This window comes from Streptomyces gardneri, assembly GCF_006539185.1.
Lineage (GTDB): Bacteria > Actinomycetota > Actinomycetes > Streptomycetales > Streptomycetaceae > Streptomyces > Streptomyces gardneri.
Genome location: NZ_BJMN01000032.1, coordinates 1 through 111,746, shown reverse-complemented (window position 1 = coordinate 111,746; position 111,746 = coordinate 1). Strand labels below are relative to the sequence as shown.

Annotated in this window: 108 protein-coding genes, 2 tRNA genes and 2 riboswitches (1 of these 112 running past the window's edge); of the genes, 79 read left to right on the top strand and 31 right to left on the bottom strand. The window is 71.2% G+C overall.

Annotated features, from left to right (window positions below; translation table 11 throughout):
* Positions 1–1,265, bottom strand: the 5' portion of a protein-coding gene (gene murA / locus SGA01_RS24555; RefSeq protein ID WP_024761664.1) for a UDP-N-acetylglucosamine 1-carboxyvinyltransferase. Its footprint begins 76 nt before the window's first position; 1,265 of the gene's 1,341 nt are visible here — the first part of the coding sequence; it begins with the start codon at positions 1,263–1,265; its stop codon lies beyond the left edge, outside the window.
* Positions 1,266–1,563: 298 nt separating this feature from the next.
* Here murA and SGA01_RS24550 point away from each other — a divergent pair, with 298 nt between their 5' ends.
* The 15 genes from SGA01_RS24550 (at position 1,564) to SGA01_RS24480 (ending at position 19,347) form a co-directional block, all read left to right on the top strand.
* Positions 1,564–2,124 (top strand): YqgE/AlgH family protein, encoded by a 561-nt coding sequence (locus tag SGA01_RS24550; RefSeq protein ID WP_167534174.1) that lies wholly within the window; start codon positions 1,564–1,566, stop codon positions 2,122–2,124.
* Between the two features lie 30 nt (positions 2,125–2,154).
* Positions 2,155–2,442, top strand: a complete 288-nt coding sequence (locus SGA01_RS24545; RefSeq protein ID WP_024761666.1) for a DUF3039 domain-containing protein — start codon at positions 2,155–2,157, stop codon at positions 2,440–2,442.
* A gap of 285 nt (positions 2,443–2,727) precedes the next feature.
* Complete coding sequence (locus SGA01_RS24540) at positions 2,728–4,071, top strand: extracellular solute-binding protein (protein WP_141298549.1); 1,344 nt, start codon at positions 2,728–2,730, stop codon at positions 4,069–4,071.
* A gap of 5 nt (positions 4,072–4,076) precedes the next feature.
* On the top strand, positions 4,077–5,045 hold the full coding sequence (locus SGA01_RS24535; protein WP_141298548.1) for a carbohydrate ABC transporter permease: 969 nt from the start codon (positions 4,077–4,079) through the stop codon (positions 5,043–5,045).
* Positions 5,042–5,890, top strand: a complete 849-nt coding sequence (locus SGA01_RS24530; RefSeq protein WP_141298547.1) for a carbohydrate ABC transporter permease — start codon at positions 5,042–5,044, stop codon at positions 5,888–5,890. The genes SGA01_RS24535 and SGA01_RS24530 overlap by 4 nt, the downstream gene beginning before the upstream one ends.
* Positions 5,891–5,894: 4 nt before the next feature.
* On the top strand, positions 5,895–7,538 hold the full coding sequence (locus SGA01_RS24525; protein WP_141298546.1) for a beta-N-acetylhexosaminidase: 1,644 nt from the start codon (positions 5,895–5,897) through the stop codon (positions 7,536–7,538).
* A 249-nt stretch (positions 7,539–7,787) separates the two neighbouring features.
* Positions 7,788–8,663 carry an FAD binding domain-containing protein gene (locus SGA01_RS24520; RefSeq protein WP_055643207.1) on the top strand — a complete coding sequence of 292 codons (876 nt, stop codon included), beginning with the start codon at positions 7,788–7,790 and terminating at the stop codon, positions 8,661–8,663.
* Positions 8,660–10,090, top strand: coding sequence for a (2Fe-2S)-binding protein (locus SGA01_RS24515; protein WP_141298545.1), 1,431 nt, complete (start codon positions 8,660–8,662; stop codon positions 10,088–10,090). The genes SGA01_RS24520 and SGA01_RS24515 overlap by 4 nt, the downstream gene beginning before the upstream one ends.
* Positions 10,087–12,414, top strand: coding sequence for a xanthine dehydrogenase family protein molybdopterin-binding subunit (locus tag SGA01_RS24510; protein ID WP_174867451.1), 2,328 nt, complete (start codon positions 10,087–10,089; stop codon positions 12,412–12,414). The genes SGA01_RS24515 and SGA01_RS24510 overlap by 4 nt, the downstream gene beginning before the upstream one ends.
* A gap of 120 nt (positions 12,415–12,534) precedes the next feature.
* Complete coding sequence (locus SGA01_RS24505) at positions 12,535–13,008, top strand: DUF2563 family protein (RefSeq protein WP_141298544.1); 474 nt, start codon at positions 12,535–12,537, stop codon at positions 13,006–13,008.
* Between the two features lie 98 nt (positions 13,009–13,106).
* The gene (locus SGA01_RS24500) at positions 13,107–14,585 is read left to right on the top strand and encodes a hypothetical protein (protein ID WP_229917493.1); all 1,479 of its coding nucleotides are present in this window, start codon (positions 13,107–13,109) and stop codon (positions 14,583–14,585) included.
* Between the two features lie 77 nt (positions 14,586–14,662).
* Positions 14,663–15,847: a type VII secretion-associated serine protease mycosin gene (gene mycP / locus SGA01_RS24495; RefSeq protein WP_229917577.1), complete on the top strand. Its 1,185-nt coding sequence runs from the start codon at positions 14,663–14,665 to the stop codon at positions 15,845–15,847.
* Between the two features lie 45 nt (positions 15,848–15,892).
* On the top strand, positions 15,893–16,309 hold the full coding sequence (locus tag SGA01_RS24490) for a hypothetical protein (protein WP_141298541.1): 417 nt from the start codon (positions 15,893–15,895) through the stop codon (positions 16,307–16,309).
* Positions 16,310–16,360: 51 nt separating this feature from the next.
* The gene (locus SGA01_RS24485; protein ID WP_141298540.1) at positions 16,361–18,679 is read left to right on the top strand and encodes a DUF6571 family protein; all 2,319 of its coding nucleotides are present in this window, start codon (positions 16,361–16,363) and stop codon (positions 18,677–18,679) included.
* A gap of 5 nt (positions 18,680–18,684) precedes the next feature.
* Entirely contained in the window at positions 18,685–19,347 is a 663-nt protein-coding gene (locus tag SGA01_RS24480; protein ID WP_229917495.1) for a hypothetical protein, read from the top strand.
* A 22-nt stretch (positions 19,348–19,369) separates the two neighbouring features.
* On the opposite strand, the gene SGA01_RS24475 is transcribed toward SGA01_RS24480, so the two are convergent.
* From SGA01_RS24475 to SGA01_RS24465, 3 genes are all read right to left on the bottom strand, one after another.
* Positions 19,370–21,475, bottom strand: coding sequence for a serine/threonine-protein kinase (locus SGA01_RS24475; RefSeq protein WP_141298538.1), 2,106 nt, complete (start codon positions 21,473–21,475; stop codon positions 19,370–19,372).
* 61 nt (positions 21,476–21,536) lie between these two features.
* Complete coding sequence (locus SGA01_RS24470) at positions 21,537–23,738, bottom strand: serine/threonine-protein kinase (RefSeq protein ID WP_141298537.1); 2,202 nt, start codon at positions 23,736–23,738, stop codon at positions 21,537–21,539.
* Positions 23,739–23,821: 83 nt separating this feature from the next.
* Positions 23,822–24,922, bottom strand: a complete 1,101-nt coding sequence (locus SGA01_RS24465; protein WP_435843252.1) for a protein kinase family protein — start codon at positions 24,920–24,922, stop codon at positions 23,822–23,824.
* A 351-nt stretch (positions 24,923–25,273) separates the two neighbouring features.
* On the opposite strand from SGA01_RS24465, the gene SGA01_RS24460 reads away from it, so the two are divergent.
* From SGA01_RS24460 to SGA01_RS42615, 3 genes are read left to right on the top strand one after another with little or no spacing between them, the layout of a single operon-like run.
* Positions 25,274–25,699, top strand: a complete 426-nt coding sequence (locus tag SGA01_RS24460) for a hypothetical protein (protein ID WP_141298536.1) — start codon at positions 25,274–25,276, stop codon at positions 25,697–25,699.
* A 15-nt stretch (positions 25,700–25,714) separates the two neighbouring features.
* Positions 25,715–28,036 carry a hypothetical protein gene (locus SGA01_RS24455; RefSeq protein WP_141298535.1) on the top strand — a complete coding sequence of 774 codons (2,322 nt, stop codon included), beginning with the start codon at positions 25,715–25,717 and terminating at the stop codon, positions 28,034–28,036.
* A gap of 2 nt (positions 28,037–28,038) precedes the next feature.
* Entirely contained in the window at positions 28,039–28,722 is a 684-nt protein-coding gene (locus SGA01_RS42615) for a hypothetical protein (protein WP_174867449.1), read from the top strand.
* Between the two features lie 76 nt (positions 28,723–28,798).
* Here the strand turns inward: SGA01_RS42615 and SGA01_RS24445 are convergent.
* Positions 28,799–28,873, bottom strand: a tRNA-Cys gene (locus tag SGA01_RS24445).
* Between the two features lie 119 nt (positions 28,874–28,992).
* Positions 28,993–29,730 carry a helix-turn-helix domain-containing protein gene (locus tag SGA01_RS24440; RefSeq protein ID WP_141298534.1) on the bottom strand — a complete coding sequence of 246 codons (738 nt, stop codon included), beginning with the start codon at positions 29,728–29,730 and terminating at the stop codon, positions 28,993–28,995.
* Between the two features lie 252 nt (positions 29,731–29,982).
* On the opposite strand from SGA01_RS24440, the gene SGA01_RS24435 reads away from it, so the two are divergent.
* The 8 genes from SGA01_RS24435 to SGA01_RS24400 all read left to right on the top strand — a co-directional run bounded on the left by SGA01_RS24435 (position 29,983) and on the right by SGA01_RS24400 (position 37,831).
* On the top strand, positions 29,983–30,654 hold the full coding sequence (locus SGA01_RS24435) for a DUF4097 family beta strand repeat-containing protein (RefSeq protein WP_141298533.1): 672 nt from the start codon (positions 29,983–29,985) through the stop codon (positions 30,652–30,654).
* 54 nt (positions 30,655–30,708) lie between these two features.
* The gene (locus tag SGA01_RS24430) at positions 30,709–31,686 is read left to right on the top strand and encodes an ATP-binding cassette domain-containing protein (RefSeq protein ID WP_141298532.1); all 978 of its coding nucleotides are present in this window, start codon (positions 30,709–30,711) and stop codon (positions 31,684–31,686) included.
* Positions 31,687–31,758: 72 nt separating this feature from the next.
* Entirely contained in the window at positions 31,759–32,544 is a 786-nt protein-coding gene (locus SGA01_RS24425) for an ABC transporter permease (RefSeq protein ID WP_055643224.1), read from the top strand.
* 189 nt (positions 32,545–32,733) lie between these two features.
* Positions 32,734–34,227: an MFS transporter gene (locus SGA01_RS24420; protein ID WP_141298531.1), complete on the top strand. Its 1,494-nt coding sequence runs from the start codon at positions 32,734–32,736 to the stop codon at positions 34,225–34,227.
* Between the two features lie 41 nt (positions 34,228–34,268).
* Positions 34,269–34,469 (top strand): ribbon-helix-helix protein, CopG family, encoded by a 201-nt coding sequence (locus tag SGA01_RS24415; RefSeq protein WP_141298530.1) that lies wholly within the window; start codon positions 34,269–34,271, stop codon positions 34,467–34,469.
* A complete protein-coding gene (locus SGA01_RS24410) occupies positions 34,466–34,855 on the top strand; it encodes a type II toxin-antitoxin system death-on-curing family toxin (protein ID WP_141298529.1) in 390 nt (129 codons plus the stop codon). The genes SGA01_RS24415 and SGA01_RS24410 overlap by 4 nt, the downstream gene beginning before the upstream one ends.
* A 104-nt stretch (positions 34,856–34,959) precedes the next feature.
* Positions 34,960–36,750, top strand: coding sequence for a DEAD/DEAH box helicase (locus SGA01_RS24405; protein ID WP_141298528.1), 1,791 nt, complete (start codon positions 34,960–34,962; stop codon positions 36,748–36,750).
* Between the two features lie 439 nt (positions 36,751–37,189).
* The gene (locus tag SGA01_RS24400; RefSeq protein WP_017237054.1) at positions 37,190–37,831 is read left to right on the top strand and encodes an IclR family transcriptional regulator; all 642 of its coding nucleotides are present in this window, start codon (positions 37,190–37,192) and stop codon (positions 37,829–37,831) included.
* On the opposite strand, the gene SGA01_RS24395 is transcribed toward SGA01_RS24400, so the two are convergent.
* Complete coding sequence (locus SGA01_RS24395; protein WP_141298527.1) at positions 37,828–38,808, bottom strand: ArsR/SmtB family transcription factor; 981 nt, start codon at positions 38,806–38,808, stop codon at positions 37,828–37,830. The two genes, SGA01_RS24400 and SGA01_RS24395, sit on opposite strands and share 4 nt — an antisense overlap.
* Before the next feature lie 86 nt (positions 38,809–38,894).
* Between SGA01_RS24395 and SGA01_RS24390 the strand changes: the two genes are divergently transcribed.
* Positions 38,895–40,037, top strand: a complete 1,143-nt coding sequence (locus SGA01_RS24390; RefSeq protein WP_141298526.1) for an alpha/beta hydrolase family protein — start codon at positions 38,895–38,897, stop codon at positions 40,035–40,037.
* Positions 40,038–40,046: 9 nt separating this feature from the next.
* Complete coding sequence (locus SGA01_RS24385) at positions 40,047–40,829, top strand: YlbL family protein (RefSeq protein ID WP_141298525.1); 783 nt, start codon at positions 40,047–40,049, stop codon at positions 40,827–40,829.
* On the opposite strand, the gene SGA01_RS24380 is transcribed toward SGA01_RS24385, so the two are convergent.
* From SGA01_RS24380 to SGA01_RS24365, 4 genes are all read right to left on the bottom strand, one after another.
* On the bottom strand, positions 40,762–42,138 hold the full coding sequence (locus tag SGA01_RS24380) for an MFS transporter (RefSeq protein ID WP_141298524.1): 1,377 nt from the start codon (positions 42,136–42,138) through the stop codon (positions 40,762–40,764). The genes SGA01_RS24385 and SGA01_RS24380 overlap by 68 nt on opposite strands.
* Positions 42,135–42,329, bottom strand: coding sequence for a hypothetical protein (locus SGA01_RS24375; RefSeq protein WP_141298523.1), 195 nt, complete (start codon positions 42,327–42,329; stop codon positions 42,135–42,137). Before SGA01_RS24375 ends, SGA01_RS24380 begins: the two co-directional genes overlap by 4 nt.
* A gap of 52 nt (positions 42,330–42,381) precedes the next feature.
* Positions 42,382–42,963 carry an ArsR/SmtB family transcription factor gene (locus SGA01_RS24370; RefSeq protein WP_141298522.1) on the bottom strand — a complete coding sequence of 194 codons (582 nt, stop codon included), beginning with the start codon at positions 42,961–42,963 and terminating at the stop codon, positions 42,382–42,384.
* 105 nt (positions 42,964–43,068) lie between these two features.
* On the bottom strand, positions 43,069–43,536 hold the full coding sequence (locus SGA01_RS24365) for an Lrp/AsnC family transcriptional regulator (protein ID WP_024761701.1): 468 nt from the start codon (positions 43,534–43,536) through the stop codon (positions 43,069–43,071).
* 121 nt (positions 43,537–43,657) lie between these two features.
* Between SGA01_RS24365 and hppD the strand changes: the two genes are divergently transcribed.
* Positions 43,658–44,803: a 4-hydroxyphenylpyruvate dioxygenase gene (gene hppD / locus SGA01_RS24360; RefSeq protein WP_055643234.1), complete on the top strand. Its 1,146-nt coding sequence runs from the start codon at positions 43,658–43,660 to the stop codon at positions 44,801–44,803.
* A 108-nt stretch (positions 44,804–44,911) separates the two neighbouring features.
* Here the strand turns inward: hppD and SGA01_RS42610 are convergent, their stop codons facing one another.
* On the bottom strand, positions 44,912–46,465 hold the full coding sequence (locus SGA01_RS42610; protein ID WP_141298521.1) for a tetratricopeptide repeat protein: 1,554 nt from the start codon (positions 46,463–46,465) through the stop codon (positions 44,912–44,914).
* 98 nt (positions 46,466–46,563) lie between these two features.
* Here SGA01_RS42610 and SGA01_RS24350 point away from each other — a divergent pair, with 98 nt between their 5' ends.
* Positions 46,564–47,931, top strand: a complete 1,368-nt coding sequence (locus SGA01_RS24350) for an FAD-binding oxidoreductase (RefSeq protein ID WP_141298520.1) — start codon at positions 46,564–46,566, stop codon at positions 47,929–47,931.
* Between the two features lie 56 nt (positions 47,932–47,987).
* On the opposite strand, the gene SGA01_RS24345 is transcribed toward SGA01_RS24350, so the two are convergent.
* Complete coding sequence (locus SGA01_RS24345) at positions 47,988–48,479, bottom strand: SsgA family sporulation/cell division regulator (protein ID WP_141298519.1); 492 nt, start codon at positions 48,477–48,479, stop codon at positions 47,988–47,990.
* Positions 48,480–48,819: 340 nt separating this feature from the next.
* Between SGA01_RS24345 and SGA01_RS24340 the strand changes: the two genes are divergently transcribed.
* Positions 48,820–50,379, top strand: coding sequence for an RDD family protein (locus SGA01_RS24340; protein WP_141298518.1), 1,560 nt, complete (start codon positions 48,820–48,822; stop codon positions 50,377–50,379).
* Positions 50,380–50,505: 126 nt separating this feature from the next.
* A complete protein-coding gene (locus SGA01_RS24335) occupies positions 50,506–51,237 on the top strand; it encodes an RDD family protein (RefSeq protein WP_141298517.1) in 732 nt (243 codons plus the stop codon).
* 6 nt (positions 51,238–51,243) lie between these two features.
* Here the strand turns inward: SGA01_RS24335 and SGA01_RS24330 are convergent, their stop codons facing one another.
* On the bottom strand, positions 51,244–51,543 hold the full coding sequence (locus tag SGA01_RS24330) for a hypothetical protein (RefSeq protein ID WP_141298516.1): 300 nt from the start codon (positions 51,541–51,543) through the stop codon (positions 51,244–51,246).
* Positions 51,544–51,924: 381 nt separating this feature from the next.
* On the opposite strand from SGA01_RS24330, the gene SGA01_RS24325 reads away from it, so the two are divergent.
* Together SGA01_RS24325 and SGA01_RS24320 are read left to right on the top strand one after the other, a co-directional pair.
* On the top strand, positions 51,925–54,333 hold the full coding sequence (locus SGA01_RS24325; protein WP_141298515.1) for an immune inhibitor A domain-containing protein: 2,409 nt from the start codon (positions 51,925–51,927) through the stop codon (positions 54,331–54,333).
* 122 nt (positions 54,334–54,455) lie between these two features.
* Positions 54,456–54,767 (top strand): hypothetical protein, encoded by a 312-nt coding sequence (locus SGA01_RS24320; RefSeq protein WP_024756391.1) that lies wholly within the window; start codon positions 54,456–54,458, stop codon positions 54,765–54,767.
* A 45-nt stretch (positions 54,768–54,812) separates the two neighbouring features.
* Here the strand turns inward: SGA01_RS24320 and SGA01_RS24315 are convergent, their stop codons facing one another.
* Positions 54,813–55,409 (bottom strand): isochorismatase family protein, encoded by a 597-nt coding sequence (locus tag SGA01_RS24315; RefSeq protein WP_055643242.1) that lies wholly within the window; start codon positions 55,407–55,409, stop codon positions 54,813–54,815.
* Between the two features lie 111 nt (positions 55,410–55,520).
* Positions 55,521–56,849, bottom strand: coding sequence for a nicotinate phosphoribosyltransferase (locus tag SGA01_RS24310; RefSeq protein WP_141298514.1), 1,329 nt, complete (start codon positions 56,847–56,849; stop codon positions 55,521–55,523).
* Between the two features lie 101 nt (positions 56,850–56,950).
* Between SGA01_RS24310 and clpS the strand changes: the two genes are divergently transcribed.
* From clpS to SGA01_RS24260, 10 genes are all read left to right on the top strand, one after another.
* Positions 56,951–57,256, top strand: coding sequence for an ATP-dependent Clp protease adapter ClpS (gene clpS / locus SGA01_RS24305; RefSeq protein WP_055643244.1), 306 nt, complete (start codon positions 56,951–56,953; stop codon positions 57,254–57,256).
* Positions 57,256–57,837 carry a DUF2017 domain-containing protein gene (locus SGA01_RS24300; RefSeq protein WP_141298513.1) on the top strand — a complete coding sequence of 194 codons (582 nt, stop codon included), beginning with the start codon at positions 57,256–57,258 and terminating at the stop codon, positions 57,835–57,837. Before clpS ends, SGA01_RS24300 begins: the two co-directional genes overlap by 1 nt.
* Before the next feature lie 333 nt (positions 57,838–58,170).
* Entirely contained in the window at positions 58,171–59,607 is a 1,437-nt protein-coding gene (locus SGA01_RS24295; protein ID WP_141298512.1) for an amino acid permease, read from the top strand.
* 76 nt (positions 59,608–59,683) lie between these two features.
* On the top strand, positions 59,684–60,109 hold the full coding sequence (locus tag SGA01_RS24290; RefSeq protein WP_055643247.1) for a M67 family metallopeptidase: 426 nt from the start codon (positions 59,684–59,686) through the stop codon (positions 60,107–60,109).
* Between the two features lie 14 nt (positions 60,110–60,123).
* Positions 60,124–60,257: riboswitch (cobalamin riboswitch) on the top strand.
* A gap of 40 nt (positions 60,258–60,297) precedes the next feature.
* A complete protein-coding gene (locus tag SGA01_RS24285; protein ID WP_141298511.1) occupies positions 60,298–61,275 on the top strand; it encodes an ABC transporter substrate-binding protein in 978 nt (325 codons plus the stop codon).
* A 92-nt stretch (positions 61,276–61,367) separates the two neighbouring features.
* Positions 61,368–62,342: a FecCD family ABC transporter permease gene (locus SGA01_RS24280; RefSeq protein ID WP_229917579.1), complete on the top strand. Its 975-nt coding sequence runs from the start codon at positions 61,368–61,370 to the stop codon at positions 62,340–62,342.
* Positions 62,339–63,124 carry an ABC transporter ATP-binding protein gene (locus tag SGA01_RS24275; RefSeq protein WP_141298509.1) on the top strand — a complete coding sequence of 262 codons (786 nt, stop codon included), beginning with the start codon at positions 62,339–62,341 and terminating at the stop codon, positions 63,122–63,124. Before SGA01_RS24280 ends, SGA01_RS24275 begins: the two co-directional genes overlap by 4 nt.
* 44 nt (positions 63,125–63,168) lie before the next feature.
* Positions 63,169–63,285, top strand: coding sequence for a putative leader peptide (locus tag SGA01_RS42965; protein WP_317852193.1), 117 nt, complete (start codon positions 63,169–63,171; stop codon positions 63,283–63,285).
* Between the two features lie 91 nt (positions 63,286–63,376).
* Positions 63,377–63,655, top strand: a complete 279-nt coding sequence (locus tag SGA01_RS24265) for a MoaD/ThiS family protein (protein ID WP_141298508.1) — start codon at positions 63,377–63,379, stop codon at positions 63,653–63,655.
* Positions 63,656–63,660: 5 nt separating this feature from the next.
* Positions 63,661–64,611: a PLP-dependent cysteine synthase family protein gene (locus SGA01_RS24260; protein ID WP_055643252.1), complete on the top strand. Its 951-nt coding sequence runs from the start codon at positions 63,661–63,663 to the stop codon at positions 64,609–64,611.
* A gap of 15 nt (positions 64,612–64,626) precedes the next feature.
* Here SGA01_RS24260 and SGA01_RS24255 read toward each other — a convergent pair whose 3' ends face one another.
* The gene (locus tag SGA01_RS24255; protein ID WP_141298507.1) at positions 64,627–65,118 is read right to left on the bottom strand and encodes a type II toxin-antitoxin system PemK/MazF family toxin; all 492 of its coding nucleotides are present in this window, start codon (positions 65,116–65,118) and stop codon (positions 64,627–64,629) included.
* 203 nt (positions 65,119–65,321) lie between these two features.
* On the opposite strand from SGA01_RS24255, the gene SGA01_RS24250 reads away from it, so the two are divergent.
* The gene (locus tag SGA01_RS24250; RefSeq protein WP_055643254.1) at positions 65,322–66,074 is read left to right on the top strand and encodes an MBL fold metallo-hydrolase; all 753 of its coding nucleotides are present in this window, start codon (positions 65,322–65,324) and stop codon (positions 66,072–66,074) included.
* On the opposite strand, the gene SGA01_RS24245 is transcribed toward SGA01_RS24250, so the two are convergent.
* The 5 genes from SGA01_RS24245 to SGA01_RS24225 all read right to left on the bottom strand — a co-directional run bounded on the left by SGA01_RS24245 (position 66,062) and on the right by SGA01_RS24225 (position 72,940).
* Positions 66,062–67,375, bottom strand: a complete 1,314-nt coding sequence (locus tag SGA01_RS24245) for a glycosyltransferase (protein ID WP_141298506.1) — start codon at positions 67,373–67,375, stop codon at positions 66,062–66,064. The two genes, SGA01_RS24250 and SGA01_RS24245, sit on opposite strands and share 13 nt — an antisense overlap.
* Complete coding sequence (locus SGA01_RS24240) at positions 67,372–69,528, bottom strand: peptidase domain-containing ABC transporter (RefSeq protein WP_167534173.1); 2,157 nt, start codon at positions 69,526–69,528, stop codon at positions 67,372–67,374. The genes SGA01_RS24245 and SGA01_RS24240 overlap by 4 nt, the downstream gene beginning before the upstream one ends.
* 112 nt (positions 69,529–69,640) lie before the next feature.
* Positions 69,641–69,835 (bottom strand): hypothetical protein, encoded by a 195-nt coding sequence (locus tag SGA01_RS24235; RefSeq protein WP_055643257.1) that lies wholly within the window; start codon positions 69,833–69,835, stop codon positions 69,641–69,643.
* Positions 69,836–70,089: 254 nt separating this feature from the next.
* A complete protein-coding gene (locus SGA01_RS24230; protein ID WP_055643258.1) occupies positions 70,090–71,355 on the bottom strand; it encodes a PTS transporter subunit EIIC in 1,266 nt (421 codons plus the stop codon).
* Between the two features lie 286 nt (positions 71,356–71,641).
* Positions 71,642–72,940, bottom strand: coding sequence for a PTS transporter subunit EIIC (locus SGA01_RS24225; protein WP_141298504.1), 1,299 nt, complete (start codon positions 72,938–72,940; stop codon positions 71,642–71,644).
* 196 nt (positions 72,941–73,136) lie between these two features.
* On the opposite strand from SGA01_RS24225, the gene SGA01_RS24220 reads away from it, so the two are divergent.
* The 4 genes from SGA01_RS24220 to rdgB all read left to right on the top strand — a co-directional run bounded on the left by SGA01_RS24220 (position 73,137) and on the right by rdgB (position 75,394).
* A complete protein-coding gene (locus SGA01_RS24220; RefSeq protein ID WP_079037943.1) occupies positions 73,137–73,409 on the top strand; it encodes a PTS sugar transporter subunit IIB in 273 nt (90 codons plus the stop codon).
* 140 nt (positions 73,410–73,549) lie between these two features.
* A complete protein-coding gene (gene rph, locus SGA01_RS24215) occupies positions 73,550–74,281 on the top strand; it encodes a ribonuclease PH (protein ID WP_055643261.1) in 732 nt (243 codons plus the stop codon).
* Between the two features lie 76 nt (positions 74,282–74,357).
* Complete coding sequence (locus SGA01_RS24210; protein ID WP_141298503.1) at positions 74,358–74,777, top strand: hypothetical protein; 420 nt, start codon at positions 74,358–74,360, stop codon at positions 74,775–74,777.
* An 8-nt stretch (positions 74,778–74,785) separates the two neighbouring features.
* Complete coding sequence (rdgB, locus tag SGA01_RS24205; protein WP_141298502.1) at positions 74,786–75,394, top strand: RdgB/HAM1 family non-canonical purine NTP pyrophosphatase; 609 nt, start codon at positions 74,786–74,788, stop codon at positions 75,392–75,394.
* Between the two features lie 64 nt (positions 75,395–75,458).
* On the opposite strand, the gene SGA01_RS24200 is transcribed toward rdgB, so the two are convergent.
* From SGA01_RS24200 to bcp, 3 genes are all read right to left on the bottom strand, one after another.
* Positions 75,459–75,541 (bottom strand) — tRNA-Leu (locus tag SGA01_RS24200).
* Positions 75,542–75,592: 51 nt separating this feature from the next.
* Positions 75,593–76,519 (bottom strand): HNH endonuclease signature motif containing protein, encoded by a 927-nt coding sequence (locus SGA01_RS24195; RefSeq protein ID WP_229917498.1) that lies wholly within the window; start codon positions 76,517–76,519, stop codon positions 75,593–75,595.
* A 228-nt stretch (positions 76,520–76,747) separates the two neighbouring features.
* Positions 76,748–77,221, bottom strand: coding sequence for a thioredoxin-dependent thiol peroxidase (gene bcp, locus SGA01_RS24190; protein WP_141298500.1), 474 nt, complete (start codon positions 77,219–77,221; stop codon positions 76,748–76,750).
* A gap of 142 nt (positions 77,222–77,363) precedes the next feature.
* Here bcp and SGA01_RS24185 point away from each other — a divergent pair, with 142 nt between their 5' ends.
* The 3 genes from SGA01_RS24185 to SGA01_RS24175 all read left to right on the top strand — a co-directional run bounded on the left by SGA01_RS24185 (position 77,364) and on the right by SGA01_RS24175 (position 78,540).
* Positions 77,364–77,684 carry a DUF3618 domain-containing protein gene (locus SGA01_RS24185; RefSeq protein ID WP_055643267.1) on the top strand — a complete coding sequence of 107 codons (321 nt, stop codon included), beginning with the start codon at positions 77,364–77,366 and terminating at the stop codon, positions 77,682–77,684.
* Between the two features lie 46 nt (positions 77,685–77,730).
* Positions 77,731–78,069 (top strand): GroES family chaperonin, encoded by a 339-nt coding sequence (locus SGA01_RS24180; protein WP_017237090.1) that lies wholly within the window; start codon positions 77,731–77,733, stop codon positions 78,067–78,069.
* Positions 78,070–78,119: 50 nt separating this feature from the next.
* A riboswitch (guanidine-III (ykkC-III) riboswitch) is annotated at positions 78,120–78,186 on the top strand.
* A gap of 33 nt (positions 78,187–78,219) precedes the next feature.
* Positions 78,220–78,540: a DMT family transporter gene (locus SGA01_RS24175; protein ID WP_055643268.1), complete on the top strand. Its 321-nt coding sequence runs from the start codon at positions 78,220–78,222 to the stop codon at positions 78,538–78,540.
* Between the two features lie 8 nt (positions 78,541–78,548).
* On the opposite strand, the gene SGA01_RS24170 is transcribed toward SGA01_RS24175, so the two are convergent.
* Positions 78,549–80,774 (bottom strand): transglycosylase domain-containing protein, encoded by a 2,226-nt coding sequence (locus SGA01_RS24170; protein ID WP_141298499.1) that lies wholly within the window; start codon positions 80,772–80,774, stop codon positions 78,549–78,551.
* A 208-nt stretch (positions 80,775–80,982) separates the two neighbouring features.
* On the opposite strand from SGA01_RS24170, the gene SGA01_RS24165 reads away from it, so the two are divergent.
* From SGA01_RS24165 to SGA01_RS24150, 4 genes are all read left to right on the top strand, one after another.
* Entirely contained in the window at positions 80,983–81,786 is an 804-nt protein-coding gene (locus SGA01_RS24165) for an ABC transporter permease (RefSeq protein ID WP_174867453.1), read from the top strand.
* A gap of 70 nt (positions 81,787–81,856) precedes the next feature.
* Positions 81,857–82,633 carry an ABC transporter permease gene (locus SGA01_RS24160; protein ID WP_141298565.1) on the top strand — a complete coding sequence of 259 codons (777 nt, stop codon included), beginning with the start codon at positions 81,857–81,859 and terminating at the stop codon, positions 82,631–82,633.
* A 17-nt stretch (positions 82,634–82,650) separates the two neighbouring features.
* On the top strand, positions 82,651–83,631 hold the full coding sequence (locus tag SGA01_RS24155) for an ABC transporter ATP-binding protein (protein ID WP_141298564.1): 981 nt from the start codon (positions 82,651–82,653) through the stop codon (positions 83,629–83,631).
* A 12-nt stretch (positions 83,632–83,643) separates the two neighbouring features.
* Positions 83,644–84,912 (top strand): DUF445 domain-containing protein, encoded by a 1,269-nt coding sequence (locus tag SGA01_RS24150; protein ID WP_141298497.1) that lies wholly within the window; start codon positions 83,644–83,646, stop codon positions 84,910–84,912.
* 76 nt (positions 84,913–84,988) lie between these two features.
* On the opposite strand, the gene SGA01_RS24145 is transcribed toward SGA01_RS24150, so the two are convergent.
* A complete protein-coding gene (locus SGA01_RS24145) occupies positions 84,989–85,288 on the bottom strand; it encodes a hypothetical protein (protein ID WP_141298496.1) in 300 nt (99 codons plus the stop codon).
* A 146-nt stretch (positions 85,289–85,434) separates the two neighbouring features.
* On the opposite strand from SGA01_RS24145, the gene SGA01_RS24140 reads away from it, so the two are divergent.
* Positions 85,435–86,577 carry an MrcB family domain-containing protein gene (locus tag SGA01_RS24140; protein ID WP_141298495.1) on the top strand — a complete coding sequence of 381 codons (1,143 nt, stop codon included), beginning with the start codon at positions 85,435–85,437 and terminating at the stop codon, positions 86,575–86,577.
* A gap of 7 nt (positions 86,578–86,584) precedes the next feature.
* Here the strand turns inward: SGA01_RS24140 and SGA01_RS24135 are convergent, their stop codons facing one another.
* Positions 86,585–87,589 (bottom strand): SEC-C domain-containing protein, encoded by a 1,005-nt coding sequence (locus tag SGA01_RS24135; protein WP_141298494.1) that lies wholly within the window; start codon positions 87,587–87,589, stop codon positions 86,585–86,587.
* A gap of 62 nt (positions 87,590–87,651) precedes the next feature.
* Here SGA01_RS24135 and SGA01_RS24130 point away from each other — a divergent pair, with 62 nt between their 5' ends.
* From SGA01_RS24130 to SGA01_RS24125, 3 genes are read left to right on the top strand one after another with little or no spacing between them, the layout of a single operon-like run.
* Positions 87,652–88,503 carry a class E sortase gene (locus SGA01_RS24130; protein ID WP_141298493.1) on the top strand — a complete coding sequence of 284 codons (852 nt, stop codon included), beginning with the start codon at positions 87,652–87,654 and terminating at the stop codon, positions 88,501–88,503.
* A complete protein-coding gene (locus tag SGA01_RS41170) occupies positions 88,500–88,676 on the top strand; it encodes a hypothetical protein (RefSeq protein ID WP_167534171.1) in 177 nt (58 codons plus the stop codon). The genes SGA01_RS24130 and SGA01_RS41170 overlap by 4 nt, the downstream gene beginning before the upstream one ends.
* Before the next feature lie 38 nt (positions 88,677–88,714).
* On the top strand, positions 88,715–90,193 hold the full coding sequence (locus SGA01_RS24125; RefSeq protein ID WP_141298563.1) for a sodium:solute symporter family protein: 1,479 nt from the start codon (positions 88,715–88,717) through the stop codon (positions 90,191–90,193).
* Here the strand turns inward: SGA01_RS24125 and SGA01_RS24120 are convergent.
* Positions 90,147–91,649 carry an MFS transporter gene (locus SGA01_RS24120; protein WP_141298492.1) on the bottom strand — a complete coding sequence of 501 codons (1,503 nt, stop codon included), beginning with the start codon at positions 91,647–91,649 and terminating at the stop codon, positions 90,147–90,149. The two genes, SGA01_RS24125 and SGA01_RS24120, sit on opposite strands and share 47 nt — an antisense overlap.
* A gap of 88 nt (positions 91,650–91,737) precedes the next feature.
* Between SGA01_RS24120 and SGA01_RS24115 the strand changes: the two genes are divergently transcribed.
* The 5 genes from SGA01_RS24115 to SGA01_RS24095 all read left to right on the top strand — a co-directional run bounded on the left by SGA01_RS24115 (position 91,738) and on the right by SGA01_RS24095 (position 96,119).
* Complete coding sequence (locus SGA01_RS24115; RefSeq protein WP_141298491.1) at positions 91,738–92,286, top strand: winged helix-turn-helix transcriptional regulator; 549 nt, start codon at positions 91,738–91,740, stop codon at positions 92,284–92,286.
* Between the two features lie 72 nt (positions 92,287–92,358).
* Positions 92,359–92,652, top strand: a complete 294-nt coding sequence (locus SGA01_RS24110; protein ID WP_055643287.1) for a DUF6412 domain-containing protein — start codon at positions 92,359–92,361, stop codon at positions 92,650–92,652.
* A 100-nt stretch (positions 92,653–92,752) separates the two neighbouring features.
* A complete protein-coding gene (locus tag SGA01_RS24105; protein ID WP_229917501.1) occupies positions 92,753–93,514 on the top strand; it encodes a YidC/Oxa1 family membrane protein insertase in 762 nt (253 codons plus the stop codon).
* Positions 93,515–93,651: 137 nt separating this feature from the next.
* The gene (locus tag SGA01_RS24100) at positions 93,652–94,509 is read left to right on the top strand and encodes a fumarylacetoacetate hydrolase family protein (protein WP_141298490.1); all 858 of its coding nucleotides are present in this window, start codon (positions 93,652–93,654) and stop codon (positions 94,507–94,509) included.
* Positions 94,510–94,595: 86 nt separating this feature from the next.
* Positions 94,596–96,119: a choice-of-anchor A family protein gene (locus tag SGA01_RS24095; protein WP_141298489.1), complete on the top strand. Its 1,524-nt coding sequence runs from the start codon at positions 94,596–94,598 to the stop codon at positions 96,117–96,119.
* Here SGA01_RS24095 and SGA01_RS24090 read toward each other — a convergent pair.
* Positions 96,088–96,573: a heme-degrading domain-containing protein gene (locus SGA01_RS24090; protein WP_141298562.1), complete on the bottom strand. Its 486-nt coding sequence runs from the start codon at positions 96,571–96,573 to the stop codon at positions 96,088–96,090. The genes SGA01_RS24095 and SGA01_RS24090 overlap by 32 nt on opposite strands.
* A 35-nt stretch (positions 96,574–96,608) precedes the next feature.
* Positions 96,609–97,712, bottom strand: a complete 1,104-nt coding sequence (locus SGA01_RS24085; RefSeq protein WP_141298488.1) for a Gfo/Idh/MocA family oxidoreductase — start codon at positions 97,710–97,712, stop codon at positions 96,609–96,611.
* 86 nt (positions 97,713–97,798) lie between these two features.
* On the opposite strand from SGA01_RS24085, the gene SGA01_RS24080 reads away from it, so the two are divergent.
* The 14 genes from SGA01_RS24080 (at position 97,799) to SGA01_RS24015 (ending at position 111,705) form a co-directional block, all read left to right on the top strand.
* Positions 97,799–99,037, top strand: a complete 1,239-nt coding sequence (locus SGA01_RS24080) for an ROK family transcriptional regulator (RefSeq protein ID WP_308699071.1) — start codon at positions 97,799–97,801, stop codon at positions 99,035–99,037.
* A 125-nt stretch (positions 99,038–99,162) separates the two neighbouring features.
* Positions 99,163–100,299, top strand: coding sequence for a hypothetical protein (locus SGA01_RS41455; RefSeq protein ID WP_174867447.1), 1,137 nt, complete (start codon positions 99,163–99,165; stop codon positions 100,297–100,299).
* Between the two features lie 50 nt (positions 100,300–100,349).
* Positions 100,350–101,117, top strand: a complete 768-nt coding sequence (locus SGA01_RS24070; protein WP_141298486.1) for a GntR family transcriptional regulator — start codon at positions 100,350–100,352, stop codon at positions 101,115–101,117.
* Between the two features lie 133 nt (positions 101,118–101,250).
* Positions 101,251–102,372, top strand: coding sequence for a TIGR03364 family FAD-dependent oxidoreductase (locus SGA01_RS24065; protein ID WP_141298485.1), 1,122 nt, complete (start codon positions 101,251–101,253; stop codon positions 102,370–102,372).
* 5 nt (positions 102,373–102,377) lie between these two features.
* A complete protein-coding gene (locus SGA01_RS24060) occupies positions 102,378–103,073 on the top strand; it encodes a phosphonatase-like hydrolase (RefSeq protein ID WP_141298484.1) in 696 nt (231 codons plus the stop codon).
* Positions 103,070–104,122 (top strand): ABC transporter ATP-binding protein, encoded by a 1,053-nt coding sequence (locus SGA01_RS24055; RefSeq protein ID WP_141298483.1) that lies wholly within the window; start codon positions 103,070–103,072, stop codon positions 104,120–104,122. The genes SGA01_RS24060 and SGA01_RS24055 overlap by 4 nt, the downstream gene beginning before the upstream one ends.
* A complete protein-coding gene (locus SGA01_RS24050; RefSeq protein WP_141298482.1) occupies positions 104,115–104,981 on the top strand; it encodes a 2-aminoethylphosphonate ABC transporter permease subunit in 867 nt (288 codons plus the stop codon). Before SGA01_RS24055 ends, SGA01_RS24050 begins: the two co-directional genes overlap by 8 nt.
* Positions 104,968–105,765, top strand: coding sequence for an ABC transporter permease (locus tag SGA01_RS24045; RefSeq protein ID WP_141298481.1), 798 nt, complete (start codon positions 104,968–104,970; stop codon positions 105,763–105,765). Before SGA01_RS24050 ends, SGA01_RS24045 begins: the two co-directional genes overlap by 14 nt.
* A gap of 30 nt (positions 105,766–105,795) precedes the next feature.
* Positions 105,796–106,854: a 2-aminoethylphosphonate ABC transporter substrate-binding protein gene (locus tag SGA01_RS24040; RefSeq protein WP_141298480.1), complete on the top strand. Its 1,059-nt coding sequence runs from the start codon at positions 105,796–105,798 to the stop codon at positions 106,852–106,854.
* A 132-nt stretch (positions 106,855–106,986) separates the two neighbouring features.
* Complete coding sequence (locus tag SGA01_RS24035) at positions 106,987–108,531, top strand: alkaline phosphatase family protein (RefSeq protein ID WP_141298479.1); 1,545 nt, start codon at positions 106,987–106,989, stop codon at positions 108,529–108,531.
* Positions 108,532–108,642: 111 nt separating this feature from the next.
* Positions 108,643–109,422 carry an HAD-IIA family hydrolase gene (locus SGA01_RS24030; RefSeq protein WP_055643299.1) on the top strand — a complete coding sequence of 260 codons (780 nt, stop codon included), beginning with the start codon at positions 108,643–108,645 and terminating at the stop codon, positions 109,420–109,422.
* A 73-nt stretch (positions 109,423–109,495) separates the two neighbouring features.
* Positions 109,496–110,152, top strand: a complete 657-nt coding sequence (locus SGA01_RS24025; protein ID WP_141298478.1) for a hypothetical protein — start codon at positions 109,496–109,498, stop codon at positions 110,150–110,152.
* Between the two features lie 2 nt (positions 110,153–110,154).
* Positions 110,155–110,835: a class F sortase gene (locus SGA01_RS24020; RefSeq protein ID WP_141298477.1), complete on the top strand. Its 681-nt coding sequence runs from the start codon at positions 110,155–110,157 to the stop codon at positions 110,833–110,835.
* A 192-nt stretch (positions 110,836–111,027) separates the two neighbouring features.
* Positions 111,028–111,705: a glycoside hydrolase family 6 protein gene (locus SGA01_RS24015; RefSeq protein ID WP_141298476.1), complete on the top strand. Its 678-nt coding sequence runs from the start codon at positions 111,028–111,030 to the stop codon at positions 111,703–111,705.
* The last annotated feature ends 41 nt before the right edge of the window (positions 111,706–111,746 follow it).

The following is a 111,746-nucleotide window of genomic DNA, read 5'->3' as shown; positions in this document are numbered from 1 at the left end:
CGGTTGATCAGCTCGATGCCGTGCACCCGGGACGTGCCCTGGGCGGCCAGGGCCGCGATCAGGTACGAGAAGCCGCCGCGCAGGTCGGGGATGACCAGGTCGGCGCCCTGGAGCTTGGTGGGGCCGCTCACGACCGCGGAGTGCAGGAAGTTGCGCTGGCCGAAGCGGCAGTCGGAGCCGCCCAGGCACTCGGGGTACAGCTGGATGTGCGCGCCCATCTGGTTCAGCGCGGAGGTGAAGCCGAGGCGCGACTCGTACACCGTCTCGTGGACGATGGAGAGGCCCGAGGCCTGCGTCAGGGCCACGACCAGCGGCTGCTGCCAGTCCGTCTGGAAGCCGGGGTGCACGTCCGTCTCCAGGGCGATCGCGTTGAGCGAGCCGCCCGGGTGCCAGAAGCGGATGCCCTCGTCGTCGATCTCGAAGGCGCCACCCACCTTCCGGTACGTGTTGAGGAAGGTCATCATCGAGCGCTGCTGGGCGCCGCGCACGTAGATGTTGCCCTCGGTGGCCAGCGCCGCCGACGCCCAGGAGGCCGCCTCCAGGCGGTCCGGGAGCGCCCGGTGGGTGTAGCCGTCGAGGCGGTCGACACCGGTGATCCGGATGGTCCGGTCGGTGTCCATGGAGATGATCGCGCCCATCTTCTGCAGTACGCAGATGAGGTCCTCGATCTCGGGCTCCACGGCCGCGTTCGACAGCTCGGTGACGCCCTCGGCGAGCACCGCCGTGAGCAGCACCTGCTCGGTCGAGCCGACCGAGGGGTACGGGAGGCGGATCTTGCAACCGCGAAGACGCTGGGGGGCCTCCAGGTACTGACCGTCGTCCCGCTTCTCGATCGTGGCGCCGAACTGGCGCAGGACGTCGAAGTGGAAGTCGATCGGCCGGCCGCCGATGTCGCAGCCGCCGAGACCCGGGATGAAGGCGTGGCCGAGGCGGTGCAGCAGCGGGCCGCAGAAGAGGATCGGGATGCGGGACGAGCCGGCGTGCGCGTCGATGTCGGCGACGTTCGCGGACTCCACGTGCGTCGGGTCGAGGACGAGCTCGCCGGGCTCCTCGCCCGGACGGACCGTCACCCCGTGCAGCTGGAGCAGTCCGCGGACCACGCGGACGTCACGGATGTCGGGCACATTGCGCAGTCGGCTGGGACCGCTGCCGAGCAGGGCGGCGACCATCGCCTTGGGCACGAGGTTCTTCGCGCCGCGGACGCGGATCTCGCCCTCCAGCGGGGTTCCGCCGTGGACAAGCAGGACATCGTCTGTGCCGGTCATGAATCTCGCGTTCCGGTCGGGTCGGTCGGGTGGCCAGAGAAAAGGGTAAGGGGCCATGAGACCCCGATCGGGTGTGTCGGGGGGTCTGTCAGATGTAATGAATTCGGCACAACACCCTCTGTTCCCGTGATCTTGCGGAGCGTCACCGTCCGCTTGTGTCGGTTCGTCCGTGCGTCGCCCGCGCGCGGAGACCTCGCGCGCCCCTCCTGAACTGCGAAGGCCGTCGACTTCCCGCCGCCGCGCCCGGATCGGGCCCGACAGCCCCCGCGAACGCCGAAGATGCGGGATCATGTGTCGCATGACCGAGGTGTCCTCGCTCACAGGACGGCTGCTCGTGGCCACCCCCGCGCTGGCGGACCCGAATTTCGACCGCGCGGTCGTCCTGCTGCTCGACCACGACGACGAGGGCTCGCTCGGCGTGGTCCTCAACCGGCCGACGCCGGTGACCGTCGGCGACATCCTCGCGCCCTGGGCCGGACTCGCCGGCGAGCCCGGCGTCGTCTTCCAGGGCGGCCCCGTCTCGCTCGACGCGGCGCTCGGCGTCGCCGTGATCCCCGGCGACGAGGGCCCCCTCGGCTGGCGGCGGGTGTACGGGGCGATCGGCCTCGTCGACCTGGAGGCCCCGCCCGAGCTGCTCGGACCGGCCCTCGGCTCGCTGCGGATCTTCGCCGGGTACGCGGGCTGGGGCCCCGGCCAGCTGGAGTCCGAGCTGGGCGACGGAGCCTGGTACGTGGTCGAGTCGGAGCCCGGCGACGTCTCCTCGCCGCACCCCGAGACCCTCTGGCGACAGGTCCTGCGCCGCCAGCGCGGCGAACTCGCCATGATCGCGACGTACCCCGACGACCCGTCCCTCAACTGAGCCCCACGGCTTTCAGTACCCTTGGCGGTTATGAGCACTCTCGAGCCCGAGCGCGGGGCAGGTACGGGAACCCTCGTGGAGCCGACTCCGCAGGTGTCCCACGGTGACGGCGACCACGAGCGCTACGCCCACTACGTCCAGAAGGACAAGATCATGGCGAGCGCCCTCGACGGGACTCCCGTCGTGGCGCTGTGCGGAAAGGTCTGGGTACCGGGGCGCGACCCCAAGAAGTACCCGGTCTGTCCGATGTGCAAGGAGATCTACGAGTCCATGGGCGCCGGCGGTGGCGACAAGGACAAGGGCGGCAAGGACAAGTAACCGGATCCCGCGGATCCCGTGACCGGATCTCGCGGATCCGGTAGGTCCTGACGTCGGGGCGGCCCCCGTCGTGCGTACTTCGGTACGCGCGGCGGGGGCCGCTTCGCGTTTTCCGTGTTCCTGCGTCCCCCGGCCCCGTTGCGCAGGGTGCTTTCGCCGGTCACGGAGTGGTTGAGGTGGTCGAGACCTCTTGTCGGCTCACCGGAACCACGCCTAACCTCACGCGTGTTGTGCAGAACGAAACGCTCATTGCGTATGTTGCAACGCACCTGGAGGGGATCCGTCATGAAGCTTCCTGCCCTCCCCCAAGCTCTCGGCTTTGCTCGAGCAGGGGGGACCCCCATCGCCACCGCCGCCGCCGCACTCCTGCTCGCGGGCCTCACCGCCACCGCCTGCGCGCCCCAGACGTCCGACGGCAAGGCCGCTGCGGACGAGAAGAGCGGCACCCTGCGCGTCTGGCTCTTCCAGGAGGTCGGCAACAAGCCCAAGGAACAGGTCGTCGCACAGGCCGTCGCCGCCTTCGAGCAGCGCAACCAGGGCGCGAAGGTCGAGATCGAGTACATCCCCGTCGAGACCCGCGCCCAGCGCGTCAAGGCCGCCTTCAACGACCCCAAGTCCGCGCCCGACCTCATCGAGTACGGCAACACCGACACCGCCGGATACGTCAAGGACGGCGGACTCGCCGACATCAGCGCCGAGTTCGCGGCCTGGGACGAGGCCGAGGACACCGACCCGACGGCCCGGAAGTCCGTCACCGTCGGCGGCAAGGTCTACGGATCCCCGCTCTTCGTCGGCCTCCGCGCCCTCTACTACCGCACCGACGTCTTCAAGGAACTCGGCCTCACCGCCCCCAAGAGCCAGGCCGAACTGATCACCACCGCGAAGAAGATCCGCAAGGCCAAGCCCGAGCTGTACGGCATCGCCGTCGGCGGCGCCTACACCTACGGAGCCATGCCCTTCGTCTGGGCCGCCGGAGGTGAACTCGCCACCGAGGAGGGCGGCTCCTACAAGGCGGCCGTCAACAGCGAGGCCGCCCTCAAGGGCATCACCACCTACACCTCGCTCTTCGGCGACGACAACTGCCCGGCCGCCAAGTGCGCCCAGATGGGCGGCAACGCGACCGTCACCGCCTTCGCCTCCGGAAAGGCCGCCATGGCCATCGGCGGCGACTTCAGTCACGCGGCCGTCGAGGCCGGCACCGTCAAGGGCAAGTACGCGGTCGTCCCGCTGCCCGGCACGGCACCCGGCTCGATCGCCCCGGCCTTCGCCGGCGGCAACAACATCGGCGTCCTCAAGAGCACCTCGCACCGCACCCTCGCCGTCGACCTCCTGAAGTCCCTCACCGGCAAGGACACCCAGGCCAAGCTCTTCGATGCGATGGGCTTCCTGCCCACCTACACCGACGTCCGGACCGCCGCCGCACAGCGCCAGCCCTTCGTGAAGCCCTTCATCGACACCCTCGAAGCCGGCACCAGGTTCGTCCCGGCGTCACCCGGCTGGGGCCAGATCGACTCCTCCCTCGTCCTGCCGACGATGTTCCAGGAGGTCGTCAGCGGCCGTAAGGACGTCAAGGCGGCGGCCGACGACGCCGCGAAGAAGATGGACGCAGCCTTCACGCCGGCGAGCTGAAACGCATGACGACCCGACTCGACGTCGCCGAGAAGCGGACCGCCGCCACCACGCTCCCGGCCCCCCGGGGCACCACGCGGACCGGCCGCCCCGCCCGGCGCACCAGCGCCTGGACCCCCTGGCTGTACCTCCTGCCCGCCCTCGTCGTCATCGGCGGACTCCTCGTCTACCCCGTCTACCAGCTCGGCCTGATCTCCTTCCTGGAGTACACCCAGGCCCAGGTCAGCGGCGGCGAACCCACGTCCTTCAAGGGCTTCGGCAACTACACGACCCTCTTCACCGACCCCCAGTTCTGGCAGGTCCTCCTCGCCACCGTCCTCTTCGCCGCCGCCTGCGTCGTCACCACCCTCGCCGTCGGCTGCGCCCTCGCGGTCCTCCTGACCCGCGTCCGGGCCCTGCCCCGGCTCGCCCTGATGGTGGCCGCGCTCGGCGCCTGGGCCACGCCCGCCGTCACCGGCTCCACCGTCTGGGTCTTCCTCTTCGACCCCGACTTCGGCCCGGTGAACCGACTCCTCGGCCTGGGCGACTTCTCCTGGACGTACGGGCGGTACAGCGCCTTCGCCCTCGTCCTCCTCGAAGTCGTCTGGTGTTCCTTCCCGTTCGTGATGGTCACCGTCTACGCGGGCATCAAGGCCATCCCGTCCGAGGTCCTGGAGGCCGCCGCCCTCGACGGCGCCTCGCAGTGGCGGATCTGGCGCTCGGTCATGACGCCGATGCTCCGGCCGATCCTGGTCGTCGTCACCATCCAGTCGATCATCTGGGACTTCAAGCTCTTCACCCAGATCTACGTGATGACCAACGGCGGCGGCATCGCCGGCCAGAACCTCGTCCTCAACGTGTACGCGTACCAGAAGGCCTTCGCCTCGTCCCAGTACAGCCTGGGCTCGGCGATCGGCGTGGTCATGCTGCTGATCCTGCTGGCCGTGACCCTGGTCTACCTGCGGCTCCTGCGACGCCAGGGAGAAGAACTGTGAGCGCCTCGACCACCTTCCGCATCCGGCGGCCCGGGCGTCTCGTCGCCGAGGCGGTCACGCTGCTCGTCGCGGCCGCCGTCGCCTTCCCCCTGTACTGGATGGTCCTCTCGGCCCTCAAGCCGGCGGGCGAGATCCAGTCGACCGACCCCCGGCCGTGGACCCTCTCCCCGTCCCTCGACTCCTTCCGGCGCGTCTTCGACCAGCAGGAGTTCGGCCGCTACTTCCTCAACTCGCTGATCGTGGCGGGCACGGTCGTCCTCGCCTCCGCGCTCATCGCCTTCCTGGCCGCGACGGCGGTCACGCGATTCCGCTTCCGGTTCCGGACGACGCTCCTCGTCATGTTCCTCGTCGCCCAGATGGTGCCGGTCGAGGCGCTCACCATCCCGCTGTTCTTCCTCATGCGGGACTTCGGCCAGCTCAACACCCTCGGCTCGCTGATCCTGCCGCACCTCGCCTTCTCGCTCCCCTTCGCGATCTGGATGCTCAGGGGCTTCGTCAAGGCGGTCCCCGAGGCCCTGGAGGAACAGGCCCAGATCGACGGCGCGAGCCGTACGCGCTTCCTCTGGCAGATCCTCTTCCCGCTGGTCTTCCCCGGCCTCGTGGCGACGAGCGTCTTCTCGTTCATCTCGACCTGGAACGACTTCCTCTTCGCGAAGTCGTTCCTCATCAGCGACACCTCGCAGTCGACCCTGCCGATGGCGCTGCTCGTCTTCTTCAAGCCCGACGAGAACGACTGGGGAGGCATCATGGCGGGCTCGACCGTGATGACCGTCCCGGTGCTCGTCTTCTTCGTACTCGTACAGCGCCGTCTGGTCTCGGGACTGGGCGGGGCGGTGAAGGACTGACGCGATGACCCACCCCATGGACCTGATCCCGGCGCCCGCGCGCGCCGAAGGGCCGCACCACGGCGGCTTCCTCCTGGACGAGCGGACGACCCTCAGCGCGGCCACCGGCACCGAGACCACCGCACGCTGGCTGCGGAACACGCTCGGCGCCGCCTTCGGGCTCCCGCTGCGGGACACGGCCGACGAGAACGCCACCCACAGCATCCGGCTGCGCCTCGACGAGACCCTCGCCCCCGAGGCGTACCGGCTCGACGTGGTGACCGACCAGGGCGTCGAGATCACCGGCGGCGGACCGGCCGGCGTCTTCTGGGGCGCCCAGACCCTCCGTCAACTCCTCGGCCCGGATGCCTTCCGCGGGGCTCCCGTGAGGCAGGGGGCGGTCACGGCCGTCACGGCGCAGACGATCGAGGACGCCCCGCGCTTCGCCTGGCGCGGTCTCCTCCTCGACGTCGCCCGGCACTTCCTGCCCAAGGACGACGTCCTTCGCTACCTCGACCTGCTCGCCGCCCACAAGCTCAACGTCTTCCACTTCCACCTCACCGACGACCAGGGCTGGCGCATCGAGATCAAGCGGCACCCCCGCCTCACCGAGGTCGGCGCCTGGCGGTCCCGCAGCAAGTGGGGCCACCGGGCCTCACCCCTCTGGGACGACACCCCGCACGGCGGCTTCTACACCCAGGACGACATCCGCGAGATCGTCGCGTACGCCGCCGAGCGGCACATCACCGTCGTCCCCGAGATCGACCTCCCCGGCCACGCGCAGGCCGCCATCGCCGCCTACCCCGAGCTCGGCAACACCGACGTCGTCGACACCGCCGCCCTCACCGTCTGGGACACCTGGGGGGTCAACCCGAACGTCCTGGCCCCCACCGAGGCCGTCCTGCGCTTCTACGAGGGCGTCCTGGAGGAGGTCCTCGACCTCTTCCCGGCGGCCGTGTCGCCCTTCGTCCACATCGGCGGCGACGAGTGCCCCAAGGACCAGTGGAAGGCCTCCCCGGCGGCCCAGGCCCGTATCGAGGAGCTGGGGGTCGGGGACGAGGACGGCCTCCAGTCCTGGTTCATCCGCCACTTCGACCGCTGGCTCACCTCGCGCGGACGCCGCCTGATCGGCTGGGACGAGATCCTGGAGGGCGGCCTCGCGGAGGGCGCGGCCGTGTCCTCCTGGCGGGGGTACGCGGGCGGGATCACCGCCGCCGAGGCGGGCCACGACGTCGTCATGTGCCCCGAGCAGCAGGTGTACCTGGACCACCGTCAGGCGCCGGGCGAGGACGAGCCGATGCCCATCGGGTACGTCCGCACCCTGGAGGACGTCTACCGCTTCGATCCCGTCCCGCCGGGCATCTCGCCGGAGGCCGCCGCCCACATCCTGGGAACCCAGGCCAACGTCTGGACCGAGGTCATGGAGAACCGGGCCCGCGTCGACTACCAGGTCTTCCCGCGCCTCGCCGCCTTCGCCGAGGTCGCCTGGTCCGCGCTGCCCGCCCCGGACGAGCGCGACTACCCGGGCTTCGAGCGCCGCATGGGCACCCACTACCGGCGCCTCGACGCCCTCGGCGTCGACTACCGCCCGCCCGCCGGACCTCACCCCTGGCAGCGGCGCCCGGGAGTGCTCGGCAGGCCCCTGGAGGGGGCGCCCCCGATCGTGTGAGGCAGCTCGCGTCCCCGGTTCACCCAAGAGCGGCGAAAGGGAAGTTACCGTCCCTCATGGGGCGTCCCGGACGGAACAGTCCTTCGTGGACCCTCGCGCCGGACGGCTCGGAAGATGTGCCAGAGTTGCCACGTCCGGCCTGTGAGCACGTACGGTACGCCCACACGCAGGCGCGACCGCAGACGTGACAGCAGGCGCGACGGCCGGGCACAGTCGGGGACCACCGGGACACCGGGAAGGGGCAGCGGGTTGACCACGCACGCACCACAGACGGCGCAGTCCGTGACGCTGCCCGCCTCGCTCGACGAGGCCGTGGCGGCGCTCACGGCCATGCCGGCCGCCGTGCCCGTCGCCGGCGGCACCGACCTGATGGCCGCCGTCAACAGAGGTCAGCTCCGCCCCGCCGGACTCGTCGGCCTGAGCCGCATCAACGAGATCCGCGGCTGGCAGTACCAGGACGGCCACGCCCTCCTCGGCGCGGGCCTCACCCACGCCCGGATGGGCCGCCCCGACTTCGCCGCCCTCATCCCGGCCCTCGCCGCCGCCGCCCGCGCCGCCGGGCCGCCACAGATCCGCAACGCGGGCACCCTCGGCGGCAACGTGGTCACCGCCGCGCCGACCGGCGACTCGCTGCCCGTGCTCGCCGCCCTGGAGGCCGATCTCGTCGTCGTGGGCCCGCTCGGCAGCCGCGAGATCCCCGTCTCCCACCTCCTCGCCGGCCGCGACCTGCTGGCCCCCGGCGAGCTGGTCGGCTTCGTCCGCGTCCCGCTGCTCCACGCCCCCCAGGTCTTCCTCAAGGCCACCGGCCGCACCGGCCCGGCCCGCGCCACCGCCTCGGTCGCCGTCGTCCTCGACCCGGCCCGGCGCGGGGTGCGCTGCGCGGTCGGCGCCGTCGCCCCGATGCCCCTGCGCCCGCTGGAGGCGGAGCGCTGGATCGCCTCGCTGGTGGACTGGGACAACGACCGGGGGCTGGCCCCTGAGGCACTCACGGCGTTCGGCGAGTACGTCGCCGCCGCCTGCATTCCGGACCCGCAGGGCGACGAACAGCTGCCGCCCGCCGTACTGCACCTGCGGCGCACCGTCGCCGCACTCGCCCGACGGGCACTGGGGAGGGCACTGGCATGAGCAACGACGAACAGCACGGGAACCCGGGCGGCTGGGAGCCGATCCCGCAGAGCGAGGGGTACGACGGCGACGCGACGGCCTTCGTCCAGCTGCCGCCGGACTTCATGCTGGACGGTGTGCCCCTGGAGGCGCCCGGCCACAGCTACGTACCGCCGATGATCATGCCGCTGCAGCCGCTCACCCCGGCGGCGGCCGACCCCTCGGCGACGGGCACGTGGGCGGTGCACATGCCCACGGAGGCGGAGCAGGTCCAGCACTTCGACCAGGTCGAGCAGGTCCGGGACTTCGGTCGGGATCAGGGCCAGGGCCAGGGGGCCGAGTACTTCGAGCAGGGCGAGTACGTCCAGCACGTCGAGCACGTCGAGCACGTCGAGCACGTCGAGCACGTCCAGCACTTCGAGCACGCGGAGCACGCCGAAGGGTTCGGTCAGGACCCGCACGCGACGGCGGAGTGGAACTTCGCGGGCGGGGCGGGCTCCACGGGCCAGTGGGAGATCCCGGTCGCCGCACCGGAGGCGTCCGCGCCCGAGGCGCTCGTACCGGAGACGGCCGCGCCGGAGGCCGCCGAGCCCCCGCTGCCCCCCTCGTACGACCAGGCCCCGGCGACCCTGCCGGGCGGCGCGCCCGCGCCCTGGGCACTGCCGGAGGAGCCGGCCTTCGAGGAGCCGGCCGCCGAGGAGCCGGTCGCCGAGGAGCGGGTCGCCGAGGAGGAAGCTCCGGCGGAGGCCCCGGCCGACATCTCGGCCGACGTCCCGGCCGATGCGGTCGAGGTCCCGGCCGAGGGGCTCGACGCGACGGCCCCCGGTGCCGCCCCCGTGACGGTCCCCGCGCCCGGCGCCTACGCCTCCACGGACAGCGACGAGCACCCCCACACCTCGTACACCCTGCGGGTCAACGGCACCGACCGGCCCGTCACCGGTTCCTGGATCGGCGAGTCCCTGCTCTACGTCCTGCGCGAGCGCCTCGGCCTCGCCGGGGCCAAGGACGGCTGCTCCCAGGGCGAGTGCGGCGCGTGCAACGTGAAGGTCGACGGCCGGCTCGTCGCCTCCTGCCTGGTGCCGGCGGCGACCGCCGCCGGATCCGAGGTGCGGACGGTCGAGGGCCTCGCCACCGACGGCGAGCCCTCCGACGTGCAGCGGGCGATGTCGAAGTGCGGCACCGTCCAGTGCGGCTTCTGCATCCCGGGCATGTGCATGACCGTGCACGACCTCCTGGAGGGCAACCACGCCCCCACCGAACTGGAGACCCGCCAGGCCCTCGCCGGCAACCTGTGCCGCTGCTCGGGCTACCGCGGCGTCCTCGAGGCCGTACGGGACGTCGTCGCCGAGCGCGAGGCGAGCGCCGCGGCCACGGCACCCAGCGGACCCGAGGCCGAGCCCCGCGTACCGCACCAGATTCCCCACGCGCACGACGGAGGCATGGCGTGAGCAGCGACGCGACCACCGCCATTCCCGTTCTCCCGGTCCTGGACACCCCCGGGACACCGGACCAGGAGCCGACCGCGCACGGCCTCGGCACCTCGCTCCCGCAGGCCGAGTCACGGGCGAAGACCGAGGGCACCTTCCCGTACGCCGCCGACCTCTGGGCCGAGGGCCTGCTCTGGGCCGCGATCCTGCGCTCCCCGCACCCGCACGCCCGGATCGTCTCCGTCGACACGTCGGCCGCGACGGCCATGCCGGGCGTACGCGCCGTGGTGACGGCCGCCGACGTGCCGGGCGCGACGACGTACGGCCGCCGCGTGGCCGACCGGCCCGTCTTCGCCTCCGACCTGGTCCGGCACCACGGCGAGGCCCTCGCGGCCGTCGCCGCCGACCACCCCGACACGGCCCGGCTCGCCGCGGCCGCGATCAGCGTCGAGTACGAGATCCTCGACCCGGTGACCGACCCCGAGAAGGCCTTCGCCGCCGAGGCGCTGCACCCCGACGGCAACCTGATCCGGCACATCCCGCTGCGCTTCGGCGACCCGGAGGCCACCGGCGAGGTCATCGTCGAGGGCCTGTACCGGATCGGCCGCCAGGACCCGGCGCCGATCGGCGCCGAGGCCGGCCTCGCCGTGCCCCGCCCCGACGGCGGCGTCGAGCTGTACACGGCCTCGACCGACCCGCACACCGACCGGGACCTGGCCGCCGCCTGCTTCGGCCTCCAGCCCGAGCAGGTCAAGGTCGTCGTGACCGGCGTCCCCGGCGCCACCGGAGACCGGGAGGACCCGGGCTTCCAGATCCCGCTGGGTCTGCTCGCACTCCGTACCGGCTGCCCCGTCAAGCTCACCGCTACGCGCGAGGAGTCCTTCCTCGGCCACGCCCACCGCCACCCCACCCTGCTGCGCTACCGCCACCACGCGGACGCGGAAGGGCACCTGGTGAAGGTGGAGGCGCAGATCCTGCTCGACGCCGGCGCGTACGCCGACTCCTCGTCCGAGTCGCTCGCCGCGGCCGTGGCCTTCGCCTGCGGCCCGTACGTCGTCCCGCACGCCTTCGTGGAGGGCTGGGCGGTTCGGACGAACAACCCCCCGTCCGGGCACGTGCGCGGCGAGGGCGCGATGCAGGTGTGCGCCGCCTACGAGGCGCAGATGGACAAGCTCGCGGCCAAACTGGGCGTGGATCCGGCCGAGTTGCGCATGCGGAACGTGATGGCGACCGGCGACATCCTGCCGACCGGCCAGACCGTGACCTGTCCGGCACCCGTGGCCGAACTCCTCTCCGCCGTACGCGACTTCCCCCTCCCAGCGCTCCCCAAGGACACCCCGGAGGACGACTGGCTGCTGCCCGGCGGCCCCGAGGGCGCGGGCGAACCCGGCGCGGTACGGCGGGGCGTGGGCTACGCCCTCGGCATGGTGCACATGCTGGGCGCGGAGGGCATGGACGAGGTCTCGACGGCGACCGTCCGGGTCATGGACGGGGTGGCCACGGTCATCTGCTCGGCCGTGGACACCGGTTCGGGCTTCTCGACGCTCGCCCGCCAGATCGTGCAGGAGACCCTCGGCATCGACGAGGTGCAGGTCGCGCCCGTCGACACCGACCAGCCGCCGGCCGGCCCGTCGGCCCACGGCCGCCACACCTGGGTCTCGGGCGGGGCGGTGGAGCGCGCGGCCAAGATGGTCCGCACGCAGCTCCTCCAGCCGCTGGCCCACAAGTTCGGCATGTCGACCGAGCTGCTCCAGATCACCGACGGCAAGATCACCTCGTACGACGGCGTCCTGTCGACGACGGTCACGGAGGCGATGGACGGCAAGGAACTCTGGGCCACCGCCCAGTGCCGCCCCCATCCCACCGAGCCGCTCGACGAGGACGGCCAGGGCGACGCCTTCGTCGGCCTCGCCTTCTGCGCGATCCGCGCGGTGGTGGACGTGGACATCGAACTCGGCGCGGTACGGGTCGTGGAGATGGCCGTCGCCCAGGACGTCGGCCGCATCCTCAACCCGGCCCAGCTCGCCACCCGTATCGAGGCGGGCGTCACCCAGGGCGTCGGCGCGGCCCTCACGGAGAACCTCCGCACCGCCCGCGGCCTGGTCCGGCACCCCGACTTCACCGGCTACGCACTTCCGACATCCCTGGATGCCCCGGACATTCGCATCGTGAAACTCGTCGAAGAGCGCGATGTCGTGGCCCCGTTCGGCGCGAAGGCGGCGAGCGCGGTCCCGGTCGTCACCTCACCCGCCGCAGTGGCCTCAGCGGTGCGCGCGGCGACCGGACGGCCCGTCAACCGCCTCCCGATCAGGCCGCAGGCGGCCGTCGCCGTGCCCAATTCGTAACCATGTGATGTCCGTTGCTTGTGCAACCGAGAGGTGCGGACTGTCGTCGTTCCTGACTACAGTGGACTCCTAGACTTGGTAGGACGCGCACGGTTGTTCACACGGGGGAGGAGCGCGGGCATGGAAGCCTCGTTGGGTGGGATGGCGTCCGGGATGCGGGCGGCGGCCGTCAAGTACAGCGCCGACTCCATGGAGACCTTCAGGAAGCAGATCGAGGGGCTCATCGAGGACCTCCAGGGCTCGCACGCCGAACCCGGGAAGTTGAAGGCCGAGAATCCGGTGACCCGCACGCAGTTCGGCGGCGGCGGCGCCGCCTGGGGTGAGGCCCAGGGCGCCTACGCGGCGTACGACGGGACCCTGTCGCGGCTGGTGGAGCTCTCCGGTCTGCTCAACGACTGCCTGGAAGGGCTCGGGATCGCGGTCGTCGCCTCGAAGAACGGCTTCGAGGAGATGGACGACGACATCAAGCGCAAGATGATCAACATCCACCAGCGGACCTTCGACGCCAAGGAGAAGGCGGACAAGGAAGCGGGCCGCGGAGCGCCGGCGAGTGACGGCAGCACGGGCCTTGAGGATGGCGGCATCTACAAGTAGCGCAGGCGGGTGCCGGACGGAATTTCGGGGACACGGGGAAGAGGCGAGAGATGAGGCCTGCAGAGGGCGGCGGAGGCGGCGGAACGAACTTCCGCGGCATGTCCCATCAGCAGATGCTGGCATGGCTGGACGAGGCGAGCAGCTTCTACGTCGGCGACGCGGCGACGCGGCTGAAGACGGTCGGCGATCAGTTGGAGCGGATCGCCGAGGAGCTGAGCGCCAGCATGCGGCGCATGGACTGGGAAGGCGAGGCCGAGAAGGCGTTCGTCGAGTGGGCCACCAACGTGGCCAATTCGACGAAGGGGCTCGCTGACTACAGCAAGGGCGGGGCCAAGTGGATGGAGGAGAACTCCTCCGCCATCGCCTCGGCGCAGAGCGCCATGCCCCGGTACACGTCCCACGCGTCCGCCAAGGAGAACCTCGAAGCGGCGCTGAAGTACCGCAACGACCCCGACTCCCGGACGATCGCCGGCAACGCCCGGTCGCAGATGGCCGCGAGCGAGGAGCTCGCCGCCATCGAGGCCAAGGAAGCGGCGAACAAGGAGGCGGCGGCGAAGGAGATGGACCGCCTCTCCGAGGCGTACAAGTGGTCGTCGCTCCACATGGGCAACAACGTCCCGCCGACGTTTCCGCCGCCGCCGGGGGCGTTCGTGCCGGCGCAGGACAGCACCGTCGGTGGCGATTCCTCGTACATCGGGTCCTCGAATCAGCGCGACCGGAGCTCTACGGGTTCGGACACGAGCACAGGGACGTCCGGCACGCGTAGTCAGCCGGACACCCGGACCACTCCCGACTCGCCGGTGACCCCGCCGACGGGCGACCGGACCGGCCCGACGGACGTGGTCAAGCCTGGCGACAGGCCCGATGTCCCGACCGACGTCAAGCCCGACGTTCCTGCGGACCTGGGCATCGACAGCGTCGACACGCTGCCGCACCAGCCTCCGACCACAACCGGGCCGGGGCCGACGGGCACACCGCCGCCGATCACGAAGGACGGCGGTACGCCCCCGTTCGTGACCACGGGCATTCCTCCGTTCACGGGGAAGGGCGGACCGGGTCCCCTGACCCACACCCCGCCCGTCAGCGGAGGCAACGGCAACCCTCGTGGCCCGATGCCCGGCGGTCAGCGCGCCGGGCTCAACGTGCCCCGCGAGGGCATCAGCGGCGGACGCCAGGTGCAGAGCACCCACGGGCGTCCCGCGACCGGCATCCCGCGCAGCACCGTCATCGGCACGGAGCAGGGCGGGCGCAACGGCACGGGCATGGGCCGTGGCCCCATGGGCGGCGGTATGGGCGGTTCGATGGGCGCCGGCCAGAACGGCATCACCGGCGGTCGCCGGCTCGCGAGTGAGACCGGCGGAGTCGTCGGCGGCAAGGCGCAGCGCCCCGGCGCTGCCGGTGCCGCAGCGGGCGGCGCGCGTCCCTTCACGCCCGGTGGCTCCGGCCTCGTGCGCGGAGGCACCACACAGGCCGGTGACCGCGAGGACACCAACGGAGAGCGTCCCGACTACCTTGTCGAGGACGAGGAGACCTGGCAGCAGGGCAACCGCCGCGTGGCCCCGCCCGTCATCGACTGATCAGCGCGAGGAAGCAGATGTCTACCAGCAGTATTCGTCGGAGCAGTGCCCGAGTCACCGCCTCGGCCGCCTTGGGGATGCTGCTGGTGGGCATCGCTTCCGTCCCCGCCCATGCGGAGGACTTCCGTGCCCAGCAGTGGCACCTGGACGCCATGGGCGCCGAGGAGATCTGGCAGCTCAGCACGGGCAAGGGCGTCACGGTAGCCGTGATCGACACCGGGGTGGAGAAGCAGAACCCCGATCTTCGGGGCCAGGTCCTCAAGGGCAAGGATTTCGCCACGGACAATCCGGGCGACGAGTACACCGACTACAACGGTCACGGCACCGGTATGGCGGGGCTCATCGCGGGCACCGGTGAACGCGACGGCGGCAACGGAGCGTTCGGGCTGGCCCCTGGCGCGAAGATCCTCCCTGTGCGCGTGTCGGGTGGGGACAGCGGCACGAAGAGCCAGGCGGCAGCCGACGAGGAGTTCAACCGGGTCGTGCCCGACGCGATCCGCTACGCCGTCGACTCCGGGGCCAAGGTCATCAACATCTCGATGGCGGTGGGAGCGGGCTCGTCGAAGCTCACGGAATCGGTGAAGTACGCCCTGGACAAGGGCGCTCTGGTCTTCGCCGGTGTCGGCAACGACGCCGAGAAGGGCAACAGGCAGATGTATCCGGCAGCGACGCCCGGCGTCGTCGGTGTCGGAGCCGTCGACAACAAGGGGATGCACGTCCCGATGTCCCAGCACGGTGACCAGGTCGACATCGTCGCGCCCGGCAAGGACATGGTGCACGCATGCGGCGGTGGCACGGGCATGTGCACGACCGTCGGTACCAGTGACGCCACCGCCCTCGCCTCCGCCGCCGCCGCGCTCCTCTGGTCGAAGCACCCCGACTGGACCAACAACCAGGTCCTGAAGGTCATGCTCAACACCGTCTCCAAGCCCGCCGGGGGCGAGAAGCGCAGTGACTTCCTCGGGTACGGAGCCATCCGTCCCCTTCGTACGCTGAAGACGCCCGGCGACCCCGGCCCGGCCGACGTCCGGCCGATCGACGACCTCACCGAGGTCGCGACCGCCACGCCTTCCGCTCCCGAAACCCTGCCCTCGGCCGACCCCGGTCCGGTGGAGACCACCACCGTCGCCCCCGCGCCGGCCCCGCAGGCCGCCGCCGAGGAAGGCGGCGACACCGGGCTCTGGATCGGGCTCGGAATCGGTGCGGCCGTGCTTCTGGGGGTCGGCGTCGCCGTACCCGTACTCCGTTCGCGGCGGGGCTGAGTACTCCCGTACCGCTGAACGTCCGTGACTCACATGGGGAAATAGATGTCGTTCGACGAGGAGTGGGGCCAAGTCCGCAGCGAGAGCGCTGCCATGAGGCTCAACGGTGTGCCCGCCGAATCCGGCGGAGGCGGTGGCGCCAGCGACTACAAGGTGACGTCCGCCGATCTCAAGGCCATCGGCAACGAGGCCCAGGAGCTCTTCCACTGGTTCGAGCGGGACGCCTTCCACGCGGGCGCCCAGACGGACGCGGCGGCCAAGAGCCTCGACGGCGACGGGTTCCTGACCGGATCCGCGATGTGGACCATGTGGGACACCTGGCGCGGCCAGGCCGAGACGCTCCTCAGCGCCTGCGCGCACATCCACAACCACCTTGAGGACACGGTCATCAGCCACGCCAACCATGAAGAAGTGCTGGTCACGAACTTCTCCATGTCCACGATCAACGAGCACTTCAAGTAAGCCGACGACGGCACGGCGCACGGCACGGCAACGGCTGACGAGGGACGTTAGATGCTGAAGTTCGACCAGGTTCTCCACGCCCGGCTCGGCGGCCTCAAGGAGGCGGCCACGGTCTGGTCGGAGGCGGTGTCCAAGCTGGAGAAGTCCAAGGAGAAGGCCGACACCGGCCTCAAGGGCAAGGCCGACAAGGCCGACTGGAAGGGCGAGAACGCCGGGGTGACCCGGGAGTTCGTCCGGAAGACGGCCAAGGAGTTCGGCGACGCCCTCATCGGGGCGACCAGCATCCGCAACATCCTGCGGGACGCGGAGTCCGAGTTCTCCGCCGCGAAGAGCGAGCTGGAGAAGCTGGTCGCGGAGGCCCCCGGCAAGGGCATCCGCATCGACCAGGACGGTGTCGTCAGCTACCTGATCCACCCCGACCGCCGGGCGAAGGACTACGACGGTCCCAAGCCCGAGCAGGCCGACTTCGAGGCCATGCGGTCGTCCATCAAGGCCGCGATGGACCGGGCGAACAACGCCGACGACGTGGCATCGCGCGCGCTCCGCGGCCTCGTCGGCTCCGACCAGAACAACTTCTCCGGCACGAGCTACGACTCGCTCGCCGCCGCCTCGAAGGCGCAGGACGCCGAGGACGCGCACGCCGCCTACGAGCTGTACAAGAAGGGCGACGAGGCCACCCCGGCGGAGATCGACAAGCTCAACGCCCTCTTCAAGGCCAACCAGAAGGACCCGTACTTCGCCGAGAAGTTCGCCCTGGAGGTCGGGCCGAAGGGCAGCATGGAGTACTGGGCCGACATGGGCGACCCGAGCGACGGCTCGCGCCTCGGTGTCGACCACCGGGACAAGCTGAAGGAGCTCCAGACGAACTGGAGTATGACGCTCGCCACCGCGACCCATTCCACGAGCCCCGAGATGGAGCAGTGGAAGGCCGACGTCATCAAGGCCGGCGGCGAGCCCATCCAGACGCGCGGCACCAGCCCTTACGGCTTCCAGGTCATGAGCAACCTGATGCGGGTCGGCGACTACGACGACAAGTTCCTGAAGGACTACGGCAACGGTCTCGTCGTCACCGAGCGGAAGATGACCCACGACGGGCGGCTGCCCGCCGACCGTGCCTGGCACGCGATGGGCGGCATGCCGAGCCACCTGAACTGGCAGGGCGGCGACCTGGGCAACGACCCCATGATCGGTTTCATGGAGGGGCTCGGGCACAACCCCAAGGCGTCGACGGACTTCTTCAACAGCAGCATCGATGTCACGCCCGAGAACACCAAGGACAACAAGAAGCTCGACCCGTTCGACTACTTCACCAAGGACCGTCAGTGGCCCGAGGAGCTCAACGACAAGGGTGACAGGACCAAGGAGCCCGGCTACAACGCGCTCGGTCACGCCCTGGAGTCCGCGACCACCGGCCACCCGTACGACGCCGAGACCGAGGGTCTCAAGGACGTGCGGACCAAGGAGAACGCGGAAGTCATGCAGAAGGTCGTCGAGCGGTACGGCGACGACCCCAAGTACATGCACAAGCAGCCGGGCATCGACGACAGCCTCGGCAAGATGGGCGCCGCCTACATCGACGAGCTGAACCGCTCCCTGGAGACGGACAGCGACACGACGATGGAGGAGAAGAAGAACTCGCCCTTCGGCAACAACGACGACAAGGGCAAGTCCCGGTTCGGCGAGGAGTTCGACACCGGGCTCCTCTGGAACCGCGGCGACGCCGTCAACTTCATGGGCATCGTGTCGCAGAGCGAGACCGGGCACTCCACCCTCTCGGCGGCCGAGATGCTGTACACGACGAGCGTCCTCGACGAGGTGGGCCCCAAGCCCGGATCGACCTTCGAGGACCGGGACCTCACCGACGCCCGGACGACCCTGCGCATCGGGTCGGAGGCGCAGGGAATCATGGACGAGTCCCGTATGGCGCAGATCGACAAGGACTACGAGAAGGACTCCGAGGAGCACAAGAAGGCCGTCGGCAAGACGACCGAATGGGTCAAGTTCGGGGTCGGCGCGGTCGCCGCGGGCGGTGTCGTCGCCCTGACCGGTGGCGCCGGTGGCGTACTCGTACCGCTGGCCGCCGAGACGGTGGGCGGGGCCGTGGTGACCTTCATCGGCATGGAAGCGGACGACATGGCCGAGAAGTACGAGAAGGACGAACTGCTCAAGAAGAAGTCCGACGACCTGAAGGACGAGGCACTGGCCATGGGCAAGGAGAACTCGCTCAGGCCGGGCATCGCCTACGCGAACGCCCCCGGCTGGAGCGAGCGGGACCGGAACTACCTCGACGAGGAGCTGGTCAAGTACGTCCGGGACTCGCGCATGCACTCCCGCGACAACTCGCTCCCCGACCCGTACGAGAAGAAGTGACGTCCATGCGTTCCGCGCTGACACGACTCGGGGCGGCCGCAGCCGTGGCCGCCCTCCTCACGGGCTGCTCCGGTGGCGACGGCGGGGAAGCCTCGAAGGAACCTGAGGGCCTGACGGCGGCCGCGGCCTGCGGCGGGTTCGCCAAGGACGCGGCCTCCACGGCCGCGCTCAAGGCCGTCCTGGGCGGTGACCGCTTCGAGGACAACTACTCGAAGCCGGACAAGGCCATCGACAGGCTGCGTGAGGACGCGGCCTCGACGTGGGCCGACTCCTACCGGCCGCAGCCGGTGACGTACTGCGGCCTCCGACCCGCAGAGGGCGGCCAGAAGGACCTCAAGATCGAGGTGGGCGCGGTGGGGAAGGGCCCGTACCTGGACTCCAGGCTGGCCAAGAAGGTGACCTCCTACACCTCGGGGCTTGAGGCCTTCACCTCCTCCAGCCTGGGCTCTGTCTACTTCTCCTGCCGCCCCAAGGCAGCCGCCCACGAGATCGTCGTCGAGACGACCATCTGGGGCCCGGCGGGCGTCCCGGAAACGGACCTGGAGCAGCGCACCCGGCTGATCACCCTCGCCAACGCCGCGGCCAGGCACGTCTCCGCCGAATTGGGCTGCGAGAAGGACGGGCTCGCGACGGGTGTGCCCTCGCCCACCGCGAACCCGACGTCCTGAGACGAACGGACCGGAGGCCGTCCTACCTGCCGTACACCGGCATGGCGAAGATCTTGCCGCCGCGGGCGATGAAGACGCGGTTGCCGTCGCTCACGAGCTGGTAGGCGCCCTGTCGTTCGATCTTCGCCGTGAAGAGCGGCTTGTTGGTGATCTTGTGAAGGACCTGGACGTGGCTGTTGTCGGGTGAGTGGAGCCAGACCGTCGAGCCCGCCACGGCGGGAGGGTTGAGCGTCCCGGCGTCCGGACCCAGGCCGTCCAGGATCGCGTACCAGTCCGAGACCGGGTAGCGCGTGTCCGGCATGGTGCTGTAGCGATTGACGGTGTAGCCGTGGGCGGCGATGACGTATTCGCCGTCCACGGCCGGCGTGCCCCAGGGGTCACTCGTGTCGCTGAGGAGCTCCTGCTCCCACAGGAAGTCGCCGCGGTCGAGGCGGCGGGCCATGAGCGAGCGGCTGACGAGGTAGGCGATGTTGTCGCCGATGACGGGGGGCTGCCCGTCGGTGCCCTGGTTCTTGACCTCCCAGTCCGTCTCGCCGGTCTCGGTGTAGAGCCCGGCGACGTAGCCGTCCCGGCCGTGGATCACGAGCCGCTTCCTGCCGACGGCGGCCTTCGCGGGGCCGTTCTGGGAGCGGGGGGACGTCATCGGGCGCGTCCAGGTGGTGGCGAGGGTCCAGGCGTTGAGCGCGCGCAGCTCGTTGTCCTTCGACACCAGGTAGACGTGGGTGTCGTCGGCGGCGAGGAGGTCGTCGACGTCGTTCTGGCTCTGCCAGACGGGCTTGCCGGTGGAGGCGACGAAGGCGTGTGCGACGCCGTTCTTGTCGACGCCCACGACGAGCCGGTCGGCGACGGAGACGAATCCGGCGTCTGCGTCGATGTCCTTGGCCCGCCACCGCTCCTTGCCGGTTTTGACGGAGAGCGCGAGCAGTCCGCCCGTCCTCGCCTGCACGATCAGTACATCTCGTACGGGGAGCGGGAGTTCTCCGTCGGGCGCCGCGACGTCCTGGGGACCCCACAGGGGGTCGGGGGTCTCGCCGTACGGGCTGTCGACGATCGAGATGAAGGCCGCCTCGGGGGTCGGCACGGCGGGCGGCACGTCGGCGGTCGGCGACTTCGCCTCGCCGCGGTTCAGCCACCAGGCGCCCGCCCCGCCACCGGCGCCCAGGACCGCCACGCCCACGGCCGCGCCGGTGAGGAAGCGGCGCCGGGACGGCCTGCCGCCGGGCACGGCGGTCTCCTCGGGGGCCGCCAGGCGCTTCGTGGAGGACTCGCGCCGCTTGATGTCCTCGGCGAGCGGGCCCTTGCGCCAGGCGCGGTCGGCGCCCTTCGGCGGGGCGAAGGCCTGTGCCACCTGCGGCGGAGCCGGGCGGAACGCCGGGTCCTTCGCCAGGCACGGGCCGATCAGCTCCTGGAGCTCCGGCGGCACCAGGCTCAGGTCCGGGGTGCCGTGGACGACCTCGTACTGCACCGCCGCCACATGGGCGGCGTCGAAGGTGCGCCGGCCGCTCGCCGCGTACGCGAGGACCGCGCCGAGCGAGAAGACGTCGGAGGCCGGGCCGACGCGCTGCCCGAGGACCTGCTCAGGCGCCCCGTACCCCGGGGTGACCGGGATCTGCCCCGTCGTGGTGAGGGTGAGGCCGTGCTCGGGGCGGGCGATGCCGAAGTCGATGATCCGCGGCCCGGTCGAGGTGAGCACGATGTTCGCGGGCTTCAGGTCGCGGTGCACGAGCCCGGCGGCGTGGATGTCGTGGAGCGTGCGGGCGAGGTGGGCGGCGAGGGCGCGGACCGTCGGCACGTCCATCGGCCCGTACTCACGGACGGCGACGTCCAGCGTCGGACCGGCGAGGAACTCGGCGGCGATCCACGGCCGCCCGCCCTCCGTCTGCGCGTCGAGGACCCGGGCCACGCCGTGGCTCGTGACGGCCCGCGCCATGTCGGCCTCGCGGACGAAGCGCTGGGCGAGGTGCTGGTCGTGGGCGAGCTCGGGGCGGAGGACCTTGACGGCCGCGGGGGTGCCGGAGGTGTCCCGGCCGACGTACACCTTGCCCATGCCGCCCTCGCCGAGGACGCCGAGGAGGCGGTACGGGCCGAGCCGGAGCGGGTCGCCGGTGGCGAGGGGCTGCGTGGTCACGAGGAGTGCTTTCCGGTTCGGTGGGGGAGATGGGGGAGATGGGGGAGGCGGGGGAGAGTGCTCAGGCGTAGGGGATGGCCACGACGGACGACTCCCCGGCGCCGATGATGCGGGTCCGCTCCTTGTCGACGACGTACCGCGTGGCGTCCGTCTGGAACACCCAGGCCGAGCGGCTGTTGAGCGGATCGACGGCGTTCAGGCCGCCCCGCACGGGGGCGTACACGTACCTCTCGCCGACGACGGGCGCCGTGAAGAACTCGGGGGTGAGGGGACGGTCGGAGGGCGACTGCCGCCAGGCGCGGATGCCGGCCGGAGCCCTGACCGCCACGATTCCCTGCGTGTCCCCGGCCTCCTGCGCGTAGACGATCCCGCGCGAGACGGTCGGCACCCCGTAGTTGGTGCTGCCGGTACCGGAGCCGTACTCCCAGGCGATCCCGCCGTCGGTGAGGCGCAGCGCCCGGAGTCGGTCGCCGCCCAGATAGATGTGCCGGTCGTCGAGCGCGAGATGGCCGGGCTTGAAGGCGGCGGAGTCCTTCAGCGGCAGCCGTCGCTTCCACAGCTGCCGCCCCGTGCGCACGTCCCGCGACTGGACCAGGAAGGTGTCCAGGTCGCCGCTGTTCTTGCCGAGGATCAGCTGGTCGCCGACGACCTGGGCGAGCCAGGGGCGGACGCCGTCCCATGCGTACGGCTGCCGCCATGCCTCCTTGCCCGTGCGCAGGTTGACGGCGAGCAGGTGCCAGCCGATCTGGTTCGCGTCCGAGTCGCTCTCCCGCTTGCCCAGGCGCGAGGCGGTGAAGAGGGTGCTGCCGACCGCGGCGAGGAGCTCCGTGGTCGTCCCGTCGATGCCCTTGAGCGTGATGGTCTTGGCCGTCTCCTTGCCGGTGCGCGCCGCGAGCGTGCGGATCATCAGGGCGCCCGGTCCCTCGAAGTTGCCGTCGGAGACGTAGAAGTTCGTTCCGTCGGTGGTGATCTGGTGGGGTTCCCTGACCTTGGAATCGGCCCAGAGTTCGCTGCCGGTCTTCGTGTCGACGGCGCGGAAGGAGACCGTCTCGGCGAGACCCACGACGTCGGCACCGGCCAGCAGCGGGGTGATGCGCTCCTCGCGGTCGAGGACGTCGTCCTGCTGCCACAGCGCCGCGGGTGCGCCGTCGGCGGCCGTCGTGGCCGGGATCGCCGTGGGGCCGGTCGGGGTCGGGGTGCCGCCCGTGGCCGTACCGCCCTCCGTGTCACGGGAGTTCAGCCACGCCCACACCCCCGCGCCCGCTCCCGCGAGGCCCAGGACGGAGCCGCTGCCCAGGGTGAGGGCGCGGCGGCGGGAGAGCGGGGTGCTCGGGGCGGTCTCCGCGAACGCGGCTCCCGCCGGGACCGGCAGGCGGTGCGGTGCGTGGAGCCAGACGTCCGTCGCGCGGCGGGCGATGTCGGCGAGCAGGAGCGGCGGGAGGTGGTCGGCGAACTCGCCGTGGCCGTCGTGGAGATGAGCGATCAGGTCGCCGGTGGTGGGGCGGGCCGCCGGGTCCTTGGCGAGGCAGGCCGTCAGGAGCGGCAGCAGCGCTTCCGGTACGCCGGTCAGGTCGGGCTCGGCGTAGCGCACGCGGTACAGGAGGTCCGCCGGAGAGCCCGTACCGAAGGGGCCGTGGCCGGAGGCGGCGAAGACCAGGACGCCCGCGAGCGCGAACACGTCGCCGGCCGGGGGGTGTTCCTGGCCGCTCGCCTGCTCCGGGGACATGAAGGCGGGGGTGCCGGCCGCCGCTCCCGTACGGGTCAGGTGGTCGTCACCGGCCGCGCGGGCGATGCCGAAGTCGATGATCTTCGGGCCGTACGCGGTGACCAGGACGTTCGAGGGCTTCAGGTCGCGGTGGACCACGTCCGAGGAGTGCAGCTGGGCGAGGGCCCCGGCGAGCGCCGCGCCGAGCGCGCGGACGGTCGGCTCGGGGAGCGGGCCGCCGAGCGCGACGGCGTCGTCGAGCGGCGGACCGAGGACGTACTCCGTGGCCAGCCACGGGGTCTCGGCGAGCGGGTCGGCGTCGACGACGGCCGCGCCGTGGCGCGCGCCGATGATCCGCGCCGCGTCCGTCTCCAGCCGGAAGCGGGCGCGGAAGGCGGGATCGGTGGCGAGCCGGGCGTGCACGGTCTTCAGAGCGACCGTACGGCCGCCGGGCGTGCGCGCCAGATAGACCGTGCCCATGCCGCCGGAGCCGAGGCGGGCGAGGAGGCGGTACGTGGCGACGGCGGCCGGGTCGTCGTGGGTCAGGGGCGACAGCATGAGGTCAGGTCCGTCGGATCGAGGGTGAGGGGGAGAGCTCGGGGCGAGGGCGGGGTGGGCCTGTGGGCCCGTAGCGTCCCGCTTCAGGCGCGGGCGGGTGTCGCGTGTTCCGCGGGGACCGTCTGTTCCGGCAGCTCGGGGAGTTCGGCGGCGAGCAGCTCCGCCGACTGGCGGGCGAGCGCGGCGATCACCCGGCCCGGCAGCCAGCCGGGGGTGAGCAGGGTACCGGCCGAGTTCAGCACCGTCTGGTGCGCGGTCGGCGGTGCGAGCGAGGCCATCAGGGCGCCCGCCGTCGGACGGTCGGCCGGGTCGCGGGCCAGGCAGGAGGAGACCACCTCGCGCAGGGCGGGCGGGAGTTCCTCGCGTTCGGGCACGGTGTGGCCGGTGGCGGCGTACGCGAGGACCGCACCGAGGGCGAAGACGTCGCCCGGCGGTCGCGGCCGGCCGCCCGAGGCCTGTTCGGGGGCGAGCGCCCCCGGGTCGAGGCCCGGCAGCCCGGTGCGCGGCTCGCCGTCCGCCGCGGCGGCCCGTACCGCGCCGAAGCAGCTCAGCCGGGGGCCGTCGGCGGTGAGCAGGACGGCGGCGGGGGAGACCCCGGCGTGGGTGAGGCCCTGGGAGTGCGCGGCGGCGAGCGCCTCGGCGAGGGCGGCGCCGACGGCGCGGACGGTGGCCTCGGGCAGCGGGCCGCCGTGGACGGCGAGGGCTACGGGGAGGGGGAGCGCGGGCACGTAGGGGCTGGCGTACCAGGCCGGACCGGTGGGGCCTGTGGGACTGGTGGGTCCGGTGGGTCCGGTGGGTCCGGCGGAACCAGTGGGGTCTGCCGATCCCGCCACTCCTGCCGCTCCCGTCGGTTCGGCCACGTCCGTCACCGGGGCGATCCACGGGCCGAGCAGGTGCCGGGCCGCGGTGGCCTCGGCGGCGAAGCGCGCCGGGTCGGTGCCGGGCAGCGGGGTGCTCAGGAGGACCGTACGGGCGCCGTCCGGGGTGCGGGCCACGAAGCGGCGGCAGGGGACGGCGGTGCCGGGCGGGTCGAGGCGGGTGATGAGCCGGTACGGGCCGATCCGGCGGTCCTGGGCGGCCGGGCGTTCCTGGGCCGCGGGCCGGGCCGGTGCCGAGGGCCGGTCAGGGGCAGTTCGCGCCGCCGGGGATGCCCCGGATTCTCCTTGCGTGCGCGACCGTTCCACCGGTGGGTCCCCCTGTCCTTGCGATGGCCCCGGGGTGGCCCGGGACGGGTCGAGCCTACCGAGGCGGCGGGCCGTCACGGCGGGCCGGGGCCCGGCGGGGCACGGGCGGGAGGGCGGCGGGCCCGGAACGTCCGAGGCTGTCCGGGTTGCGAAGGTGAAGTGGGCCTGCGTGCACGGTGAAGCATCGTGAAGATCTCGCTCCACGCGGAAATTCGCGGCAGGCAGTGCTCGAACGTCTGGTCGTACGACTACGATCGCCGTGATTCCGTGGGCACGGAACTTGCTGAGGCGAAGCCGGAACGATCACGATCACCACCCGATCGCCGGCGCGAACACCGCACTGGGGAGAGCATGTCGTTCGAAGACGAGTGGGCGTCGGTCCGGTCGGCATCCGCGACCAGCGTGAGCATGCGCCTGAACCAGGTCGCCCCGGAGCCCGGCGGGGGCGGCGGCAACGCCGACCTCAGCGTCGACCAGGACAAGCTCGGAGCCATCGGCAGCGCCGCCTACGCGCTGCACGGCCGGCTGGTCAAGGACGGCAACCACGCGCGTACGAACACCACGGAAGCGGCGACGGGCATGTCGACCAACGGCTTCCTCACGGGCTCCGCGATGTCGACCGTGCAGGAGACCTGGAGCTCGCAGCTGAACACGCTGCTCGACGCCTGCGCCAACATCTCCAACCACCTCGACTACAGCGCGGCCTCCCACGCCAAGGAAGAGGAAGACATCAGGGCGGCCATGGCGGCCTCCAAGATCGACGAGTACTTCAAGTAGGCCGGGGGCCCCGCTGTGTTGACCTACGACAACGTGCACCACGCGCCGCTCGACAAGATGAAGGCGGCGGCCGACGACTGGTCCGCGATGAAGGGCAAGCTGGACAAGCTCGCCGAGGACGCCCGTACGACGATGGCCGCGAAGGCCAGGGACGACTACTGGCGCGGTGTGAACGCCGAGGTCACGAAGCCGTTCGTGGACAAGACGGCGAAGGAGTTCGAGGACGCGGCGAAGGCCGCCGACGGCATCCACAAGGTCCTGGAGGACGGCTACAACGCCTTCAAGAAGGCGAAGGACGACCTCAAGGCGATTGCCGAGACCGACGCCCCCGCGAAGGGCTTCCGGGTGAAGCCCGACGGCACCGTCGAGGCCAGGGAACCGCTCTCCGCCATCAAGGACCCGGGCGCCCGGCACGACCCCGACTTCCAGGACCTGGTGCGCAAGGAACGCGCCGACATCCAGGCGATGGAGCAGCGGATCAAGGCGATCCTGGAGGTCTGCACCGAGGCCGACGTGGCCTGCTCCAACGCGCTCAAGGCCAACATCACCGGGGACAAGCACAACTTCAGCGGGCCGAAGTACACCAGCCTCGACGCCGAGGAGGCGCAGCGCGCCGTCGACCTGGCCAAGAAGGGCCGGGACATCTCGCACGAGGAGCTGATGCGCCTCAACGAGCTGCTGAAGGACAACAGCGGCTCCAAGGAGTTCTCCAGGACCTTCTACGACGGCCTCGGCCCGAAGGGCTCCCTGGAGTTCTTCGGCCAGCTGTCCACGGACACCTACGACTACTCGAAGGTCGACAAGGAACGCCTCGCGGACGTCCAGGAGCTCCAGCGGAACCTGGGCATGAACCTGGCGACGGCCACGCAGGGCGGCGACGCCTGGACCGACAAGTGGTCCACGGACATGCGCAAGCTGGGCACGGAGCGCATCCCCCTCGTCAAGTACGACAACAACCCGGCCTTCGGCTACCAGTTGCTCGGCGGCATCATGCGCTACGGCAACTACGACCCGAAGTTCCTCGTCCCCATCGCGGAGCACGTCACCCAGCTCCACGCCAAGGACCCGTACCTCTTCGCCAACAGCAAGCCGATGGGCGCCGGTTGGCTGAAGAACCAGTACAACCCGTCCGGGGTCAACGGCTCGGGCTTCGACCCGATGATCTCGATGCTGGAGGCGCTCGGCCACAGCCCGGAGGCGGCGAAGGAGTACTTCTCCAAGGACCCGACCTCGTACAACAAGGACGGCAGCCTCGGCGGGACGGTCGACCTGGACCCGAAGAAGGACGGGAACCAGACCGGCTACCTGAACTACTTCCAGAACAAGGACTACGACTTCTTCCCCGACGTCGAGGGCCACAACCCGGACGACCTCACGAAGACCATGGGGTACATGCCGGACGCCCTCGGCCACGCCCTGGAGGCGGCGACCACGGGCCACGGCTGGGACGACCCCAGCCCCCAGCTGCACCGGGACGAGAAGTCCGCCGAGATCATGAAGCAGGTCATCGACACGTACGGCACGAACACCGAGCTGCGCGAGCAGCACAAGACGCTCATGGACAGCCTGGGCAACATGGGCGCGGCCTACATCGACGACCTGAACTACTCGACCTACAACTTCGGCGGCACCGGCGACTCCCTGGGCCGGGACCAGCTCTTCCCGGCGAGCAGCGACGGCAGCTCACGGACCGACTTCGGGGAGGGCGCGAGCCTCAGGTTCATGAACGCCGTGGCGAGCGACGAGGACGGGTACAAGACGATGTCCGCCGCTCAGCAGGTCTTCGAGGCCAGTGGCATCAAGGCGCTGGAGGGGGACAAGGACTCCGCCCTCACCTTCGCGCACAACGCCACCAAGGTCCACGGAATCCTCGACGAGTCGCGCGTCGCGCAGATCGCCATCGACTTCAAGGACCAGGAAGAGGCCAAGAACCTGGAGCTGGAGAAGCAGGCCGAGTGGCGCAAGTCGGCCGTCAGCGGCAGCGTCGCCGTGGTGGTGGGCGTCGGTTCGGCCGTGGTCCTCGGCCCCGCCGCCGGGCTCGTGGCGGCGACCGCGGTCCCGCTCGTCATGGAGACCGTGGGCTCCACGGTCAGCACGGGCTACGCCGCCGACACGCTGCAGTACCTGAAGGACAACGAGTACAAGAACGACGACGAGGCCGACGGCGCCGTCCTGGACGTGAGCAAGGCGGGTGAGGCCGCCGCGGCCGTCCCGATCCTGAACCTCGCCGAGACGCACCACATGACGCAGCAGGAGCGGCGGGACCTGATGGCGGCGGTCGAGCACTCCTACGACGCGGGCCGCCTGGACGTGCAGAACCTGACGAGGAACAAGTGACGTTGAAGACGACGAGGTCGACGGCTCTTGCCGGTGCCGTGGCTCTGGCGGCGGCGCTGACGGCGCTGACGGGCTGCTCCGGCGGCGGGGACGGCGAGGCCGAGGGGCCCGGGCCGGAGACGGTGAAGGCGCTGAAGGTCTGCGAGGAGGTCCTCGGCGCCGGCGGTGTGTCCGCGGCCCGCGCGATCCTGGGCGACTCCGACTTCCGCGCCGAGAGCCTGCCCTGGGCGAAGGTCGGGGAGGCGATGCTCAAGGAGGCGCGGTCGTACGTCCCCGGGAGCGAGGACCTGTCGCGCTCCACGTACGAGCCGTGCCGGATGTCCACGGCGGAAGGGGAGAGCATCCGGCGGGTCGACGCACGGGTCCAGTGGTCCGTCTTCACCATGGACTCCGTGACCGTGGCCGACAAGCAACGGAAGTGGACCAAGGCCGCCGAGGACGTGTACGTCCAGTGGGAGCGGCAGCCGATGGACGCCCTTGTCGCGGTGGTTCCCTGCCGGGTTCCCGGGGCGGCGGCCGGCCAGGAGCGGGAACTGCCGCTCCAGGTGTCGGTGCGGAGCCAGGGGATCGGTACGGACAGGGAGACGCTGTCCGGGAAGCTGCTGACGCCCTTCGTGCGGGACACCCAGAAGCGGCTGGGCTGCCAGGACCCGGTGACGATCCCGGAGTCGCTCCTGCCGCAGTGAGCCGCAATAGACGAACGCAAGCAAGGGCGGCATCCCCTCCGGGATGCCGCCCTTGCTTTTCGCCTGGTCGAGGCGGTGGAGACCGTGGCGGGAATTGAACCCACGTACCTCGCTTTGCAGGCGAGTCCCTGAACCACTCGGGCACACGGTCGTGTTGTGCACTGGTACGACCGTAGGGCGGCGGGCGGGAGGGGCTCAAGGGGTTCGGGGGCCGTGCCATACGACTGCAACGGGGCTGCCACACCCCGTTCACAGTCGGGCCGGCAGGGCTCAGGCGGTCGTCGTGTCCGGGGGCGTCTCCGGGGCCGTGTGGAGGATCGCGCGGGCCTGTTCCGCGGCGCGCGCGGTGCTCTCGCTGACGTAGTCGAGGAACCGGGCGATGTTCTCGAGCCGGGTGCCGGCCGGGGTGCCGGCCCCGAGGACGCCGACGCCCTGCCGTGCGGTCTCGACGATCATGGACGTGGCCCGGGCGCTGGCCATCATCGACTGGTACCAGACGTCGGCGTCGACGGTGTAGCGCTCGCGGCGGCCCTCGTCGCGCTCCCGACGGACGAAGGCCTGGTTCTCCAGGAAGGCGATCGCCTTGGAGATGGTCGCCGGGCTGACCTGGAGGCGCTGGACGAGTTCGGCCGCGGTGAGACTGCCCGTGTCGCTGATGCAGAGGCACGCCATCACCCCGGACATCATCTTGGGCATGCCGGACTGCATGAAGACGGTGGTGAGGACTTCCTCGTACTCGCGCACGGCCTCGGGGTCACGCCCGTGGGCCTGCGGGAGCGCCTCCGGGCTCCGGGGCGTGCTCTGCCTGCTCCGGTGCGCGCGGCGTTCGGTCGCGCGGTGGGCCAGGTCGGCGCGGTAGGAGGTGGGGCCGCCGTTCCGCATCACCTCGCGCGTGATGGTCGAGGTCGGCCGGTCGAGGCGTCTGGCGATCTCGGCGTAGGCGAGGCCGTCGGCCAGTCCCAGCGCGATCTGCTGACGTTCCTGCTGGGTGAGCCTGCCTCCGGGCATCGCTGTCTCCTCTGTGCGTCTCGGACGCCTTCACTATAGCGTTCACTTCCATTTCATTGCAACGCAAGGATTGCGGTCGTTGCGTTAGGGCTCAGGATGGTTGCAATGAAATCCTGGCATTGACCTGCAGTGATGGGGATTTGATGCAACGAAGTTGTTGCTCGACTCTCGAATGCAACGTAGCGTTTCTCTTGTCGGAAACGGCGCGGGCAAGAGTCCGAGAGCCCCGACCCAGAAACCGAGGAGTACGTCATGAACAAGTTCGCCACCACCGCCCCGGTCTCCGTCGTCCTGGACGTCCCGGCGGGTCTGGTCCGGTTCATCGCCGCCGACCGGGCCGACGCCACGGTCGAGGTCCTCCCGGTGGACGCCTCGAAGGGCCGTGACGTGAAGGCCGCGGAGCAGGTCGCGGTCGCCTACGCCGACGGTGTGCTGCGGATCGAGGCGGCGCAGCCGAAGAACCGGATCCTGGGCAACTCGGGCTCGGTCGAGGTGACGGTCCAGCTGCCGGCCGGCTCTCACGTCGAGGCGAAGACGGCCGCCGCCGACCTCCGCGGCGTCGGACGCCTCGGTGACGTCACCTTCGAGGGCGCGCAGGGCACGGTCAAGCTCGACGAGACCGCCGCCGCCCACCTGACCCTCCAGGCCGGTGGCATCACGGTCGGCCGCCTGGGCGGGGCCGCGCAGATCACCACGAGCAAGGGCGACATCCGGATCGCCGAGGCGATGCGCGGCGAGGTCGTGCTGCGCACGGAGGCCGGTGACCTGGAGGTCGGCGCCGCCCGCGGTGTCTCCGCCACCCTCGACGCCGGCACCGCCTTCGGCCGTATCACCAACAGCCTCCGCAACAGCGAGGGCGCCACGGCCGGCCTCAACATCCAGGCCACCACCGCCTACGGCGACATCACCGCCCGCAGCCTCTGACCGCCACTCCCCCACCCGCAGCGACTGCCCGAAGACTCTGAAGGAGCACTCCCCATGACCGACCTGGCCATCGCGGCGAACGGGCTGCGCAAGTCCTACGGCGACAAGCTCGTCCTCGACGGTGTCGACCTGGCCGTCCCCGAAGGGACGATCTTCTCCCTGCTCGGCCCGAACGGCGCCGGCAAGACCACCGCCGTCAAGATCCTCTCCACCCTGGTCGGTGCCGACGCCGGCGAGATCCGCATCGGCGGCCACGACCTCGCCACCGCCCCGCAGGCGGTCCGGGCCGCGATCGGCGTCACCGGCCAGTTCTCCGCGGTCGACGGCCTGATCACCGGCGAGGAGAACATGCTCCTCATGGCGGACCTCCACCACCTCTCCAAGCGCGAGGGACGGCGGGTCGCCGCCGAACTCCTGGAGCGCTTCGACCTGACGGAGGCCGCGAAGAAGCCCGCCTCCACCTACTCCGGCGGCATGAAGCGCCGGCTCGACATCGCCATGACCCTGGTCGGCGACCCGCGGATCATCTTCCTCGACGAACCGACCACCGGCCTCGACCCGCGCAGCCGTCACAACATGTGGCAGATCATCCGCGAACTCGTCTCCGACGGCGTCACCGTCTTCCTCACGACCCAGTACCTGGAGGAGGCCGACGAACTCGCCGACCGCATCGCCGTCCTCAACGACGGCAGGATCGCCGCCGAAGGCACCGCCGAGGAGCTGAAGCGCCTCATCCCCGGTGGGCACGTACGCCTCCGCTTCACCGACCCGGCCGCGTACCGGAGCGCCACCGGCGCCTTCCCTGGGGCGTCCGGGGACGACGACTCGCTGTCGCTGCGGATCCCCAGCGACGGCAGCCAGCGCGAACTGCGGTCCCTCCTCGACCGGCTGGACTCCGCCGGTGTCGAGGCGGACGAACTGACCGTCCACACCCCCGACCTCGACGACGTGTTCTTCGCCCTCACCGGCTCGAAGGTGCCCGCTCAGCCCGCTCAGGCCATGCGGCCCACTGTGCCCAACCAGCCCGCCTAGCCCCACCCGGCCCGCTCAGCTCACCCAGCCCGCTCAGCCCCCCCAGCCGAACCAGTTCGAGGAGAACGTCCGATGAGCTCCCTCTCCCTCGCCGTGCGCGACTCGTCCACGATGCTGCGCCGCAACCTCCTGCACGCCCGCCGCTACCCGTCCCTGACGCTGAACCTGCTGCTCACGCCGGTCATGCTCCTGCTGCTCTTCGTCTACATCTTCGGCGACACGATGAGCGCCGGCATCGGCGGCGGCGACCGCGCCGACTACATCGCGTACCTCGTCCCCGGCCTGCTCCTGATGACCATCGGCAGCACGACCATCGGCACCGCGGTGTCTGTCTCCAACGACATGACCGAGGGCATCATCGCCCGCTTCCGGACGATGGCGATCCACCGCCCCTCGGTCCTCGTCGGACACGTCGTCGGCAGCGTCCTGCAGTGCGTGATGAGCGTGGTCCTCGTCGGCGCCGTCGCCGTCGCCATCGGCTTCCGGTCCACCGGCGCGACCGCCCTGGAGTGGCTGGCCGCCTTCGGCCTGCTCGTCCTCTTCGCCACCGCCCTCACCTGGATCGCCGTCGGCATGGGCCTGATCAGCCCGAACGCCGAGGCCGCCAGCAACAACGCGATGCCGCTGATCTTCCTGCCGCTCATCTCCAGCACCTTCGTCCCGATCGCCTCGATGCCCGGCTGGTTCCAGCCGATCGCCGAGTACCAGCCCTTCACCCCGGCCATCGAGACCCTCCGCGGCCTCCTGCTCGGCACCGAGATCGGCCACAACGGCTGGCTCGCCGTCGCCTGGTGCGTGGGTCTCACCGTCCTCGGCTACTTCTGGTCGACCTCGAAGTTCAACAGCGACCCGAAGTAACCGCCGTGACAGCGCGGGCCGGCACCCGCACCCCGCACCCCGTACCGCCCGAGGGCGGCGTACACCGACAGCGCGTCGGAGTACGCCGCCCCGTCGGCGTTCCCGGCCCGGACGGGACCAGAGACCGAGGACCAAAGACCGGTATCCCTGACAGGGGTCATTCAGTGGTTGACCTCTTACTCTGGGGGGATGAGCGCCCTCGAACCCCGCGAGGCCGGCGCCGACGTCGACACCGACGTCGCCACCGGCCCCGCCCACAGCCCCGGACCCCGTGCCGCACACGACGACACCAAGGGGTCCGTCCTCGACAGTGACCACCGGGCGCTCAGCATCGGCATCGTCTCCGTCGTCCTGCTCATCGCCTTCGAGGCCACCGCCGTCGGCACCGCGATGCCCGTCGCCGCCCGCGAGCTGAACGGCGTCTCCCTCTACGCCTTCGCCTTCTCCGCGTACTTCACCACCAGCCTCTTCGCGATGGTCCTGGCCGGCCAGTGGTCCGACCGGAGCGGCCCGCTCGCCTCCCTCACCGCCGGCATGAGCGCCTTCGCCGCCGGGCTGTTCCTCTCCGGGACCGCCGGCACGATGTGGCTGTTCATCCTCGGCCGGGCCGTGCAGGGACTGGGCGGCGGCCTCGTCATCGTCGCGCTGTACGTGGTGGTCAGCCGGGCGTACGCGGAACACCTCAGGCCCGCGATCATGGCCGCGTTCGCCGCGAGCTGGGTCGTCCCCTCCGTCGTGGGACCGCTCGCCTCCGGAACGATCACCGAGCACCTCGGCTGGCGCTGGGTCTTCGTCGGCATCCCCGTCCTCGTCGTCTTCCCGCTCGCCCTCGCCCTCCCCGCGATACGCCGGACCGCCTCGGGACCCGCCGACCCGCAGGCGCCCGTCACCCCCTGGGACCGGCGGCGGATCGCACTCGCGCTCGCGATCTCGGCCGGTGCGGGACTGCTCCAGTACGCCGGGCAGGAGCTGCGCTGGCTCTCCCTGCTCCCGGCCGCCGCGGGCGTCGCGCTCCTCGTGCCCGCCGTGCGCGGGCTCCTGCCGCGCGGCACCGTCCGGGCGGCGCGCGGCCTGCCCTCGGTCATCCTGCTGCGCGGCATCGCCGCCGGGTCCTTCATCGCGGCCGAGTCCTTCGTCCCGCTGATGCTGGTCACCCAGCGCGGTCTGAGCGTCACCCTGGCCGGGCTCTCCCTCGCCGTCGGCGGCCTCACCTGGGCGCTCGGCTCGTGGATCCAGGCCCGGCCGTGGACGGAGCCGTACCGCGAACGCCTGGTCGTCCTCGGGATGGTCCTCGTCGCGCTCGCGATAGCCGCGGCGCCGAGCGTGCTGATCACGGCGGTGCCGGTGTGGGTGGTCGCGGCCGCCTGGGCCGTCGGCTGCCTCGGCATGGGCGCGGTGATCTCCTCGACGAGCGTGCTGCTCCTGAAGCTCTCGGCGCCGGAGGAGGCGGGCGCGAACTCGGCCGCCCTCCAGATCTCGGACGGCCTCTCGAACGTCCTGCTCCTCGCGATCGGCGGCGCGGCCTTCGCGGCGCTGGGCGGTGGCGCGGTCGGCCACGCGGTGAACGCCCACGCGACGACGGGCTCCCACCCGACGGCCTTCGCGGCGGTCTTCCTGCCGATGGCGGCGGTGGCGGCGGCGGGGGCGTGGGTCGCTACGCGGTTGCACGTGGCGCGTATGTGACACGGCCGGTACCGGACGGCGTACGGCAGTACTGTCCCGGTATGGCCATGAATCTGCGTCTCCGCGACGACCAGACCGAGGCGCTGAGGCGGCTCGCCCAGGAGGAAGGGGTCAGCATGCACACGCTCGTGCTCCGGGCCGTGGACGACTACCTCGCGCGGACCGCACACGAGGCGAGGGTCAGACAGACCACTCGCGAGCAGGCGGCCAGGTGGAGCGAGCTCCTGGAGCGACTCGGATGACGTGTGTGTACCTCTCGGCCGAGGACGTCGTCGGAATCGCCCGCAGCGCGCGCGGACACGCACTGCTCGTGCACGACCTGGGGCTGGTCGCGGAGGCCGCCTACCGGCCGTCGTCGGCCCACTCCGGGAAGGACGTCTACCCGAGCGTTGTCGAGAAGGCCGCTGCCCTCCTCCAGTCGCTGGCCTACCGCCGCCCCTTCGTCGACAGGAACAAGCGCACGGCCTGGCTGTCCTGTGTCACCTTCCTCGCCATGAACGGCGTCCAGCTGCGACCGGACATCGACGCCGCGGAACGCCTGGTCGTCGCCGTCGCGACCGGTGAGACCGACGAGGTCGAGGTGATCGCGAGGGGGCTCCGCGAGCTGATCTCCTCCGACGTGAGCTGAATCGCAACTGTGCAGTCACGGCACGGTTTCATACGAGGTTCCGGCCGGGCCGCCGGTAAGGTGGCCCGGTTGTCATATCTGGACGAGCGTCGAACCCGGAGATCGTGACTACTACCACCACCTCCTCCCATCACCTCTCTCCCGCCTTCCCCGGCCGGGCCCCTTGGGGTACCGCCGGCAAGCTGCGAGCCTGGCAGCAGGGCGCGATGGACAGGTACCTCCAGGAGCAGCCCCGTGACTTTCTCGCCGTCGCCACCCCCGGCGCCGGCAAGACGACCTTCGCCCTGACCCTCGCGTCCTGGCTGCTGCACCACCACGTCGTGCAGCAGATCACGGTCGTCGCGCCCACCGAGCACCTCAAGAAGCAGTGGGCCGCCGCCGCCGCGCGGATAGGGATCAAGCTGGACCCGGACTACAGCGCCGGGCCGCTGAGCAAGGAGTACGACGGGGTCGCCATCACCTACGCCGGCGTCGGAGTCCGGCCCATGCTCCACCGCAACCGCTCCGAGCAGCGCAAGACCCTCGTCATCCTCGACGAGATCCACCACGCCGGAGACTCCAAGTCCTGGGGCGAGGCCTGTCTGGAGGCCTTCGAGCCCGCCACGCGGCGACTCGCCCTCACCGGCACCCCCTTCCGTTCCGACACCAACCCCATCCCCTTCGTCACGTACGAAGAGGGGAACGACGGGATCCGCAGGTCCTCGGCGGATTACACGTACGGCTACGGCAACGCCCTCGGCGACGGCGTCGTCCGGCCCGTCATCTTCCTCTCCTACAGCGGCAACATGCGCTGGCGCACCAAGGCCGGCGACGAGATCGCCGCCCGCCTGGGCGAGCCGATGACCAAGGACGCCGTCTCGCAGGCCTGGCGCACCGCGCTCGACGCGAAGGGCGACTGGATGCCGAACGTGCTCCGTGCCGCCGACCAGCGGCTCACCGAAGTCCGGAAGTCCATCCCGGACGCGGGCGGGCTCGTCATCGCCTCCGACCAGGACTCGGCCCGCTCGTACGCCAAGCTCATCCGTGAGATCACCGGCACCAAGGCCACCGTCGTCCTCTCCGACGACACCGGCGCCTCGAACCGCATCGACGAGTTCAGCGAGAACACCGACCGCTGGATGGTCGCCGTCCGCATGGTGTCCGAGGGCGTCGACGTCCCCCGCCTCTCGGTCGGCGTGTACGCGACGACGATCTCGACCCCCCTGTTCTTCGCACAGGCCGTCGGCCGTTTCGTGCGTTCGCGCAGGCGCGGCGAGACCGCCTCCGTGTTCCTTCCGACGATCCCCAGCCTCCTCGGCTTCGCCAACGAGATGGAGGTCGAGCGCGACCACGTCCTCGACAAGCCCAAGAAGCAGGGCGAGGAGGACCCGTACGCCGAGTCCGAGAAGGAGCTCGCCGAGGCCGAGCGCCAGCAGGACGAGGACACCGGCGAGCAGGACATGCTGCCCTTCGAGGCGCTGGAGTCCGACGCCGTCTTCGACCGCGTCCTCTACAACGCCGCCGAGTTCGGCATGCAGGCCCACCCCGGCAGCGCCGAGGAGCAGGACTACCTCGGCATCCCCGGTCTCCTCGAACCCGACCAGGTCCAGCTGCTGCTGCAGAAGCGCCAGGCCCGGCAGATCGCGCACAGCCGCAGGAAGCCGGACGACGAGGCCGACCTGCTCGAACTCCCCGCGGAGCGGCGCCCTGTCGTTTCCCACAAGGAGCTCCTGGAGCTGCGCAAGCAGCTCAACACGATGGTCGGCGCCTACGTCCACCAGACCGGCAAGCCGCACGGCGTGATCCACACCGAGCTGCGGCGGGTGTGCGGCGGACCGCCGAGCGCCGAGGCCACCGCCGGCCAGATCCGAGAGCGGATCAAGAAGGTCCAGGAGTGGGCCACGCGCATGCGGTGAGTCCCCGCGCCGGCGCACCGCCGCCGGATGTCGGTCAGGATGTCAGTGAGGCCCGTACGAGTCTGCGCGTACGGGCCTCACGCGTCCCGCGGTGACGGGACGCGGCCCGGAGACAGGCCCCCACGGCCGCCTCCGAACACCTTCCACGCTAGAGGCACGACAAAGCCGATCTTGTCAGCCAAAGTCCCTCGTCCGACCGACGAAGGTCCCGAACCGTCTCTATCCGGTCCCCGGCGCCCGGATTCTGGACGAGGTCTTCCGCTGAGCGGAGCGGGTCGCTACTGTCCCGGCTCAAAAGCAATCGCCCCGTGGCAGCGCCGCCGCGGAGCGCAGCCGGTGTACCCCTTCCTGCCGGCGGCCTCTGACGTGCGTCGCCGACGGGACCGGCGTCGCGATCCCGTGAGAGCCCGCCGCCACTCACTCCGAAGGAGAGGGCGTCGTGACCGCGGAAACCTCCCAGACGCTCGACCGGGGACTCAGAGTCCTCAAACTGCTCGCCGACACCGACCACGGCCTGACCGTCACCGAGTTGTCCAACAAACTCGGGGTCAACCGGACGGTCGTCTACCGCCTGCTGGCCACGCTCGAACAGCACGCGCTCGTCCGCCGCGACCTCGGCGGGCGCGCCCGCGTCGGCCTCGGTGTGCTTCGGCTCGGCCGCCAGGTCCACCCCCTGGTCAGGGAGGCCGCGCTGCCCGCGCTGCGCTCGCTCGCCGAGGACATAGGGGCCACGGCCCACCTGACGCTCGTCGACGGGGCGGAGGCGCTGGCCGTCGCGGTCGTCGAACCGACCTGGACCGACTACCACGTCGCCTACCGGGCCGGCTTCCGTCACCCGCTCGACCGGGGCGCGGCGGGTCGCGCGATCCTCGCCGCCCGCCAGGGCTCGCTGATCGAACCCGGCTTCACTCTCACCCACGGCGAGCTGGAGGCCGGCGCGAGCGGGGCCGCCGCACCGCTGGTCGGCGTCACGGGCGTCGAGGGCAGCGTCGGCGTCGTGATGCTCGCGGACGCCGTCCCCGAGCGCGTGGGCCCCCGCGTCGTGGACGCGGCCCGCGAGGTCGCCGACGCGCTGCGCTAGGACGGGCCCAGCGGGTCGATCAGCAGCGCGCCCAGCGGTGTCCGGGCGTGGTGGACCGATCTGCCCGTGCGGGTCGTCGTGATCAGGCCCGCCGCGCGGAGGGCCTGGGCGTGGGCCGAGGCCGTCGCGTTGCTGACGCCCAGACGGCGGGCCAGGCCCGTCGTCGTCCTGGCCTCGTCCAGGGCGCGGAGCAGCTCGGCCCGGGTCCTGCCGAGCACCCCTGTGAGAGCCTCCTCGCGCGTGCCGTCGCCGTCCGGGGCGAGCGGCAGGCCCCGGCCAGCCGGGTAGGCCAGGACCACGGGGTGCCCGGGCAGGTCCTGGACGAGCGGTCCACCCCGCCAGTGGAAGGTCGGCAGCAGGACGAGCCCCCGGCCGTCGAGCCGCACGTCCCGGCCGCCCGGGACGCCGGTGACGCCGGGCCACTCCCACACCCCGTCCCGCAGCCGTGAGCCCGGGGCGGCATGCGTCAGGGCGACGCCGAGGCCCTGCTCCGCGACCGTCAGCGCGTGCCGGGTGAACTCCGCCCGGTGCAGGTCCTGGACCATCGGCCACACCGGGGCCAGGACCGTCTCGTACGCCGCCGCCTGCGCGCGGTCCAGCGTGTTCCACGCCCTGGCGTCCCCGCTGTGCAGGGCGTGGACCCACGACGGCACCCGGCCCCCGCCCGCGTACACCCGCTCCAGCTCCGACCGGACGAACTCCGGGCGGCTCGCGCGGATCAGGGCGAAGCCCTCCTCCCGCGTCCCGCCGAGGACGTCGAGGAAGCGCGGGGCCACCCCGCCCGGCACCAGGTCCGCGAGCGGCCCGGCCGCCGCCGGCAGGGCGCGCGACAGCCTGCCCCGCCAGCGCCCGAAGAGCAGCTCCTCGTGCGGTGCGCCCAGCATCATGAGGGCCGCGTGCAGCTCCGGCACGGGCGACGGCCGGGGCGCGAACCGCACCCGGGTGAAGTCGTCCACGGTGAAGTGGATACGCAGCACCTGTCCGAACTCCTCGACGTCCGCCTGCCTTTCGGGCTGGGCCTGAACCTTCGCGCACGGCCCCGCCCCGCCCAAGGATGCCGTGCATGAACCAGCACACCGCACCCACCCGCCGCACCGTCGCCAAGGGCGCCCTCCTCGCCGCAGCCGCCACCCTGCTCGGCCCCACCGCCACCGCCACCGCCAAGGCCGCGGCACCGGCCGCCCTCCGGCTGCCCGGGCCGACCGGCCCCCACCCCGTCGGCCTCCGCACCTTCGCGCTGACGGATACCTCCCGCAACGACCCCTGGGAGCCCGCCCTCGGCGTACGGGAGGTCATGATCAGCGTCCTGTACCCGGCCCGCACCGTCCGCGACCGCCCGCGCGCCCCGCAGCTCACCCCCGCGGAGGCCGGGGAGTTCGCCGGCCTGGCGCCCATGGTGCGCCCCGGGCTGCCGGCCGCCGGCGTCGACTGGGGCGCGGTCCTCACCCATGGGCACGTGGACGCCCCGGCCCTCCCGGGCCGCCGCCCGGTACTCGTGTACAGCCCGGGCGGCGGAGACTCCCGCACCCTCGGCACGACCCTCGCCGAGGACCTGGCGAGCCACGGCCGGATCGTCGTCCTCGTCGACCACCCCGGCGACGCGAGCCAGGTGGAGCTGCCCAGTGGGATGCGCTGGACCGTCCTGCGCGGGAATCCGGACCCGGCGACCTTCCGCACCATGATCGACACCCGGGTCGCGGACATCCGCTTCGTCCTCGACCGGCTCGGGAGCCTGCCCCTCGCCCCCGTCATGGACCTCCGCCGAATCGGTGTGTACGGACACTCGGCGGGCGGCACCGCCGCCGTCCACGCACTGGCCACCGACGACCGGCTCGCCGCCGGCGTGAACCTGGAGGGATACCTCGACCTGGACCCGGACCTCCTGGAAGGCCTCGACCGGCCCCTGCTCATGTTCCGCACGGACGGATTCGCAGGCGCCGCACGCATCGCACGTTCCTGGGCGGGCGTACCGGCCCGCCGCGTCCCGCTGGCCGAGAGCAACCACTGGGTGTTCGGCGACTACGCCTTCCTCGTCCCCCAGCTCCAGGCCGCCGGGCTCGTCACTGCGGCGGCGCGGGCCGCGCTCATCGGGCCTGCCGACCCGGCGGCGGCGGTCCACGCCGTGCGGCGCGGAACGCGGTCCTTCTTCGCCCGCCACCTGCAGGCGCCCGCGCCCCCGGCCCGGGGGAGGCACGCGCCCCAGTAGATTGGATGCGTGCTCTCCAGCCTGTCTCGTCCCCGTGCCCTCGCGCTCTGCGCCCTGCCGGTCGCCGCGCTCTTCGCCGTCGTCGGGCTCGCGCCGCTGCCGTACGCGATCGCGCAGCCCGGTACGACCGCCGACGTGCTCGGCAAGGACAAGGGGCGCGAGGTCATCACCATCACCGGCGCCCCGGTCCGGCCGACCGAGGGGCAGCTGAGGATGACGACCATCCTCGCGACCGGGCCGTCCACCGAGGTCGACCTCGGGGACGTGGCCGACGCCTGGTTCCGCACCGACCGGGCCGTCCTGCCGCGCGAGTCCGTCTACCCGTCGGGGAAGTCCGACGCCGAGATCGAGAAGCGCAACCTCGGCCAGATGAAGCAGTCCCAGGACGCGGCGACCCTCGCCGCCCTCGACTACCTCAAGCTGGACCCCGAGGAGGTGAAGGTGACCCTGCACCTCGCCGACATCGGCGGACCCAGCGCCGGGCTGCTCTTCTCCCTCGGCATCGTCGACAAGCTCGACGACGGCGACCTCACCGGCGGCAAGACCGTCGCCGGTACGGGAACGATCGACGCGGACGGCACGGTCGGCGCCGTCGGCGGCGTCTCCCTCAAGACCCAGGCCGCCGCGCGGGACGGGGCCACCGTCTTCCTCGTACCGAAGGCGGAGTGCTCCGATGCCCAGGCCGAGCGGCCGAAGGGCCTCCGGCTCGTCCCCGTCACCGCGCTCAGCGACGCGGTCGCGTCCCTCCGGGCCCTGGAACAGGGGCAGGAGTCGAAGGTCCCGAGCTGCTGACGGATCCGGCGTCGGGTATGCCCTCCGCGGGCGTGGCGGGCGTGGCGTCCATTCCCCGCCAGGAGGGGAAGACCAGCGGGGCGAGAGTCGTGAGGAAGTAGAGCCCGCCGATCCCGAGCAGCGTCGGCGTCAGCCCCACCCGCTCGACCAGGAAGCCGGCCGCCAGACCCCCGAGCGGGGTCGTGAGCAGCACCCCGGCCGTACTCGCGCCCACGACCCGGCTGCGCAGCGCCTCCGGCACCTGCTCGTACATGACGGTCGTCAGGATCGGGTTGAGGACGCCGACGCCGAATCCGGCCGCCGCCAGCGTGACGAGCAGCGGCGCCGTGGTGTCGGTCAGCGCGGCCACCACGTACGGCGGGGCGCCGCCGACGAGGAACCCCGCCGCGAACACGGCCCGGCGGGGGAGACGCACCCCGACCGCCCCGTACAGCAGCGCCCCGGCGAGCGCGCAGCCGGCGAAGACCGAGACCAGCAGGCCCTGGGCGGCCGGTCCGCCCAGCTCCTCCCGGGCGTGGACCGGAAGCAGCACCGAACTCCAGCTCTGTGCCAGGCCGTTGGTGACCATCACCATGACCATGATGCCGAGCAGCAGCCGGGACCGGAACAGATAGGCGTATCCCTCGCGGAGGTCCGCCCGGTAGCGGGCGGGGGAGAGCCGGGGGCCGTCGCGCATCGGCTCCGCCGAGGGCACCCCGCGCAGGCCCGCGGTGACGAGCAGCGCGGAGAGGCCGAAGGTGGCCGCGTCGAGGAACAGGACCGTGTCGGCGCCCAGGAAGGCGACGAGCAGTCCGGCTACGGCGGCGCCCGTCATCCGCGCACCGCGCGCCACGGCGTCGTAGAGGCTCGCCGCCCGGGGGAGTGCGGTCCCGGCCCGCTGGGCCAGGTCGGGGACCAGGACGTGCCGCGCCATCTCGCCGGGCGCGTGGAACAGGCCGGTGACCGCCATCAGCGCGCACAGCATCCAGAACTCCAGGACGCCGAGGTGGTGCAGCAGCGGGATCATGGCGAGCGCGAGCCCGCAGACCAGGTCGGAGGCGATGCTGACCCGGCGGCGGCCCAGACGGTCGATGACCGGTCCGCCGGCGAGCGTGGAGAGGAGGACGGGGAGGGCCGCGCAGAAGGCGACGAACCCCGCTTTGCCGGGGCTTCCCGTGGTGTCGAGCGCGAACCACGGGACACCGATCAGAGTGAGTGAATTGCCCGTGATCGAGACGGCGTTGGCTGTGAGGACGGTGGCCAGCGGGCCTCGGGCGTTCTTCGCGGCGCCGGTATCGGCGGCGGTCTCGTTTCCCCCCGGAACGGTCATGCGGCCAAGGTGACCGGTCGGTTCGCCGGTGTGGCCATCCGCAGGCCCAACTCGACGAGCTTCCACCCCAGTTGGACGCGGAGGGGTGCGCTGGGGGCCTGCTCGGCGGCCGACCGGCGGGCGGCGGCCGCCTCGCTGTGCAGCTCGGTCGCGGTCAGGGCGTGCAGGTGCAGGTGGATGTCGGCGTGCATGGTGCGGGTTCCTTCCATGAGCGTGGATGGGCGCGCGCCGGTGGCGCGGCGGTCAGTCCTCTTGCTGGGGGAACGCGTGCAGATGGACCCGCACGCGCTCGGCGCCCGGCGCGTCCGTGTCGGCGCTGTCGCGGTAGCTGTCCATCAGTTCGTGGACCTTCCCGGTCAGCTCGCGCAGCTTCTCGATCGGCAGTCTCAGGGTGAAGTCGCTCATGTCCGAGGCGCCCTGCCAGTCCTCGTCCCAGTCGTGCCGGGTGCCGAGGTAGGTGTTCAGCTCCTGTGTGTGGATGGTCGCCATCTCGAACAGGAAGACCTCCAGGGCGCCCTGGACCTCGGGGTCCGGGTTCCTGTGGAGCGTCTCGTCCAGGGACGTCCCCTGCTGGGCCGCCTTCCACCACCGCTCCCGGCCCTTGCCGCGCGTCGGGTCGTCCTCGACGAAGCCCACGGCTGCGAGCTGGCGCAGGTGGTAGCTGGTCGCGCCGCTGGACTCGCCGAGCCGCTCGGCCAGTTGGGAGGCGGTGGCGGGCCCGTAGCGACGGAGGGCCCGCAGCAGCTGGATGCGCAGCGGGTGGGCGAGCCCGCGCAGGGAGCGCGGGTCCAGGGTGCGGCTCAGGTGCTTCTCGGGCTCGGACATGGCTCAAGCCTAGAGTTGCAAAGAAGAGGTTGCAAGGGGTTCTTTGCAACCTCTTCTTTGCAGAGACCTTTTTGCAGCGACTTCTTTGCGTCCGTCTTCTCGGCCCTACTCCTGCGCCGCCTGCTCCACCAGCGGGATGATCCGCAGCGGCACCGGGTTCTCCATCACGATCGCCGTCGACGCCCGCACGATCCCCTCGAAGCCCACCACCTTGTCGATCACCCGCTGGAGGTCGGCGTTGGAGCGGGCGACCAGCCGGCAGAGCATGTCGCCGTGGCCCGTCGTCGTGTGCAGTTCGAGCACCTCCGGCACCGTCGCCAGGTGCCCCCGCACGTCCGCCCCCTGGCCCTGTTTGATCTCCAGCGTGGCGAAGGCCGTCACCGGATAGCCCAGCGCCGCCGGGTCCACCTGCGGCCCGAAGCCGCAGATCACCCCGGTCGCCTGGAGCCGGTCGAGGCGCGCCTGCACCGTCCCGCGCGCCACCCCGAGGCGCCGGGAGGCCTCCAGGACCCCTATGCGCGGCTCGCGTGCGAGAAGCGTGATCAGCCGGCCGTCCAAATGATCGATCGCCACAACGGTCTCCCCGTGGTCAGGATGTACAAGTCGCACGGCCATACTCGCCTGCTGCTGTACAGATTGACCAGCGGAACAACAAACTCTTGCGCACCTTGCCGAACGGCGGGACATTGCTGCCATGACTGAGACCATCGATCACACCCCTTCCACCGCGCGTAAGGCCGATCCCTTCCCGGTCAAGGGAATGGACGCGGTCGTCTTCGCCGTCGGCAACGCCAAGCAGGCCGCGCACTACTACTCCACGGCCTTCGGCATGAAGCTGGTCGCCTACTCCGGACCGGAGAACGGCAGCCGCGAGACCGCCAGTTACGTCCTCACCAACGGCGCCGCCCGTTTCGTGTTCACCTCCGTCATCAAGGTCTCGACCGACCGGGGCCGCTTCCTCGCCGACCACGTCGCCGAGCACGGTGACGGTGTCGTCGACCTGGCGATCGAGGTGCCGGACGCCCGTGCCGCGTACGCCTACGCCGTCGAGCACGGCGCCACCGGCATCACCGAGCCGTACGAGCTGAAGGACGAGAACGGCACCGTCGTCCTCGCCGCCATCGCCACCTACGGCAAGACCCGCCACACCCTCGTCGAGCGCTCCGGCTACGACGGCCCGTACCTGCCGGGCTTCGTCTCCGCGAACCCGATCGTCGAGCCGCCGGCCAAGCGCACCTTCCAGGCCATCGACCACTGCGTGGGCAACGTCGAGCTCGGCAAGATGAACGACTGGGTCGGCTTCTACAACAAGGTCATGGGCTTCACGAACATGAAGGAGTTCGTGGGCGACGACATCGCGACCGAGTACTCGGCGCTGATGTCGAAGGTCGTCGCGGACGGCACCCTCAAGGTGAAGTTCCCGATCAACGAGCCGGCGATCGCGAAGAAGAAGTCGCAGATCGACGAGTACCTGGAGTTCTACGGCGGCGCCGGCGTCCAGCACATCGCCCTCGCCACCAACGACATCGTCGCCACCGTGCGCGCGATGCGGGCCGCGGGCGTCTCCTTCCTCGACACCCCCGACTCGTACTACGACACCCTCGGCGAGTGGGCGGGCGAGACCCGCGTGCCCGTCGAGACCCTGCGCGAGCTGAAGATCCTCGTCGACCGCGACGAGGACGGCTACCTGCTGCAGATCTTCACCAAGCCGGTGCAGGACCGCCCGACCGTCTTCTTCGAGATGATCGAGCGCCACGGCTCCATGGGCTTCGGAAAGGGCAACTTCAAGGCCCTGTTCGAGGCGATCGAGCGCGAGCAGGAGAAGCGCGGCAACCTCTAGTCGCCAACGCCTTGCGGGAGGGTTCCGGGGTCCGGCCCCGGGACCCTCCCGCATGTGCTCCCGGCCCATACGGGGGGTGGGCCGGGAGCACCGCCGACGGCGCCCGCGCTACTCGCGCGACGCGCCCGACGCCGCTGCCTCCGACGCTTCCGTGCCGGACGCTTCCGTGCCGGACGCCGCCGTGCCGGACGCCGCCGTGCCCGACACCTTCGCGTCGGCCTCCGGCGCGCCCTCCGCCGCCTCCTTAGGTGCCGCCGAGTCCTTCGGCTCCGCCGCCTTCGCGGAGCCCGCGGGCGGCTCCGGGCGGAGTTCCTTCGGGAGTTCGTCGGACAGCTCACCCAGGGCCGTCAGGGCCTGCTCCGCCCGCCGGGCGTGCAGCGGGGAGAACACGGGGTTGATCCGCAGCGCCTGCTCCAGATGGCGGCGGGCCGGGCCGGTCTGCCCCAGGGCACGCTCGATCTCGCCCAGGTGGTACGTGAAGAGCGCGCTCCGCAGCCCCTCGTCCGTGGCCCGCTTCGCGTACCCGAGCGCCTCCTGCGGCTGCCCGGCCCGGTACAGCGCCCACCCCAGCGCGTCCGCCACCGCCACCGAGCGGTGCCCGCGCGCCCACTCCGCCCGCAGCCGCACCACCGCCGCGGCCGGCTCGCCGTGGTCCGCGTCCAGCAGCCCCTGAGCCACCTCGCCCCGCACCCACGCACCCGTCCGCAGCCGCTCGTACAGCGCCCGCGCTTCCCGGTCCAGGCCCACCGCCTCGTACAGCTCGCCCGCCTCCAGGAGGTACTCCGGCAGCGGCAGCCGGGCCAGCGCCGCCCGCCAGTCGCGCAGCGCCTCGTCCGTACGGCCCAGGCCCGCGAGCGCCCGCGCACGCCCCGCGAGCGACGGCCCGTGGTCCCGTACGAGCCGCAGCGCCGAGCCGTACCGGGCGAGCGCCTCCGCCGCCTCGCCCCGCTCCCACGCCAGGTCCCCGAGCCGCCCCAGCGACGCCGCCTTCTCCGCGTCCGTCTCCGCCAGCGCCGCCGCGTCCAGGGCCGCCGCGTCGGCGTCCTCGCGCCAGCCCCGGTTCCGGTACGCCTGCGCTGCACGCGCGCGCACGACCGCGCCCGCGTGCAGCTCCTCCAGCTTCTCCGACGCCTTCCGGGCGGCCTCGTAGTCGCCGAGGCCGTTGTACGCGTCGATCAGGACCGGGTACGCGGGCCAGCGCCCCGGCTCCGCCTTCCGTACCCGCTCGCCCCACTCCTTGGCGGTCTTCCAGTCGCCGCGCGCCCCCGCCAGCGCCCCGAGCCCCAGCTGCGCGTCCACATTGCCCCGGGCGGCGGGCCGTTCGGCCAGGGAGCGCTTCAGCGCACGCTCGGCCCTCGGGTAGTCCCGTACGTCTCCGATCCGCGTCCCGCGCTCCGTGTACGCCGCGCCGAGCGCCGCCCAGGACGCGTCGTCGTCGGGGTGGGCCCGCAGCCACTTCTCCCGGTCGGTGATCAGCGCGGCCAGGTCGGGCAGCGCGGCCTGCGCACCGGCGTGCGCCGCGATCGTCGCCCGCTCCGCCGGACCGGGCGGGGGCGGCGGCCCCTGGCCGACGAGCTCGGGGACGTACAGCAGGGCCGTCGCAGCGAGGACCGCGCCCACGCCCGCCGCCAGGACCGTCCTCGACACGTTCTGGGTCTTCATGGCGCTCACTGTGCGCCCGCACGCGCCTGTACGAAGAGCACACGAAGCGCCCGCTCCGGCGGGTTCACACCGATGGCCCCGGGTGCCACGCTGGACGCATGGACGATCTTCTGACGCGGCTGCGCGCCGGGCTACCCGCCGAGGCGCTCCTCACCGACCCGGACGTGACGGCCTCCTACTCCCGCGACATGGCGAGCTTCTGCGCGGCCGGCACCCCCGCGGTCGTCGTGCTCCCGCGCACCGTCGAACAGGTCCGGCACGTCATGCGGACCGCCACCGAACTCCGTGTCCCCGTCGTCCCCCAGGGAGCCCGCACGGGCCTGTCCGGCGGCGCCAACGCCGCCGAGGGCTGCATCGTGCTCTCCCTGGTCAAGATGGACCGCATCCTCGAGATCAACCCGGTCGACCGGATCGCCGTCGTCGAACCGGGTGTCGTCAACGCGGTGCTGTCACGGGCCGTCGCCGAACACGGCCTGTACTACCCGCCGGACCCCTCCAGCTGGGAGACGTGCACCATCGGCGGGAACATCGGCACCGCCTCCGGAGGTCTGTGCTGTGTGAAGTACGGCGTCACCGCCGAGTACGTCCTCGGCCTCGACGTCGTCCTCGCCGACGGCCGGCTCCTGACCACCGGCCGCCGCACCGCCAAGGGCGTCGCCGGATATGACCTGACCAGGCTCTTCGTCGGATCCGAGGGCAGCCTCGGCATCGTCGTCGGGGCCGTGCTCGCGCTCAGGCCGCAGCCCCCGGCCCAGCTCGCGCTCGCCGCCGAGTTCCCCTCCGCGGCCGCCGCCTGCGAGGCCGTCTGCGCGATCATGGAGCGCGGCCACACCCCGTCGCTGCTCGAACTCATGGACCGCACCACCGTCCAGGCCGTCAACAGGCTGGCGCACATGGGGCTGCCCGACACCACCGAGGCGCTCCTCCTGTGTGCCTTCGACACCCCGGACCCGGCCGCCGATCTGGCCGCCGTCGGGGAGCTGTGCACGGCGGCGGGCGCCACCGAGGTCGTGCCGGCCGCGGACGCCGTCGAGTCCGAACTCCTCCTCCAGGCGCGCCGGCTCTCCCTCACGGCCCTGGAGACGATCAAGTCCGCGACGATGATCGACGACGTGTGCGTGCCGCGGACGAAGCTGGCCGCGATGCTCGACGGCACGTCGGCGATCGCGGAGAAATACGACCTGACCATCGGCGTCTGCGCGCACGCGGGGGACGGCAACACCCATCCCGTCGTCTGCTTCGACCACGCCGACGAGGACGAGTCGCGGCGGGCGCGGGAGTCCTTCGACGAGATCATGGCGCTCGGGCTCGCCCTCGGCGGCACGATCACCGGTGAGCACGGCGTGGGCGTCCTCAAGAAGGAGTGGCTGGCCAGGGAGTTGGGTCCGGTCGGTCTCGAACTCCAGCGCGGGATCAAGCACACCTTCGATCCGCTGGGGCTGCTCAACCCCGGGAAGCTGTTCTGAGACCTCCAGGGGTACGAGGGGTACGAGGGTCAGGTGGCCGAGGCGGGACAAGCGGCTCACAGCTCACCGTCCTGCGACTCGTCCGACGGCCACGGGTCGCGCAGCCACAGCTCGTCGGTGATCACGGTGGTCGCCAGGAGTTCGGCGAGCCCGTCGTCCATGCCGAGCCGCTCGGACTCGGTGCCCGGCGGCACCGCCCGCAGGGTCCGCTCCAGCCAGGCGGACACCTGCGCGGACGGGGCTTCGAGCAGGGCGTCCCCGTCGGGGGAGGAGAGCGCCATCAGGACGACGTTGCGGCCCTCGACCTTCGTCGGCCAGATGCGGACGTCGCCGTGGCCGCAGGCCCGGAAGACGCCCTCGACGAGCAGCTCCCGTGCGAAGGTCCAGTTGACCGGGTGGTCCGAACCGACGTGGAAGGTGATGTGGACGGCGTACGGGTCGTCGGTGCGGTAGGCGAGCCGGGCGGGGACGGGGACGGCGCGCTCGGGGGAGAGCACCAGCCTGAGCTCCAGCTCGCGCTCGACGGTGGTGTTGTCGGTGTTCTGCATGGTCGTACGTCCTCTCGTGGAGGGCCCCGGACGGGCCTTCACCAGGAGAGAGCGGGGTCCACGCCGTTCATTACGCGACTTCGGGAAGTTTTTTCGGAAAGTTTTTGAGAGCTCAGGCAGAGCACCCGCGGAGCGCCTGGATGCCGCTCGCGAGCCCGGATGCGTCGGCCCGAACATCACCATGAGTGACCGATTCCGGTCTCTGTCGCCCGAAGGCGGTCTTTCTCGTGGGCTCTTTCTTCCCTCGGGGACGTTCTTCGTTACTGTCCTCCTTGGGCGCGGCATGCCCGGGGGAGCGGCCGTGGGATCAAAGGCGTTGTGACTGAACGGAGTCGGGGCAGTGGCTACTCCTCCTGGAGGCGGCGGAGAGGTACCGCAGGCGGGGTACTACCCGGACCCGTCCATTCCCGGATACATCCGGTACTGGAACGGGGGCGCCTGGGTGCCCGGTACGAGCCGGCCGGCCCCCAAGGACGGCGAGGGCACGCCGAACCCGCCGGCCGGGGCGATCCCGGCGGGTCCGATCCTGGCCTCCGGCCCGGCGCCCGCGCCGGTGGTTCCGCAGTACCCGGCGGCGGCGCAGAACCTCGCGCCGGCCCAGAGCCGGGCTCCCGCACCGAGCCCGGTCCGGAACCCGGCCCAGGACCCGGCCCACGGCCCGGTCCAGAACCCCGCTCACGACCCGGCCCGGATCGCGGCCCAGAACCAGGGGGGCAGTCCGGCCCTGGCCCCTGCGCCCGTCCCGGCGGCCCTTCCCGCGGCCTCCGTTCCGGCGGTCGAGGAGACGGGGCCCGTCTTCTTCGACGACTTCGAGGAGGAGCCGGTGACGCCGGAGCCCTCCTCGGCCTGGCAGGCGGACACCGCCCGCCAGACCGGCTTCGGCGGCGACCGCGACCAGAAGGTCGCCTGGGGCGCGCCCCAGGAACAGCAGCCCGAGCCTCCGGTCCAGCCCCAGGCTCAGGCCCAGCCCCAGCACCCGGCCCAGCACCAGCCTCAACCGCAGCGGCGGGCCCCCGTCGTCCCCGACCCGCGGACCCCGGCCGAATGGCCCGTCGCGGGCGCGAGCGAGCCGGCCGAGCCCCACGCGGCCGCCCCGGCTCCTACCCCTGCCCCCGCGCCGACGGCGGACCCCCGGTCGACCGGGGGAGCCGCGCGCCTCGGCGGCATGCCCGTCACCCCCGCCCCCGCCCCGGCCCCGCAGCCGCAGGCGGCCCCCGAGCCGGTGACCCCCGCCCCCGTACCTTCCACGCCCTCCTGGGCACAGCAGCCGCAGCCGCAGGTCCAGCACCAGCCCCGACCCCAGCCGCAGCCCCAGGCCCAGGCCCAGCCCCAGGAACAGCAGGAGCAGCAGCAGCCGGTCCTGCCGTGGAAGCCGCCGGTCGAGGACGTGTTCCAGCAGGCGGCCCGCGCCCAGGCCGCCGCCCGCCCCGCGGGTCTCGGCAGGCGCCTGCTGGCCCGGCTGATCGACACCGTCGTCCTGGGCGCGCTCGTCGGCGCCGCGGCGTTCCCCTTCGTGACCGCCGCCCTCGACCACATCGACGGCAAGATCGAGGCGGCCAAGCAGTCCGGCACCACCGTCCAGGTCTGGCTCCTGGACGCGACGACCTCCGTGCAGTTCGGTATCGCGCTCGCCTCGCTCTTCGTCATCGGCGTCCTGTACGAGGCGCTGCCCACCGCCAAGTGGGGCCGGACGCTGGGCAAGAAGCTGTGCGGGCTCGAGGTGCGGGACATCGAGGCGCACCAGCCGCCGCGGTTCGGCGCGGCCCTGCGGCGCTGGCTCGTCTACAGCGTCCTCGGGCTCCTGGTCATCGGCGTCCTCAACGTCCTGTGGTGCCTCTTCGACCGCCCCTGGCGGCAGTGCTGGCACGACAAGGCGGCCCGCACCTTCGTCGCACGCTGAGCGGGGCAGGGCGACCGGGCCGACGAGCGGGCCGACGGCCGGGCAGGCCGCCCGGCCCGCCGGGGCGGTCCCCCGAACGGGCGTTCATCTCGTGCGGGACGGTCGCCCCCGGGATGCACTGCCCCCATGAGCACCGACCAGCCGCCGCCCGGCCAGCCGCCCGAGGAGGACCCGTTCCTCAAGAGGCCGCAGGAGCCCACACCGCCCTCCGCCGGCCAGCCGCCGCCTGAGGGAACGCCCCCGCCCGGGCAGCCTCCTGGCGGGCCTCCGCCGGGGAACCCGTACGGTCCCTCGTCCGGTTCTCCGTACGACAACATGCCGCCGCCCCCGCCTCCGTACGGGAGCGGTTACGGCGGTGGTTACGGCGGGACCGATCCGCTCTCCGGGATGCCGCCGCTCGCCGAATCCGGCCGCCGCATCCTGGCCCGTGTGATCGACTGGCTCATCGTCGCGGTGCCGCTGGCGATCATCGGCATCCCGTTCGACATCTACGAGCGGGCGACCCGGGACGGCAACGACTTCGGGGACACGGTCAACAGCCTCAACGGCGGCAGCCAGCTGGTCTTCCAGCTCATCACGATCGTCGCGTACGTCGCCTACGACACGGTGATGACGGCCAAGAACGGCCAGACGCTCGGCAAGAAGCTGATGAAGCTCCGGGTCGCGATGCTCAACGACGGCTCGACGCCCCCGATGAGCCAGTCGCTGCTGCGGGCCGTCGTGCTGTGGCTGCCCGCGCTGATCTGCTGCGCCTGTCTGTGGCCGCTGCTCCTGCTCATCCTCATCCTGGTCGACAAGCCCTACAAGCAGGGCCTGCACGACAAGGCGGCGAAGACGGTGGTCGTCACCGCCCAGTAGAGAGCGTCACGAACCGATCCGGGTATCGGCGCCCGCGCCCACGCGCGCGGCCGGTATCCGGATCTCTTCGTTCCCGAGGGAGGAAGGCGCGGGGGGAGCGGCCGGAACAGGCGCCGCGGAAGTCTTGACGGGCCTCGCCCGTACCGGCATCGTCACCGCCACGAGAACGCCGAGCAGCAGGCCCGCGGCGCAGATCACCGCGATCCCGAGGGTCGTCGTCGTACGGGAGAGCAACAGCAGGGCGACGGTCGCGAGGGCGACGGTGGCCGAACCGTAGGCGAGTTGTGCGGCGTTCGGTCGCTGCATGACAGGTACCGCCCCCTCAGGACATCGGTTCGACTCTATGACGGTGGATGCCCGGAGGGAACCAGTGGTAAGCGTGACCTAACCCACCGTGCCGGTGCACGGGGGGCGCACGGAGTCACGCGACCCGCCCGCCGTCCGCCGCGATGCGCCTGACGGACTGTCGCACGGCCGGTCGGTGCGCGAGGGATGTCCCTTGCGTACCCATTGGATGCCCGATTATCGGAAATCCGCTCCCACATAGTGCAGTTGGTCTGTGCAAGTCAAGATCTGTCTTTTCTGGCGCCACTCCGGTCAAATGTCGTCACTTGTGACGCGCGACCCCGCAGGACGGACACCCCACCTTCGGTCCGGGTGCGTGGGCGCCGGGGAGGACTACATCAAGTGACCAACAGACGACGGGCGATCAGAGCGTCCGCAGTCGTCGTGGCGCTCGCGGCCACCGCCGCCACCGCCTCGACTTTCTCCACCGCCTGGGCCGACAGCGACGGCAACGTGTCGCCGGCCGGCATCCAGACCGTCGACAAGACGACGGTCGACCACGACCTCGACGGTCCGTACAGCAAGAAGCAGGAGCAGCAGCGCAAGGCTGCCCTGGAGCAGGTGCTGAACGGCGAGGCGAAGGTCGAGACCCGCGGGGGCTCGCAGGTCGTCAAGCTCGCCAGCAAGAAGTACGTCGAGCTGGGCCGCGAGAAGACCGACAAGATCTTCACGATCCTCGTCGAGTTCGGCGACAAGGTGGACAACACCACCCTTGTCGACCGCGAGGACGACGACACGACCGAGCTCAAGCCGATGTACGGCGGCGAGCCCGGCCCGCTGCACAACCAGATAGCCAAGCCGGACCGTGCGAACGACAACTCCACGGCGTGGCAGGCGGATTACAACCAGAAGCACTTCCAGGACCTGTACTTCGGTACGGGCAAGGATGCCAAGGGCAAGCCGAAGCAGTCGCTGAAGACCTACTACGAGAAGACCTCGTCCGGCCGGTACTCGGTCGACGGCGCCGTCTCCGACTGGGTCAAGGTCGACTACAACGAGGCCCGTTACGGCTCGAACTACTGCGGCGACACCAACTGCCCCAACGTCTGGGACACCGTCCGTGACGGCGTCACCGCGTGGGCGGCCGCTCAGAAGGCCCAGGGCAAGACCGACGCCCAGATCAAGGCCGACCTGGCGCAGTACGACCAGTGGGACCGCTACGACTTCGACGCCGACGGCAACTTCAACGAGCCCGACGGCTACATCGACCACTTCCAGATCGTCCACGCGGGCGAGGACGAGTCGGCCGGTGGCGGCGCCGAGGGCACCAACGCGCTGTGGGCCCACCGCTGGTACGCGTACGGCACCAACGCCGGCAAGACCGGCCCGGCGAACAACAAGTCCGGTGGTACGCAGATCGGCGACACCGGCATCTGGGTCGGCGACTACACGATGCAGCCGGAGAACGGCGGCCTCGGCGTCTTCGCGCACGAGTACGGCCACGACCTCGGTCTGCCGGACCACTACGACACCTCGGGCGGCGAGAACTCCACCGGGTTCTGGACCCTGATGTCGTCCGGTTCCTGGCTCGGCCAGGGCAAGGACGCCATCGGCGACCTGCCCGGCGACATGACCTCGTGGGACAAGCTCCAGCTCGGCTGGCTGAACTACGCCAAGGTCAACGACTGGCAGCGTGGCACCAAGACCACCCACAAGCTGGGCGTCTCGGAGTACAACACCAAGAACCCGCAGGCGCTCGTCGTCGAGCTGCCGAAGAAGTCGGTTCCCACCGAGGTCGTGGCCCCCGCCGAGGGTGCCACCCAGTGGTGGAGCAACATGGGTGACGACCTCAAGAACACCCTGACCCGCCCGGTCGACCTGACCGGCAAGTCCTCGGCCTCCCTGGAGCTCCAGGGCTGGTGGGACATCGAGAAGGGTTACGACTTCCTCTACGCCGAGGTCTCGACCGACGGCGGCGCCAACTGGACCGCCCTCGACGGCACCGCCAACGGTGTGGCGCTTCCGCGCGACGCCGCCGGCTCCCCGTCGCTGACGGACGTCTCCGGTGCGCACAAGAAGCTCGTCTACGGCCTCGACGCCTACGCGGGCAAGAAGTTCGACCTCCGCTTCCGCTACCAGACGGACGGCGGCGCGGGCGGCAAGGGCTTCACCGCCGACGCCATCACCCTCGCCGCGGACGGTGCCACCGTCTTCTCGGACAACGCCGAGAACGGTGACAACGGCTGGGTCTCGAAGGGCTTCTCGCGGATCGCGAAGGGCTTCAGCAAGGACTACGAGCAGTACTACATCGCGGAGAACCGCCAGTACGTCTCGTACGACGCGACCCTCAAGGTCGGCCCGTACAACTTCGGTTTCACGGGCGACAAGGCCGGCTGGGTCGAGCACTACCCGTACCAGAACGGTCTGCTCATCTGGAAGTGGGACCTGTCCCAGAAGGACAACAACACCTCGAAGCACCCGGGCGTGGGTCGTATCCTCCCGATCGACGCGCACCCGAGCCCGCTGAAGTGGTCCGACGGCACGCTGATGCGCAACCGCGTCCAGTCGTACGACGCCCCCTTCAGCCTCTCCCGCACGGACGGCTTCCAGCTGCACAAGGCGGGCGTGGGCACCTGGGTTCCGTCGCAGGCCGGTAACCCGGTCTTCGACGACCGCAAGGGCACCTACTGGTACCCCGAGACCGAGCGCGCCGGTGTCAAGACAACTGACACCAACACCAAGATCCAGGTCGTCAAGGAGCCGAAGGATGGCCAGACGATCACGGTTCAGGTTGGCCCGTCGACCAAGTAGTCGATAAAGCTGCAGGTCAAAGCATGATCGGCCGTCGCCCCCTAGCGGGCGACGGCCGATCGTGTTTAGGTGCGTCTGACGCAGTTCTTATTGACATCTGATCCACGGGGGAGTGGTTCCGCATGCCCAACGGAGGGTTCTGCAAGCTGCCGGGCGGCAGCGTGGTCGTCGCGATAGGGCTGCCAAGCCCGGCCCGCGACGGGGCCTCGGTCCGCTTCCTGGTCCATGCCGCCAACCGTGCCCGCGCCCTGACCCGGCTGCGGAACCTCGGTCTGCGCGCGGTCTACCTCCGCGGCAACAGCGAGCCGCCCACCCCGGACGAGATCACGGCCGTCCTGCACCACCCCGACGGCCTGCTCTGGAGATCCGCGCCCGGCGCCGCCCAGGAACTCTGGCACCCGGTCCGCACCCTCCCGAAGGAACCCGCGGCGTAGTCCCGCCGGGGGCTCCAGGGGGGCTCCAGGGGCTCCGGGGGCTTTCTAGACCACCGGCTCGCCCGTCAGCCGCACGCCCGCCGCCCCGAGCTCCTCCAGGGCCTTCGCCGTCGTCGCCTTCGCGACCCCGGCCGTCAGGTCGAGCAGCACATGGGTCCGGAAGCCCTCCCGCGCCGCGTCCAGGGCCGTCGCCCGGACGCAGTGGTCGGTGGCGATGCCCACCACGTCGACCTCGGTGACGTCCCGCTCCCGCAGCCACTCCGCGAGCGTCCGCCCGTTCTCGTCCAGCCCCTCGAAGCCGCTGTACGCCGCGTCGTAGGCGCCCTTGTCGAAGACGGAGTCGATCGCCCCGCTGGCGACGGCGGGCGCGAAGTTCGGGTGGAAGCCGACGCCCTCCGTGCCGGCCACGCAGTGCACCGGCCAGGAGGTGACGTAGTCCGGATCCTCGCCCTCCGGGGCGAAGTGCGCGCCCGGGTCGACGTGGTGGTCGCGGGTGGCCACCACGTACCGGTAGGAGGTGCCCGCCGTCTGGCCGACCAGGTCGGTGATGGCGGCGGCGACGTCGGCGCCGCCCGTCACCGCGAGGCTGCCGCCCTCGCAGAAGTCGTTCTGAACGTCCACAACGATCAATGCGCGGTGCATGGCGGGTGTCCTTAGCGCGTCGGATGGGGTGGGTTCGAGCCTAGAGACTTCCCCCTCCCCAGGGGAGAGGGCGTCCCCGCGTTGTGCCTACGCGTACGCGAACGCGTAGGCCTACACGTACTCCGTCGGCAGCACCGGCTCGCCGCGCGAGAGCTGGATCGCCGACATCGGCAGCCCGGCGCGGGCCGCGATGTGCCGGGACCTGGCGGCCTCCAGCGGCTCCCGGGCCACCACCTCGCCGCCCTTGACCAGCTCGACCAGGAGCTGGTGGTCGACGAGCTCCGGCGGGACCGGTCCCGTGCCCAGGACCTCCGTCTCGGCGACCCCGTACGCGTCGGGCCGCCGCGCCGCCCACTTACGGCCGCCGACCGAGGCCTTGCCGCCCAGGGACTTCTTCGCGACCGGCACCAGAGGCGCCTTGGGGTCGGCCGAGCGGGCCCGGGCGACCAGCTTGTAGACCATGGAACAGGTCGGGTGGCCGCTGCCCGTGACCAGCTGCGTGCCCACCCCGTACGCGTCGACCGGCGCCGCCGCGAGCGAGGCGATGGCGTACTCGTCGAGGTCCGAGGTGACGACGATCTTCGTGTCCCGCGCGCCCAGCTCGTCCAGCTGCGCCCGTACGCGGTGCGCGACGAGCAGCAGGTCGCCCGAGTCGATGCGGACGGCTCCGAGCTCGGGCCCCGCCACCTCCACGGCGGTACGGACGGCCTCGGCCACGTCGTACGTGTCGACGAGCAGGGTCGTACCCCGGCCCAGGCTCTCGACCTGCGCCCGGAAGGCGTCCCGCTCGCTGTCGTGGAGCAGGGTGAAGGCGTGGGCGGAGGTGCCGACGGTCGGGATGCCGTAGCGGAAACCGGCCGCGAGGTCCGAGGTGGAGTCGAAGCCGCCGACGTACGCGGCGCGGGAGGAGGCGACGGCCGCCAGTTCGTGGGTGCGCCGGGCGCCCATCTCGATCAGGCGGCGCCCGCCGGCCGCGGCCGACATACGGGAGGCGGCGGCCGCGATCGCCGAGTCGTGGTTGAGGATCGAGAGGATCACGGTCTCCAGGAGCACGCACTCCGCGAAGGAGCCCTCGACACGCAGGACGGGCGAGCCGGGGAAGTACACCTCGCCCTCGGGGTAGCCCCAGATGTCGCCGGAGAAGCGGTATCCGGCCAGCCATTCGAGGGTCGGTTCGTCGACGATGCCGTGCTCGCGCAGGAAGCCGAGGACGGCGGGGTCGAAGCGGAAGTTCTCGACGGCGTCCAGGACCCGGCCGACGCCCGCGAGGACGCCGTAGCGGCGCCCTTCGGGCAGCCGCCGGGTGAAGACCTCGAAGACCGAGTGCCGGTCGGCGGTGCCGGCCCGGAGGGCCGCCTGGAGCATGGTCAGCTCGTACTGATCGGTGAAGAGCGCGGTCGACGGCACGTCCACCGGCAGCCCAAGGTCCGCAGCGTTCATGTCAGCGATGCTAGCGCAGAAATCGTCAGAGTGACGAATAGGGGGTCGGTATGGGTGACCTGTTTGTGCGATGGGCCCCTTGGGGTGGCAGCATGGGGTGAGTGAGCGTCGCGCCTATTGAGATCGAACGTACGGAATCGGCCGAGGAGGTCTCAGCGGTCGTCGAACCCGACGTGCCCTGGGTGACCCTCGTGCACAACGATCCGGTCAACCTGATGAGCTATGTGACCTACGTCTTCCAGTCGTACTTCGGTTACTCCAAGGACAAGGCGCACAAGCTGATGCTCGACGTGCACGAGAAGGGGAAGGCCGTCGTCTCCGCCGGCACCCGCGAGGAGATGGAACGGGACGTGCAGGCGATGCACGGCTACGGCCTGTGGGCGACTCTCTCCCAGGACCGCTTCTGATGGCCGGCCGTTTCGAGAACCTGCCCGGCGGCGGAGCGGCCATCGCGCTCGACGAGGTCGAGGTCTCCATCCTCCGCTCCCTCGCCGTCCAGCTGATGGAGCTGATCGGCCCCGGCGACGAGCCCGCGGTCGACGCCGACCCGCTGGCCGCCCTCTTCGTCGAGGGCCCGAGCGAGCCCCCCTCCGACCCCGCCCTGAGGCGGCTCTTCCCCGACGCGTACGGGGACGAGAGCGAGGACCTGCGGGCGTCCGCGGCCGACTTCCGCCGCTACACCGAGAACGACCTGCGGGCCCGCAAGCGCGAGGACGCCCTCGTGGTCGTCCGCGCCCTGGACTCGCTCTCCGGCGAGTCGGCGGGCGAGGGCGGCGCCGTCCTGAAGCTGACCGCGGACGAGTCCCGGGCCTGGCTCGGCACGCTCAACGACCTCCGGCTGACGATAGGGACCCGCCTGGAGGTCAAGGACGAGGAGAGCGAGCAGCTGTACCGGCTGCCGGACTCCGACCCGCGCAAGCCGATGGTGATGGCGTACCTCTGGCTGGGTGCGCTCCAGGAGTCCCTCGTCGAGACCCTGATGTCGTAGGGCGTGTCCGGGTCACCCCCCGGGCGCGCGATGTTCGCTCAGCGGACGCTCAAATCCGGATAACGAATGCGTTATCAGAGCGTCCGCCTTTGCTCTGGCGAGCCCTTTTTGTCCGCCTTTTCATGTGGCGTGGGCCACACGCGCCGCCGTCGATCAGTCCCTGCCGCGTGATAAATCTTCACGACCGCTCGGGGACGCCACCCATGTACCCGAGGGCGCTTCGACCGGCTGACCGCCGGTGGCACTCCATTCCACATCCGGGGGGATCAGGACCTGATCCGCAGCAGACTCACTCGCAGTCGCGCGGATCAGCATGGAGAAAGGCGCACCACCATGACCTCAGTGCAGGTCGACAAGCAGCACGACGGCGACGAGGCCGCGGACACCGTCTCGGGCGAGGGTTATCACCGGGCACTCGGTGCACGCCAGATCCAGATGATCGCGATCGGTGGCGCCATCGGCACCGGCCTCTTCCTCGGCGCGGGCAAGGGCATCTCCATCGCGGGGCCGAGTCTGATCCTCGCGTACGCCGCCGCGGGACTCGTCATCTTCTTCATCATGCGGGCGCTCGGCGAGCTCCTCATGTACCGCCCGGTCTCGGGCTCCTTCTCGGAGTACGCCCGCGAGTTCATGGGCCCCTTCGCGGGCTTCGTGACCGGCTGGACGTACTGGCTCTTCTGGGTCGTCACCGGCATCACCGAGGTCACCGCCGCGGCCACCTACATGACCTACTGGTGGGACATCCCGCAGTGGCTCTCGGCCCTCGTCTTCACGGTCATCCTCTACGGCGCCAACCTGATCTCGGTGAAGCTCTTCGGTGAGCTCGAGTTCTGGTTCTCCATGGTCAAGGTCACCGCGATCGTCGGCATGATCCTCATCTGCGCCGGCATCCTCACCCTCGGCTTCTCCGACGCGGGCGACACCGCCTCCGTCACCCACCTGTGGGACCTCGGCGGCTTCTTCGCCGGCAAGGACGGCATCTACTCCACCCTGATGACCCTCCAGATGGTCATGTTCGCCTTCCTCGCCGTCGAGCTCGTCGGCGTCACCGCCGGTGAGTCGAAGGACCCGAAGACCGTCCTGCCCAAGGCCATCAACACCGTGCCGTGGCGCATCGCCGTCTTCTACGTCGGCGCGCTGATCATGATCCTGTCGGTCGTCCCGTGGACCGAGTTCAAGCCGGGAGTCTCTCCGTTCGTCGCCGCCTTCGAGAAGATGGGCCTCGGCGTCGGCGCCGCCATCGTCAACTTCGTCGTCCTGACGGCCGCGCTCTCCTCCTGCAACTCGGGCATGTACTCCACCGGCCGCATGCTGCGCGACCTCGCGCTCAACGGCCAGGGCCCGAAGGTCTTCACGAAGCTGACCCGCTCCGGCACCCCGCTGATCGGCACCACGTTCTCGGCCGCGCTGATGATGTTCGGCGTCTGGATCAACTACCAGTGGCCCGGTGAGGCGTTCAACTACGTCGTCTCCTTCGCGACCATCTCCGGCATGTGGGCCTGGATCGCCATCCTGATCTGCCACATCCGCTACCGCAGCAAGGCCGACCGCGGCGAGCTGCCCGAGTCCTCCTTCAAGGCGCCCGGCGGCATCTGGCTCAGCGCCTTCGCCCTGGCCTTCCTCGCGCTGGTCATCGTGACCATGGGCATGGACGAGGGCAACCGGGTCGCGCTGTACGGAGCGCCGGTCTGGGGCCTGGTCCTCGCCGTCTCCTACCTGGTCCTCAAGGCCCGCAACCCCGAGGGCAGCGCCTTCGTCAAGCGTTCCTGAACTGCCAGGTCTCAGCATCCGGGCCGTTCCGTACCACTCCTCGGTACGGAACGGCCCGTCTGCTTATCCTGTCGGCATGCTGACCATCACCCGGGCCCTGTACGACCAGATCGTGGAGCACTCCCGAGCGGACCACCCCGACGAGGCCTGCGGCGTGGTCGCGGGCCCGGCCGGCAGCGGCCGCCCCGAGCGCTTCATCCCCATGCTGAACGCCGCCCGCTCGCCCACCTTCTACGAGTTCGACTCCGCGGACCTGCTCAAGCTCTACCGCGACATGGACGACCGGGACGAGGAGCCCGTCATCGTCTACCACTCGCACACCGCGACCGAGGCCTACCCGTCCCGCACGGACATCTCGTACGCGAACGAGCCGCAGGCCCACTACGTCCTCGTCTCCACCGCCGACACCGACGAGGCGGGCCCCTTCCAGTTCCGCTCCTTCACCATCGTCGAGGGCGTCGTGACCGAGGAGGACGTCGAGATCGTCGAGGCCTACGCGTAGGGCCCCCGTCCCGGGCCGAGTGAGAGACTGACCGGGACCAACGGGCGGCAGGAACCAGGAAACCGGTGCGAATCCGGTGCGGTCCCGCCACTGTGACCGCCTCCTCGGGAGGCGGGAGCCAGGAACTGACCTGCCGCCTCTCACCACCGATCGGGGACGTGGAAATCCCCGGAGGAGGCACGACCGTCATGTCCTGGCGCCGCCCGCTGCTGCCCGCGCTCGCTCTCGTCCCGCTGCTCGCCGCCTGCTCGGCCCCCTCGGAGCCGGCCTCCTCGGCGAAGCCCGGGAAGTCCGCACCCGGATTCCCGTACACCGTCGACAACTGCGGCGTGAAGACCACCTACCAGGCCCCGCCGAAGCGCGTGGTCACCATGAACCAGCACGTCACCGAGGTGATGCTCGCCCTCGGCCTGGAGAAGTCGCTCGTCGGCACCGCCTACCTCGACGACACGGTCCTCCCCGCCTACAAGAAGGCCTACGACACCGTCCCCGTCCTCGCGAAGGAGTACCCCTCCAAGGAGGCCCTGCTCGCCGCGAACCCCGACTTCGTGTACGGCGGTTACGCCACCGCCTTCGACGCCAAGGACGGCCGCGGCCGCGACGACCTCAAGAAGTCCGGCATCGCCACCCGCCTCAACACCGAGTACTGCCCGTCCGGTTCGACCTCGATCGACGACCTCTACCGCGAAGTCCGCGAGATCGGCCGGACCTTCGGCGTCCCCGACCGGGCCGAGACCTGGACCCACGCGGCACGCGCGACCGTCACCGCCACCGAGAAGCGGCTGCGGGGCACCCCGCCGGTCTCCGTCTTCGTCTACGACAGCGGCGACAAGACCGCCTTCACGGCGGGCGGCAAGGGCATCGGGAACGAGCTCATCACCCGGGCGGGCGGCCGGAACGTCTTCGCCGACCTCGACAAGGCCTTCGGTGACGCCACCTGGGAACAGGTCGTCGACCGGCGCCCCGAGATCATCGTCATCTACGACTACGGCTCCACCACCGTCGAGCAGAAGAAGAAGCGGCTCCTCGACGACCCCGCCCTCAAGGACGTCCCCGCGATCAAGAACCGCAGGTTCGCCGTCATGCCGCTCTCCGACACCGTCCTCGGCGTCCGGGTCCCCGCCGCCGTCGACAAGCTCGCCGCCCAGCTCCACCCGGCCCGGTGAGCACGGTCCTCGACAGGGCCGGGAAGCCGAAGGAGAAGAGCACACCGGCCTCCGGGACGTCGCGGTACGTCCTCGTCGTCGCCGGACTCGCCCTGGCCCTGGCCCTCGCCGGCATCGCCTCGCTCGCCCTCGGCTCCGTCCGCATCCCGCCCGGCCAGGTGCTCGACGCCCTGACCGGGCGGGCGGCCCCCTCCCCGTACCGCACGATCGTGCTCGACGTCCGGCTGCCCCGGGTCCTGCTCGGGGTGGTCGTCGGCGCCGGCCTCGCCGTCGTCGGCGCCGTCCTCCAGGCCCTCGTCAACAACCGCCTCGCCGACCCCTTCCTCCTCGGGATCTCCTCCGGCGCCTCCGCCGGAGCCGTCCTCGTGCTGGTCCTGGGCGTCGGGGGAGGGGTGACCACCACGATCGCCCTGCCCGGCGGGGCCTTCGCCGGCGCGCTCCTCGCCCTCGTCCTCGTCTACGGGCTCGCGCGCCGCGGCGGGACCATGACCGGCGTCCGGCTCGTCCTGGCCGGGGTCGCCGTCTCGTACGTCCTCTCCGCCCTCGCCACCCTGCTCCTCGTCGTCGCCGGCCGGCCCGAGCAGTTCCAGGAGGCGCTGTACTGGTCCCTCGGCGGCCTCGGCAGCGCCCGCTGGGACACCCTCGCCCTGCCCGCCGCCGTCCTCGTCCTCGGCGTCGGCGCCCTCCTGACCCTCGCCCGCCCGCTCGACCTGCTCCTCGTCGGCGAGGAGGGCGCCACCGTCCTCGGCCTGGACACCGCCCGCTTCCGCGCCGCCGTCTTCGTCCTCGCCTCCCTCGTCACCGCCGTCATGGTCGCGGCCAGCGGAGCCGTCGGCTTCATCGGACTCATGGCCCCGCACGCCGCCCGGCTCGCCGTCGGCGCCCCGCACCGCCGCCTCCTCCCGGTCGCCGCGCTCGGCGGGGCCCTCGGCCTCGTCCTCGCCGACCTCGCCGCCCGGACCGTCGCCGCACCCCAGGACATCCCCGTCGGCGTCCTCACCGCGCTCATCGGCGGCCCGTTCTTCCTCTGGCTGATGCGCCGCCGCCCCGAAGGAGCCCCCCTGTGACCGAACTACGGCTCCACGGACTCTCGTACGGCAGTCGCCTCCGCTCCGCCGACCTCACCGTCCGCGCCGGCGAGACCGTCGGCCTCATCGGCCCCAACGGCAGCGGCAAGACCACCCTCCTGCGCTGCGTCTACGGGACCCTCACCGCCACCGCGGGACGCGCCACGCTCGACGGCGACGACCTCCACGCCCTCGGCCCCAAGGCCCGCGCCCGACGCGTCGCCACCGTCCCGCAGGACAGCGGCACCGAGTTCGAGCTCACCGTCCGCGAACTGGTCGCCCTCGGCCGCTCCCCGCACAAACGCTTCTGGGAGGGCGACACCGGCGCCGACCGGGACCGGGTCGAGGCCGCCCTCGCCCGCGTCGGCCTCGCGGAGCTCGCCGACCGCCCGTTCCCCACGCTCTCCGGCGGCGAGCGCCAGCGCGCCCTGGTCGCCCGCGCCCTCGTCCAGGACCCGGCCCTCCTCGTCCTCGACGAGCCCACCAACCACCTGGACATCCGCCACCAGCTCGACGTCCTCGCCCTCGTCCGCACCCTGGGCACCACCAACCTGCTCGCCCTGCACGACCTCAACCTCGCGGGGGCCTACTGCGACCGCCTCTACGTCATGGTGGAAGGCCGGGTCGTCACCGGAGGCACCCCCGCCGAGGTCCTCACCCCCGCGCTTCTCACCGCCGTCTACGGGGTGGACGCCGAGGTCATTCCGCACCCGAGGACCGGCAGCCCGACCGTCGTCTACCTCCACAGTCCGGTGGGCGGTCATAAACTATCCACCATGTGAGATCACATTCCGAAACCCGGACCGGGAATCGATACGATGAGCCCATGGTTTCCCACGACGTGAGCGAAGAGACTCCGGGCACACCCCTGCTCGTGGCACGCCTGCACGTCGACCTGTGCCGCCTCGCCAGCGCGATGTGTACGTCCCGCGCTGCGCTCTGAGCGACCGGCCGAGCGCACTTCCGCACGACCCCCCTCCGCGCGGGGCCCCAGCAGCGCGCCCACCACGCCACTTCCGACAGGAGCCCACGTCATGGCCATCGAGGTCCGCATCCCGACCATCCTCCGCACCTACACCGACGGCGAGAAGGCCGTCGAGGGCAACGGCGACACCCTCGCCGCACTCTTCGCCGACCTCGAGACCCGCCACACCGGCATCGAGGCCCGCATCGTCGACGAGGGCAAGCTCCGCCGCTTCGTCAACGTCTACCTGAACGACGAGGACGTCCGCTTCCTCGACGGCATCGACACCAAGCTCACCGACGGTGACAGCGTCACGATCCTGCCGGCCGTCGCCGGCGGCATGGTCTGATCCACATGCGCTACGACTCCGCGCTGGCGGCGGTCGGCAACACGCCGCTCGTCCGCCTCCCCCGGCTCTCGCCCTCGGACTCCGTCCGCATCTGGGCGAAGCTGGAGGACCGCAACCCGACCGGCTCGGTCAAGGACCGCCCCGCGCTCCACATGATCGAGCAGGCGGAGAAGGACGGCCGCCTCACGCCCGGCTGCACCATCCTGGAGCCGACCAGCGGCAACACCGGCATCTCGCTCGCCATGGCCGCCAAGCTCAAGGGCTACCGCATCGTCTGCGTCATGCCCGAGAACACCAGCGAGGAGCGCCGCCAGCTGCTCGCCATGTGGGGCGCGGAGATCGTCTCGTCCCCCGCCGCGGGCGGATCGAACACGGCGGTACGCGTCGCCAAGGAGATCGCCGCCGAGAACCCGTCCTGGGTGATGCTCTACCAGTACGGCAACCCGGACAACGCGGGCGCCCACTACGCCACCACGGGCCCCGAGATCCTCGCCGACCTCCCCTCGATCACCCACTTCGTCGCCGGCCTCGGCACGACGGGGACGCTCATGGGCGTCGGCCGCTACCTCCGCGAGCACAAGCCCGACGTCAAGATCGTCGCCGCCGAGCCGCGCTACGACGACCTCGTCTACGGCCTGCGCAACCTCGACGAGGGCTTCGTACCCGAGCTGTACGACGCCTCCGTCCTCACCACCCGCTTCTCCGTCGGCTCCGCCGACGCGGTCACCCGCACCCGCGAACTCCTCCAGCAGGAGGGCATCTTCGCGGGCGTCTCCACCGGTGCCGCGCTGCACGCGGCCATCGGCGTCGGCAACAAGGCCGTCAAGGCCGGCGAAACCGCCGACATCGCCTTCGTGGTCGCCGACGGCGGCTGGAAGTACCTGTCGACCGGCCTCTACACGGCCAAGACGACAGAAGAAGCGATCGAAACGGTCCAGGGCCAGCTCTGGGCCTGAGCCTCCACGGCTCCCTCAGCGCGCCAGATGGCGGACCTGGTCCCATACGACCGGGTCCGCCGTTCCCACTTTCCGGCGGAAGTCCGCCACCGGCACGTCCCGCAGCTCGTCCGTCTCCAGGAAGCTCGGCCGCCCCTGCGCGTCGCCCACCGCCCCCGGCGGCAGCGCGATCACCCCCGGCCGCTCGTCGTGGTACTTGCTGGTGATCTTGGCGACGAGCGCGCTGTCCCCCCGTAGCGAGAGCACCAGACACGGCCGGTCCTTCGAACCGGGCCCGTCCTCGAAGGGCACGTCCGCCCACCAGATCTCGCCCGCCCGCGGCAGCCGCGACGGCGCCTTCCGCGGCCCGGCCGGCCTACCCGGCGGGCGGGTCCGCTCCGAAGGCTTCCGTCCCGAAGGCCTCCGGCCCGACGGCTTTCCCGACGCACTCTTCCGTCCGCCGGCGACCACCACGACCAGCGCGATCACCACGACCGCGGCCAGCGCGGGCCACCATGACGTGTCCATACCTCAAGACGGTACCGGCGCGCGCCCCACTCCGCCGTGACGCCCCGCCATCCATCCGAACCGGTGACAGAGCCCGTGAGTTCGCCCACAACGGGCCGCCACGAAGGAGCGACAGGCCCAGGTGCGCCTTACGCTCGACAGACCGCACAGCCTCCCCCTCCCTCAGCGCGTTTTCCGCACCCGTCCACGGAGGTTCACGCTCCATGAAGCTCACCGTCGTCGGTTGCTCCGGGTCGTTTCCGTCCGCGGATTCGGCCTGTTCGAGCTACCTCGTCGAGGCCGACGGCTTCCGGTTGCTCCTCGACATGGGCAACGGCGCCCTCGGCGAGCTGCAACGACACATCGGTCTGTACGACCTCGACGCGATCTTCCTCAGCCATCTGCACGCGGACCACTGCATCGACATGTGCGGATACTTCGTCGCCCGCTACTACCGGCACGAGGGCGGGCGCTGCGACGCGATTCCCGTCTACGCGCCGGAGGGTGCCGAGCAGCGCCTGACCACGGCGTACGCGGACACCCCCTCGCCGACCTCGATGAGCGAGGTCTTCGACTTCCACACGCTGAAGTCGGCCACCTTCGAGATCGGCCCGTTCACGGTCCGCACGCAGAAGGTGTGCCACCCGGTCGAGGCGTACGGCATCCGCGTCGAGCACGGCGGCCGCTCGCTCACCTACTCCGGCGACACCGGCGTCTGCGAGTCGCTCCACGAGCTCGCCGACGGCACGGACCTCTTCCTCTGCGAGGCGTCCTTCACCCACGGCAAGGAGGACATCCCGGCCCTCCACCTCAACGGCCGCGAGGCCGGCGCCGAGGCGTCCCGCTCGTCGGTGGGCCGACTGGTCCTCACCCACATCCCCCCGTGGACCGACGGCGAGCAGAACCTGGCGGACGCCCGCGCGGTGTACTCGGGCCCGTCGGAGCTGGCCCGACCGGGCGCGGTCTACGAGGTCTGAGGAAGGTCCCGCCAGCTCGGCAACCGGTCCGCGAGAGATTCCACGGTGGCCGTCGTGAGCGATCCGGCCTGGCGGGACCGGGCTTCGCCCAGCAGCAGGGGCACCTCGTCGTAGCGGCCGCATGTCAGTGCCAGCAGGGCCTGGAGGTCGTAGCTGCGGCCCGCCAGCTGCCGATTGCCCGGCAGCTGGTGCCGGCTTCCCTCGGAGAGCTGGTCCAGGAGCCGCGAGGAGCGGCTGAGCAGGGCACTGAACTCGGCGAACGCCTGGTAGTACGAGGCTTCGAGGGGGCGTCCCCGCGCGTGCAGGAGCGGCGCGAGGTCCGCGATCTCACGGCCGCCGCCGAAGCCCAGGGCCAGTTCGCACTGGAGGACCAGGCTGTCGGTGCAGCGCTCCGCCTCGTAGTCGGACAGGGGAGCCTCGTCGTACAGGGCGTGTGCCTCCCGGAGCCTCCGGAACAGTGCGAGGGCTTCGTCGGGACCGGGCTTGCGGCCCACGAGGCCGTCGCGCACCGCGTAGAAGTGCCACTTCGGATTCGACGGTTCCTCCGTCAGACACATCTCGACGAGCCGTGCGTACCTCTCCCGCTTCCCCTTGCGTGCGATCACTTCCGGCTCGTAGCCGGTGTGGTGGAAGACCACGTCCACCTCGACGGACGGAGGCTGGGCGCCGTGTGCGTCGTACAGCCGCTCGTGGAGGCGCCCTCTGAACCGCAGGGCCGAGTCGGAGCGGACGATCCGCCGGGTGTCCGTATGGCATTCCCGACTCGTGTCGAGAATGCGTGGGGACACCACCAGGTCGGCACCGGGCAGGACGTGGTCCAGCGCCGACAGGACGGCCCGCAGCCGCCCCCTGCTCTCCGCCGACAGGGTTTCGTCCGCGTCCACATGGGCGAGCCAGCCGCCCGGACGAGCCTGCTCGAACGCCGCGTTGCGCTGTGCGGCGAAGTCGTCGGTCCATGCGCGGGTGACGTGTTCCACGTGGGCGACGGCGGACCTCGCGGTACCCACGGTCGCGTCCTCGGACTCGGCGTCGACGAGGAGGAGACGGTCGCAGTCGTCGGTCAGGGCGCGCAGACACGCACCGATCACCTGCTCCTCGTCGTGTGTCAGGACGACGGCGGTGACGGCGCCTGCCCGGTCCGGCCGGTAGGAGCCGGCGAGCTCGCCGTACGAACCCGCCCGGACGTCCAGCGCGAGCAGCTCCGGGGCGGCCGCGCGGACGAGCCGCAGATCCCGGCCCAGCGGGGTCGGCCGGCCGGAATCCTCGGCCCAGGCCTGATCGAGGACATCGGACAACTTCATGCGGGTTCCTTCGTCAGGGAGGCACGGTCGGGGGCGCTGTCCAGGCGCACGGTCAGGTCGCACCGCAGGTCGTCGACCTCCCGATGAGCCACCAGGACGCGCGTGGCTCCCGTCGTGGCCAGGGAGTCCCAGATCCGGACGAAGGAGTCCTGGTCGATGCCGCTGAAGCTTTCGTCGAACAGGAAGACGTCGGGGCGGATCAGCACCGCGCGTGCCAGCGCGAGCTTCTGCAGCTGGCCTCGGGACAGGCGGGTCCCGTCCTCCCGCAGGACCTCGTCGTAGCCCTTGTCGAGGGAGTCGACGACGGAGGTCGCATGGACCAGGGCGCAGGCCTGATCGACCTCGTCCTGGGAGTGGTGCGCTCCCAGCGTCAGGTTCTCCCGGACGGTCGTGTTGAGGATCATCGGGATCTCGGGCAGATAGAGGACCTTGTGGGGGACGGTCTCGGGGTCGAGGCGTTCGAGCGGCACACCGCCGACGAAGACCGTCCCGGCGTCCGCCGTGTGCAGGCCTGCCAGGAGCTTCAGGAGGGTGCTCTTCCCCGAGGCGTTGTCCCCGGCCAGATGCACCGAGCGCCCCGCGGGGACGGACACGGAGACGTCCTCGATGACGCGGCGCGCAGTGCCCGGGTACGAGAACGTGAGGCCCCGTGCCGAAAGGGAGGAGCCCGCCCGGTGCGAGAGGTCCGTCTGTGCGGGCACATCGCCGGGACGTGCGGGGGTGCCCGCGGAGGACGGGACGATGCCGGGCTCACGCTGCGTCATGATGTCCCGATAGCGGCCGATCGCTGCGGAGCTCCGCTGGAGCGTGGTCTGCAGGGTGGAGATGTTCACCAGTGAGGTGAGGAAGTACCCGGACAGCGAGATGAAGCTGAGGACCTGCCCCAGCGAGATCCGGCCGCTCTGGGCCTGGAGCAGCCCGATCCAGGTCACGGTGACGGCGAAGCATCCGTGGGTCACCAGCCGGATCGTGGCGGAGAGATTGTCGAGGCGCCCCAGTCTCGTCTCGGATTCGATGCGCCGTGACAGAGTCTCGGATATCCGCCGGGCTGCGAAGGCGCGTTTCCCGTGTGAGAAGACGACCTCGTGGTGATCGAGGATGTTGATCAGTTCGGATTTCAGGGTGGCGTCACGCTGCAATGCCTCCTCGGAGGTCTCCCGAATTCCGCGATAGAGAGTCCACGAGGCCACGACGGTGATGAACGCGGAACTCATGAGGATGCCGAAGAGGGGAAGGCTCGCCCATGCGAGGTAGCCGCCGACGATGAGCACGACGGCGATGTCCACCGACACCCCGATCGTGGTGGACGTCAGGAGTGTCTGTATTCCCTGGATGTCATCGAGCCGGCTTGCCAGGTCTCCGGTTCTGCGGCCCGAATAGAAGCGGACGGGGAGCCGCAGGAGTTTCTCCACGTAGCGCTCGGACAGGTTCTTCTGTACGCGCTGCCCGAACCGGACGATGATGAGTCCGCGTATGTATTGGAGGGCTCCGGCGGCCAGTACCATTCCCACGAAAGACAGGGAGGTCAGCGTAAGGGCGCTGATGCTGTCCGACTGCAGGAATCTGTCGACGGACACCTGGAGATAAATGCTGCTGGAGATCGAGAGCGCGGCCACGAGAAGCGTCAGAGCGATGACCCCGGTGATCGTCCTCCGGTTCTCGCGCATCTCGTTCACGAAGACGCTCTGCTTCCAGGAATGCCTGAAGCGCCCCCACCGGCTGACGTCGGTCGAGGGGGTCTCGGAGACGAGGGTCTCGCCGGAGAAGGTCTGCGACAGCTCGTCGGCGGTCACGGTCCTGGGTCGGTAGAACCACGGGTCGCTGATGACGAAGTCGCCGTTGGGCAGGGCTTCTTGGACGACGATGAAGTGGGAGAGGCCCGCGTCCGTCGTGAGGGCTATGGCGGGCCCTGCCAGCGTGACGGCCTGGTGCAGCTCGTCCACGGTCAGGCGGAAGGCCTGGGAGGTGACGCCGTAGTCGTCGAGCACCTGCTGGAGCCGGAAAAGGCTCGCACCGCCTTCGCCGAGACCCACGGATTCCCGAAGGATCGCGGAATCCACGTGTATTCCGTGTCTCCGCAGGACCGTGCGCACACAGGCCGGGCCGCAGTCCGTATCACCTTCCTGATGCGTGTGATAGGCCTGCCATTTCATCTTGCGCCCCCTGGGATGCGGATCGGCGGCGCCTCGGCATCCGGGATTCCTTCCCGGAGAGGAGGCGCCGCCGTTCATAGTGCTGTCAGGTGATTCCTGGCAGCGTTATCTGCTACCGGCACTCACGGTTGTAGATGCCCATGTAGTCCGTGTAGCTGCCGCCACAGCCGTAACCCAGCATGTTGGCCTGGGCGTTGGCCCAGATCGCGGCGCACTGGGCCTTGGAGAGGCGGCCGCCGGAAACGGCGTCGGTCTCGCTGTCGGACATGGTCGTGAAGTTCATCTCGCGCAGCGTGGAGAGGCTCATGTGCTTCTCTTTTCCTGGTCGTGACGGGCCGGTCATGCCCGTCGGGATGGTGCGCCGAGCGGTTTCCCCCGGCTCGATTGGTCTAATCCTATGAAGGGGGGAAGGAATGTGCGTGATCTTGTCCGTGAGTTTGTCAGGTCGCCCCGGTGGCAATTCCCGGGCCCGTGACTCCGGCATGCACCCGGAAAAAAGAAAGTCGGCCTCCAGGACCACGAGCAGGTCCTGAAGGCCGACGTTTCGTCAGGCGGGCGGGCTCACGCCTTGGTGAGGTCCTCGATCTCCTCCTCGGGCTCGCGGCCCGGGGTCATGATGTTGAACTTGGTGATCGCGAAGCGGAAGACCACGTAGTAGATCGCCGCGAACGCGAGGCCGATCGGGATGATCAGCCACGGCTTGGAGGCGTACGTCCAGTTCAGGAAGTAGTCCAGCGCACCGGCGGAGAAGGTGAAGCCGTGGTGCACGCCGAGGGCCGACGTGATGACCATCGAGGCGGCGGTGAGCACCGCGTGGATCACGTAGAGCAGCGGCGCCAGGAACATGAACGCGAACTCGATGGGCTCGGTGATGCCCGTGACGAACGAGGTCAGGGCGAGCGAGAACATCATGCCGCCGACGACCTTGCGGCGCTCGGGGCGGGCGCAGTGGGTGATCGCCAGGGCGACGGCCGGCAGCGCGAACATCATGATCGGGAAGAAGCCGGACATGAACTGACCGGCGGACGGGTCACCGTGGAAGAAGCGCGGCAGGTCGCCGTGCCAGACGGCGCCGGTGGAGTCGGTGAAGGAACCGATCTCCTGCCAGGCGACGGTGTTCACGAACTGGTGCATGCCGACCGGGAGCAGGCCACGGTTGATCGCGCCGAAGATGCCGGAGCCGAGAGCGCCGAGGCCGGTCATCCAGTTGCCGAAGTCGGTGATCACGCCACCGATGGGCTCCCAGAGGAGACCGAAGACGACACCCATGATGGTGCCGACGAAGGCCATGATGATCGGGACGAGCCGGCGGCCGTTGAAGAAGCCGAGCCAGTCGACCAGCTTCGTGCGGTGGTACCGCTGCCATATGACCGCGGCGAGCAGACCCATGATGATGCCGCCGAAGACCTTGGGGTCGTTGTACGTCGCGGCGACGTCGACACCCTTGTTCGCGGTCGTGTTGACGACGGCCTCGGAGGTCGGGAACGCGGTGAGCACGTTCTTGTAGACCAGGAAGCCGACCAGCGCGGCGAGCGCGGTCGAGCCGTCGGCCTTCTTCGCGAAGCCGATCGCGATGCCGACGCAGAACAGCAGCGGCATGTTGGCGAAGACCGCGTCGCCCGCCGTGGCGAAGACGGCGGCGACCTTGTCCCAGCCGAGGCCTTCGGCGCCGAAGACGTCGGGCTGGCCGAGACGGAGCAAGATACCCGCGGCCGGCAGAACGGCGATCGGCAGCTGCAGGCTGCGACCGACCTTCTGCAGGCCCTGGAACAGGCCGGATCCGCGCTTCTTCGCGGGAGCGGCGGCCTGGGCGGTGGCCGTACTCATCAACTTCCTCCAGTAAGGCAAGGCGCCGCCAGGGCAGTGAACACGGGGGGAGGCGACGTCTCGTGGAACGCGGTGGTCTGGACCGCGTGGTCTACACCAATGAGTGGTGTAGACCAGTTTTAGCACGTGAGACTTAGATAAGGAACCTGCGAATTTTGTGTGCTCAGCCATAGCGCGAAATGCACGACATGAGGCCCCCGGACCGTCAGGTCCAGGGGCCTTGTGCAGGGCTTACGAGGGGGTCGAAAGCCCCGAATCGGTCACCCTCCGAAGGGTGCTCGCGAGGTCACTTGACGTTCTCCCGCTCCATCTCGTCCCCCACCTCGTCCGGCTCGCGGCCGGGGGTCGGGAGGTTGAACCGGGTGATCGCGAACCGGAAGATCGCGTAGTACACGACCGCGAAGGCCAGACCGATCGGGATGATCAGCCACGGCTTCGTCGCGAGGTTCCAGTTGATCACGTAGTCGATCAGGCCGGCCGAGAAGCTGAAGCCGTCCTTCACGCCGAACGCCCAGGTCACGGCCATCGACACACCCGTGAGTACGGCGTGGATCGCGTAGAGCAGCGGGGCGATGAAGAGGAACGAGTACTCGATCGGCTCGGTGATGCCGGTGACGAACGAGGTCAGCGCGACCGACAGCATCATGCCGCCGACCTCCTTGCGCCGATGCGGCTTGGCGCAGTGGGTGATCGCCAGCGCGGCCGCCGGAAGCGCGAACATCATGATCGGGAAGAAGCCCGTCAGGAACTGACCGGCGTTCGGGTCACCCGCCAGGAACATCGGGATGTCACCGTGGACCGTCGTACCGTCCGGCTTCTCGTACGTGCCGAACTGGAACCAGATCGGCACGTTCAGGAACTGATGCAGGCCGATGACCAGCAGCGCCCGGTTCGCCAGACCGAAGATGCCCGAACCCCACGAACCGAGCCCGACCAGCCAGTCGCTGAAGCTCTCCAGACCGTCACCGATCGGCGGCCAGACCCACAGGCAGAGCGAGGCGAACGCGATCGCCACGAACGTCATGATGATCGGAACGAGACGCCGGCCGTTGAAGAAGCCCAGCCAGTCGACCAGCTTCGTCCGGTGGTACCGCTGCCAGAGGTACGCGGTGAGCAGACCCATCACGATGCCGCCGAAGACACCTGGATTCTGGTACGTGTACCCGGCGAAGGAGTCGTCGGTGGCCAGGCAGCCGCCACCGATGTCCTGCGTGCCCGAGGGGCAGTCCTTCGGGAACTGCTGCAGCACCGTGTAGTAGACGAGGAACCCGACGACGGACGCGAGCGCCGTCGAGCCGTCCGCCTTCTTGGCCATGCCGATCGCGACACCGATGCAGAACAGCAGCGGCAGGCCGAGACTGCCGTCGAGAAGAGCACCGCCCGCGCCCGCCATCACCTTCGCGACGTTGTCCCAGCCGAGACCTTCGGCGCCGAAGACGTCCGGCTGGCCGAGCCGGTTGATGATGCCAGCGGCCGGCAGGACGGCGATGGGGAGCTGGAGGCTGCGCCCCATCTTCTGCAGGCCCTGGAAGAGTCCGCCCCACACGGACTTCTTCGGCGCTGCCGCGGCGCTGTCGGTACTCATCGGCGTCCTCCCTGCCCGGAACAAGCCGGGTCCGCGTCTCGTTGCACACTGGTGTAGACCACTTGCGGTAGGCTCCGGGAGCCCGCTGAGGACAGGCCGCCGGTGATCGTCATCATTCGGCAGAACGGCGGCATACGCTCGCGAAGTTGGGCCAACCGTGGGTTACCGTGACAAAGCGGACCGCAGGTGCGCCGAGATTCGCGCTCGCGCGAACAGAACGGACAGGGAGAAACACATGGCCACCAAGGCTGAGAAGATCGTCGCCGGGCTGGGCGGCATCGACAACATCGAAGAGGTCGAGGGCTGCATCACCCGGCTGCGCACCGAGGTGGTCAACCCCGCGCTCGTCGACGAGGCCGCACTCAAGGCCGCCGGCGCCCACGGCGTCGTGAAGATGGGCACCGCCATCCAGGTCGTCATCGGCACCGACGCGGACCCGATCGCCGCGGAGATCGAAGACCTGATGTGAGACCTGACGTGAGCGACCCGCTCACGTCGACAAGGGCCCGTTCCGGCAGGGGAACGGGCCCTTCGTCATGAGGAGAACGGGCCCTTCGTCTCCGCGCGACCGGGACCCCCGCCGCCCACGGCTACGGCTAGGCTCGTCCCATGTCTCGCATCGACGGCCGTACCCCCGAACAGCTCCGCCCCGTCACCATCGAACGCGGTTGGAGCAAGCACGCCGAGGGCTCCGTCCTCATCTCCTTCGGCGACACCAAGGTCTTCTGCACCGCCTCCGTCACCGAAGGCGTCCCGCGCTGGCGCAAGGGCAGCGGCGAAGGCTGGGTCACCGGCGAGTACTCCATGCTGCCCCGGGCCACCAACACCCGCGGCGACCGCGAATCCGTCCGCGGCAAGATCGGCGGCCGTACGCACGAGATCTCCCGCCTCATCGGCCGCTCGCTGCGCGCCGTCATCGACTACAAGGCCCTCGGCGAGAACACCATCGTCCTCGACTGCGACGTCCTCCAGGCCGACGGCGGCACCCGCACCGCCGCCATCACGGGCGCCTACGTCGCCCTCGCCGACGCGGTGTCCTGGGCCCAGACCAAGAAGCTGGTGAAGGCCGGCCGCAAGCCCCTCACCGGCACCGTCGGTGCCGTCTCCGTCGGCATCGTCGACGGCGTCCCCCTCCTCGACCTCTGTTACGAGGAGGACGTCCGCGCCGACACCGACATGAACGTCGTCTGCACCGGCGACGGCCGCTTCGTCGAGGTCCAGGGCACCGCAGAGGCCGAGCCCTTCGACCGCAAGGAGCTCAACGCCCTCCTCGACCTGGCCTCCGGCGGCTGCGCCGAACTGGCGGAGATCCAGCGCAAGGCCCTCGAAGGAACCCTCTAGCCCCCGGCTGCGTCCTGACGGGCGGGCACACGGATAAGCTCCGTGCGCCCGCCCGTCCGCACGTCTGTACGCCTGCATGTCTGTATGTCTGTACGCATCTGGGGAAGGACCCGCCTTGAAGCGCCGTCTCGCACTCGCCGTGGCCACGGCCGCCGCACTGACCACCGTCCTGAGCGGCTGCGGAGCCCTCGACACCGCCATGGACTGCGTCAAGACCGCCGACGCGATAGCCACGTCCGTGAGCAAGCTCGAACAGGCCGTCTCCAACGCCTCCAACGACCCGACGCAGATCGAGGAGTCCCTGAACTCGATCAGCACCGAGCTCGGCAACCTCAAGGACACCACGGACAACGCCGACCTCGCGAAGGCGGTCGACGACCTCACCAAGGGCGTCGAGTCCGTCCGCACGGCCGTCAAGAACGGCGACACCACCCCGGACATCCAGCCCATCACCGACGGAGCGACCGAGATCGCGAAGGTCTGCACCCCGGGATAATCGGGGGCATGACCCGACAGCGCCTGATCCTCGCCACCCGCAACGCGGGCAAGATCACCGAACTCCACGCGATCCTCGCCGACGCGGGCCTCGACCTCGAACTCGTCGGCGCGGACGCGTACCCCGACGTGCCCGACGTCAAGGAAACCGGTGTCACCTTCGCCGAGAACGCGCTCCTCAAGGCCCACGCCCTCGCCCAGGCCACCGGACTCCCGGCCGTCGCCGACGACTCCGGACTCTGCGTCGACGTCCTGAACGGCGCCCCCGGCATCTTCTCGGCCCGCTGGGCCGGCACCCACGGCAACGACCGGGCGAACCTGGACCTGCTCCTGGCCCAGCTCGGCGACATCGCCGACGAACACCGTGCGGCCCACTTCGCCTGCGCGGCGGCCCTGGCCCTCCCGGACGGCACGGAACGAGTGGTCGAGGGCCAGATGCGCGGCACCCTCCGCCACACCCCCACGGGCACGAACGGCTTCGGCTACGACCCGATCCTCCAGCCGGAGGGCCACGAGGTCACCTGCGCCGAACTCTCCCCGTCGGAGAAGAACGCGATCAGCCACCGAGGCAAGGCGTTCCGCGCGCTGGTGCCGGTGGTGAAGGAACTGCTGGGCTGAAGGGGCGTACGGTGAAGGCCCCACTCGGACGAATCTCAGGTGGGGCCTTCGATTTAACGATTTGTGCGGCCTGAGGGATTCGAACCCTCACGGGATTGCTCCCATCGCGCCCTAAACGCGAGGCGTCTGCCGTTCCGCCAAGGCCGCTGGTCGCCTGCCATGCTAGCGGGCAGGCGGCTGGCGTGGGCAGAGGCGTTGCTAGGTCGTCTGGCGGCGGTTGCCCCCTCGGCACCATGTTGCGGTCATCGAGTGGCAGTTGGGGCACAGGTAACGAAGGTTCTCCCGACGGTTGTCGAGCCAGTTCCCATTGATGTGGTCGATCTGCAGAGTGATGGTCCGTCCCCGCCACGCACCCTCGTTCCCGCACTCGACGCAGTGATACGGAACGCCCACCTCGGTGAGGGCGCGATGGAGCCGGTCGCGGTTCTCGCGCGACGAGCCCTCTGGCCGTACCCGGAAAACCGTGGCCGCGATGGACTTCGGTGCTGCGACCCGCACTGTGCCCCATGTGCGTCGCTTGAAGTGCGACGTGTCGAGGCTCAGCTCGGCCACCCGCCGCCGTACCCGGCGGTGATTCTGGTCGGTCACGGGGAGGCCGAGCGTGCGCATCACGTCGGCGAAGCTCGTGGCATTGGTTACCGCTGCCCGCACACACTCCTCTGGCACACCGACGCGCCTGTGGGTGAAGTGGGCGATGTCGATTCCCCGCTCGCGGAGCATGTGCCTGAGTGCGGCGCGGGATCTGGCGTCATCGCCCACGCCCAGCAGGCGAGCCATTGCCCGGACGCTCTGTGTGGCCCCTGCGGCTGCCTGGAGCTCCGCCGTGGTGAACGGAAGGTCCGTGGTCGAGCGGTTCAGGCCGGGGAACTGGCTCACGTCGATTCCGGCTGCTGCGATCCGTCGGCTGATGTGCGAGAGCGTCCCGGTTGTCGGGGCGACGCCGAGCCTCTGCGCGACCTCGCGGAGCGTCGTAGAGGCGGCGACCGCCTCGGCGATGGCACTGTCCGTGTACTTGCGCCAGGGGCTCTGCTGCTTGAAGTGGGTGGTGTCGATGCCGTACTTGGCAACCTTTGACTGCAATGAGCGGCGTTGCCCTCCGCTCGCATTGAGGCCGAGGCGGCGCATGAGATCCGCCCACCCCTTCGACTCCGCTACGGCGACGCCAAGTCGTTCCCTCGTGTACGCGCTCGTCCCCATCGGACCCCCTCCGATCCGGCCACCCGTTCGTGGCCTCGTACGGAGTAACGAGCCGAATATCGGACGGTCACGTCATAACGCGTACGGATATCGCGTCCGGCATGCGGAACGGCCCGCACCGCCCTTTCGGGGGTGCGGGCCGTTTCAGGGGAGGTGTCAGGCCTCGACGCCCAGGTCGCGGATGATCTTGGCGACGTGGCCCGTGGCCTTCACGTTGTAGAAGGCGTGCTCGACCTTCCCGTCCTCGTCGACCACGATCGTCGAGCGGATCACGCCCGTCACGACCTTCCCGTACAGCTTCTTCTCGCCGAAGGCGCCGTACGCCTCCAGGGTCGTCTTGTCCGGGTCGCCGACCAGCGTGACCTTCAGGTTCTCCTTCTCGCGGAACTTCGCCAGCTTCTCCGGCTTGTCGGGGGACACGCCGATGACGTCGTAGCCCGCGCCCGTCAGCAGGTCCAGGTTGTCGGTGAAGTCGCAGGCCTGCTTCGTGCAGCCGGGGGTGAGGGCCGCCGGGTAGAAGTAGACGATGACCTTGCGGCCCTTGTGGTCCGCGAGGGAGACCTCGTTGCCGTCCGCGTCGGGCAGGGTGAAGGCGGGGGCGGTGTCGCCGGGCTGCAGTCGCTCGCTCATGGCTCGCTCTTCCTCGGGAGTGTTCGCGTACGCGTCCAGAGCCTAATGGCGGACGCCCAAAGGGGGGCGGACGAGGCCCATCGAGGGTGGAGCTGACACACTGTCCGTCAACGACCGGATACACGACTACGGAGGCAGCGCGGTGTCGGACGCCAGGACCCCTGCGCAGATCGAGGCGGACATCGTCCGCCGGCGCGAGCAGCTCGCCGTCACTCTCGACGAGATCGGCATTCGGGTGCACCCGAAGACGATCATCGGGGACGCCAAGGCCAAGGTCGCCTCGACGGTCGACCAGACCGTCGGCCGCGCCTTCGTCGCCGTCAACCGGGTCGTCTCCGACGTGAAGGCCCGCTTCACCCACGAGGACGGCGCGCCCCGCCTGGAGCGGGTCGTGCCGGCGGCGGTCGTCGCCGTCGCGGTGGTGGGGCTGATCGTTTCCTCGTCCCGCAAGGGCAAGGGATGACCCCTCCCCGCCACGGGCGACACGCCCGGGCAGGTAGGTTCGGACCGTGAGCGAGAACACGCACGACAAGCTGCCCATCCGGATGCTCCACGACCGGGTCCTGGTCCGCACCGACTCCCCCGAGGGGGAGCGGCGCTCCGGCGGCGGCATCCTGATCCCGGCGACCGCCGCCGTCGGCCGTCGCCTGTCCTGGGCCGAGGTGGTCGCGGTCGGCCAGAACGTCCGTACCGTCGAGATCGGTGACCGGGTGCTGTACGACCCCGAGGATCGTGCCGAGGTCGAGGTGCGGGGCGTGGCGTACGTACTGATGCGGGAGCGGGATCTGCACGCGGTGGCCGCGGACCGGTTCCAGGGTGCGACGGACTCGACCGGGCTGTATCTGTAGCCGAAGGCTTTCCGGGGCCCTGGTGACCGTCGTCACCAGGGCCTTTGCTTTTTCTTTGCTAGCCTGGTGACACCCGACGAGACGCGCCGTACCGGGATGACGACAAGACGACGCACTCCTGTTGTTCCGTCTCGCGGAGGTGTCGTCGTCATGGCCTGGGTTCTTCTCGTGGTCGCGGGTCTGCTCGAAGTCGGCTGGTCGATCGGTATGAAGTACACCGAGGGCTTCACGCGGCTCTGGCCGAGCGTGTTCACCGGTGCCGGGATCGTCGCCTCCATGGTTCTGCTCTCGCACGCTGCCAAGACGCTGCCCATCGGTACCGCGTACGGGGTGTGGGTCGGCATCGGTGCGGCCGGTGCGGCGGTGCTCGGCATGGTCGTGCTCGGTGAGCCGGCGACCGCCGCCCGGATCTTCTTCGTCTGTCTGCTGCTGGTCGCCGTGGTGGGGCTCAAGGCGACCTCCGGTCACTGACGCGCCGGTCACTGATCCCGTACGGGTGGACGTGAGGGCAGGGGGCTGCGGGACACCGCGGCTCCCGGCCCGGCCTCGCCCGTGAGGTACGGGTCCCCGTCCTGCGCCACCTGGCTTTCCTGGCTCTCCTGGTTCTCCTGGTTCTGCTGACCGTCCTGGCTCTCCGGGCTGTCCGGCAGCGGCGGCACCGGTGGCATCTCCTCCGCCCCCGGCATCAGCCGGAGATCGAAGTCGCGCGGGGGTGCCCCCGCCAGCGCCTCCTGGGTGAACTGGGCCCAGATCTCTGCTGGCGCCCCGCCGCCGTTGATCCGGGGCAGTCCGAGCGCTCCGTACAGCGGTTCCTGCCGCCCCGACTCGGGGTCCTGGCCCATCAGCGCGACGACCGTCGCGAGCTCCGGGGTGAAGCCCGCGAACCAGGCGGCCTTGTCGTCCTCCGCCGTGCCCGTCTTGCCCGCCGCCGGCCGCCCCGCGGCCTGCGCCGCCGTGCCCGTACCCGCTTCGACGACGCTCCGCAGGATCGACGTGGTCGTGTCGGCGGCCTCCCGGCTGACCGCCTGCCGGGCCGGCCGGGACGGCAGGTCGATCGAGCTGCCGCCCTTCGTGACGGCCTCGACGAGGGTGTGGGTGCCGTGCCGGCCGTGCGCGGCGAGCGTCGCGTACGCCGAGGCCATGTCGAGGACGCTGGCGGTGGCCGCGCCGAGGGCGATGGAGGGGGAGGCGGTGAGGTCGGGGGTGGAGCCGGGTACGCCGAGGGCGACGGCGGTCCGCCGTACGTGTGCGGGGCCGACGTCCACGGCCATCTGGGCGTACACGGCGTTCACCGACAGATCGGTGGCCTCTCCGACGGCGATCTCGCCGTAACTGGCGTCGTCCTCGTTGGCGGGGTCGTACGGGCTGCCGCTCCAGCCTTCCACCGGGCGCCGGTTGGTGCCGTCGTACAGGGTGTACGGGGTGATCGGCAGGCCGTTCTGGGTCTGTGCCCCGCTCTGCACGGCCGCGGTGAAGACGAAGGGCTTGAAGGTGGAGCCGACCTGGTAGTCGCGGCGGGTGGCGTTGTTGACGTACTGCTGGGTGTAGTCGATGCCGCCGTACATCGCGAGGACCTTGCCGGTTCCCGGGTCGACCGCCGCGGCTCCGACCCGTACGTAGCGGTCGGCGGGGTTGCGGTCGGGGTCGAGGCGGGAGATGACGCGGTCCTCGACGGCCTGGGCGAGTGTCTCCTGCTTGGTGCGGTCGAGGGTGGTGGTGATCCGGAAGCCGCCGCCGGCGAGGGTCTTCTCGTCGATGACGCCGTGGCCGGTCAGGTACTCCTCGACGGCCTGGACGAGATAGCCGCGCTGTCCGGAGAGGCCGGTGGCGGGGCGGGCGGTCTGGGGGAGGGGGAAGCGGGCGGCGGCGCGTTCGGCGCGGCCGAGCCAGCCTTCGGTGACCATGCCGTCGAGGACGTAGTTCCAGCGGGCGACGGCCTTGGTGCGGTTCTCCGGGTGGGTGGTGACGTCGTAGATGCTGGGGGCCTTGAGGAGGGAGGCGAGGTACGCGCCCTCGGCGGTGTCGAGCCGCTCGACGTCCTTGCCGTAGTAGGCGCGGGCGGCGGCCTGGATCCCGTAGGCGTTCCGGCCGAAGTAGCTGGTGTTCAGGTAGCCCTGGAGGATCTCCTCCTCGGGTTTCTCGCGGCCCAGCTTGATCGCGATGAAGAACTCCTTGGCCTTGCGGCTGAGGGTCTGCTCCTGGCCGAGGTAGTAGTTCTTGACGTACTGCTGGGTGATGGTGGAGCCGGACTGGCGGCCCTTGCCGGTGACGGTGTTCCAGGCGGCGCGGACCATGGCCTTGGGGTCGACGGCGTGCGAGGTGTGGAAGTCGCGGTCCTCGGCGGCGAGGACGGCCTGGCGGACGCCCAGGGGGACTTGTTCGAGCCGGACGTTCTCGCGGTTGACCTCGCCGTCGCGGGCGATGGGGCTGCCGTCGCGGTAGAGGTAGACGTTGGACTGGGCGAGGGCGGCGGCGTTGGCCGGCGGGATCTCCACCAGGAGGTAGCCGGCGACGAAGGCCCCGCCGAGGAGCAGCGCGCCGAGCAGGGCGAGGCCGAAGAGGGTCCGCAGGACGCGTCGGAGGCGCCGGGCGCGCGGGGGACGCTTCCGCGCGGGAGGTGGCGGAGCGGAGAGGGTGGGGTCCCTCGGCTCCCAGCCCGGGCGGGATGGCCGGGGAGTGTCACTCGTACCGGAGGAAGGGGGCATGGCACCTCATATTGCCTGGAAGGTGACGAAACTCCGGAATGCGACCCGAATCGGCAGGGCGGTATCACGGGAAGTGACGGGAAAATCGCTCGCGGTGTGCGGGGCTCGTCGCTAGGGTCGTGCGCTTCGGCGTTTTTTCGGTGGTTTGCGTATCGGTTTGCGTACCGGTTGCGTACCGGTCGCGTACCGGTGAGGGAGGAGACGCATGCTGCGGCTGTACGCGACGGTGGCCGCGGGTGGCTTCCGGCGCCATGCCACCTATCGGGTGGCGACGGCGGCGGGGGTGTTCACCAACACCGTCTTCGGCTTCATCCTGTCGTACACGTACATCGCCCTCTGGGACGAACGCCCGCAGCTCGGCGGCTACTCCATGGACGACGCCCTCGCCTATGTGTGGATCGGCCAGGCGCTGATCACCGTCTGCGGGCTGATGGGCGGCGGCTTCGAGGACGAGCTGATCGAGCGGATCAGGACCGGGGACATCGCGGTCGACCTCTATCGCCCCGCCGACCTCCAGGCCTGGTGGTTCTCGGCCAACCTCGGCCGTTCGGCCTATCAGTTGCTGGGCCGCGGGGTCGTCCCGATGGCGGTCGGCGCGCTCGTCTTCGACTTCACGCTGCCGTCGGGCCCCGGGACCTGGTTGGCGTTCCTGGTGGCGGTGGCGCTCGGTTCGACCGTCAGTTTCGCGATCTGGTACCTCGTGGCGATGAGCGCGTTCTGGCTGCTCGACGGCCAGGGCGTGGTGCAGGTGGCCTGGCTGGGCGGCCTGTTCTTCTCGGGGATGCTGCTCCCGCTGAACGTCTTCCCGGGTGCGCTGGGCGAGCTGGCGCGGGTGCTGCCGTGGGCGTCGATGCTCCAGGTGCCGGCCGATGTGTACCTGGGGAAGTACGAGGGCTGGCGGGGGTTGGCGGGGGCGTACGCCTTCCAGGGGTGCTGGGCGGTGGTGCTGTTCGGGGCGGGGCGGGCGGCGCAGGCGGCGGCGACGCGGAAGGTGGTGGTGCAGGGTGGCTGAGGCGCTCCGTACGAGCAGGGATTCCCGGCGTGCGTACCCGCTGGTGTCGGATTCCTGGCGTACGTACCGGATGGTCGCGGGGATGTGGATCCGGTCGACGATGACGTACCGCTCCTCCTTCGCGCTGACCCTGGTCACCAGCTTCTGCGTCACCTTCTTCGACTTCGTCGTCATCCTGCTGATGTTCGGTCAGGTGCGGGGTCTTGGCGGCTTCTCCTTCGCCGAGGTCGCGCTGCTGTACGGGACGACGGGCACGTCGTTCGGGCTCGCGGACCTGACGATGGGCTCGCTCCAGCGGATGGGGAAGCGGGTCAGGGACGGCTCGCTCGACACGTTCCTGATGCGTCCGGCGCCGCTGCTCGCGCAGGTTGCCGCGGACAAGTTCGCGCTGCGCCGGTTCGGGCGGGTGGCGCAGGGCCTGCTCGTCCTGGTGTGGGCGCTGGTCCTGCTGGACGTGGCGTGGACGCCGGTGAAGGTGCTGCTCCTGCCGGTGATGCTGGTCTCCGGGGCGGTGATCTTCGCGGCGGTGATGGTGCTGGGCGCGTCCGCCCTGTTCTGGATGCAGGACGCGGCCGAGGTGACGAGCTCGTTCACGTACGGCGGGAACACGCTGCTCCAGTACCCGCCGACGATCTTCGCGCAGGAGCTGGTGCGGGGGGTCGTGTTCGTCGTGCCGCTGGCGTTCGTGAACTGGCTGCCCGCGTTGTACGTCCTCGGCCGGCCGGCCCCGGCGGGCGTGCCGGGCTGGGCGGTCTTCGCGTCGCCGCTCGTGGCGGCGGTCTGCTGCGGGGTGGCGGGGATCGCGTGGCGGGCCGGAATCCGTTCGTACCGATCGACAGGAAGCTGAGTCCCGTGCAGACCTCTGTGCCCTTCATCGAAGTCGACTCGCTGGAGAAGATCTTCACGATCCGCCGCAAGGCGGGCCTGCTCAAGCGGTCGAAACGCGAGGTCCGGGCGGTCGACGGCATCAGCTTCGGCGTCGAGCGCGGGGAGATGGTCGGCTACATCGGCCCGAACGGGGCCGGCAAGTCGACCACGATCAAGATGCTGACCGGCATCCTCACCCCCAGCGGGGGCCGGCTGCGGGTCGCGGGCATCGACCCGGCGCGGGAACGGACCCGACTGGCCCAGCGGATCGGCGTCGTCTTCGGCCAGCGCACGACGCTCTGGTGGGACCTGCCGCTGAAGGACTCGTACGGCCTGATGCACCGCATGTACCGGATCCCCGACGCCCGCTACCGCGAGAACCTCGACCGGTGCGTCGAGCTCCTCGATCTCGGCGAACTGCTCGACGTCCCGGTGCGCCAGCTCTCCCTGGGCCAGCGGATGCGCGGCGACATCGCGGCGGCGCTGCTCCACGACCCGGAGGTGCTGTACCTGGACGAGCCGACGATCGGCCTGGACGTCGTGTCGAAGGCGAGGGTGCGGGAATTCCTGAGGGAACTGAACACGACCCGGAGCACCACGGTCCTGCTGACCACCCACGACCTCACGGACATCGAGCAGCTGTGCTCGCGGGTGATGGTCATCGACCACGGCAGGCTGATGTACGACGGGAAGCTGACCGGCCTGCACGCCGTGGGCGAGAGCGAACGGCTCCTGGTGGTGGACCTGGAGCGGGAGCTGCCGCCGATCGAGGACGTGCCGGGTGCCCGCTTCGTACGGTCGGAGGGCCCACGCCAGTACCTGGCCTTCCCGGCCTCGTCCTCGGCGGCTCCACTGGTCGCCGCCGTCGCCGCCGCGTACCCCCTTGTCGACCTCTCGGTGCGGGAGCCGGACATCGAGGCGGTGATCGCGAAGATGTATGGGGGAACTCGCGAGGAGCGCCGGGAGTCCCTGATGTAGGAGGTCAGGTCCATGGTGAGTTTTTCGTACACGGCGGCGGACGAAGAGAAGAGCAGAGGTGTCCGCCGGATGAAGTCGCTGGCGACGTCGCTGCTCCTCGCCGTGGCCGTGATCTACGCTCTCGCGACCTGGGCGGAGAACGCGGGCTGGGGTGCCTGGACGGGTTATGTCGCCGCCGCCGCGGAGGCGGGCATGGTCGGCGCGCTCGCGGACTGGTTCGCGGTGACGGCCCTCTTCAAGCGCCCCCTGGGGCTGCCGATCCCGCACACGGCGATCATCCCGACGAAGAAGGACCAGCTGGGGGCCTCGCTGGGCTCGTTCGTCGGCGAGAACTTCCTCTCGGCGGACGTCGTACGGGGCAGGCTGGCGGCGTTCGGCATCGCGCGCCGCCTCGGATCATGGCTCGCGGACCCGGCCCACGCGGACCGGGTGACGGCGGAGGCGTCGACGGCGCTGCGCGGCGCGCTGACGGTCCTGCGGGACTCGGACGTGCAGGCGGTCGTGGGCGAGGCGATCACCCGCCGGGCGGAGGCGGCGGAGATCGCCCCGGGCCTCGGCAAGACCCTGGAGAAGATCGTCGCGGACGGGGCGCACCACCGGGCGGTGGACCTGGTCTGCACCCGTGCGCACGACTGGCTGGTGACGCACGGCGACTCGGTCATGGACGCGGTGCAGGGCGGTGCCCCGGGCTGGACGCCCCGGTTCGTCGACAAGCGCATCGGCGAACGCGTCTACAAGGAGCTCCTGCGCTTCGTGACGGAGATGCGGGACATGCCGGCGCACCCCGCGCGCGGTGCGATCGACCGCTTCCTGACGGACTTCGCGGCGGACCTCCAGGCGGACACGGACACGAGGGCCCGTGTCGAGCGCCTGAAGTCGGACCTGCTGGCCCGCCCGGAGATCCAGGACATCATCGCCTCGGCCTGGTCCTCGATCCGCAACCTCATCATCGCGGCGGCCGAGGACGACCGCAGCCAGCTCCGCCTGCGCGCCCGCGCCTCGCTGATGTCCCTGGGCAACCGCCTGGCGACGGACACCCGCCTCCAGGCGAAGGTCGAGGGCTGGGCGGAGGACGCGGCGGCGTACGTGGTCACGACGTACCGCCACGAGATCACGTCCCTGATCACGGACACGGTGGCCGGCTGGGACGCCACCCAGACCTCGAAGAAGATCGAGGCCAACATCGGCCGCGACCTCCAGTTCATCCGCATCAACGGCACGGTGGTGGGCGCGCTGGCGGGCCTCCTGATCTACACGGTGAGCCACGCGGCGGGAGGCTGAGGGGGGTGGCTGAGGGGCGGGCCGGGGGCCGCTGGGCCCAGGACGGGTGGGCCCGCGGCTCGCGTGCCGGGAGCCTCTACTTCCCGCGGGTGACGGCCCAGGAGGCGGCGGCCATGCCCCCGGCAACGGAGAACACCGCGGGCCAGGCGCCGATCTTCTTGGCGAGGGGGTGAGACCCGGCGAAGGCGGCGACATACGCGCCACTGAGCCCGGCCGCGACCTTCCCCCCACCCACCTGCTGCCACTCCCGAGCGGCCACCCCGCCGGCCACGGCCAGCACGACCCCACCGAGCGGCCGCTTCTTGGTCCACCGGGCTACGGCGTATCCGCCGACGAGCCCGGCGGCGGCTATGGCGGGGGAGGGGATGCGGGGCATGAGGGGTCCTTTCGCGGCGGAATCGCTTTCTAGCGAGCCTAACCGGCGGCTCTTCGCGTCCACCTTCCGAACAGACGTGACGGTCTTTCACTCGATTGTGACCGCAATCACAGGTGGTTTTGATCGTTGAGGGGTAGCGTCCGCGGATGGCGCTGCATGACCTGCTTCACGAAGTGGCGAGGATCTACGACCCCACAGGGGTGGCCTCAGCCGAACGTCCGGACTGTGCCCTGCTCTGGGGGGTGGAGGAGCTCATTGACCTCCCGCTGCCGGAGGGTTGCTCTGCCGTCGGGTATGCCGGCAAGGGAAACATGGCGCGGGTTCCGTGGATTGGTGTTTTCCGCGAGGACGTCAACACGGATCCTAAGAAGGGGCTCTACCTGGCCTATCTCTTCGACGCGGACCGCAAGACCGTCACGCTGTCGCTCCAGCAAGGTGTCTCCGAAGCCGCCAAGCCTCAGCACTATGGGACCGGCCGGAAGCTCCATGACTATCTGGACGAGCGTGGCACGCCCTACCGGCTTGCCCTGCCGCCACGATTGGCGCGTGACTGGCAGGACGGCGTGAGCCTGGACTCCGCCTCCCTCGGCTGGCGCCCCCGCGCCTACGAGCATGCCGACATCGCAGCGCGACGGTACGACCTGGCAAACCTTCCCCCTGAGGGCGAGCTGGCGCAGCACCTCGCGGAAGCCGTGGTCCTTCTTTCTCACGCGGCTGCCGTCGATCGCTGCTTCGCAGATGTCGAATTCCCGACCGCGGACGAACCGACCGCTTTCTTTGCTGGAGGGCACAAGACCTCCCTTGAAGGGAGTGAGCCGGGTGCGTTCCAGCCGGGAAACAGCGATGGCTATTGGGTCACCGTGCAGGGCGGTAGGGAGCGCCGTACGCGTGATCACGAGCGGCTCGTGTCAGAGTTCGCCGCGCATGCCGCCGCTTGCTCGTATGAGCCGATCAACACGTCGATCGGGTATCGAGACCTGATCCTCCGTGCGGAGGGTTCTTCTCTCGAGTGGCTCGTGGAAGCCAAGCAGATATCCCCCGGTAAGCACCGTGCTTCGGTCCGTGAGGCCGTGGCCCAACTCTTTGAGTACCGGCACCAGTACTACCGGCTGGCGGAGGGGGCGAGGGAGGATCCCCATCTTCTGGCTGTCTTCAGCGCGCCCATCGGCAGTTTCGGCCCCTACCTGGAGACTCTGGGCATCGCTGCCGTCTGGCCCACAGGAGACGGCCCCGTCTCCTGGAGTGGGACGCACACGGCTATCGCTTGGGGACTCGTGCCGGACGCCTGACCGGGCCTCAGTCTTGGTCAGCGCCTCCGTGGCACTCTCCGTACGCCCGCTCCGAGCCGCACCAGCACGCCGCGTCGGAGGCCGGGGGCCAAGCGGTTGCGCGGGCTCGGGCGGCCAGGGTGGTGGCGTATTGGGGGAGGAGGGCTGCCGTGGACGGGTGGGTGGTTTCCGAGGCTGCGAAGGCTTCGTAGGAGGGGACCGTTGCGCGGACGATGCCCAGGTTCGGGGTGCCCGCCTGGGCGAGTTCTCTGAGGGAGGCCTCGATGTCCGTCAGGTGGGCTCTGTACGTGGGGTACTCCGCCTCCAGTTCCGGGTACGCCGCGAGCAGCTCGTCCAGTTCCGGTTCCGGCCAGTGCAGGACCGCCACCGGGAACGGGCGGGAGAGGGCCGTGCGGTACGTGCCCAGTTCCGAGCGGAGCCTCGTGATTTCCGCCTGGAGTTCCGCCGGGTCCGAGGAGCCCAGGGACCAGAGGCGCTTCGGGTCGTGGAGTTCGTCCAGCGGGACCGACGCCGTGTGCAGCCGGTCCGCTCGGTCGTCCCAGTCGTCGTGTTCCAGTGCCAGCATGCGGCGGATGCGGTGGCGCGTCGTGATCAGGGACACCGTGGCGTGGGGGAGTTCCGTGGACGTGGTCAGGAGTGCGGCTGCTTCCGTGAGGGTCGACTCCGCCGCTTCCAGTTCGTCGTGGGCCTCCAGCGTCTCCGCCGTGATCTCCCAGGGCGCCGCGTCCGCGGGCTTGGCGCGCCGGACTCCCTCGATGATCGCCCGCGCCTCGGCCTCGTGGCCGTACTCCCAGAGGTTCGCCGCCTTCAGCGCCCTGATCAGGAGCGGGTTCGCCGGCTGACCGGAGAGGAGCGCGTCGTAGAGGGCCGTCGCGCCGGGGCGGTCGCCCGCCAGTTCCCGGTGGGCCGCGGCCTGGAGGTACAGGGGTTCCCGGTCTCCCGGGTACTGCGCTGCCGTACGCAGCAGGCGCTCGGCTTCGGTGGTGTGGGCGGCAGGAGTGTCGGGACGCATACCTTCACCGTACTGCTGTACGGGCCTGGAGAGTTGGCGCCTCAGCGCTTATCGTGCCCCGCGTGCGGGACAGGGTGCGGGAGCGGCGGGAGCGAGTGCCGGTCGTCGTCCAGGGGCGGGGGCGGCGTCGTACGGGCGCCCGCGTGCTGTGGGTGTGCGCCGAGACCGTCGTCACCTGCGGGGTTGTCGTCCTCCTTCTTGTCGTCCATCAGCTCTGGTGGACCAACCAGCAGGCCCGCGCCGAGGCCCGCGAGCAGGTGAGCGTCCTGGAGCGGGAGTGGGAGATCTCTCCTCCCGTGGAGGGCGGGGAGACCGGAGGGGTGGAGGAAGTCGGTGAGGGTGAAGAAAGCGGGGAGTCCGAGCTGTCCGGGGAGGTCGATCCGCCTGGGGAGGGGGACCTCGTCGGGGGGAGTGCCGGGGGCGGCGGTGCCGCTTCCGGGCGCGAGCGGACCCGTCCTGCCGTCCCCGACTCCCGTGCCTTCGCCATCCTCCGTATCCCCCGGCTCGGCCTCACCGCCCCCGTCGCCCGCGGCATCTCCAAGCGTTCCGTTCTCGACAAGGGGTACGTCGGGCACTATCCCGGCACCGCCGGGCCCGGGCTTCCCGGGAACTTCGCGCTCGCCGGGCACCGGAACACCCACGGTGAGCCCTTTCGGTACATCAACCGGTTGCGGCCGGGCGACGAGATCAGTGTGCGGACCCGTGCGCGTACGTACACCTACCGCGTCGACCAGGTCCTCCCGCGGACCGCGCCCCGTGACGTCGGGGTCGTCCGGGCCGTGCCCCGGTCGCTCGTGAAGCCCTCGTACGGGTACGACGAACCCGGCGCCTATCTCACCCTCACCACCTGCACACCGGAGTTCAGCAGCGCCTACCGGCTCGTCGTCTGGGCGAAGCTAGTCTCGACCGCGTGAACCGGGTGATCAGACGCAGGCCCCACCTGCTGTGGCTCCTCTTTCCCTACGTGCTGTTCGTCGTCGTCCTCCCGCTGGTGAACCGCGTCCCCCTGCTCGTCGTCTGGCTGTTCGGCGCCACCGTCCTCACCCCCTGTGCGGTCGCTCTCGCCCGGCGCGGGGACCGGAGGTGAGTCCCGCCGTCGTCGCCGTCTCCGTCTTCGGCGTCTCCATGGTGCTGACCGTGGTCCTCGGGCTCCTCGCCGTGCGCCGGGAAGCCGGCGGCGGGCTCGACGCGTGGTCCGTCGGCGGGCGTTCGCTCGGGCCCGTCTTCATCTGGGTGCTGATGGCCGGCGAGGGGTACACCAGCTTCAGCTATCTCGGCGCCGCCGGCTGGGGCTACAACTACGGCGCCCCCGTGCTGTACGTCGTCGCGTACATGTCCTGCGGCTACGCCGTCGGTTACGTCGTCGGGCCCATGCTCTGGGGGTACGCCCGGAAGCACGGGTTGGTCTCCCTCAGCGACATCGCCGCCCACCGCTACCGCCGTCCCTGGCTCGGCGCGGCCGTGGCCGTCCTCGCGACCGTCTTCCTCCTGCCGTACGTCCAGCTCCAGATCACCGGCATGGGCGTGGTCGTGTCCACGATCTCGTACGGGACCATCGGCCTCGACCTCGCCTACTTCCTCGCCTTCGCCGTCACCACCGCGTTCGTGGTGGTGAGCGGGCTGCGCGGGAGCGCCTGGGTCTCCGTCCTCAAGGACTCGCTCGTCATCCTCACTCTGGGATTTCTCGTGGTGTACGTGCCGCTGCACTACTTCGGGGGGTTCGGGGAGTTCTTCGGGCGGCTCGTCGACGAGAAGAGCGAGTGGCTCTCGCTGCCCGGGCACGGCGGCGAGACGAGCGGGTACGGCGTCGGCTGGTTCGCCTCCACCACCGTCCTCAACTCCCTCACCGTCGTCATCTTCCCGACCACCGTCGCCGGATACCTCGGCGCCCGCGACGCCGACACCCTCCGCCGCAACGCCGTCTGGCTGCCCGCGTACAACGTCCTCCTCTTCGTCCCCATGCTCCTCGGCACCGCCGCCCTCTTCGTCGTCCCCGGGCTCGTCGGCGCCGAGTCGAACCTCGCCCTCTTCGAGCTCGTCACCGACTCGCTCCCCGCCTGGGGCGTCGGCCTCGTCGGCGTCGCGGCCGCGCTCTCCTCGATCGTTCCCATGGCCGTGTTCATGCTGGTCATCGGCACGATGTGGGGGCGGAGCGTGCTCTCGCTCGCGCCCCGGCTGCGCCACCGCGAGAAGGGCGCCGCCCAGCTCGTGGTCGTCGTCGCCGGGACGCTCGCCCTCGCCATGACGTACACCGCGCCGAACACCCTCGTCCGGCTCTCCCTGATCTCGTACGAGGGGATGGCGCAGCTGCTGCCGCTGGTGTTGCTGGGGCTTGTGTGGCGGCGGATGACTCTGAGGGGTGGGGTGTGCGGGCTCGGGGTCGGGGTCGCGGTCGTCTGCGTGCTCGTCTTCTCCGGGCACGATCCGCTGTGGGGCGTCAACGCCGGGCTGCTCGCCCTCGTCGCCAATCTGGCCGTGGCCGTCTCCGTCAGCCTCCTCGGGCCGCCGGAGACGGGCGACGACCGGCGCGACGAGGACGTCCTCGCCCTGGAGGAGTTCACCGACGCGGCCGTCGGTCCGGCCGCCTCCCCAGGACGAGGGTGATCGCCGCGCCCGTCAGGGCCAGTCCCGCCGAGACCAGGAGCGCCGTGTCCGGGCCCGCGGGTGTCAGGGCCAGCGTCAGGGCCACGCCCGCCGCGGAACCGATGTAGCGGGCGGTGTTGTTGGCGCCCGAGCCCATCGCCGCCTGTTCCGGCGGTACGGAGTCGACGGCGAGGCGGGGCAGTGCCGCGTTCAGGAGGCCGCTGCCCGCGCCCGCCACGAGGAGGCCGGGGAGGAGGCGCGGCCAGGGGCCTTCCAGTGCGCCCAGGAGGGCCAGGACTCCTGTCGCCGACAGGGTGAAGCCCAAGGTCAGTTGGTACGCGGCGGACAGCCGGCCCGCCAGGCGGCGCGCCTGGAGCGCGACCACGAACGCGGTGCCCGACCAGAGCACGAACAGCCAGGCCGCCCCCAGCGGCGACATCCCCGCCCCGCTCTGGAGCAGCGCGGGCACCACGCTGAACAGGCCGATCACCGCCAGGCCGGTGAACAGCGCCCCGAGCGTCGAGGCGAGGAACGCCGGGCGGCGCAGGAGCGCCAGGTCGACCATGGGCGTACGGCTCCGGTGTTCGACCGCGATGAAGATCGCCGTCAGGGCGGCGGAGGCCAGGAGCAGGAGGCCCACCGGCAGGCGCAGCCAGCCGTCCCGGCCGAGCGTGAGCGCGGTGAGCAGGGACGCCAGGGCGAGGCCGAGAGCGAGGGCGCCCGGGAGGTCGGGGCGCGTCCGGTGTGACGCCTTCGCCGGTTCGCGGTGCGACGTCTTCGCCGCGTCGCGGCGTGATGCCTTCGCCGGTTCGTGGCGTGATGCCTTCGCTGGTTCCCGGCCCGGTGCCTTCGCCGTCTCGGGGCGTGATGCCTTCGCCGTCTCCGGGCCGAGCGTGCGGGTGCCCGTCGCCGCGATCACCAGGGCTCCGAGGCCCAGCACCCCGTAGGCCAGGCGCCAGTCCACCAGGCTCAGCGCGCCCGCGAGCAGCGGGCCGAGTGCGATGCCGCCGCTCACCGACGCCCCCCACACGCCGGTCGCCCTGATCCGGTCGCGGCCCGAGGGGTACGCGTCGGCCAACAGGCCCAGGCTGCCCGCGAGGACCGCCGCGCTCGCCGCGCCCTGGGCGATCCGGGCCAGGGTGAAGGTGAGCGTGGAGCCCGCGAAGGCGCCGAGGCCGGTGGTGGCGCCGAGGGCGAGGGTGCCGAGGAGGAAGACCCGGCGCCGGCCGTGCGCGTCGGCGAGGCTGCCGGCCACCAGGAGCAGGACGGCGAGGCCGAGCGGGGTGCCGTTGAGCAGCCAGGCCCGGGCCGAGTCCGGGGTCCCGAAGGCGGCGGCCGTGGCGGGGAGGGTGAGCATCGGGGCCGTGTAGTTCATCAGCGCCACGGCCGTGGCCGCGCCGGTGACGGCGAGCGTGGCGGAGGGGCGGGCCGGCCGCTGCCGCGCCGGGGCGCGGAGGGCGGTGGCGAGCTGGGGCATGGCAGGGACCTCACCCGTCAGTTCGGTGAATGAACCTAACCTAGCAGCTCGGTTCATTCAATGAACCCCGGATGGGTACGATGGGGCCATGGCTCTCGGCAAGGACTACGCCCACCAGCAGTGCTCCATCGCCCGCGCTCTTGAGGTCGTCGGCGAGCGCTGGACCCTCCTCGTCGTCCGCGACGCCTTCTACGGCGTCCGCCGCTACAACGACTTCCTCGTTCACCTCGGCGTCCCGCGCGCGGTCCTCGCCGCCCGCCTCCAGGCCCTCGTCGAGGCCGGCGTCCTCGACAAGCGGCGCTACCAGGAGTCGCCCCCGCGCGACGAGTACGTGCTCACCGAGCGCGGCCTCGCCCTCTGGCCCGTCCTGCGCTCGCTCGGCGCCTGGGGGCGGGCCGAGGTCCCCGGAGCCGTACCGGTGCGCCACTTCCACCACGCCGACTGCGGCACCGAGCTCGGCCCGTACGGCGAATGCCCCCTCTGCCGCGTCCCCGTGCCGCCCGCCGACGTCGAGATGCGGCCCGGCGCCGGGCTCGACCCCGACCCGGCCGATCCGGTCGGCCGCGCCCTGCTCGCGCCCCGTCGACTCCTCGTCCCCGTCGGGCGCGAAGACGCGCCCGAGCGCGGGAACTCCTGATCCGCCCCGGGCGTCTTCAGGGTGAGAAACGTGCGAGAAGCGCCGTGGAGGCGTGCGAGAGGGGGTGGTGAGATGACCGTCAGGAGCCTGCTCCTGCGCGTGCTCGCGCCGCTCTTCTTCCTCCTCGCCCTCGCCGGTCTCCTCCTCTCCGACGGCGCGGGCCTCGCCGCCGTCGTCCTCGCCGCGACCACCGTCGTCTGCGCCCTGATCGGCGCCCCGACGGCTCCCGCCGTCCCGGCCACCCGCGTCCGCACGGCCATACGCGACCGTGAGCGGCGCACCGCCTTCCTGCCCCAGCGCGATCCCGACGCCGCCGGCCGCCGCAGACCCCGAGCTCCCGGCGGCCCCCTCCTGACGGCCGCGTAGGGAGCCACCGCACACCGAACACCGGACGGTCCTCACGCGGATCCGTCATGCCGAGACCCGAAATCTCTCCCGGCACGACGAGACCCCATGGAGGGCTCCCTTGTCCGTTTTCGCTTCCCTGGTCGAGCGGCTCGCCGACCTGCTCCAGCCGCTGTTCGCCACCACCGCCACGGCCGCCGCGATCGTCCTCTTCACGATGCTCGTACGCCTCGCGGTCCACCCGCTCTCCCGGGCCGCGGCCCGCGGTCAGAAGGCCCGCACCCGGATCGCCCCGCAGCTCGCCGCCCTCCGCAAGAAGCACGCCAAGAACCCCGAGCGCCTCAAGAAGGCGATGCTGGAACTGCATGCCAAGGAGAAGGTCTCGCCCTTCGCCGGGATCCTGCCCAGCCTCCTCCAGGCGCCCGCGTTCTTCCTGATGTACCACCTCTTCTCCGGCGACCGGATGGCCGGGCACACGCTGTTCGCCGCCCCGCTCGGCGACCACTGGGCCGACGCGCTCGCCCACGGCGGGGTGTTCGGCCCGGCGGGACGGGTCTATCTCGTCCTGTTCGCGCTCGTCACCGCCGTGGCCGTCTTCACCTACCGCCGCACGAAGCGGCAGCTCGCCGCCCAGCCCCTCGATCTGGGCCAGCCCACGCCCGGCGCGGGCGCGATCTCGAAGGTGATGCCGCTGCTCTCCTTCGCCACCCTGATCACGGTCGCCGTCGTCCCCCTCGCCGCCGCCCTCTACGTCGTCACCAGCACCACCTGGAGCGCCGTCGAGCGGGCCTTCCTCTTCCGGGAGGAGAAGGAATCGACGGGCGGGAAGGGGAAGCCGGCGAGCAGGAAGAAGGCCTCCGGCGCCGTTGCTACTCGCGCGTAAGGGTCCAGTGCGTGAACGGGGTCTTGCAGAGTGACCCGATGTCTTGGAGGATCGACCAATCCTCCGATGGCCGCACTCCATCGGCCGGGGCACCTCAGGGCCCTTCCCGGGCCCACCTCGACCACAGGGAGAAGACCATGAAGCTGCTGCGTGTAGGCCCGCCGGGAGCCGAGCGTCCTGCCCTGCTCGACCAGGACGGCACCCTCCGTGACCTGTCCGCCCTGGTCGACGACATCGACGGCGCCCTCCTCGCCGACGCGTCCACGCTCGACCGGGTCCGGGGCGCGGCCGCGGCCGGTGTGCTGCCCGCCCTCGACGCGACCGGGCTGCGCGTCGGCCCGCCGGTCGCCCGCATCGGCAAGGTCGTGTGCATCGGGTTGAACTACCACGGTCACGCCGCCGAGACCGGCCAGGCCACCCCGGCCGAGCCCGTCGTCTTCCTCAAAGCCGCCGACACCGTCGTCGGCCCGGACGACACCGTGCTCGTACCGCGCGGCTCGGTCAAGACCGACTGGGAGGTGGAGCTCGCGATCGTCATCGGCCGCACCGCCCGCTACCTGGAGACCGACGAGCAGGCCCTCGCGCACGTCGCCGGCTACGCGGTCGCCCACGACGTCTCCGAGCGCGAGTTCCAGATCGAGCGCGGCGGCACCTGGGACAAGGGCAAGAACTGCGAGACCTTCAACCCGCTCGGCCCCTGGCTCGTCACCGCCGACGAGGTGCCGGACCCGCAGGCCCTCGGCCTGCGCCTCTGGGTCAACGGCGAGCTCAAGCAGGACGGCCACACCTCCGACCAGATCTTCCCGGTCGCGGAGGTCGTCCGGTACGTCAGCCGGTTCATGACCCTCTACCCCGGCGACATCATCAACACCGGCACGCCCGCCGGCGTCGCCATGGGGCAGCCGGAGCCGAAGCCGTACCTGCGCCCCGGTGACGTCGTCGAGCTGGAGGTCGAGGGGCTCGGCCGGCAGCGGCAGGAGCTCAAGGGCGCCTGACCTCCGGGTCGCAGCGCTCACGTGAAATCGGCGGCGCCCCGCGTGGGGCGTCGCCATTTTCATAGGGTTTTTGCATATTGCACCTTATGGAACGAAACACGAATGAGCGGGGACCCTCCCGGCGCCGCCTCGCCCTCATCGCCGCGGCCACGGTCGGGGGCACCGCCCTGGTCGGCGCGCTGGCCGTCACCGGCTTCGCCGATCCCCTTCCGGGCGGCCTCGGCCCCTGCAAGCCGGGCAAGTGCCCGCCGTCCGGCTATCCCGGCATCAACAACGGCACCGTCGAATTCCGTGACAACAACATCAACATCTTCGTCGGCGGCGACTTCCTCGTCCGCGAGGCCGCGGCCGAGGTCGAGGGCAAGGTCGTCGTCCTCGGCGGCTTCGACCAGAACAAGCGCGCCGGCGTCTCCAGCGTCTACAACGTCGGCGTCGCGGGCGTCGGCTCGCGCGTCCCGCCGGTCAACGACACCGACTTCCTCACCGTCGGCAAGGACCTGACGGTGGCCTCCGGCCAGGAGCTGCTCTCCGAGGAGGGGGCGGTCAAGGGGGCCGTACGGTACGGGGGCCTGCTCTCCGGCAAGGTGACTCCCACCCCGGTCCACGACACGGCGGCAGCCGACCAGTACACCGCCCTCCGGGGTGAGCTCACCGACGCCAGCCAGTGCTATGCCTACGTGAACGGCGCCTCCCGCACCCCCACGGGGACGGCCGTCAACAAGGGCGAGGAGACCCTCTTCACCGGTGACGGCACCTCGGCGCTCCAGGTCTTCAACGTCGACTTCGACCTGGAGTCGACGAGAGAAGGGCAGCAGGGCGTCCGCTTCGACAAGATCCCGGCCGGCGCGACCGTCCTCGTCAACGTCCTCGGCGCCGACCGCACCGTCGACAGCTATATCAACGGGCTCCCGGACGGTCTGCGGGACCGCGTCCTGTGGAACTTCCCGGACGCGACGAAGGTCAAGTTCGAAGGGACGGCCCAGTTCGCGGGCAGCGTGCTCATCGGCAACCAGGCCAGCACGACGACGATCACGATGCCGGGCATGAACGGCCGCTTCTTCACCACCGGGAACCTGACGCATGCCTCGGAGCCGACGGGCGGCGGTGGCCAGGAGATCCACGCCTACCCGTTCAACGGCGACCTCCCGTCCTGCACGGACCCCACGCCGACGCCGACCCCGACGGACCCCACGCCGACCCCGACCGACCCGACGCCCACGCCGACGGATCCGACGCCGACCCCGACGGATCCCACGCCTACGCCGACGGATCCGACCCCGACGCCGACGGATCCCACTCCTACGCCGACCGATCCCACCCCGACGCCGACCGACCCGACCCCGACGCCCACCGACCCCACGCCGACGCCCACCGACCCCACGACCGGCGGTTCGACGGGTGGTGACACCGGCGGGTACGGCGACAACGGCGGATACGGTGACGACGGCGGATACGGCGGCACCGGTGGCAACCACGGTCCGCACGGCGAGCTGCCCGAGACCGGCGCCGGCACCGGGAAGATCGTCATGGGCGTCACCGCCGCCGGTCTCGCCCTCGGCGGCGGGATCCTCGTGACCGTCAGCCGGCGTCGCCGGAGCCGTACGAGCTGAGCAGCATCTCCAGCGCCCCGACGACCATGGCGTGGTCCTCGGCCTGCGGCAGGCCGGAGACCGTGACCGAACCGATCACCCCAGCGCCCTCGACCGCGACCGGGAACGAACCGCCGTGGGCGGCGTACCGGTCGGGGTCGAGGCGGGAGGACGCCTCGAAGGTCGTCCCCTTGGCGCGGAAGCGGGCGCCGACCAGGAACGAACTCGCGCCGTACCGCTCGACGACCCGCCGCTTCCGGTCGATCCACGCGTCGTTGTCCGCGCTGGACCCCGGCAGCGCGCAGTGGAACAGCTGCTGCGCGCCGCGCCGGATGTCGATCGCGACGGGGGCGCGACGCTCACGCGCCATGTCGACGAGGAGGGTGCCGAGCGTCCAGGCGTCCTCGTACGTGAAGCGTGGGAGGACCAGCCGGGCCTCCTGCGCCTCCAGTGCGCCGACCTCATCGGCCGTCAGGGGGCCTGCGGGGCCTGCCTGGCCTGCGGGCGTGCTCACAGCGTCACCGTGACGCCCTCGCGGGCCGACCGCTTCGCCGCCTCCAGGACGTCGAGCGTGGCGGCCGCCTCGTGCGCGGTGACCGGGTTCTCGCCGGTGCCGCGGAGGGCGGCGGCGACGGCTGCGTAGTACGCCGGGTAGGCGCCGGGCAGCGACGGGACCGGGGTGCCGCCGCCGGTCGCCGGGGACTCCCCGGAGCCGAGCCGGCCCCACAGCTCCTCCGGCTCCACGCCCCAGACCGTGCCCGGCACGGGCCGCAGGCCCTCGCGCAGGGCGGCCTCCTGCGGGTCGAGCCCGTACTTCACGAAGCCCGCGCGCTGCCCGAGCACCCGGAAACGGGGGCCGAGCTGGGCGGTCGTGGCGCTCACGTACAGATGGGAGCGGACCCCGTCGGCGTGGGTGATCGCGAGGAAGGTGTCGTCGTCGGCGGCGGCGCCCGGGCGGCGCACGTCCGACTCGGCGTACACCGAGACCGCCGGGCCGAAGAGCACGAGCGCCTGGTCGACGACGTGGCTGCCCAGGTCGAAGAGCAGGCCGCCGATCTCCTCAGGGGCGCCGGACTCCCGCCAGCCGCCCTTGAGCTGCGGCCGCCAGCGCTCGAAGCGGGACTCGAAGCGCTGGACCTCGCCGAGCGCGTCCTCGTCGAGGAGGCGGCGGAGGGTCAGGAAGTCGTTGTCCCAGCGGCGGTTCTGGAAGACCGAGAGCAGCAGGCCCCGCTCCTCGGCGAGGGCGGCGAGGGCACGCGCCTCGGCGGCGGTCCCGGCGAGCGGCTTGTCGACGACGACCGGGATGCCGGCCTCCAGGGCGGCGGTGGCGACCGCGACGTGCGTCTTGTTCGGCGAGGCGACGACGATCAGGTCGAGCTCGTCCGCCCCCCGCTCCCACAGCTCCTCGGGGGAGGCCGCGACCCGCACGCCGGGGTGGGCGGCGCGGGCCTCGGCGGCCCGCTCCGGGTTGCCGGTGGTGACGGCGGCGAGGACGAGGTCCTCGGAGGCGGCGATCAGCGGGGCGTGGAAGACGGAGCCCGCGAGGCCGTAGCCGACGAGTCCGACGCGGAGCGGGGGGCGCGGGGTACGGGGGCCGGTGTCGGTGCCAGTCATGCACCTCACTTAAGCAACGCTGTTGCCAAAGTGCAAGCGACCGCGACAATGGGGGCGTGAAGAGGGAGCAGAGGTATACGAGGAGCCTGGCCGGCGTGAACGTACCGGCGCTGCGCAGCCACAACGCGGCGCTCGTGCTCGACCTCCTGCGCACGGCGGGGGAGGCGGGGATCAGCCGCCTGGAGCTGGCCGAGAGGACCGGCCTCACCCCGCAGGCCGTCAGCAAGATCACCGCCAGGCTCCGGGCCGAGGGCCTCGCGGCGGAGGCGGGCCACCGCGCCTCGACGGGCGGCAAACCCCGCACGGTCCTGCGCCTGGTGCCCTCCGCCGGGCACGCCGTCGGTGTGCACCTCGACCGCGACGAGCTGACGACGCTCCTGACGGACCTCGCGGGCACGGTCGTGGCCCTGCGCCGCCGCCCGGTCGACCTGGGGGAGGGGGCGGGGCCGGTCCTGGACGCGGTGACGGAGGAGGTCCGGGCGCTGCTCACGGACGGGGCGGCGGGGGGCGGGGGGCCGACCGGTGCGGGGGAGTCTCCCGGCCCGGCCCTTGGTCCCGGTCCGGCTCTTGGTCCCGGCTCGGCCCCCGGTCCTGGCCCGGCCCTCGGTCCTGGCCCGGCCCTCGGTCCTGGCCCGGCCCTCGGTCCCGGTCCCGGCCCCGTCCTCGGTCCCGCTTCCACCCCCGCCCCCGCCCCCGTCCTCGGAGTCGGCGTCGCCATGCCCGGACCCCTGGACCATCACGCCGGTGTGCCCGGCCGCGTCACCGGCTTCCCCTCCTGGGACGGGTACCCGGTACGGGACGAGCTGGCCCGGCGCCTCGGGCTGCCCGTCGTCCTCGACAAGGACACGAACGCCGCCGCCCTCGGCCTCGCCCTGGGCCCCGAGTCCCCCGGCTCCTTCGCCTACGTCCACCTCGGTACGGGGCTGGGTGCCGGCCTCGTCCTCGGCGGCGCGCCGCTGCGCGGGGACAGGACCGGGGCGGGCGAGCTCGGACACCAGACCGTCCAGCTCGACGGGCCCCCGTGCGGCTGCGGCGGGCGCGGCTGCCTGGAGGTCCTCTGCCTGGCGGCGGTCGCGCGCGGCGAACTACCCGAGGCCGCGCGGATCCTCGGCGCGGGCGCGGCCAACCTCGTACGGCTCCTCGACATCGATCAGGTCCTGCTGGGCGGACGGGTGGTGCTCGGTGCGCCGGAGGTGTTCGCCGACGGGGCCCGGGAGGTCCTCGCCGGGCTCGGGCTGCCGACGCCGGTCGCCGTGGCCTCGGCCCCGCAGGCGGTGGCGGTGGGGGCGGCGTGGCTCGTTCTCGCTCCGATCTTCGGACAATAGGCTGATCGGGCGGATTGCGCGGGCCGTGCGGGTGCGTGAACGGTGTCGCTGCCCGGACCGCCCGCCCGGGGGTGGCAGCGTCGCGGCCGACCCGTACGCCCGCGAGCAGCAAAGGCAGCCACCCCATGGCACCCGCCCCCCTGCGCCAGCGCAGCGCCCTCGTCGTGACCGCGACCGCCACCGTGACCGCCGCCGTGACCGCGACGGTGGCCCTCGCCCTCACGGCCCCCGCACTCGCGGCCCCGGCGGCGGCCCACGCTCCGAAGACGTCCGATCCAGGAACCGCTGCCCCCGCAGCCCTCGCCTCCGTACCCCTCGCCTCTGCACCCCTTGTCTCCGAGGCCCTAGCCTCAGCGGCCCCCGCACCCCCCGCCCCCGACAGCCCCACCCCCCTCAACGCCCCCGCCCCCAACATCCCCCCCGCCCCCGGCGACCCCAGGGCCCCTCAAGCCCCTCAGGCCCCTGAGGCCCCCAAGGCCCCCGCCCCCGACCCGCCCACCCCCTCCTGCGGCGATGCCCCCGGCGGTGGCTTCCCGCTCGCGACCCGGATCCACGGCGGCCCGGACGAGTACCCCGCCGGCGGCCCCCTCCAGGCCTGGAAGCTCGACCTCACGAACGACACCGAAGCGTCCTGCACCGCCGTCCACCCCGTCCTCGTCCTCGCCGACCGGGACCGCGTGCTCCGACCCGCCCAGATCCGCTTCGAGTTCTACGACGAGGGCTCGGCCCGCTGGCGCCCCGTGGCCTTCGAGACGACCGAAGAGGCGGAGAACGTAGGTGCGTTCACCGACTTCGGCGGCTTCTCGGTCCCCGCGGGCCGGACCGTCACCGTCCCCGTACGGCTCGCGTTCCGCGAGGACACCGCCCCCGACGAGGTCGTCGTGAGCGCGGCGGTCGTCCAGCGCCGGGGCGCCGACGGCGACTGGATCGGTGCGTCCGACGAGTACCGCCTGACCGTCGGCCCCGCCGCACCTGACGGATCCGGCACACCAGAACCCAGGAGAGACGCGACCGCCCCGCCCGCCCAGCCCCCCAAGAAGCCGGAGGCCCCGAAGCCCCCGAAGGGCACGGAGGGCATCGACCCGAGCCGCGAACTCGCCCGCACCGGAAGGGAGTCCGACCAGGACGCCCTCCTCCTCGGCTCGTTCGCCGCCGTGCTGGTCCTGCTCGGCGTCACCCTCGTCCGCACCGCCCGGCGGATGGCCCCGCGCCCGGCCCGGCGGACCCCCGGAGGCGCACCCCGCCGCCCCCGGCACCTCTGAGCCACGTTCCGTACACCTCCCCGTTCATCCCCGTCTGCGACGATCCCTCCGTGAACTACCAGACCGCCCCCGCCGACCCCGGCGCCCCCGTCCGCTCCGGCGTTCCCGAGCACGGCAGGGTCCCCAAGTACTACGCCGTGAAGGCGAAACTCGCCCTGCTCGTCGACGAGTTGGGGGAGGGTGGGCTGCTGCCCACCGAGCGCGACCTCGCCGTCCGGTACGAGGTGTCCCGCGAGACCGTCCGGCAGGCGCTGCGCGAACTGCTCCTGGAGGGCCGGGTGCGCCGCCAGGGGCGGGGCACGGTCGTCGCGGGCCCCAAGCTCGAACAGCCCCTCTCGCTCGCCAGCTACACCGAGGGCGTCCGACGGCAGGGCCGTCGCCCCGGCCGAAGCCTGATCTCCCTCGACCGCTTCCCCTGCCCGGAGGCGCTCGCGCCGGAGGTCGGCGCCGAACGGGGCGAGCCCGTCTGGCACATGGAGCGGGTGCTGCTCGCCGACGACGAGCGGGTCGGCCTGGAGAGCACCTACGTCTCCGAGGCCCGAGCCCCGCGCCTGGACACCGAGTTCGACCCGGACTCGTCCTTCTACGCCTACCTCCACGACCGCCTCGGCGTGACCTTCGGCGACGCCGACGAGCGCATCGAGACCGTGCTCGCGACCCCGCGCGAGGCCCTGCTCATCGGTACGCCGCCGGCGCTGCCGATGCTGCTGCTCCACCGTGTCTCCCGGGACACGTCGGGGCGCCCCCTGGAGCGGGTCCGGACGCTCTACCGCGGTGACCGGTTCAGCTTCACGGCGCACCTGGGCCGCCAGGACTGACCCTCCGACCCACAGGTCACCCCTCCGAAGATCACAAACAGATAACGGGTCTGGTCCAAGCTTGTCGGTTCGTTCACCGTCCCGTTGCCCGTCGGATCCGTCCGGGCCACCCGCCCCCACGACCGTTTCGGCCATGAAGGTGATCGTCGTAGGAGCCGGCGTGGTGGGAACCATGCACGCCTGGCACGCAGTGGAACGCGGCCACGAGGTCGTACACATCGAGCGCGAGGCCGAGGCGCGCGGAGCGTCCCTCCGCAATTTCGGCCAGATCTGGGTGAGCGGCCGCGCCGGCGGGGAGGAGCTCGACACCGCCCTGCGCGCCCGCGAACTGTGGGAGGGCATCGGTGCCCGGGTCCCCGGGCTCGGCTTCCGGGCCATCGGCTCCCTCACGCCCGTACGCGACGACCTGGAGCTGGCCGTCGCCGAGGCCGCCCTCGCGCGGCCCGACGCCGCCGCCCGCGGCTACAAGCTGCTGACGCCGGACGAGGCCCGCGCGGTCAACCCCGCCCTGCGCGGGGCGTTCGAGGCGGCCCTCTGGTGCGAGCGGGACGCGGCCGTCGAGCCGCGCCTCGCCCAGCTCGCCCTCCGCGAGGCCCTGCTCGCCACCGGGAAGTACACCTTCCTGCCGAACCGCGAGGTCAGGGACGTCGTCGGCGACAGTGCCGTCCGCGACGACCGGGGCGAGACGCACACCGGCGACGCCGTCGTCCTGTGCACCGGCGCCTGGCTCTCCGGCCTCGTCCGTGAGGTCGCCGGCGAGATACCCGTCCGCCGGGTCCGGCTCCAGATGATGCAGACCGAGCCCCTCGGCGAGCCGCTCACCACCTCCGTCGCCGACGCCGACTCCTTCCGCTACTACCCGGCGTACGCGTCCCCCGCCCTGGACGCCCTCAACGACGGCCGGCCGCAGGACCCGACCGCCGCCGCCCACAAGATGCAGCTCCTGATGGTGCAGCGGCTCGACGGCGGACTGACCATCGGCGACACCCACGAGTACGAGCACCCCTTCGCCTTCGACACCCTCGAAGACCCCTACGAGCACCTCACCCGCGTCGTCGAGTCCTTCCTCGGCCGCCCGCTGCCGAAGATCAGGCGCCGCTGGGCCGGGGTGTACGCGCAGTGCGTCGACACGAGCCGCGTCGTGCACCGCCAGCGGGTCGCCGACGGCGTGTGGCTGGTGACCGGGCCCGGCGGGCGCGGCATGACCTGCTCGCCCGCCATCGCCGAGACGACCGCGAACGAACTGGGCTGGTGAACACCGTGAACACCCTGACCGAGAACACCACGTACGACCTCGTCGTCCTCGACATGGCGGGGACGACCGTCGCCGACGGCGGCCTCGTCGAGCAGGCCTTCACGGCCGCCGCCGAACGCCTCGGCGAGGACCCCGCCGCGATGATCGACTACGTCCGCGCCACCATGGGCGAGTCCAAGATCTCCGTCTTCCGCCACCTCTTCGGCGGCGACGAGAACCGCGCCCGGCAGGCCAACCTCGCCTTCGAGGAGGCCTACGGAGAGCTCGTCTCCGGCGGCCTGATCGCCCCCGTCCCCGGCGCGGCCGAGGCCATCGCCACCCTGAAGGACCAGGGCAGGACCGTCGTCCTCACCACCGGCTTCGCCCGCGTCACCCAGGACGCCATTTTCGACGCCCTCGGCTGGCGCGACCTCGTCGAGCTGACCCTCTGCCCGGCCGACGCCGGCGGCCGGGGCCGCCCCTACCCCGACATGGTCCTCGCGGCCCTCCTCCGCACGGGCGCCGTCGACGACGTCCGCCGGATCGCGGTCGCGGGCGACACCTCGTACGACATGCTCAGCGGCTCCCGCGCGGGCGCCGGGATCGTGGCGGGAGTCCTCACGGGCGCCCACGGCGAGACCGCGCTCAAGGAGCACGGCGCGACCCACGTCCTCGCCTCGATCGCCGAACTCCCGGCGCGCATCACGGAGTCCGAGGCGTGAACAGCGGCATCCGCTTCGACGGCGTCTCCGTCGCGTACGGCGGGACCACGGTCCTGGACCACCTCGACCTGACCGTCGAACCCGGCGAGGTCATGGCCCTCCTCGGGCCCTCGGGATCCGGGAAGACGACCGCGCTGCGGGCCGTCGCCGGGTTCGTGCGCCCGGCCTCCGGGCGGGTCTTCATCGGCGGCCAGGACGTCACCGCCCTCCCGCCGTACAAGCGGGGCATCGGCATGGTCGTCCAGCAGTACGCCCTCTTCCCGCACCTGCGCGTCGACGCCAACGTCGCCTTCGGCCTCAAGGCACAGAAGGCACCCAAGGCCGAGATCCCCGCCCGGGTCGCCGAGGCCCTGGAGATGACGGGCATGGCCGCGTACGCGCGCCGCTACCCCCGCGAGCTCTCCGGCGGGCAGCAGCAGCGCGTCGCCATCGCCCGCGCCCTCGCGATCCGGCCGCGCGTCCTCCTCCTCGACGAACCGCTCTCCGCCCTCGACGCACGGCTCCGCTCCGGAATGCTCGCCGAACTGGCCAGGCTGCACCGCGAGTTGCCGGACGTGTCGATCCTGTACGTCACCCACGACCAGGTCGAGGCGCTCACCCTCGCCGACCGGATCGCCGTCATGGACAAGGCCCGGCTCCAGGACTGCGGCACCCCGCAGGACCTGTACCGCCGCCCGCGTACGGAGTTCACGGCGTCGTTCGTCGGCAACGCCAACCTGCTGCCGGTGACGGTCGCCGCGGACGGGGTGCTCTTCGAGGGCGCCGAACTGAAGGTGCCCGCCGCCGACGCCACACCCGGCTCCACCGCCACCCTCTGCGTCCGCCCGCACCTGGTCGGCCTCGGCGACGGCCCGAACGCCCTCCGGGGCCGCGTCACCGAGGTCCAGTGGCGCGGCTCCACCCACCGGCTGTACGTCGAGGTCGGCGGCCACCGCGTGAAGGCGGACGTGCGCGAGCTCCGGGAGACCCCGGCCCTCGGCACCGAGGTCACGCTCCACTTCGCCCCGCAGGACGCGGTGCTGCTCGGCGCGGGGGTGGCCGATGGCTAGCGCCTCGCCCGGAGCGGTGACCGTGGCCGCCCCGGCCGCGCCCGAAGCGAGGGCGCCCCGCTCGCTCCCCACCTGGGTCTGGGCACTGCCGCCCGTCGCCGTCCTCGCGCTCGTCTTCCTCTACCCCCTCGCGCTGGTCGTCCAGGAGTCCCTGGCACCCGGCGCCTACGCCGGCGTCCTCGCCTCCGAGTCGTTCCGCGACGCGCTCGTCACCACCGTGTGGCTCGCCGTCGCCTCCACGGCCGGCTGTCTGGTCCTCGGCTTCGCGCTCGCGCTCGTCATCGCCTTCGTGCCCTTCCCCGGCGGGAGGGCGGTGGCGAAGTTCATCGACGTCTTCCTCTCCTTCCCGTCCTTCCTGGTCACGCTCGCCCTGCTGTTCCTCTACGGCACGGTCGGCATGGCCAACGGCGTCTGGACGGACGTCACGGGCGACGCGACGGGCCCCTTCCGGTTCCTGACCACGCCCTGGGGCGTCCTCCTCGCCGAGATCACGTACTTCACGCCCTTCGTGATGCGCCCCCTCCTCGCCGCCTTCTCCCAACTGGAGACCGCCCAGCTGGAGGTGGCGTCCTCCCTCGGCGCGAGGCCGATCCGCATCATCCGGCAGGTGATCCTGCCCGAGGCGCTGCCCGCGCTCGCCGCCGGCGGCAGCCTCGTCCTCGTCATGTGCCTCAACGAGTTCGGGATCGTCCTCTTCACCGGCGCCAAGGGCGTCACGACCCTCCCGATGCTCGTCTACAGCAAGGCGATCCTCGAATCCGACTACGCCGCCGCCTGCGTCGTCGCCGTCGTCAACATCGCGCTCTCCGTGGGCCTCTACGTCCTCTACCGGGGGGTGAGCCGCCGTGCTGGTGCATAGCCGTACGGGCAGGTGGACGGCGTGGGCGCTGTTCGCGGTCCTCTTCGTCCCGCTCTTCGCCCTGCCCCTGCTCGTCATCGTCGCCGCCTCGTTCTCCACGCACTGGTCCGGCGCCTTCCCCTCCGGTCCCACCACCGCCCACTACACGGCGGCCGTACGCGGAGAGTCCCTCCAGGCGCTCACCACCAGCCTGGTCACCGCCGTCACCGCGAGCCTGGTCGCGCTGACCGTCGGCACCTGGGCGGCGCTCGCCTCCGCCGCGATGGGCAGGCGGGGCCGCCGGATCCTCGACGCCCTGTTCATGCTGCCGGTCGCCGTGCCGTCCGTCGTCGTCGGACTCGCCGTCCTCGTCGCCTTCTCGCAGCCGCCGGTGCTCCTCAACGGCACGCGCTGGATCGTGATCCTCGCGCACACCGTGCTCGTCACGGCCTTCGCCCACCAGTCGGTGTCGGCGGCCGTCCGCCGCCTCGACCCGATGTACGAGCAGGCGGCGGCCGGCCTCGGCGCCCGCCCCTCGTACGTCCTGCTCCGGGTGCGGCTCCCGCTCCTGCTGCCGTCCCTGAACGCGGCGGCCGGGCTCTGCTTCGCCCTCTCCATGGGCGAGCTGAGCGCCACGATGATGCTCTACCCGCCGGACTGGCTGCCGCTTCCGGTGCTCATCTTCACTGCCACCGACCGGGGTTCGCTCTTCACCGGTTCGGCGCTCGCCGTGATCCTCATGGCCGCGACCCTGCTGGCCCTGCTCGCCGTCTCCCGTATCCGTACGAGAGCTTCCTTCCGCTAGCCACACCCGTCATCAGGAGAGAACGACGCCATGCTTACGCACGCCAAGCCGATCGCCGCCGTCACCGGCGCTCTCGCCCTCGCCGCCACCCTCACCGCCTGCGGCGGCTCCTCCGCCGCGTCCGACGCGAAGACCGTCACCGTCTACAGCGCCGACGGCCTCAAGGGCGAGGCGCGCGACGGCTGGTACGACAAGGTCTTCGCCGACTTCGAGAAGAAGACCGGCATCAAGGTCGAGTACGTCGAGGGCGGCTCCGGCGAGATGGTGCAGCGCGCCCTCCGCGAGAAGAGCAACACCCAGGCCGACGTCATCGTGACCCTGCCGCCCTTCATCCAGCAGGCCGACTCCAAGGGCCTCCTCCAGGCGTACAAGCCCGAGGGCGCCGACCAGGTCGGCGGCGGCGACAAGTCCGGCGACGGCAAGTGGACCTCGGTCGTCAACAACTACTTCGGCTTCATCCACAACAAGAAGGAACTGCCGGCCGCCCCCAAGAGCTGGGAGGAGCTGCTCGACGCGAAGTACAAGAACAAGCTCCAGTACTCGACCCCCGGCGTCGCGGGCGACGGCACCGCCGTCCTCATCAAGGCCATGCACGACTTCGGCGGCCAGGAGCCGGCCATGGAGTACCTGAAGAAGCTCCAGGCCAACAACGTCGGCCCGTCCTCCTCCACCTCCAAGCTCGCCCCGAAGGTCGACAAGGGCGAGCTGCTCGTCGCCAACGGCGACGTCCAGATGAACTACGCCCAGGCCCGGTCCATGCCCAACCTCGGCATCTGGTTCCCGGCGAAGGGCACCGGCAGGCCGACCACCTTCGCCCTGCCGTACGCCGCCGGCCTGGTCGACAAGGCCCCGCACGCCGACAACGGCAAGAAGCTGCTCGACTTCATGCTGAGCGAGCAGGCCCAGCGCGAGGTCAGCGCCATCGGCGGCGGCTTCCCGGCCCGCAAGGACGTCAAGCCCACCGACGCCAACGCGATCGAACTCGCCAAGCTCCTCGAAGGCGTCGAGATCTTCGAGCCGGACTGGTCCGACATCGACAAGAACCTCAAGACGTACGTCGACGCGTGGAAGTCCGCGACCGGAAGCTAAGAGTTCACCGTACGACTCTGGAAAGCCTCCGTTGATCGCGGAAAGATAACGGGTACGGACCAACGCCCCTGAGAAATCAGGGGCGTTGGCATGCCACCGCCCCCTTCCACGGAATTCCACGGAGGACCCGACATGCCGAACACCGGCATCTCCCGCCGCACCGTGCTCGCCGCCGCCGGTGCCACCGCGGCCGTCGCCGCCACCGGCGCGCTCACCGCCCCCGCCGCCCACGCGGCCACCACCGCCGCGCCCACGCTCCCCGACGGCACCAGCAAGGACAAGGTGCTCGTCGTCGGCATGGACGGCCTGCGGTACGACAGGATCGACGCCGCCAAGGCCCCGAACCTCAAGTCCCTGATGGCCAACGGCACCTTCGGCCGCTCCCTGCTCTACGCGAACCCGATGGCCGCCACCTCCTCCGGCCCCGGCTGGTCCACGATCTCCACCGGCGTCTGGCCCGACAAGCACGGCGTGAAGGACAACACCTTCACCGGCAAGAACTACGCCAGGTACCCCGGCTTCCTCGCCCGACTGCACCAGGTCCGCCCCGAGCTCTCGCTCTTCGCCGCCGTCGACTGGCCCGAGCTGGACACCCACGGCACGGTCACCCCCGGCGCCGACGCCAAGCTCGTCCACAACAACAACTATGTCGTCAACGACCTCGTGATCACCGAGGCCACGGAGGACGTCCTCCGCAACCAGAACCCCGACGTCCTCTTCGTCTACTTCGGCGAGACCGACGAGATCGGCCACAACTACGGCGCCGCGCACAGCAAGTACCTCGACGCCATCGACGTCCAGGACGCCTACCTGGGCCGTCTCCTCACCGCGATCAAGGCCCGCCCGGCGTACGCCACCGAGCGCTGGACGGTCATCGTCACCACCGACCACGGCCACACCGACGGCGGCGGCCACGGCGGCTCCTCCATCGAGGAGCGCCGCACCTTCGTCCTCGCCCAGGGCCCGGGCATCGCCGCCGGCGCCCGCCCGATCGACACCCGCCTCGTCGACGTCGCCGCCACCGTCTTCCACCAGCTCGGCATCGTCCCCGACCCGTCCTGGGGCCTCGACGGCAAGCCGGTCCAGCAGCGCTCCACCGACCCCTTCGACGCGCTCTACGGATCTCTCTCCGGCCGCGTCGACGAGACCGGCATCCCCGCCGGGATCCTCGGCTTCACCCACACCGCGCCCAGCGGCTGGTCCGTCATCAACAACGCCATGGGCACCGGCGGCATGACCGAGTGGCGGGGCTGGTCCTTCGCCACCGACGAGTTCTGGTCCCGCGCCCAGCGCGACCAGTCCCGCGAGCTCAACGTCCGCGCCCGGGGCGTCTTCGCCGTCGCCGACTCCGACGAGTGGGCCGACAAGTCCTTCTCCGGTACGTACGACTCGACCCTGGTGACCCCCGCGTACGGCGTCTCCGACGCGACCCGGGCGACCCTGGACTTCACCACCTTCTACCGCCAGGAGGGCAGCCAGTCCGCCCAGGTCCTGGCGAGCTTCAACGGCGGCACCCCGACCGTCGTCAAGAGCTACACCTCCGACGTGATCTCCCAGCCCCAGTCGCTCACCGTGAACGTCCCCGCCGGGGCGTCCAGCGTGAGCTTCCGCTTCCGCTACACCGGCGCCAACAACTGGTACTGGACGGTCGACGGGGTCAGGGTCACGGCTTCCTGATCACCGACGGGGTCAAGGACACGGCTTCCTGACTACCCTGGGGGCGTCGCCACAGCGCTGTCGCGGCGCCCCCAGAACACCGCACGTCTGTACGGCAGGAGTCCCGCACCCATGGCAGAGCGCAAGCCGATCGAATCCTGGCTGACCGACATGGACGGCGTCCTCATCCACGAGGGCGTTCCGATCCCCGGCGCCGACGCGTTCATCAAGAAGCTGCGGGAGACCGGGAAGCCCTTCCTGGTCCTCACGAACAACTCGATCTACACGGCCCGCGACCTGCACGCCCGCCTCGCCCGCATGGGCCTCGAAGTGCCCGTCGAGAACATCTGGACCTCGGCCCTCGCCACCGCCAAGTTCCTCGACGACCAGCGCCCCGGCGGCACGGCGTACGTCATCGGCGAGGCGGGCCTCACCACGGCCCTCCACGACATCGGCTACGTCCTCACGGACCACGACCCGGACTACGTGGTCCTCGGCGAGACCCGGACGTACTCCTTCGAGGCGATGACGAAGGCCGTCCGCCTCATCAACGCCGGCGCCCGCTTCATCTGCACCAACCCCGACGAGACCGGCCCCTCCCTGGAGGGCCCGCTCCCGGCCACCGGCTCCGTCGCCGCGCTCATCACGAAGGCCACCGGCAAGGAGCCGTACTTCGCGGGCAAGCCGAACCCGCTCATGATGCGCACCGGGCTCAACGCGATCGGCGCCCACTCCGAGTCCAGCGCGATGATCGGCGACCGGATGGACACCGACATCCTGGCCGGACTGGAGGCGGGCATGCAGACCTTCCTCGTCCTGACGGGCCTGACCAGCCAGGCCGAGATCGACCGCTTCCCGTTCCGCCCGTCCAAGATCGTCGACTCGATCGCGGACATCGTCGACCGCGTGTAACCACGCCCCGCCCGCCTCCTGCGGATGCGAAGAGCGCCGATCCGGGTGAACCTGCCAGTACCAGGAGGTCACGATGCGCATCTGTTCCATTGCTCTCCGTGCCGCAGGGGCGGCCTTGGTGCTCGTACTGGCACCCACGGCCGGTGGCGCGTACGCCCACGACGGGGTGAAGGCCACCGTCACCCCGTCCACCGCCTCGCCCGGCGCCGACGTCGACGTCCGCGTCCAGGGCTGCAAGGGAACGACCGGTGCCGCGAAGTCCCGGGCGTTCGTCGCCGACGTGGAGCTGACCGGCCGGGACGGTGGGGGCGCCCCGCTGTTCGGGGACACCACGATCCGGTCCGGACTCGAGGACGGTACGTACAAGGTCACCGTGACCTGTGACGGCCACGACCACGGGGACGTCGGCACGGTGCAGGTCAAGCACCACCAGCCGACCCACAAGCCGACGCACGAGCCGACGCACGAGCCGACCCACCACGCGACCCCGGTCGCCCCGGTCCGCGCGGGCGGCGGCGGCACCGCCGCCTTCGCCGCCCCGGCTGCCCCCGGAGTCGCCCAGACCACGACCGGGAGCGGCCTCGGCACCCCGTACACCCTGCTCGGCCTCGGCATGGCCGCCCTCGCGGCCGTGGCGGTCGCCTTCCGCAGCTCCCGCCGCCGCACCGCCGCCTCCGGTACGGGTACGGGTACGGGTTCCGGCACGGGCACGGGCACGGGCTCGGACTGAGGATGTCGTCCGGAACCCGCCCGGCGGGCACCGGGCGACTCGTCACCGGTGTGGCCTGGGCGCTGCTGCTCCTCGGGCTCTGGCTCTGGGGCCGCGAGGTCACGGAGGGCCCCGGGGGCAGCTCGGCGCCCACCCACGGCGACATCGCCGCCGTGGGCCGGCCGCTCGGCGTGGCGCTCCCCCCGGCCCACGCCCCGCTCGCCCCCGCCGAACCCCGGCGGGTGGAGGTCCCGTCCCTCGGCATCGCTGCGCCCATCGTGGCGCGCGGCCTGGACGGCACGGGCGCGATCGACCCGCCGCCCTTCTCGATGCCGCACACGGTGGGCTGGTTCGGCGCGGGCACGCAGCCGGGTGCGGCCGGGGCGGCCCTCCTCGTCGGCCACGTCGACACCGACACCCGCCCGGCGGTCTTCTACGGACTGAGCGCGGCCCGCCCCGGCGCGAAGGTCCGGGTCACCCGTACGGACGGTACGGTCGCCGAGTTCACCGTCGACGACGTCCAGGTCTTCCCGCGCGAGGACTTCGACGCGACCCGGGTCTACGGCCGCCGCGAACCCGGCCGCGCCGAGCTCCGCCTGATCACCTGCGGCGGCACCTTCGACCGCACGGACGGTACGTACTCGGCGAACGTGGTCGTCTCGGCGTACCTCACGGGCGCGGGGACGACGGCGACGGGCACCTGAGCCCCCGGCACGGGACCCGTGGCGACCGGGGCCCGGCCGGTGGGTCGCGTCCCGCGGCGCCACCGGCCGGTCCGGTCCTCGACCGCGGGGCTCACGGGCGGCGGGAGGAGCCCGGTGCCGGCCGCGGGAGGTCGGGGTTCCGGAAACTGTAGAGGCCTTGCCTCGCCCGGCCCAGAGGGCTGTCGTGTCACGATGACGACGACCGGTCCGTACGTGCCGAGGGGCCCCGAATATCCGCACGTCACCCCGCACCCCCGCGCCCCCCCTCCGTACTGGGTGAATCCCGACGGCAAGGCCGCCCGGCAGCTGGCGGCGCACCTCGCCGCGGGCCGGACCGCCGAGGCCGCGCTCCTGCGGCGGATCACCTCCCGGCCGGTGGCCGAGTGGATCGGCTCCGACCGGCCCGAGGCCGAGACCCGCGCCCTCACCCAGGCCGCCACCCGCGCCGGGCGCGAGGCGCTCCTCGTCCTCTACGACATCCCGCACCGCGACTGCGGCCGGCACTCGGCGGGCGGCGCGGCGGACCCCGCCGCCTACCGCACCTGGGTCGACGCCGTCGCCCGGGGCATCGGGGCGCGGCGCGCGACCGTCGTCCCGGAACCGGACGCCGTGATGCACGTCGTCGACGGCTGCACCGAGGAGCAGCACCACGGGGAGCGGTACGAGCTCAAGGCGGCCGTCCTGCGGCTGAAGCGGCAGCCGGCCACCACGGTCTACCTGGACGCGGGCAACGCGGGCTGGGCCGGTCCCGCGGAGCTGCGCGGCCCGCTCCAGGAGGCGGGGATCGCCGAGGCCGACGGCTTCGCGGTCAACGTCACGAACTGGCCGGAAACGCCCGGTAGTTCGGGCCGAGGGAGACCCCGGGAATGACCAAGACCCCCTCACCGATGGTGAGGGGGTCTTGACTCTGC

Excerpts from the sequence above, each read along its gene's own strand:
- SGA01_RS24330 (WP_141298516.1), bottom strand. The coding sequence starts at position 51,543 with ATGCAGCGACCGAACGCCGCACAACTCGCCTACGGTTCGGCCACCGTC.
- SGA01_RS24030 (WP_055643299.1), top strand. The coding sequence starts at position 108,643 with ATGGCAGAGCGCAAGCCGATCGAATCCTGGCTGACCGACATGGACGGC.
- SGA01_RS24300 (WP_141298513.1), top strand. The coding sequence starts at position 57,256 with ATGGCCGGCCGTTTCGAGAACCTGCCCGGCGGCGGAGCGGCCATCGCG.
- SGA01_RS24020 (WP_141298477.1), top strand. The coding sequence starts at position 110,155 with ATGTCGTCCGGAACCCGCCCGGCGGGCACCGGGCGACTCGTCACCGGT.
- SGA01_RS24535 (WP_141298548.1), top strand. The coding sequence starts at position 4,077 with ATGACGACCCGACTCGACGTCGCCGAGAAGCGGACCGCCGCCACCACG.
- SGA01_RS24140 (WP_141298495.1), top strand. The coding sequence starts at position 85,435 with ATGGCGCTGCATGACCTGCTTCACGAAGTGGCGAGGATCTACGACCCC.
- SGA01_RS24235 (WP_055643257.1), bottom strand. The coding sequence starts at position 69,835 with ATGAGCCTCTCCACGCTGCGCGAGATGAACTTCACGACCATGTCCGAC.
- SGA01_RS24375 (WP_141298523.1), bottom strand. The coding sequence starts at position 42,329 with ATGCACGCCGACATCCACCTGCACCTGCACGCCCTGACCGCGACCGAG.
- SGA01_RS24125 (WP_141298563.1), top strand. The coding sequence starts at position 88,715 with ATGGTGCTGACCGTGGTCCTCGGGCTCCTCGCCGTGCGCCGGGAAGCC.
- SGA01_RS24150 (WP_141298497.1), top strand. The coding sequence starts at position 83,644 with ATGGTGAGTTTTTCGTACACGGCGGCGGACGAAGAGAAGAGCAGAGGT.
- SGA01_RS24410 (WP_141298529.1), top strand. The coding sequence starts at position 34,466 with ATGACGTGTGTGTACCTCTCGGCCGAGGACGTCGTCGGAATCGCCCGC.
- SGA01_RS24440 (WP_141298534.1), bottom strand. The coding sequence starts at position 29,730 with ATGCCCGGAGGCAGGCTCACCCAGCAGGAACGTCAGCAGATCGCGCTG.
- SGA01_RS24370 (WP_141298522.1), bottom strand. The coding sequence starts at position 42,963 with ATGTCCGAGCCCGAGAAGCACCTGAGCCGCACCCTGGACCCGCGCTCC.
- SGA01_RS24265 (WP_141298508.1), top strand. The coding sequence starts at position 63,377 with ATGGCCATCGAGGTCCGCATCCCGACCATCCTCCGCACCTACACCGAC.
- rph (WP_055643261.1), top strand. The coding sequence starts at position 73,550 with ATGTCTCGCATCGACGGCCGTACCCCCGAACAGCTCCGCCCCGTCACC.
- SGA01_RS24110 (WP_055643287.1), top strand. The coding sequence starts at position 92,359 with ATGACCGTCAGGAGCCTGCTCCTGCGCGTGCTCGCGCCGCTCTTCTTC.
- SGA01_RS24210 (WP_141298503.1), top strand. The coding sequence starts at position 74,358 with ATGTCTGTATGTCTGTACGCATCTGGGGAAGGACCCGCCTTGAAGCGC.
- SGA01_RS24460 (WP_141298536.1), top strand. The coding sequence starts at position 25,274 with ATGTCGTTCGAAGACGAGTGGGCGTCGGTCCGGTCGGCATCCGCGACC.
- SGA01_RS24195 (WP_229917498.1), bottom strand. The coding sequence starts at position 76,519 with ATGCGCCGCCTCGGCCTCAATGCGAGCGGAGGGCAACGCCGCTCATTG.
- SGA01_RS41455 (WP_174867447.1), top strand. The coding sequence starts at position 99,163 with ATGGCACCCGCCCCCCTGCGCCAGCGCAGCGCCCTCGTCGTGACCGCG.
- SGA01_RS24320 (WP_024756391.1), top strand. The coding sequence starts at position 54,456 with ATGCCCAACGGAGGGTTCTGCAAGCTGCCGGGCGGCAGCGTGGTCGTC.
- SGA01_RS24345 (WP_141298519.1), bottom strand. The coding sequence starts at position 48,479 with ATGCAGAACACCGACAACACCACCGTCGAGCGCGAGCTGGAGCTCAGG.
- SGA01_RS42965 (WP_317852193.1), top strand. The coding sequence starts at position 63,169 with ATGGTTTCCCACGACGTGAGCGAAGAGACTCCGGGCACACCCCTGCTC.
- SGA01_RS24050 (WP_141298482.1), top strand. The coding sequence starts at position 104,115 with ATGGCTAGCGCCTCGCCCGGAGCGGTGACCGTGGCCGCCCCGGCCGCG.
- SGA01_RS24420 (WP_141298531.1), top strand. The coding sequence starts at position 32,734 with ATGAGCGCCCTCGAACCCCGCGAGGCCGGCGCCGACGTCGACACCGAC.
- SGA01_RS24485 (WP_141298540.1), top strand. The coding sequence starts at position 16,361 with ATGCTGAAGTTCGACCAGGTTCTCCACGCCCGGCTCGGCGGCCTCAAG.
- SGA01_RS24230 (WP_055643258.1), bottom strand. The coding sequence starts at position 71,355 with ATGAGTACGGCCACCGCCCAGGCCGCCGCTCCCGCGAAGAAGCGCGGA.
- SGA01_RS24260 (WP_055643252.1), top strand. The coding sequence starts at position 63,661 with ATGCGCTACGACTCCGCGCTGGCGGCGGTCGGCAACACGCCGCTCGTC.
- SGA01_RS24515 (WP_141298545.1), top strand. The coding sequence starts at position 8,660 with ATGAGCAACGACGAACAGCACGGGAACCCGGGCGGCTGGGAGCCGATC.
- SGA01_RS24350 (WP_141298520.1), top strand. The coding sequence starts at position 46,564 with ATGGACGATCTTCTGACGCGGCTGCGCGCCGGGCTACCCGCCGAGGCG.
- hppD (WP_055643234.1), top strand. The coding sequence starts at position 43,658 with ATGACTGAGACCATCGATCACACCCCTTCCACCGCGCGTAAGGCCGAT.
- SGA01_RS24540 (WP_141298549.1), top strand. The coding sequence starts at position 2,728 with ATGAAGCTTCCTGCCCTCCCCCAAGCTCTCGGCTTTGCTCGAGCAGGG.
- SGA01_RS24310 (WP_141298514.1), bottom strand. The coding sequence starts at position 56,849 with ATGAACGCTGCGGACCTTGGGCTGCCGGTGGACGTGCCGTCGACCGCG.
- SGA01_RS24550 (WP_167534174.1), top strand. The coding sequence starts at position 1,564 with ATGACCGAGGTGTCCTCGCTCACAGGACGGCTGCTCGTGGCCACCCCC.
- SGA01_RS24085 (WP_141298488.1), bottom strand. The coding sequence starts at position 97,712 with ATGACTGGCACCGACACCGGCCCCCGTACCCCGCGCCCCCCGCTCCGC.
- SGA01_RS24480 (WP_229917495.1), top strand. The coding sequence starts at position 18,685 with ATGCGTTCCGCGCTGACACGACTCGGGGCGGCCGCAGCCGTGGCCGCC.
- SGA01_RS24470 (WP_141298537.1), bottom strand. The coding sequence starts at position 23,738 with ATGCTGTCGCCCCTGACCCACGACGACCCGGCCGCCGTCGCCACGTAC.
- SGA01_RS24490 (WP_141298541.1), top strand. The coding sequence starts at position 15,893 with ATGTCGTTCGACGAGGAGTGGGGCCAAGTCCGCAGCGAGAGCGCTGCC.
- SGA01_RS42610 (WP_141298521.1), bottom strand. The coding sequence starts at position 46,465 with ATGAAGACCCAGAACGTGTCGAGGACGGTCCTGGCGGCGGGCGTGGGC.
- SGA01_RS24065 (WP_141298485.1), top strand. The coding sequence starts at position 101,251 with ATGAAGGTGATCGTCGTAGGAGCCGGCGTGGTGGGAACCATGCACGCC.
- SGA01_RS24430 (WP_141298532.1), top strand. The coding sequence starts at position 30,709 with ATGACCGACCTGGCCATCGCGGCGAACGGGCTGCGCAAGTCCTACGGC.
- SGA01_RS24295 (WP_141298512.1), top strand. The coding sequence starts at position 58,171 with ATGACCTCAGTGCAGGTCGACAAGCAGCACGACGGCGACGAGGCCGCG.
- SGA01_RS24390 (WP_141298526.1), top strand. The coding sequence starts at position 38,895 with ATGAACCAGCACACCGCACCCACCCGCCGCACCGTCGCCAAGGGCGCC.
- SGA01_RS24415 (WP_141298530.1), top strand. The coding sequence starts at position 34,269 with ATGGCCATGAATCTGCGTCTCCGCGACGACCAGACCGAGGCGCTGAGG.
- SGA01_RS24035 (WP_141298479.1), top strand. The coding sequence starts at position 106,987 with ATGCCGAACACCGGCATCTCCCGCCGCACCGTGCTCGCCGCCGCCGGT.
- SGA01_RS24505 (WP_141298544.1), top strand. The coding sequence starts at position 12,535 with ATGGAAGCCTCGTTGGGTGGGATGGCGTCCGGGATGCGGGCGGCGGCC.
- SGA01_RS24525 (WP_141298546.1), top strand. The coding sequence starts at position 5,895 with ATGACCCACCCCATGGACCTGATCCCGGCGCCCGCGCGCGCCGAAGGG.
- SGA01_RS24145 (WP_141298496.1), bottom strand. The coding sequence starts at position 85,288 with ATGCCCCGCATCCCCTCCCCCGCCATAGCCGCCGCCGGGCTCGTCGGC.
- SGA01_RS24115 (WP_141298491.1), top strand. The coding sequence starts at position 91,738 with ATGGCTCTCGGCAAGGACTACGCCCACCAGCAGTGCTCCATCGCCCGC.
- rdgB (WP_141298502.1), top strand. The coding sequence starts at position 74,786 with ATGACCCGACAGCGCCTGATCCTCGCCACCCGCAACGCGGGCAAGATC.
- SGA01_RS24290 (WP_055643247.1), top strand. The coding sequence starts at position 59,684 with ATGCTGACCATCACCCGGGCCCTGTACGACCAGATCGTGGAGCACTCC.
- SGA01_RS24315 (WP_055643242.1), bottom strand. The coding sequence starts at position 55,409 with ATGCACCGCGCATTGATCGTTGTGGACGTTCAGAACGACTTCTGCGAG.
- SGA01_RS24285 (WP_141298511.1), top strand. The coding sequence starts at position 60,298 with ATGTCCTGGCGCCGCCCGCTGCTGCCCGCGCTCGCTCTCGTCCCGCTG.
- SGA01_RS24100 (WP_141298490.1), top strand. The coding sequence starts at position 93,652 with ATGAAGCTGCTGCGTGTAGGCCCGCCGGGAGCCGAGCGTCCTGCCCTG.
- SGA01_RS24040 (WP_141298480.1), top strand. The coding sequence starts at position 105,796 with ATGCTTACGCACGCCAAGCCGATCGCCGCCGTCACCGGCGCTCTCGCC.
- SGA01_RS24335 (WP_141298517.1), top strand. The coding sequence starts at position 50,506 with ATGAGCACCGACCAGCCGCCGCCCGGCCAGCCGCCCGAGGAGGACCCG.
- SGA01_RS24015 (WP_141298476.1), top strand. The coding sequence starts at position 111,028 with ATGACGACGACCGGTCCGTACGTGCCGAGGGGCCCCGAATATCCGCAC.
- SGA01_RS24240 (WP_167534173.1), bottom strand. The coding sequence starts at position 69,528 with ATGAAATGGCAGGCCTATCACACGCATCAGGAAGGTGATACGGACTGC.
- SGA01_RS24135 (WP_141298494.1), bottom strand. The coding sequence starts at position 87,589 with ATGCGTCCCGACACTCCTGCCGCCCACACCACCGAAGCCGAGCGCCTG.
- bcp (WP_141298500.1), bottom strand. The coding sequence starts at position 77,221 with ATGAGCGAGCGACTGCAGCCCGGCGACACCGCCCCCGCCTTCACCCTG.
- SGA01_RS24255 (WP_141298507.1), bottom strand. The coding sequence starts at position 65,118 with ATGGACACGTCATGGTGGCCCGCGCTGGCCGCGGTCGTGGTGATCGCG.
- SGA01_RS24160 (WP_141298565.1), top strand. The coding sequence starts at position 81,857 with ATGGTCGCGGGGATGTGGATCCGGTCGACGATGACGTACCGCTCCTCC.
- SGA01_RS24435 (WP_141298533.1), top strand. The coding sequence starts at position 29,983 with ATGAACAAGTTCGCCACCACCGCCCCGGTCTCCGTCGTCCTGGACGTC.
- SGA01_RS24095 (WP_141298489.1), top strand. The coding sequence starts at position 94,596 with ATGGAACGAAACACGAATGAGCGGGGACCCTCCCGGCGCCGCCTCGCC.
- SGA01_RS24120 (WP_141298492.1), bottom strand. The coding sequence starts at position 91,649 with ATGCCCCAGCTCGCCACCGCCCTCCGCGCCCCGGCGCGGCAGCGGCCG.
- SGA01_RS24170 (WP_141298499.1), bottom strand. The coding sequence starts at position 80,774 with ATGCCCCCTTCCTCCGGTACGAGTGACACTCCCCGGCCATCCCGCCCG.
- SGA01_RS24500 (WP_229917493.1), top strand. The coding sequence starts at position 13,107 with ATGTCCCATCAGCAGATGCTGGCATGGCTGGACGAGGCGAGCAGCTTC.
- SGA01_RS24175 (WP_055643268.1), top strand. The coding sequence starts at position 78,220 with ATGGCCTGGGTTCTTCTCGTGGTCGCGGGTCTGCTCGAAGTCGGCTGG.
- SGA01_RS24245 (WP_141298506.1), bottom strand. The coding sequence starts at position 67,375 with ATGAAGTTGTCCGATGTCCTCGATCAGGCCTGGGCCGAGGATTCCGGC.
- mycP (WP_229917577.1), top strand. The coding sequence starts at position 14,663 with ATGCTGCTGGTGGGCATCGCTTCCGTCCCCGCCCATGCGGAGGACTTC.
- SGA01_RS24425 (WP_055643224.1), top strand. The coding sequence starts at position 31,759 with ATGAGCTCCCTCTCCCTCGCCGTGCGCGACTCGTCCACGATGCTGCGC.
- SGA01_RS24380 (WP_141298524.1), bottom strand. The coding sequence starts at position 42,138 with ATGACCGTTCCGGGGGGAAACGAGACCGCCGCCGATACCGGCGCCGCG.
- SGA01_RS24250 (WP_055643254.1), top strand. The coding sequence starts at position 65,322 with ATGAAGCTCACCGTCGTCGGTTGCTCCGGGTCGTTTCCGTCCGCGGAT.
- SGA01_RS24545 (WP_024761666.1), top strand. The coding sequence starts at position 2,155 with ATGAGCACTCTCGAGCCCGAGCGCGGGGCAGGTACGGGAACCCTCGTG.
- SGA01_RS24025 (WP_141298478.1), top strand. The coding sequence starts at position 109,496 with ATGCGCATCTGTTCCATTGCTCTCCGTGCCGCAGGGGCGGCCTTGGTG.
- SGA01_RS24225 (WP_141298504.1), bottom strand. The coding sequence starts at position 72,940 with ATGAGTACCGACAGCGCCGCGGCAGCGCCGAAGAAGTCCGTGTGGGGC.